General features: G+C 58.1%; 102 protein-coding genes, 3 tRNA genes and 1 pseudogene (2 of these 106 cut by a window edge). 45 read left to right on the top strand and 61 right to left on the bottom strand.

Features of this window, described 5'->3' with window-relative positions:
* Nucleotides 1–427 carry the start of a hypothetical protein gene (locus EPN93_06315; protein TAL37037.1) on the bottom strand. Its footprint begins 5,474 nt before the window's first position, so 427 of the gene's 5,901 nt are visible here — the first part of the coding sequence; the start codon lies at nt 425–427; the stop codon falls past the left edge of the window.
* A gap of 259 nt (nt 428–686) precedes the next feature.
* On the opposite strand from EPN93_06315, the gene EPN93_06320 reads away from it, so the two are divergent.
* From EPN93_06320 to EPN93_06330, 3 genes are all read left to right on the top strand, one after another.
* Complete coding sequence (locus EPN93_06320; GenBank protein ID TAL37038.1) at nt 687–1,490, top strand: hypothetical protein; 804 nt, start codon at nt 687–689, stop codon at nt 1,488–1,490.
* A 73-nt stretch (nt 1,491–1,563) separates the two neighbouring features.
* On the top strand, nt 1,564–1,890 hold the full coding sequence (locus EPN93_06325) for a hypothetical protein (GenBank protein TAL37039.1): 327 nt from the start codon (nt 1,564–1,566) through the stop codon (nt 1,888–1,890).
* 63 nt (nt 1,891–1,953) lie between these two features.
* Nucleotides 1,954–2,295: a hypothetical protein gene (locus EPN93_06330; GenBank protein TAL37040.1), complete on the top strand. Its 342-nt coding sequence runs from the start codon at nt 1,954–1,956 to the stop codon at nt 2,293–2,295.
* 107 nt (nt 2,296–2,402) lie between these two features.
* Here the strand turns inward: EPN93_06330 and EPN93_06335 are convergent, their stop codons facing one another.
* Nucleotides 2,403–3,191, bottom strand: a complete 789-nt coding sequence (locus tag EPN93_06335; GenBank protein ID TAL37041.1) for an N-acetyltransferase — start codon at nt 3,189–3,191, stop codon at nt 2,403–2,405.
* A gap of 46 nt (nt 3,192–3,237) precedes the next feature.
* Complete coding sequence (gene def / locus EPN93_06340) at nt 3,238–3,786, bottom strand: peptide deformylase (protein TAL37042.1); 549 nt, start codon at nt 3,784–3,786, stop codon at nt 3,238–3,240.
* Nucleotides 3,787–3,986: 200 nt separating this feature from the next.
* On the opposite strand from def, the gene EPN93_06345 reads away from it, so the two are divergent.
* Complete coding sequence (locus EPN93_06345) at nt 3,987–4,481, top strand: hypothetical protein (GenBank protein TAL37043.1); 495 nt, start codon at nt 3,987–3,989, stop codon at nt 4,479–4,481.
* A 338-nt stretch (nt 4,482–4,819) separates the two neighbouring features.
* On the top strand, nt 4,820–5,410 hold the full coding sequence (locus EPN93_06350) for a hypothetical protein (GenBank protein ID TAL37044.1): 591 nt from the start codon (nt 4,820–4,822) through the stop codon (nt 5,408–5,410).
* A gap of 11 nt (nt 5,411–5,421) precedes the next feature.
* On the opposite strand, the gene EPN93_06355 is transcribed toward EPN93_06350, so the two are convergent.
* Genes EPN93_06355 through flgG form a run of 6 tightly spaced genes read right to left on the bottom strand, consistent with a single transcriptional unit; the run spans nt 5,422 to nt 9,572 of the window.
* Nucleotides 5,422–6,171 carry a hypothetical protein gene (locus tag EPN93_06355; protein ID TAL37045.1) on the bottom strand — a complete coding sequence of 250 codons (750 nt, stop codon included), beginning with the start codon at nt 6,169–6,171 and terminating at the stop codon, nt 5,422–5,424.
* 4 nt (nt 6,172–6,175) lie between these two features.
* The gene (locus EPN93_06360) at nt 6,176–6,586 is read right to left on the bottom strand and encodes a cell division protein (GenBank protein ID TAL37046.1); all 411 of its coding nucleotides are present in this window, start codon (nt 6,584–6,586) and stop codon (nt 6,176–6,178) included.
* Nucleotides 6,587–6,594: 8 nt separating this feature from the next.
* Nucleotides 6,595–7,596 (bottom strand): flagellar basal body P-ring protein FlgI, encoded by a 1,002-nt coding sequence (locus EPN93_06365; protein ID TAL37047.1) that lies wholly within the window; start codon nt 7,594–7,596, stop codon nt 6,595–6,597.
* Nucleotide 7,597: 1 nt separating this feature from the next.
* Complete coding sequence (locus tag EPN93_06370) at nt 7,598–8,254, bottom strand: hypothetical protein (GenBank protein ID TAL37048.1); 657 nt, start codon at nt 8,252–8,254, stop codon at nt 7,598–7,600.
* A complete protein-coding gene (locus EPN93_06375) occupies nt 8,251–8,778 on the bottom strand; it encodes a hypothetical protein (protein TAL37049.1) in 528 nt (175 codons plus the stop codon). Before EPN93_06375 ends, EPN93_06370 begins: the two co-directional genes overlap by 4 nt.
* Nucleotides 8,778–9,572 carry a flagellar basal-body rod protein FlgG gene (gene flgG, locus EPN93_06380; protein TAL37050.1) on the bottom strand — a complete coding sequence of 265 codons (795 nt, stop codon included), beginning with the start codon at nt 9,570–9,572 and terminating at the stop codon, nt 8,778–8,780. Before flgG ends, EPN93_06375 begins: the two co-directional genes overlap by 1 nt.
* Before the next feature lie 252 nt (nt 9,573–9,824).
* On the opposite strand from flgG, the gene EPN93_06385 reads away from it, so the two are divergent.
* Nucleotides 9,825–11,114: a hypothetical protein gene (locus tag EPN93_06385; protein ID TAL37051.1), complete on the top strand. Its 1,290-nt coding sequence runs from the start codon at nt 9,825–9,827 to the stop codon at nt 11,112–11,114.
* Nucleotides 11,115–11,187: 73 nt separating this feature from the next.
* Here EPN93_06385 and EPN93_06390 read toward each other — a convergent pair whose 3' ends face one another.
* Nucleotides 11,188–12,768 (bottom strand): hypothetical protein, encoded by a 1,581-nt coding sequence (locus tag EPN93_06390; protein TAL37052.1) that lies wholly within the window; start codon nt 12,766–12,768, stop codon nt 11,188–11,190.
* Nucleotides 12,769–13,065: 297 nt separating this feature from the next.
* Here EPN93_06390 and EPN93_06395 point away from each other — a divergent pair, with 297 nt between their 5' ends.
* The 11 genes from EPN93_06395 to EPN93_06445 all read left to right on the top strand — a co-directional run bounded on the left by EPN93_06395 (nt 13,066) and on the right by EPN93_06445 (nt 23,431).
* On the top strand, nt 13,066–13,686 hold the full coding sequence (locus EPN93_06395; GenBank protein TAL37053.1) for a nucleoside monophosphate kinase: 621 nt from the start codon (nt 13,066–13,068) through the stop codon (nt 13,684–13,686).
* A gap of 31 nt (nt 13,687–13,717) precedes the next feature.
* Nucleotides 13,718–14,002 carry a hypothetical protein gene (locus tag EPN93_06400; protein ID TAL37054.1) on the top strand — a complete coding sequence of 95 codons (285 nt, stop codon included), beginning with the start codon at nt 13,718–13,720 and terminating at the stop codon, nt 14,000–14,002.
* 133 nt (nt 14,003–14,135) lie between these two features.
* The gene (locus tag EPN93_06405; GenBank protein ID TAL37055.1) at nt 14,136–15,425 is read left to right on the top strand and encodes a hypothetical protein; all 1,290 of its coding nucleotides are present in this window, start codon (nt 14,136–14,138) and stop codon (nt 15,423–15,425) included.
* A 57-nt stretch (nt 15,426–15,482) separates the two neighbouring features.
* Nucleotides 15,483–16,343 (top strand): zinc ABC transporter substrate-binding protein, encoded by an 861-nt coding sequence (locus EPN93_06410; GenBank protein TAL37139.1) that lies wholly within the window; start codon nt 15,483–15,485, stop codon nt 16,341–16,343.
* On the top strand, nt 16,340–17,074 hold the full coding sequence (locus EPN93_06415; GenBank protein ID TAL37056.1) for a metal ABC transporter permease: 735 nt from the start codon (nt 16,340–16,342) through the stop codon (nt 17,072–17,074). Before EPN93_06410 ends, EPN93_06415 begins: the two co-directional genes overlap by 4 nt.
* Nucleotides 17,075–17,509: 435 nt before the next feature.
* Nucleotides 17,510–17,698: a hypothetical protein gene (locus tag EPN93_06420; protein ID TAL37057.1), complete on the top strand. Its 189-nt coding sequence runs from the start codon at nt 17,510–17,512 to the stop codon at nt 17,696–17,698.
* 212 nt (nt 17,699–17,910) lie between these two features.
* Nucleotides 17,911–19,428, top strand: a complete 1,518-nt coding sequence (locus tag EPN93_06425) for a hypothetical protein (protein TAL37058.1) — start codon at nt 17,911–17,913, stop codon at nt 19,426–19,428.
* Nucleotides 19,429–19,530: 102 nt separating this feature from the next.
* Nucleotides 19,531–20,367 (top strand): tRNA threonylcarbamoyladenosine dehydratase, encoded by an 837-nt coding sequence (locus EPN93_06430; protein TAL37059.1) that lies wholly within the window; start codon nt 19,531–19,533, stop codon nt 20,365–20,367.
* A gap of 111 nt (nt 20,368–20,478) precedes the next feature.
* Entirely contained in the window at nt 20,479–21,276 is a 798-nt protein-coding gene (locus EPN93_06435) for a motility protein A (protein ID TAL37060.1), read from the top strand.
* 45 nt (nt 21,277–21,321) lie between these two features.
* Nucleotides 21,322–22,062 (top strand): flagellar motor protein MotB, encoded by a 741-nt coding sequence (locus tag EPN93_06440; GenBank protein TAL37061.1) that lies wholly within the window; start codon nt 21,322–21,324, stop codon nt 22,060–22,062.
* Between the two features lie 286 nt (nt 22,063–22,348).
* Nucleotides 22,349–23,431: a hypothetical protein gene (locus EPN93_06445; protein ID TAL37062.1), complete on the top strand. Its 1,083-nt coding sequence runs from the start codon at nt 22,349–22,351 to the stop codon at nt 23,429–23,431.
* 82 nt (nt 23,432–23,513) lie between these two features.
* On the opposite strand, the gene EPN93_06450 is transcribed toward EPN93_06445, so the two are convergent.
* The gene (locus EPN93_06450; GenBank protein ID TAL37063.1) at nt 23,514–23,882 is read right to left on the bottom strand and encodes a hypothetical protein; all 369 of its coding nucleotides are present in this window, start codon (nt 23,880–23,882) and stop codon (nt 23,514–23,516) included.
* A gap of 579 nt (nt 23,883–24,461) precedes the next feature.
* On the opposite strand from EPN93_06450, the gene EPN93_06455 reads away from it, so the two are divergent.
* Complete coding sequence (locus EPN93_06455) at nt 24,462–25,094, top strand: 2-hydroxy-3-keto-5-methylthiopentenyl-1-phosphate phosphatase (GenBank protein ID TAL37140.1); 633 nt, start codon at nt 24,462–24,464, stop codon at nt 25,092–25,094.
* Nucleotides 25,095–25,141: 47 nt separating this feature from the next.
* Here EPN93_06455 and EPN93_06460 read toward each other — a convergent pair whose 3' ends face one another.
* Together EPN93_06460 and EPN93_06465 are read right to left on the bottom strand one after the other, a co-directional pair.
* Nucleotides 25,142–25,540 carry a hypothetical protein gene (locus EPN93_06460; protein ID TAL37064.1) on the bottom strand — a complete coding sequence of 133 codons (399 nt, stop codon included), beginning with the start codon at nt 25,538–25,540 and terminating at the stop codon, nt 25,142–25,144.
* 96 nt (nt 25,541–25,636) lie between these two features.
* On the bottom strand, nt 25,637–26,728 hold the full coding sequence (locus EPN93_06465; GenBank protein ID TAL37065.1) for a hypothetical protein: 1,092 nt from the start codon (nt 26,726–26,728) through the stop codon (nt 25,637–25,639).
* 189 nt (nt 26,729–26,917) lie between these two features.
* On the opposite strand from EPN93_06465, the gene EPN93_06470 reads away from it, so the two are divergent.
* The 3 genes from EPN93_06470 (at nt 26,918) to EPN93_06480 (ending at nt 28,791) form a co-directional block, all read left to right on the top strand.
* Nucleotides 26,918–27,499 carry a TetR/AcrR family transcriptional regulator gene (locus EPN93_06470; GenBank protein ID TAL37066.1) on the top strand — a complete coding sequence of 194 codons (582 nt, stop codon included), beginning with the start codon at nt 26,918–26,920 and terminating at the stop codon, nt 27,497–27,499.
* A 132-nt stretch (nt 27,500–27,631) separates the two neighbouring features.
* Nucleotides 27,632–28,285: a hypothetical protein gene (locus tag EPN93_06475; protein ID TAL37067.1), complete on the top strand. Its 654-nt coding sequence runs from the start codon at nt 27,632–27,634 to the stop codon at nt 28,283–28,285.
* A gap of 119 nt (nt 28,286–28,404) precedes the next feature.
* On the top strand, nt 28,405–28,791 hold the full coding sequence (locus EPN93_06480; GenBank protein TAL37068.1) for a hypothetical protein: 387 nt from the start codon (nt 28,405–28,407) through the stop codon (nt 28,789–28,791).
* A gap of 144 nt (nt 28,792–28,935) precedes the next feature.
* Here EPN93_06480 and EPN93_06485 read toward each other — a convergent pair whose 3' ends face one another.
* The 4 genes from EPN93_06485 to EPN93_06500 all read right to left on the bottom strand — a co-directional run bounded on the left by EPN93_06485 (nt 28,936) and on the right by EPN93_06500 (nt 36,525).
* Complete coding sequence (locus EPN93_06485; GenBank protein TAL37069.1) at nt 28,936–30,645, bottom strand: hypothetical protein; 1,710 nt, start codon at nt 30,643–30,645, stop codon at nt 28,936–28,938.
* Between the two features lie 220 nt (nt 30,646–30,865).
* Entirely contained in the window at nt 30,866–31,582 is a 717-nt protein-coding gene (locus tag EPN93_06490; protein TAL37070.1) for a DUF1566 domain-containing protein, read from the bottom strand.
* 115 nt (nt 31,583–31,697) lie between these two features.
* Nucleotides 31,698–33,212, bottom strand: a complete 1,515-nt coding sequence (locus EPN93_06495; protein TAL37071.1) for a DUF1566 domain-containing protein — start codon at nt 33,210–33,212, stop codon at nt 31,698–31,700.
* 289 nt (nt 33,213–33,501) lie between these two features.
* Nucleotides 33,502–36,525, bottom strand: coding sequence for a response regulator (locus EPN93_06500; protein ID TAL37072.1), 3,024 nt, complete (start codon nt 36,523–36,525; stop codon nt 33,502–33,504).
* 184 nt (nt 36,526–36,709) lie between these two features.
* Here EPN93_06500 and EPN93_06505 point away from each other — a divergent pair, with 184 nt between their 5' ends.
* Genes EPN93_06505 through EPN93_06515 form a run of 3 tightly spaced genes read left to right on the top strand, consistent with a single transcriptional unit; the run spans nt 36,710 to nt 38,815 of the window.
* The gene (locus EPN93_06505) at nt 36,710–37,543 is read left to right on the top strand and encodes an SDR family oxidoreductase (protein TAL37073.1); all 834 of its coding nucleotides are present in this window, start codon (nt 36,710–36,712) and stop codon (nt 37,541–37,543) included.
* Between the two features lies 1 nt (nt 37,544).
* Nucleotides 37,545–38,018 (top strand): hypothetical protein, encoded by a 474-nt coding sequence (locus EPN93_06510; protein ID TAL37074.1) that lies wholly within the window; start codon nt 37,545–37,547, stop codon nt 38,016–38,018.
* Nucleotides 38,015–38,815, top strand: a complete 801-nt coding sequence (locus EPN93_06515; GenBank protein ID TAL37075.1) for an SDR family oxidoreductase — start codon at nt 38,015–38,017, stop codon at nt 38,813–38,815. Before EPN93_06510 ends, EPN93_06515 begins: the two co-directional genes overlap by 4 nt.
* Nucleotides 38,816–38,928: 113 nt before the next feature.
* Here the strand turns inward: EPN93_06515 and EPN93_06520 are convergent, their stop codons facing one another.
* From EPN93_06520 to EPN93_06530, 3 genes are all read right to left on the bottom strand, one after another.
* Entirely contained in the window at nt 38,929–40,716 is a 1,788-nt protein-coding gene (locus tag EPN93_06520) for an AAA family ATPase (protein TAL37076.1), read from the bottom strand.
* 340 nt (nt 40,717–41,056) lie between these two features.
* A complete protein-coding gene (locus EPN93_06525) occupies nt 41,057–41,866 on the bottom strand; it encodes a phosphoribosylformylglycinamidine synthase subunit PurQ (protein TAL37077.1) in 810 nt (269 codons plus the stop codon).
* Between the two features lie 11 nt (nt 41,867–41,877).
* Nucleotides 41,878–44,859, bottom strand: a complete 2,982-nt coding sequence (locus EPN93_06530; protein TAL37078.1) for a phosphoribosylformylglycinamidine synthase — start codon at nt 44,857–44,859, stop codon at nt 41,878–41,880.
* Nucleotides 44,860–45,146: 287 nt separating this feature from the next.
* On the opposite strand from EPN93_06530, the gene EPN93_06535 reads away from it, so the two are divergent.
* Entirely contained in the window at nt 45,147–45,356 is a 210-nt protein-coding gene (locus tag EPN93_06535) for a hypothetical protein (GenBank protein ID TAL37079.1), read from the top strand.
* Nucleotides 45,357–45,362: 6 nt separating this feature from the next.
* On the opposite strand, the gene EPN93_06540 is transcribed toward EPN93_06535, so the two are convergent.
* From EPN93_06540 to EPN93_06550, 3 genes and pseudogenes are all read right to left on the bottom strand, one after another.
* Nucleotides 45,363–46,493, bottom strand: a complete 1,131-nt coding sequence (locus EPN93_06540) for an ATP-binding protein (GenBank protein TAL37080.1) — start codon at nt 46,491–46,493, stop codon at nt 45,363–45,365.
* A 108-nt stretch (nt 46,494–46,601) separates the two neighbouring features.
* Nucleotides 46,602–46,898: pseudogene (locus EPN93_06545) on the bottom strand (type II toxin-antitoxin system RelE/ParE family toxin).
* Nucleotides 46,895–47,125, bottom strand: coding sequence for a hypothetical protein (locus EPN93_06550; GenBank protein ID TAL37081.1), 231 nt, complete (start codon nt 47,123–47,125; stop codon nt 46,895–46,897). The pseudogene EPN93_06545 and the gene EPN93_06550 overlap by 4 nt, the downstream one beginning before the upstream one ends.
* A gap of 334 nt (nt 47,126–47,459) precedes the next feature.
* Here EPN93_06550 and EPN93_06555 point away from each other — a divergent pair, with 334 nt between their 5' ends.
* The 3 genes from EPN93_06555 to uvrC are packed head-to-tail and all read left to right on the top strand — an operon-like array spanning nt 47,460 to nt 51,722.
* On the top strand, nt 47,460–48,605 hold the full coding sequence (locus EPN93_06555) for a hybrid sensor histidine kinase/response regulator (GenBank protein ID TAL37082.1): 1,146 nt from the start codon (nt 47,460–47,462) through the stop codon (nt 48,603–48,605).
* Nucleotides 48,602–49,933 (top strand): HAMP domain-containing protein, encoded by a 1,332-nt coding sequence (locus tag EPN93_06560; GenBank protein ID TAL37083.1) that lies wholly within the window; start codon nt 48,602–48,604, stop codon nt 49,931–49,933. Before EPN93_06555 ends, EPN93_06560 begins: the two co-directional genes overlap by 4 nt.
* The gene (gene uvrC, locus EPN93_06565) at nt 49,917–51,722 is read left to right on the top strand and encodes an excinuclease ABC subunit UvrC (protein TAL37084.1); all 1,806 of its coding nucleotides are present in this window, start codon (nt 49,917–49,919) and stop codon (nt 51,720–51,722) included. The genes EPN93_06560 and uvrC overlap by 17 nt, the downstream gene beginning before the upstream one ends.
* 23 nt (nt 51,723–51,745) lie before the next feature.
* Here uvrC and EPN93_06570 read toward each other — a convergent pair whose 3' ends face one another.
* The gene (locus EPN93_06570) at nt 51,746–53,890 is read right to left on the bottom strand and encodes a hypothetical protein (GenBank protein TAL37085.1); all 2,145 of its coding nucleotides are present in this window, start codon (nt 53,888–53,890) and stop codon (nt 51,746–51,748) included.
* A 142-nt stretch (nt 53,891–54,032) separates the two neighbouring features.
* Between EPN93_06570 and EPN93_06575 the strand changes: the two genes are divergently transcribed.
* The gene (locus EPN93_06575) at nt 54,033–54,599 is read left to right on the top strand and encodes a hypothetical protein (GenBank protein ID TAL37086.1); all 567 of its coding nucleotides are present in this window, start codon (nt 54,033–54,035) and stop codon (nt 54,597–54,599) included.
* 92 nt (nt 54,600–54,691) lie between these two features.
* Here the strand turns inward: EPN93_06575 and EPN93_06580 are convergent, their stop codons facing one another.
* The 15 genes from EPN93_06580 to EPN93_06650 form a co-directional block, all read right to left on the bottom strand.
* Nucleotides 54,692–55,426 carry a zf-HC2 domain-containing protein gene (locus EPN93_06580; GenBank protein TAL37087.1) on the bottom strand — a complete coding sequence of 245 codons (735 nt, stop codon included), beginning with the start codon at nt 55,424–55,426 and terminating at the stop codon, nt 54,692–54,694.
* Nucleotides 55,423–55,995, bottom strand: a complete 573-nt coding sequence (locus tag EPN93_06585) for a sigma-70 family RNA polymerase sigma factor (protein TAL37088.1) — start codon at nt 55,993–55,995, stop codon at nt 55,423–55,425. Before EPN93_06585 ends, EPN93_06580 begins: the two co-directional genes overlap by 4 nt.
* Before the next feature lie 29 nt (nt 55,996–56,024).
* Nucleotides 56,025–57,242, bottom strand: coding sequence for a tyrosine--tRNA ligase (locus EPN93_06590; GenBank protein TAL37089.1), 1,218 nt, complete (start codon nt 57,240–57,242; stop codon nt 56,025–56,027).
* A gap of 106 nt (nt 57,243–57,348) precedes the next feature.
* Nucleotides 57,349–57,852: a 2-C-methyl-D-erythritol 2,4-cyclodiphosphate synthase gene (locus tag EPN93_06595; protein ID TAL37090.1), complete on the bottom strand. Its 504-nt coding sequence runs from the start codon at nt 57,850–57,852 to the stop codon at nt 57,349–57,351.
* A 9-nt stretch (nt 57,853–57,861) separates the two neighbouring features.
* The gene (locus tag EPN93_06600; GenBank protein TAL37091.1) at nt 57,862–58,161 is read right to left on the bottom strand and encodes an anti-sigma factor antagonist; all 300 of its coding nucleotides are present in this window, start codon (nt 58,159–58,161) and stop codon (nt 57,862–57,864) included.
* A 148-nt stretch (nt 58,162–58,309) separates the two neighbouring features.
* Entirely contained in the window at nt 58,310–60,391 is a 2,082-nt protein-coding gene (gene recJ, locus EPN93_06605) for a single-stranded-DNA-specific exonuclease RecJ (protein ID TAL37092.1), read from the bottom strand.
* Between the two features lie 13 nt (nt 60,392–60,404).
* On the bottom strand, nt 60,405–61,109 hold the full coding sequence (locus tag EPN93_06610) for a ribonuclease HI family protein (protein TAL37093.1): 705 nt from the start codon (nt 61,107–61,109) through the stop codon (nt 60,405–60,407).
* An 11-nt stretch (nt 61,110–61,120) separates the two neighbouring features.
* The gene (locus EPN93_06615) at nt 61,121–61,819 is read right to left on the bottom strand and encodes a hypothetical protein (protein ID TAL37094.1); all 699 of its coding nucleotides are present in this window, start codon (nt 61,817–61,819) and stop codon (nt 61,121–61,123) included.
* 117 nt (nt 61,820–61,936) lie between these two features.
* Nucleotides 61,937–62,962, bottom strand: coding sequence for a tRNA preQ1(34) S-adenosylmethionine ribosyltransferase-isomerase QueA (gene queA / locus EPN93_06620; protein ID TAL37141.1), 1,026 nt, complete (start codon nt 62,960–62,962; stop codon nt 61,937–61,939).
* 54 nt (nt 62,963–63,016) lie between these two features.
* On the bottom strand, nt 63,017–64,264 hold the full coding sequence (locus EPN93_06625) for a SpoIID/LytB domain-containing protein (protein TAL37095.1): 1,248 nt from the start codon (nt 64,262–64,264) through the stop codon (nt 63,017–63,019).
* Nucleotides 64,261–65,157 (bottom strand): site-specific tyrosine recombinase XerD, encoded by an 897-nt coding sequence (gene xerD, locus EPN93_06630; protein TAL37096.1) that lies wholly within the window; start codon nt 65,155–65,157, stop codon nt 64,261–64,263. The genes EPN93_06625 and xerD overlap by 4 nt, the downstream gene beginning before the upstream one ends.
* 259 nt (nt 65,158–65,416) lie before the next feature.
* The gene (locus tag EPN93_06635) at nt 65,417–66,598 is read right to left on the bottom strand and encodes an FtsX-like permease family protein (GenBank protein ID TAL37097.1); all 1,182 of its coding nucleotides are present in this window, start codon (nt 66,596–66,598) and stop codon (nt 65,417–65,419) included.
* The gene (locus tag EPN93_06640; protein TAL37098.1) at nt 66,595–67,332 is read right to left on the bottom strand and encodes an ABC transporter ATP-binding protein; all 738 of its coding nucleotides are present in this window, start codon (nt 67,330–67,332) and stop codon (nt 66,595–66,597) included. The genes EPN93_06635 and EPN93_06640 overlap by 4 nt, the downstream gene beginning before the upstream one ends.
* 8 nt (nt 67,333–67,340) lie before the next feature.
* Complete coding sequence (locus EPN93_06645; protein TAL37099.1) at nt 67,341–68,471, bottom strand: efflux RND transporter periplasmic adaptor subunit; 1,131 nt, start codon at nt 68,469–68,471, stop codon at nt 67,341–67,343.
* Nucleotides 68,462–69,799: a TolC family protein gene (locus tag EPN93_06650; GenBank protein TAL37100.1), complete on the bottom strand. Its 1,338-nt coding sequence runs from the start codon at nt 69,797–69,799 to the stop codon at nt 68,462–68,464. The genes EPN93_06645 and EPN93_06650 overlap by 10 nt, the downstream gene beginning before the upstream one ends.
* Before the next feature lie 301 nt (nt 69,800–70,100).
* Between EPN93_06650 and EPN93_06655 the strand changes: the two genes are divergently transcribed.
* A tRNA-Thr gene (locus tag EPN93_06655) sits at nt 70,101–70,173 on the top strand.
* Between the two features lie 7 nt (nt 70,174–70,180).
* A tRNA-Tyr gene (locus tag EPN93_06660) sits at nt 70,181–70,262 on the top strand.
* Nucleotides 70,263–70,311: 49 nt separating this feature from the next.
* Here the strand turns inward: EPN93_06660 and EPN93_06665 are convergent.
* Nucleotides 70,312–70,521 carry a DUF1858 domain-containing protein gene (locus tag EPN93_06665; protein ID TAL37101.1) on the bottom strand — a complete coding sequence of 70 codons (210 nt, stop codon included), beginning with the start codon at nt 70,519–70,521 and terminating at the stop codon, nt 70,312–70,314.
* Between the two features lie 159 nt (nt 70,522–70,680).
* On the opposite strand from EPN93_06665, the gene EPN93_06670 reads away from it, so the two are divergent.
* Nucleotides 70,681–71,418 (top strand): HesA/MoeB/ThiF family protein, encoded by a 738-nt coding sequence (locus tag EPN93_06670; protein TAL37142.1) that lies wholly within the window; start codon nt 70,681–70,683, stop codon nt 71,416–71,418.
* A 254-nt stretch (nt 71,419–71,672) separates the two neighbouring features.
* Here the strand turns inward: EPN93_06670 and EPN93_06675 are convergent, their stop codons facing one another.
* The 8 genes from EPN93_06675 to EPN93_06710 all read right to left on the bottom strand — a co-directional run bounded on the left by EPN93_06675 (nt 71,673) and on the right by EPN93_06710 (nt 83,784).
* On the bottom strand, nt 71,673–72,869 hold the full coding sequence (locus EPN93_06675) for an acetyl-CoA C-acetyltransferase (protein TAL37102.1): 1,197 nt from the start codon (nt 72,867–72,869) through the stop codon (nt 71,673–71,675).
* 150 nt (nt 72,870–73,019) lie between these two features.
* The gene (locus EPN93_06680; protein ID TAL37103.1) at nt 73,020–75,617 is read right to left on the bottom strand and encodes a pyruvate, phosphate dikinase; all 2,598 of its coding nucleotides are present in this window, start codon (nt 75,615–75,617) and stop codon (nt 73,020–73,022) included.
* Between the two features lie 58 nt (nt 75,618–75,675).
* Entirely contained in the window at nt 75,676–76,608 is a 933-nt protein-coding gene (locus tag EPN93_06685) for a hypothetical protein (protein TAL37104.1), read from the bottom strand.
* 214 nt (nt 76,609–76,822) lie between these two features.
* Nucleotides 76,823–78,781 (bottom strand): cytochrome C oxidase subunit II, encoded by a 1,959-nt coding sequence (locus tag EPN93_06690; GenBank protein ID TAL37105.1) that lies wholly within the window; start codon nt 78,779–78,781, stop codon nt 76,823–76,825.
* Between the two features lie 209 nt (nt 78,782–78,990).
* A complete protein-coding gene (locus EPN93_06695; GenBank protein ID TAL37106.1) occupies nt 78,991–80,073 on the bottom strand; it encodes a VWA domain-containing protein in 1,083 nt (360 codons plus the stop codon).
* Between the two features lie 108 nt (nt 80,074–80,181).
* On the bottom strand, nt 80,182–80,910 hold the full coding sequence (locus EPN93_06700) for a hypothetical protein (protein ID TAL37107.1): 729 nt from the start codon (nt 80,908–80,910) through the stop codon (nt 80,182–80,184).
* A gap of 12 nt (nt 80,911–80,922) precedes the next feature.
* Nucleotides 80,923–82,203: a tetratricopeptide repeat protein gene (locus tag EPN93_06705; protein ID TAL37108.1), complete on the bottom strand. Its 1,281-nt coding sequence runs from the start codon at nt 82,201–82,203 to the stop codon at nt 80,923–80,925.
* A gap of 45 nt (nt 82,204–82,248) precedes the next feature.
* A complete protein-coding gene (locus EPN93_06710) occupies nt 82,249–83,784 on the bottom strand; it encodes a hypothetical protein (protein ID TAL37109.1) in 1,536 nt (511 codons plus the stop codon).
* Nucleotides 83,785–84,054: 270 nt separating this feature from the next.
* On the opposite strand from EPN93_06710, the gene EPN93_06715 reads away from it, so the two are divergent.
* The 3 genes from EPN93_06715 to EPN93_06725 are packed head-to-tail and all read left to right on the top strand — an operon-like array spanning nt 84,055 to nt 86,815.
* Entirely contained in the window at nt 84,055–84,564 is a 510-nt protein-coding gene (locus EPN93_06715) for an SET domain-containing protein (GenBank protein ID TAL37110.1), read from the top strand.
* Nucleotides 84,565–84,570: 6 nt separating this feature from the next.
* Nucleotides 84,571–85,158: an HDIG domain-containing protein gene (locus EPN93_06720; protein TAL37111.1), complete on the top strand. Its 588-nt coding sequence runs from the start codon at nt 84,571–84,573 to the stop codon at nt 85,156–85,158.
* Between the two features lie 7 nt (nt 85,159–85,165).
* Nucleotides 85,166–86,815 (top strand): radical SAM protein, encoded by a 1,650-nt coding sequence (locus EPN93_06725; protein TAL37112.1) that lies wholly within the window; start codon nt 85,166–85,168, stop codon nt 86,813–86,815.
* Nucleotides 86,816–86,875: 60 nt separating this feature from the next.
* On the opposite strand, the gene EPN93_06730 is transcribed toward EPN93_06725, so the two are convergent.
* Nucleotides 86,876–87,208, bottom strand: coding sequence for a hypothetical protein (locus tag EPN93_06730; GenBank protein TAL37113.1), 333 nt, complete (start codon nt 87,206–87,208; stop codon nt 86,876–86,878).
* Nucleotides 87,209–87,412: 204 nt separating this feature from the next.
* Entirely contained in the window at nt 87,413–88,030 is a 618-nt protein-coding gene (locus tag EPN93_06735) for a threonylcarbamoyl-AMP synthase (GenBank protein ID TAL37114.1), read from the bottom strand.
* A gap of 312 nt (nt 88,031–88,342) precedes the next feature.
* On the opposite strand from EPN93_06735, the gene EPN93_06740 reads away from it, so the two are divergent.
* The 5 genes from EPN93_06740 (at nt 88,343) to EPN93_06760 (ending at nt 92,836) form a co-directional block, all read left to right on the top strand.
* The gene (locus tag EPN93_06740; protein ID TAL37115.1) at nt 88,343–90,406 is read left to right on the top strand and encodes a bifunctional (p)ppGpp synthetase/guanosine-3',5'-bis(diphosphate) 3'-pyrophosphohydrolase; all 2,064 of its coding nucleotides are present in this window, start codon (nt 88,343–88,345) and stop codon (nt 90,404–90,406) included.
* Nucleotides 90,403–91,032, top strand: a complete 630-nt coding sequence (gene maf, locus EPN93_06745) for a septum formation protein Maf (protein TAL37116.1) — start codon at nt 90,403–90,405, stop codon at nt 91,030–91,032. Before EPN93_06740 ends, maf begins: the two co-directional genes overlap by 4 nt.
* 139 nt (nt 91,033–91,171) lie before the next feature.
* Complete coding sequence (locus EPN93_06750) at nt 91,172–91,705, top strand: hypothetical protein (GenBank protein TAL37117.1); 534 nt, start codon at nt 91,172–91,174, stop codon at nt 91,703–91,705.
* Nucleotides 91,706–91,798: 93 nt separating this feature from the next.
* Nucleotides 91,799–91,870 (top strand) — tRNA-Gly (locus EPN93_06755).
* 27 nt (nt 91,871–91,897) lie between these two features.
* Nucleotides 91,898–92,836: a cysteine synthase family protein gene (locus EPN93_06760; protein TAL37118.1), complete on the top strand. Its 939-nt coding sequence runs from the start codon at nt 91,898–91,900 to the stop codon at nt 92,834–92,836.
* 162 nt (nt 92,837–92,998) lie between these two features.
* Here the strand turns inward: EPN93_06760 and EPN93_06765 are convergent, their stop codons facing one another.
* Nucleotides 92,999–93,478 (bottom strand): hypothetical protein, encoded by a 480-nt coding sequence (locus tag EPN93_06765; GenBank protein TAL37119.1) that lies wholly within the window; start codon nt 93,476–93,478, stop codon nt 92,999–93,001.
* A gap of 206 nt (nt 93,479–93,684) precedes the next feature.
* Here EPN93_06765 and EPN93_06770 point away from each other — a divergent pair, with 206 nt between their 5' ends.
* Entirely contained in the window at nt 93,685–94,923 is a 1,239-nt protein-coding gene (locus tag EPN93_06770; GenBank protein ID TAL37120.1) for an MFS transporter, read from the top strand.
* Here the strand turns inward: EPN93_06770 and EPN93_06775 are convergent.
* The gene (locus EPN93_06775; protein TAL37121.1) at nt 94,920–97,334 is read right to left on the bottom strand and encodes a hypothetical protein; all 2,415 of its coding nucleotides are present in this window, start codon (nt 97,332–97,334) and stop codon (nt 94,920–94,922) included. The two genes, EPN93_06770 and EPN93_06775, sit on opposite strands and share 4 nt — an antisense overlap.
* Nucleotides 97,335–97,448: 114 nt before the next feature.
* Here EPN93_06775 and EPN93_06780 point away from each other — a divergent pair, with 114 nt between their 5' ends.
* From EPN93_06780 to EPN93_06790, 3 genes are read left to right on the top strand one after another with little or no spacing between them, the layout of a single operon-like run.
* Nucleotides 97,449–99,152: a cation:proton antiporter gene (locus EPN93_06780; protein TAL37122.1), complete on the top strand. Its 1,704-nt coding sequence runs from the start codon at nt 97,449–97,451 to the stop codon at nt 99,150–99,152.
* 21 nt (nt 99,153–99,173) lie between these two features.
* Nucleotides 99,174–101,486, top strand: a complete 2,313-nt coding sequence (locus EPN93_06785) for a LysM domain-containing protein (protein ID TAL37123.1) — start codon at nt 99,174–99,176, stop codon at nt 101,484–101,486.
* A gap of 3 nt (nt 101,487–101,489) precedes the next feature.
* Nucleotides 101,490–102,074, top strand: a complete 585-nt coding sequence (locus tag EPN93_06790) for a hypothetical protein (protein ID TAL37124.1) — start codon at nt 101,490–101,492, stop codon at nt 102,072–102,074.
* A gap of 51 nt (nt 102,075–102,125) precedes the next feature.
* Here EPN93_06790 and EPN93_06795 read toward each other — a convergent pair whose 3' ends face one another.
* The 9 genes from EPN93_06795 to EPN93_06835 form a co-directional block, all read right to left on the bottom strand.
* The gene (locus EPN93_06795; protein TAL37125.1) at nt 102,126–103,631 is read right to left on the bottom strand and encodes a response regulator; all 1,506 of its coding nucleotides are present in this window, start codon (nt 103,629–103,631) and stop codon (nt 102,126–102,128) included.
* Between the two features lie 261 nt (nt 103,632–103,892).
* Complete coding sequence (locus EPN93_06800) at nt 103,893–104,768, bottom strand: 2-oxoacid ferredoxin oxidoreductase (GenBank protein TAL37126.1); 876 nt, start codon at nt 104,766–104,768, stop codon at nt 103,893–103,895.
* Nucleotides 104,765–106,480 (bottom strand): 2-oxoacid:acceptor oxidoreductase subunit alpha, encoded by a 1,716-nt coding sequence (locus tag EPN93_06805; GenBank protein TAL37127.1) that lies wholly within the window; start codon nt 106,478–106,480, stop codon nt 104,765–104,767. Before EPN93_06805 ends, EPN93_06800 begins: the two co-directional genes overlap by 4 nt.
* Nucleotides 106,481–106,507: 27 nt before the next feature.
* On the bottom strand, nt 106,508–106,711 hold the full coding sequence (locus tag EPN93_06810; protein TAL37128.1) for a hypothetical protein: 204 nt from the start codon (nt 106,709–106,711) through the stop codon (nt 106,508–106,510).
* A 143-nt stretch (nt 106,712–106,854) separates the two neighbouring features.
* Entirely contained in the window at nt 106,855–108,018 is a 1,164-nt protein-coding gene (locus EPN93_06815) for a sorbosone dehydrogenase family protein (GenBank protein TAL37129.1), read from the bottom strand.
* A gap of 259 nt (nt 108,019–108,277) precedes the next feature.
* The gene (bfr, locus tag EPN93_06820) at nt 108,278–108,742 is read right to left on the bottom strand and encodes a bacterioferritin (GenBank protein TAL37130.1); all 465 of its coding nucleotides are present in this window, start codon (nt 108,740–108,742) and stop codon (nt 108,278–108,280) included.
* A gap of 235 nt (nt 108,743–108,977) precedes the next feature.
* Nucleotides 108,978–110,840, bottom strand: a complete 1,863-nt coding sequence (locus tag EPN93_06825) for an iron/manganese transporter (GenBank protein TAL37131.1) — start codon at nt 110,838–110,840, stop codon at nt 108,978–108,980.
* 309 nt (nt 110,841–111,149) lie between these two features.
* Nucleotides 111,150–111,491, bottom strand: coding sequence for a P-II family nitrogen regulator (locus EPN93_06830; GenBank protein ID TAL37132.1), 342 nt, complete (start codon nt 111,489–111,491; stop codon nt 111,150–111,152).
* Between the two features lie 10 nt (nt 111,492–111,501).
* Nucleotides 111,502–112,809 (bottom strand): ammonium transporter, encoded by a 1,308-nt coding sequence (locus EPN93_06835; GenBank protein TAL37133.1) that lies wholly within the window; start codon nt 112,807–112,809, stop codon nt 111,502–111,504.
* A 511-nt stretch (nt 112,810–113,320) separates the two neighbouring features.
* Here EPN93_06835 and EPN93_06840 point away from each other — a divergent pair.
* Nucleotides 113,321–115,343 carry the 5' portion of a tetratricopeptide repeat protein gene (locus EPN93_06840; protein TAL37134.1) on the top strand. The gene runs 260 nt beyond the window's last position, so only the first 2,023 of its 2,283 coding nucleotides appear in the window; its start codon is at nt 113,321–113,323; its stop codon lies off the right edge, out of view.

Here is a 115,343-nt window from a genome sequence, read left to right on the forward strand (position 1 = left end):
CAATCCAATACTCATAAGCATCGCCCTGGGATCCAACTCCCTTGAATTTGGAGAAGCTTTCCTCTTCGGTGCGATAAATACTTTCTGCAGAATCAGCTAATACAAGCCGCCCATTGGGTCCTACATAGTGATCCGTCCCGTCATAGTTGATCGGGTGCGTAGTGTCCCTGGTAATAACCGGCAACCCCGCAAGCTGCCAACCTATGCCCAACATTCCATTTTCGGAATTAGAGTTATATACCAATGCAAGGTGCGGCTGTAATCCCGCCGTTCCCTGGGGCACTTCTATATCAATAGAATAATTAAACGACCCGTCCGGCCCTACCGTCTGCGCGAAGGAATTAGTGATATTGAGTGAAAGAAATCCGGAAAGAATCAAAGCGGCGCAATAAAGAACTACCCTGGAGGCACGGACCACTGGCATCATGTCTTTAATACCTCAATGCTATTTTTTTATTTATCCACGTTAGACGATTTTCTAAATTGGGGAGTCGGGGTTGTCAATCATATTAATATTACTCTGATTTAGAATGCTTCCTTCAAAAGTTGTTGCATTTGTGCACGAAAACCATTCTTCTCTTGTTCATGCCATTAATTCTCCTTCGCCCTTTGTTTTATGCTGTTTGGCAAATCTGATTCCTGTATGTTTTGTCTTTATCTTCTAGCCCATGTAAAGGAAAATAAAAATGATGGACAACCCCTTTCAAGCGTATTTAAAAAAAGCACGCGCGCTGGAAGAAAAGGCGAAGCGGACGGGGAAAAAAGACAACCTGACTCCAAAGGAGAGTAGAGAAAACACCTATGGGGGAAAGCCCTACAGTTTCCCCGTCTATTGGGCCATGCACAGAGTACGAAAGACGTATACGAACAGGGAGGCGATCGCGTATGTTATCCTGGCGGTGCCCATTGTCTTTGCCGCCCTGTTTCTTTTCCTTGTCAGCCTGGATTGGCCGATAACGCCCTTCCTGTACCGGGCGAGAATCATCACGGCCATTGCCCTAGGGGTGTGGCTGGTGTATTGTATGCGGCGCAAAATACTCTGCCTGGCAACCTTCCCTTTTTTCAGAAATTGGGACAAGAGACTCTCCTTTACGGTAACGGGATGGGACCAACTCGTCGCCTCGGACAATTTCACCAATATATGCTCCTGGAGGACCCCGTGCAGCATCACCGTGATGTACGCGAAAGATACGGAAGAGTTCCGCGAGCTCGTGCGCTCTATATTCTACATATTTTGCAGCCGCACGCTGCCGGTCTTCGAGGCCTTTGAGTCCGAGGAATCGGATGCATGGGGCTATAACGGGTATTCCCTTCAGGGACGGGCCAACTGCACCATCGCCGGGTATCTCTATTACCTGGTGCGAAAAGACCTGAAAAAGGTGGCCCGGATCACCGGGAACATTCGTGAGGTCGCCATCGCCTGCTCGCATTACGAGAAGGTGTACGAGAAGACAACCACCAGCTCGGATTCGGAGGGAACATCATCGTAACGCCGTGCGAAGATATCGAGGTTGTTCCGCCATGAAAATCATCCTTGAAAAATCAATATAAGGAGGTTATCAGATGAATGGTCCTGTTTATATCTTCACCATGTTAAAGATGTCCGTCGTGAGCGTGCTTGTTCTGGCGGGTCTGATGATATACCGAACGAGGAAACGCAGGATTCCCGTCAGGAATGCCTGGTGCCGCAGGTATTTCCCGCTCATCGGTTTTGTCATGATAGTGTCGGGGTTGATCGTGTTCATCGTTGCGATAGCATTGAGCGACAGGATGAATTTCGTCGTCGATCTTGGCCTAGCGGTCTTTTTAGGAGGACTGACGCCGATAGGACTGGTGGCAAAGAAGTCGAAAGGTGGTGGAACCGGCTCGGACTTCGGACCAAGCTTGTAGTTTCGGCAGCGTTCGCCGCGCACGTACGGGATGTTTTCTTGTCCGCTGCAATAGGGTTTAAATATGGGATATTATGAACGGTTGGTATATGTTGCTCGTAATTTTCTGGAATATGAAAATTATGGCAGCAATAAAGCAAAGGCTGTAAAAATCATTTCCAGGTATTTCCCCGAAAAAACAACGGGTGAATGTGCTATTGATTTTGATAGTGTTTGCGAAGTGTATAAAAATGCCATTGCTTTTGCCCGGTCAAATAGCGCGATTTATTTTGAATGGAGAAAAACAAAAGAAAGGTCCCCGCTGGACACGCTTGAAAAAAATTTCAAGGAATCTCAAAAAAATGTGCCGGTAAAAACCATTGATCATATTCTTGGCTGGGTATATGATTGGCACTTGGAAAGATAGTACGTTATTATTGGCTCGGGAGGTCTTAATGCTTCGAAAAACCCTGGGGCCATACACGAAGGACAAAAATCACTTTTTCTGGAAATTAATGGAGATTTCCTTATTCCTCACCCCCCCAGCCTCCTCACCCTGCGCTCAATCTTTTTCCTGATGCGCTCATAGGCCGGCGGCGGCCCGCTGCCGATATTCTTACCGTCGATGAACACCGCGTCGACCAGCCCCCATTCCTCGATGACCGTCCTGTCCAGCGTATCGAACTCGCGGAACACCACGCGGTCGCCAAACTCCCGCGACGCCCGCTTCGCCCTCTCATATGTCGTGTTCTGCGCCGGGCACCAGCCGTTCACGAATGCCGTCACCGCGACCTTCCCCGGCACGAGCTCCGGTTTCTTCTTCATCCTGATCCATTCCGGGAGACGCGCGTCTTCCGTGAAGGGCTTCCACATGAGCGCCGCGATCCCGTCCCGGTCCGCTTTTTTATACCCGTGCTTTTTGAACCACGACGCCTTCATCCAGAACGGAAGCGCGAGGCCCCACGCCGCGATGCCGCGCGCGCCCATGGACCGCGCGTCTTCCTCCGCCGCTTCAAGGAGCGCGCTGCCGTACCCGTGACCTTGAAGGTTCCCCCTGCCCTCTTTATGCCCGTGCACCCAGACGCAGTAAATGAAGAAGAGCCCCTCCCCCCGCACATACGTGTGCTCGATGGGCGCATAGTGGATCATGCCGCAGACCGTTCCGTCGTCATCGGCGGCGAGCTTGACGCGGAGCCCTTTTTCCTTCATGCGCGCGTACCACGAGGACTTGCGCCCGCCTGCTTCCCGCATATCGGACGACCATTCCTCAAGGCAGTGAAAGTAGTCGCCGGTGTGCGATTCGTTCATGTCGATTATTTTCATATGCTCCTCAGACTGTACTTGTAGTGTGGGCGCCTCTCATGGGAGATTAGGAGACTCCACCTCCCCCACCCCCTGCGCCTGCGCCTGCGGAATAAAGTTTAAGCAGATCCTTCACCGCGAGCTTCGTCTTCTTGTCGTCGTTGATGACGAACTCGTCCTGCATCCTGTCGATGTAGAGCACGCCGTCCAGGTGGTCCACCTCGTGCTGTATGCAGCGGGCCATGCGCCCCGAGCGCTCGATGACGTGCTCCCTGCCGTGGCGGTCCTGGAACTTCACCTTCACGGTTTCAAACCGCTTCACCTTTCCCGAGAACCCTGGAAACGAGAGGCAGCCCTCGTACTCCACGACCCCGCCCGTGCGCTCCAGTATCTCGGGATTGACCATCTCGTGGTACTCGCCCAGGTAGTTGATCACCGTGATCCTGCGCGCGACCGAAACCTGCGGGGCGGCGAGCGCCGCCGCGTCGCCCGTGTTCATGAGCGTGAACTTCATCGCGTCGATAAACGCGTGCAGCTTCTTGTGAAACGCCCTTACCGGTTCCGCCTTTTCGCGCAACACCGGGGTGCCGAACGTGACGATGCGCTCCTTTTTCATTCCCCTTACCGGATGCCCCTTTAATAACATGCTCTTCCGGCCGGGTGCCGATACAACCGGCGCGGGGAAGAACCTGATTCTCATTCATGATGCACTTTGGATAAGAAGACGCTATTTCAGGGCTGCTGTCAAAATTATTTTTACTTTTGCCCCCTCCGTTCGTATACACACCATCACCATTCCAAATCCCGGAGGCACCCATGAAAGTCACACCGAATCCCTCGATCGCCGCGTTCAGCGGAAGCCTGGACCGCATCGTCTTCTACACCTGCTACGGGCAGGTGCGCGCACGCAGCTACGCCGTGCCGCGCGATCCGAAGACTAAAAAGCAGCGCGCGCGGCGCTCGTCGTTCGCACTGGCCGTGCAGGAATGGAAGGCGCTTTCGGCAGATCAAAAAGAGTGCTGGAATGCGACCGGGAAGGAAGAAAATCGCAGCGGGCACAACGCCTTCCTGTCGGCACGCCTCAGGGGGGAAGGGGCGCAGATACGCGCTTCGGTCCGACCGGCAGATCCGGTGGGAGTATCTGCGCCTCTTTCTCCCGCCGCCGTCGCGCCGGAGCGGACAAACGGCCTTCCTGCGTCCTTCCCCCCGTTCTCGTCCCGGTTTCCTCCCGTACAAGCCTGTAATGACCTCGTATCAACCTCGATGCTGGTATACCTGGCGTTGGGGATATCCCCGTATTACCGGAAATAGCGGGCGCGCGCCGATACGCCCGTCGGATTCAAACGCTCCCCCCGCCCCCATAAACGGATTCGTGCGACGATACCGCGACCTCCCGTGAAAATGGCGCCCCATACCGGGTCCATGTGTATCGGCCCCCCGCCCCGGACGTTGCCCGAACCAGGTCACCTGATCAGGGTTGATATCGAGCGTATCAACCAATCCTGACCATCCTGTATATCCCTGTTCCCATCACCCGTTCCCATTCCGCGCAGTTAACCCCGAAACTCACTGCGCACTTTGACATTTCTCCCGTCCGGTTTTAACTTGAAACGTAGCGGATCGATCGGCACGGAATCGGGAGGTGAGCCATGAAACCAGGGGAAGCGAAGTCGCGATACCACGGCACGTGGGTGCTGGTCTGCGCCGCACTGGCAGCGTTCACCGCCTGCCTCGACGTGGACAGGATGAATATCAATCTCACGCTCGACGAAAAGGACCTGTACACGGGGCAGGCGAAGATCGAGTTCCTGAACATTCATTCCACGGAGGGAAGTCCGGAAAAACAAAAACGGGAGATGGACGAGCTTTTTCTCGAATACAGGGCGGAGGCGGATAACGTGCTGCGCGTCATGCCGCTCTACGATCCCGTCGTGACGCTCCGGAATAAAAAGGCCCTTTCCACCGATGCGGTCATCGAGGGGAAATTCAAGAACGTGCTCTCGGTACTGGCCTCGCTTCTGAGCGAAGGGGAATTCCGCGTCGAGGGCGACAGGAAGACGCTGTCGGTATATTGTAAAAACCCGTTCAACGATAGCGACGAAACGGACCTGATCATCCGGTACCCGGGGAAAATTCTTTCACACAACTCGAAGAATTTCGACGCGAAAACCCACACCATGAAATGGCGACTGGGGAGCACCGGTGACAGGGAGATACGGTTCGCGCTGAAATCGGAATAACGGCGCGCGGGCTACCTGCGCGCGCTTTTCGCCGAGAAGTACTCCGCAAGCACCCGGTTCACCTCCGCGGCGATCACCTCGTGCGCGAGCGGCATCAGGTGCGCCCCGTCGCCGGTGTACTCGGTCCGCAACGCCGCGGGGTCCGCGGGGTCGCCCAGGAGCGCGTAGGTGTCCACCACCACGTCCACGTTCTCGGGCATCGAGCGCATCCAGTTGTTGATCGTATCGGTGCCGGCCTGGTAGTAGGGGCTCCAGGTCTCGTAGCGCTTCCAGGGATAGAGCGTGAGAAGCACCACAAACAGGTTCTTCTCCTTCGCCATTGCGCATATCTTTTTGAAATGCGCGATGGTGTCCTCCGGCATGCCGGTGCTGTTGGTTCCCAGGCAGATGATCACGCCGTCATGATTATTCGCGAGCACATAGGGGAAATTGCGCCAGGCGCGCATGGCGTCGTTCGCGATGCTGTTGTAGTAATCGCTTCCCGGCACGCTCTGGCTGGTCGCCGGGTTGTCGTCCGCGAAGGTGAAGCTCGTGCTCGCGAAGAGCGGGAATTTTTTAGGGTCCGCTTTTAAATAGTTCGAGTAGCTTCCGTAATTCATGAACTGCATGTCGAACATGCGTGAGTCGCCCAGGAGCGCGAAGCTCCGGGGTACGCCCGAGATTTTCCGGGGGTCCGATTCAACCGGTTTCGCCCCGCCGCCCTGCGTGCACATGAGCGCGAGGGCCGCAATGAGCGCCCACATTCCAGACCGTATCTTCATCGGGTTACCTGTTACTTAACTGGGAATAGAGCATCTTCGCGAGGCCCAGGTTCGAGGTCTTGGACACCGACATCGAGTACTCGTCGTACAGCATGTCCTCGAACACCTCCTCGGCGTAGCCGCCGTGGAGGATTTCGCCCTTGGGAACGGTCTTCTTCATTTCCTTGAGCATGCGCGCCACAAAGATGGACTCCATCTCGATGCATACGTTCATGAGCTTTTTGTCAACCGTTTTCCCATCGCGCGCGTTCATGCGCGGGGCTTCCTCGACCGCGGGCGCCTCTTCCCCGTCGAGCCCGGAATCGAGCAGTTCGGCGAACGAGCGCCCGGGGTGGGCGGCAAGCCCCTCGAGGGTGCGCGTCTTCGCATTGCCGCCAAGCTTGATCGTATCCAGGTCGCTGAGCGCGGGAATCATTCCTTACCTCACTTTATGACGAGCTCGGCGTGGAGCGCGCCGGCGTCCTTGAGCGCCTTCAAAATGGCGATGATGTCGCGCGTCGATGCGCCTATCATGTTGAGCGAATCGACCAGGTCCTTCACCGATGAGCTTTCCTTTATATGCGCGACGCTGCCCTTCTTCGCCTTCTTGCCTTCTATCTTGATAATCACGCCCTCCCTGCTCACCAGGGCCTCGGAGAGCTTCACCTCGCCCCCCATTACGATCGTGCCGTCGTGCTCGTTTACCACCACGTACGCCTTCGCGCCCGGCGTGATCTCGATCGCCTCGACGCCCGCGATGAATTCCGCGAGCCCCATGTCCGCGGGGGCGACAACGCGTATCTTCCCGCCCTTCGTGATCTCGGGCTTCGAGTCCGGAAACCGGTCCTCGATCTCCTTGATGACCTGGTTCGCCTCGGAGTAGTCCCAGTTTTTAAGAATAAGGGAGATGGCGCCGTCAACGACGACCTCCGGCTCGATCTCACGCTCGATTATCGCCCCGGACGGGATGCGCGCGGCGGTCTTCACAGCCCGCTTTCCCTTGCCCGCATCGTCGAATGTGAGCGGACCCTGAGCAACGGCATAGGTCCTGTCGTCGGCGCCGCGCAGTTGGGACTGGAGCAGCGTCCCGCCCTCGAGCGACTTGGCGTCCCCCATCGAGGACACGCTCACCGCGATCTTGTCACCCACGCGCGCGAAGCCGGGAAGCTTCGCGGTGACGAGTACCGCTGCCGTATTTTTCGTGCTGAAGGCCTCGTCCTCCTGCATGCCCAGGTTTTTCAGGAAATTCCTGAGCGAGGACTCCGTGAGCACCGACTTCGAATCGCCCGTCCCCTGCAGGCCCACCACGAGCCCGAACCCGTGCAACTGGTTTTCCTTGAGGCCGTCGATATACGCGAGGTCGCCCACCTTGACCTTCACCTCGGCCAGGACCGGTACCGCGAGAAGGGCGATCATGAGCGCCGCCAGTGCCGTTATGCGCCGCATGCTACCTCGTGAGCTCTTTCAGGATTTTATTCAGGTAATCGATGATGATCCTCTGCTTTTCCTCTTCCGTCATGTCCGCCTTCGCGGTCTCCTTCTCCTTGAGCGCGGCCCTCCGGAACTCGAGCCCCGCGCCCTCCTTCTGCCCGCGTATCTCCAGCCGGAAATTCGCGATGTCGCTTGAGAGCACCGTGCGCCCCTTGACCGATGTCGCGTCTATAACCCCGCTCACCGTGAACCGGTTGGCCACGCCGTTGAACGAGTATTCCCTGGTCCCGGTTAGCTCGAAGGTACCGTCCTGGTTCTTCCTGGTGACACGCGAGCCCATCACGAGCGTCATGCTCCCGCGCTCGGACATTTCGGTCTTGTCCTGTCCGGCGACCTTTTTATCGGCGGACACTTTGGGGAGAAAACCGGTGAGCGTTGAATCGGGACGGGCGGTCACCGTGAACCCGGAGGTGTCGGATGCGCTTATGCTGAACCTGAGATTGGACACGTCGTTGATGCGCACGGAAAGAATATCGCCCACCTGGAGATTTTCGGAGGAGGAATAGACGTTCTTGTCGACCCAGGTGGTCTTCGCGGGAGCCCCTCCCGGGAACGCGGCCCCCAGGACGAGGACCATGAACGCCGCCGCGGTGTGACGGAGGATGCCCCTCACAGGGAGAGCTCCACGAGTTTCTTATCCACGATCTTACCTTTGAGGGTCCGGTTGTTTTTCACGCGGACCTGGATCGTATCGCCAACGCGGCCGTCCTGCAACGCGCTCCCGGGGATCTCCAGGGTTATCGTGCGGTTGTATATCACCACGCTTACGCCGTCCCCTGCCTGCACGACCATCTCCGGGATCTCGGCACACCGCTCCTCGGGGCGGGGCAGCCGCGCATAGACGCGCACCGCGTTTCCGTAAATGAACACGGACTCTTCGGTTGCGCGCGCGACCAGGGCCGAGAGCTCGGTGCGGTCGATATACCCGTCCTCGGAAAGCCTCGCGGGCAGGACGAGCGCGCGCAGGGTGTCCGCGAGCTCCCCGGCGGTTTCGACGCGCGCGACGTCGGCCAGGGTAAGCGCATCCTTCGCCTCCACGCGCGACAGGAGATAGAGGTTTACATCCGCGCCGGCTGCGGCGCCGCGTGAAAGCCCGACGCACGCGGCGAGCGTCGCGATGATGAGCCCGGCCCTCATTACCGCTTCAATCCTATGGCCGTCGCGAGCATGTTGTCGGAGGTCTGGATCGCCTTGGAGTTGATCTCGTAGGCGCGCTGCGCCACGATCATGTTCACCATTTCTTCCACGACCTTTACGTTGGACATTTCCAGGAATCCCTGGTGGGTCTTCGCCATGCCGTTCACGCCCGGCTGCCCGGCTATCTCTTCGCCGGAGGCCGGGGTGGTCTTGGCGAGGTTTCCGCCGATATTCTGGAGGCCGGCCGGGTTCACGAACCTGAATATTTCGAGCTGGCCCACCTCCACCGGATCGTCCTCACCCACGAGCTTCACGCTCACCCGGCCGTCCTGGCTTATCGAGAGCGTGTCCATGATGAAGTTTTCCGGGAGCACGACGGGCGGCTCGAGCATGTACCCGTTCGAGGTCACCAACTGGCGGTTGGAGTCTATCTTGAAGGAGCCGTCGCGCGTGAACGCGGGGGTACCGTCATAGAGCAGTATCTTGAAGAAGCCCTCCCCCTCGAGGGCGAGGTCGGTCTTGTTTTCGGTCGACTGGAGGCTCCCCTGGGAGAACATCTTCTGGGTCGCCGAGGTCTTCACCCCATGCCCCACCTGGATGCCCGTGGGCACCTCCGAGAATTCGGTCGCCGGGGTCCCGGCCATGAGCACGGTCTGGTAGATGAGATCCTCGAACTCCGACCTCATGCGCTTGTAGCCGAAGGTGTTGACGTTGGACAGGTTGTTGGAAATCGTATCTATATTGAACTGCTGGCTCACCATGCCCGACGCCGCCGTCCAGAGTGATCGCATCATAGTCTGTCACCTCACGCTCGTATATAGTCCGGTTATGTCACCGGCATATCCGTCTCTCATATTCTCGGTCTGCGGGACGGGGTCCAAAATTAAAATATTGACAGGGGGGTAAAAAAGTACTAGCCTTCGCTTGCCCAGGGCGCCCGGCCTCCCTGGGGTGATGGTATTGGCATATTTGAGTATATTCGTACTGGATGCCCGCCGGGCGGTGTCGACCGGGCGTCCGCACACCATTGAAAAGGGGTACTAGTTATGACGTGGAAGAAAGCAGTGGCGCTTTGCGCGGTGTGGGCTTTTCTTGCAGCCTGCAGCTCCGGTCAGAAAGGAGGGGGCAGCGTGAAAGACGGTCCTACCAAGGAGTTCTGGGACGATAAATCGCTTAAGGGCGCCGGAAACGTGAAGGATGGCCAGAAAACCGGTAAATGGACGCTCTATCACATGGCTTCGGGCGGCAAGCTCAAGCTGGGCGAGGGTGAATATAAGGACGACAAACAGGAAGGCAAGTGGACCTTTTACCATAAAAACGGCCAGGTGAGCACCCTGGGCGAGTTCGAGGAAGGCCAGAAAAAGGGTAAGTGGCAGGGATTTTACGACAATGGCGACCCCGAATGGGAAGCCACCTATGTCGTCAAAGAGAAGGAAGAATCCGGCTTCAAGATGAAAATAGGCGGGATCGAGGGCCTCAAGACCACCTTTTACAAGGGCAAAAAGGTCTGGAAGGAAGAAGAATACAAGGATGGCCTGAAAGACGGTAAATCCCAGGAATACTTCGAAAACGGCAAGCTCAAGGAGATCACCCAGTACAAGGAAGACGAGAAGGACGGCGGCTCCATGGAGTGGTTCGATAACGGGGCGAAGAAGGCCGAGGGCGCGTACGCCAAGAAAGAACGCATGGGCGCATGGCGCTTCTTCCATGACAACGGGCAGCTCGCCGTGGACGGCGCCTTCACCGCGAACAAGCAGGACGGTCTCTGGAGATTCAACTCCCGCGACGGCCAGCTCATGAAGGATGGAAGGTACAAGGAAGGGAAGGAAGACGGTCCCTGGTCCTTCTACGAGGCGACCGGTCAAAAGCAGATGGACCTTTTCGTGGCCGGGGGCATGGTGGTCGAGGGCGTGAACAAGGTGTATGAAAACGGCGCGCTCACGGGAGAGGGGGGCCTTTCGGGCCTGCCCAAGGCGATATTCCAGACCATCAAGAACGGGACGCCCGGCGCCGAAATCGAGGCCGGGGACGCGCTCCCGGACGACCCAAGGGCGGGACTCAGCTACCGCTGGACCGGCAAGTGGAAGATGCTCAAGAAGAACGGAAAGTGGTCGGATTACTATCCCGGCGGCTTCGCGAAAAAGACCGAGGCCGTCTACATGATGGACAAGCTCAATGGCAAGTACAAGGAGTACTACCAGACCGGCCAGGTCAAGGCCGAGGGCGAGTACTTGAACGCGAAGAAAAACGGGAAGTGGACGTTCTACAACCAGGACGGCTCGGTCGACAAGGACCAGTCCGGGAGCTACATGATGGACAAGAAGGCGAAGTTCTAGCGCCGGTTCGCATTGAATGCACGAGACCCCGCCGCGAGGCGGGGTCTTTTTTATTCAGCCGGACGGGCGCGATTTACGCCTCCACCGCCTGTTCGGATTCCCGGAGAAGTTCTTCCGCGTGCGCGGCGATCACCGTGGCGGCCCCGGTTATCTCGTTGATCCCGTCCACCATGGCCATGAGCGTTTCATTGATGTGCTCGACGGCCCGGGAGGTCGATTCGAGGGCGACCTTCTGCTCCTCGGTGCCGGCGCCGGTCTGCCGGGCGAGCTCGCCGTTGCGCGTCATGCGGCGGGAGACGTCGGCGAGAAATTCCTCCTCGGTCTGCATGTGCTCCTTGAGGAGGGCTATCTTGCGCGAGCTGTCCAGCATGTTGTCGATCATGCTCTTGATGGTGCCGGACGCCACGTTGATGACCTGGACGCCGTCCTCCGTGGTCTTCGTGTTCAGGCGCAGCACCGTTTCGATCTCCTTGATGCTGTCCGAGGTCTGCTCCGCGAGCTTCCCGATCTCGTCGGCGACGACCGCGAAGCCGCGGCCGTGCTCGCCCGCGCGCGCCGCTTCGATCGAGGCGTTGAGCGAAAGCAGGTTGATCCTGTCCGCGATGTCGACTATGATTGAAAGCGTCTCGGCGATCCTGGTCCCCTGCGTCCTGATCTCAAGCATCGTGTTTTCGACGACGCCGATCTTGTCCTTCCCCGTCTCGGAGTGCGCGACGACCGCATTGATATCGCCCAGCAAGCCTTCCAGCCGCGCCCTCGTTTCGCCCTTGAGCTTCTTGAAGCTCTCGATGGTTGCGCTCATTCCGTCGCTTTCCACGAGCTGGCTGCGGGCAGTGCCCGCGATATTTTCCGACGATCCGCGCAGTTCCTCGACGGTGGCGGATATCTCCTCGAAGGTCGAGGCCTGGCTCTGGATGCGTTCGCTGAAATCGGCGGTGACCTGCCTCTGGGCGTGCACCCTGTCGAAGAGCCCGTTCATCTTGGCCTGGATTCCCTTCACCAGGTCGCGCTGGTTCTTCGACTGTTTCTCGATGATCGCCCTCTGCGCCCCGGTGCGGGACTCGTAGTCCTCGATCACGGGAATGCTCTTGTAGGATATATACGTTATGATCGCCATCATGACCAGGAAGTACGCCTCGCGCAGGAGCATGACCCCATGGTAGACCTGGCCGTCCTTATACGTCTGGAGGTAAAACTCGACCCCCTTGCCGTGCGCCACGTAGAGAAACAGCAGCCAGTTCGCGAAGGAAATCACGGACATCGTGATGAATATCTTCCTGTCGTAAAAAAACTGGAGGACCACCAGGCAGAATACCACCATCGCCGAAACCTGGTAGCACTCGACGGCATAGGTCCAGTCGATATTGACCGCGTAACTGTATTTCGCCGCGTTGGGCATCAGGGCGAGGATGAATCCCGCGGTCCAGCGGAGTGCGCCGGTGGAAAGCCTGCGCTTCTTCCGGAAAAAAATGACGAACCCGATAATGACGATCAGCAGGTTCATGACGAACGCGGTCAGGATCGTTGCCGGTTTTACGCTCGCCAATAACTGGAAGACCGCGGATATGACCGTACTGAATATAAAAAGATAGACGAAGATGAGGCTACCCCTGATTTCAAGGACCTCCCGGGCAGTATAGCTTTTTCTTTCCATTGCACCCCGCTGGTGTCTTTATTTCGCCGCGGCGCGTTTCCCGCGGCGCGATGCGGTTGAGCGATCCCTTGCCAGTGTTTTACCATAATGGGCGAATCCTGTCAAATTTATAAACGGCGGAGGACCACCCGCGCGCGGACAAAAATATTGTTTTACAAAAAACACGCGCTGCCTCACTGCTGTCCCCTGTTCGCATTCACCGCCCGCCATGCGCCATGTTCCGTCCGGTGCGTCCTCAAGGCGCGGGGGGCCGATACACCTACATCCCGACATGGATGACAATCCGGAGGCAGCGCATTGAAGATAGTACTCATGGGACCGCCCGCGTGCGGCAAGGGAACACAGGCGAGGATGCTTACTGAAAAGTTCGGCCTCGCGCACATTTCATCGGGGGACATCCTCCGCGGCGAGGTCGCGCGCGGCACCGAGTTCGGCCTTCAGATAAAGCAGTTCATGGACCGGGGCGAGATCGGTCCGGCCGCGCTCATCACCGACGCGGTGATCGCGCATATCGGCGCGCACTGTCCCGACGGATTCGTCCTGGACGGCTTTCCCCGTACCGTGTACCAGGCCTGGGAGCTCATGAAGGAGCACGAGATCGACGCCGCGTTCCTCATCGACGTGAGCGCGGAGGAGGTCATGCGCCGCATCACCGGGAGGCGCGTGTGTTCAGGGTGCGGGCGCATTTTCAACATTCACCGCGGCGCGCCCGCGTCCGGGAAATGCGAATCGTGCGGCGGCGCGCTCGCGCGGCGCGACGACGACAACGAGGAGACCGCCCGCAACCGCCTCGATGTCTACACGCGCGAGACCCTTCCGGTCGCGGACTTCTACACGTCGGGGGGCACCCTCCGGAAAATTCCGGGCGAGCGCGGCCCCGAAGAAATTTTTGCGGAAATTCTTGCGCTTATCGGTTGACGCCCCCCCGGCCAGGGCGTATCATCCAGGTATGAAGCGCATCCAACGGTTTATCGCCGTATCGGCAATCGCCGCTTTTATAGTCTTGTTCGGGGCGGTGCCGCCGCATCACCATGAAAACACGCAATCCCAGCGGGATTGCCCCGTCTGTGCGCTCGCCTCGGCATCCGGGAGCGGCATGGACGCGAAGGCGGACCATGCATGCGCACCCGCGTTCGAACGCTCGGGGAACGTCCGCATCGACCACACGCCGATACTTTCCAACTTCTTCCGCTCTCTTACCACGCTGCCCAACGCGCCCCCGATAGAAATCTGATCATCCACCGGCAAGACCCTGCGCGGACGCGGAAGCTTTGGCACGCCCGCGCGGCGTCCCGTTGCGCCCGTTGTTCGACATCGCGCCACGGGGCCTGTTCTGGACAGGAAAATGGAATTCTATCGGAGGAATCATGATTAATCGCATCCTCGCATTTACGGCCGCGTTGTGCATTCTTCTGGAGGCGGGAATCGCCGGCGCACAGGAACCGATCGTAAAGGAACGCGCCACGGGCTCTCCCTTCGCCCAGGGGAAATACGTCCCCGATATATCGTTCATCGTCGACTTCTCGACCGTGGCGCGCACCATGAGCGACGAGCGCTACGCCTCGCTCGAAATACCGGGATTTACCCATGTAGTGCCTGGTGAAGGCCTTTCGCATGAGGCCATGAACGCGACGAACGGCTTTAACCTCAACTACGGCGAGCTCACCCTCGCGTCCGCCGTGGACCCCTACTTCGATCTCTTCGCCGCGTTCCACCTTACGGAGGAAAGCTTCGAGATGGAGGAGGTGTACTTCACGACGCGCGCGCTGCCGTTCGGCTTCTCCTTCCGCGGGGGCAAATTCAGGAGCGGCTTCGGCCGCCTGAACGAGCAGCACCCGCACGTGTGGGACTTCGCGGACGCGCCGCTGGTCACGCGCGCCTTTTTCGGCGACGAGGGCCTGGTCGAGGTCGGGGCCCGGCTCTCGTGGATCGCGCCCCTCCCCTTTTATGTATCGCTGAACGCGGAAATCCTCCGCGGCGCGAATGAGGCGAGCTTCGGCACGGAGGGATTCCGGGATTTCCCGGGGACCCATGCGATAGGCGACAGCCCGCCCCCCAATCTCAAGGTGGGATACGCGCGCTCCTCGTTCGATATCGGGGCGCTGTCGGTGCTGTACGGCGTCTCGTACGCAATGGGGGAATCGCGCATCAACGCGGGCGTGGACGCGGACCCGGCGGAAAATCCCGACGGCTATGCGCTGCGCGCCGATACCGGAATACTGGGCGCCGATATCACGCTCAAGTTTCTCATCAATTCGTATCGGTTCCTCTCGCTGCAGGCGGAGTACCTCAACCGCACCATGAAGGGCGACCGGTTCGACAACGCGGGCGGAAGGGAGCGCATTGAAAAGAAACAGTCGGGCATGTACGCGCAGTCGGTGTTCCGATTCGCGCAGCGCTGGCGCACCGGGTACCGGTTCGATCTCCTGGATACCAATAAGGAAAAGATCGGCGGCGTTTCGTCGAAACTGCCGGAAAACCTTATGCGCCATACTGCGATGATCGAATTCGTCCCCACCGAGTTTTCCCGGATCCGGCTCCAGGGCTCCCATGACCGGAGCGGCTACCTGGACGGGGCCGCGAAGCGGACGACGAACGATGAGGTCTTCCTCGCCTTCACCATGGCGATAGGCGCGCACGGCGCGCATTCATATTAAAACCGGAGGAAAGCCATGAAAAGGCTTATTATACGAATCGCGATTTTCGCAGCCGCTATGTGTATCGGCGCCCCCGCCTTCGCGGGAAAAACGAGCGTCGTCACGACGTACCCGTGGATCGCGAGCATCACCGAATACATAGGAAAGGACCGGGTGTCGGTATTCCCGCTCGCGCGCGCCGATTACGACCCGCACACGATAATACCCAAGCCCTCCTACATCGCGAAGCTCCGCGGCGCCGATCTCCTCATCATGAACGGCGCGCAGCTCGAGATCGGCTGGCTCCCGCCGCTCATCCGCCAGGCGAACAACCCCGTGGTCTTCCCAGGCGAGCGCGGATTCCTGGATCTTTCCGCGACCGTCACGCTTCTGGACCCGCGCGACAGCGTCTCCCGCGCCGAGGGAGACATCCACCCGGAGGGGAACCCGCACTTCGCCCTGGACCCGTACAACATACCCGTGATCGCGAAGGCAATCGCCGCGCGGCTCGCCGAGCTTGACGGGGACAACGCCGCGTATTACGAGGCGAACCTCGCCGAATTCGCGGCCGCGTGGAGCGCGCGCCTGGCCGGCTGGGACGCGAGGCTCTCGAAGCTCAAGGGCGTGAAGGTGATCGAGTATCATCGCCTGTTCGACTACCTGCTGAACCGCTACGGCGTCGTCGTCGTCGCGACTATAGAACCGCTCCCGGGTATCCCCCCCGCGTCGCGGCACATCGCGATGCTCGAAGCGCGCCTGGCCGCGGACGGGGTGTGGGGAATTTTGCAGGACGTCTATCATCCGGACGACGCGTCCGCGCTCCTCTCGGCGAAATTCGGGTTGCGTCTCATCGTGCTCCCGCACGACGCGGGCGCGGTCGACGGCACCGGCGACATCTTCGCCCTGTTCGAAGAAATCACGAGGAGGCTCGCGCAATGATCGACATACTGCTCACCGCATTCCTTCTTTCCGTGGTGCTCGTGGGAATACATTCCTTTTACGGGCTGGAAATCATAAAGCGGGGAATCATCTTCACCGATCTCGCCATAGGCCAGGCGGCGGCGCTGGGCGCCGCGGCCTCCCTGTTTTTCCTGGACGGGGCGTACCTCTATCCCGTGTCGCTGTTCTTCGCCCTTTCGGCGGGTCTCGCCATCGCCCTGGGATCGCGAAGGTCCCAACACCTGGAGGCGTTCATAGGCCTCATGTATGCGTTCTCGCTCTCGGCGGTATACATCCTGCTCTCGCGGTCCCCGCACGGCATGGAGGAGTTTCAGCGCCTCATGGCCTCGGATATACTCTTCACCCCCCTGCGCGAGGTGCTCGTCACCGCGCTCATCTACTCCGGAATAGGGCTCTTCCTGTTTCTCTTCTACCGTAAGGCCCGGGGGTTCGCCCGGGACGCCATCTTCTTCGTCACGTTCGCGGTGACGGTGACGAGCTCGGTGCGCCTCGCGGGCGTGCTCATCGTGTTCGCGCTCCTGGTCTCCCCGGCCCTCATCGCCGGCATGACGAAGAAGGGAAACGCGCTCGTCAGGGCGTGGACAATAGGGACGGCGGTGAACATCGCGGCAATCGCCGCCTCCTACGAATTCGATCTTCCCACGGGGTATACGCTCGTGTGCGCACACGCCTTCCTCGCGCTGTGCGTCTCGCTCATCGTGAAGCGATAGGGGGTCCCATTCTTACACGCCTCTGGCGAAAAAAACTTCGCCCCCGCGTGCGTTAGTACTTGCCAATTCCCCGCATATCCTGATATTCTCCCCAAATACGCCGGGACTGGTTTTCCGGCGTTGTCTGTGGTACTATAAACATGGAGGATGCCGATGCGGGAGGCCCAGCGATAAGAACATATCATTCAATAATCGCCGCAGAATCGCCTTCCGAAAAGTCCCGGCGTCCGGGTTCCCGGACGACAGATGACGGCAGCACGCGCGGCCTTCTTCCGCGCATATCCCCCATAGCCGATACACCATTCAACAGTTCCAGGCACGCACAAGGGCGAAGCGCCCGCGTATCACCCCTGCATACGATCGCGCGCGTTTCGCATACCGCAAATATAATGAAAAAATTAAACCACCCGGCGGTGATTTAATGAAGGAGCGACTTTGAGACCAAATTTTTACAGCAGCCAAAAACGGCGCAAAGAACTGGATAAGAAGAAAAAGAAAGAAGAAAAGCGCCAGAAAAAGGCCGAGCGCGGCAGCCAGGCCGAACCCGGCGAAGTGATCGAAGGCGAAACCCCCGTCGAAGAGACGGCCGCGGAGACCCCGGAAGAGGCCCCCAAGGCCGAATAAACGGCGCAGCGCCGTCCGGGCCGGTCCCCGATCCCCTTTGGCGAAGCGGAGAAGCCCGGTGAGGTGAACCGGCTCTCCCGGGGACCGGGGGGTTCCCGGCGCGGACAGTTTGACCCGGCAGGGGCGCCCTGGTTTTTGACTTTAAGAACCATCCTCTTCCGGGCGCTCGTTTCCCGTTTCAATCCGATCCAATCCCGTTTTCAGAGGCCGTCATGCAAAGAGAGAAGCGCCCCGCCGCCGCGGGCGGGAAGGCACGCACGAAAGGCATACTGTTCAGGACGCTCGCCGCGGCGGCGCTCGTCGTCATTCCCCTCCTCACGCTCGCGACCCTTATGCATTTCCTTGCCACCTCAAGCGCGTTTTACACGGGAATCATCAAGCGCACGGGATTTCTCACCGCGTTCATCGAGTCGAAAAACTGGGAGACCAACAGGAACATCCAGGACGAGATCGAGCGCAAGGTGAAGCTCCGGGACGCCGCGACCGCGTTCGAGCGCGCGAAGGAGGAGTACGCGCAGGCGAAAAGCCGCTACGACGACCTCAACCGCACGCGGGAATACGAACAGGCGAAGAAGCGCCGCGGCGAGTTGTCCGATACATCGTTCGACGACGTGAAGGACCTGTACGCGACAAAGGAACGCTTCGAGGCGTTTCGCAGGGATGAGCTCGCGAACCTCGACGCGCTCGTCACGCAGATAGAGAAGCACCGCAAGGAACACAAGAAGGAGATCAAGAAGCTCGAAGGGCCCATGGACGAGGCAGAGGACAGGTTCGACGACGTAAAATCCGCGTACGAGGACAAGCAGGTCCAGGCGCGGCGCATCGCCGAGAAGCATCGAGGATCCCTTGGCGCGAAGGTTTTTGCGGATTTCGAGCTCCTGGAGCCGCGGCTCACGCGTCTCCTGAACGAGCGGCTCGTGGAAGGCGCCCTGCGCGGCGAAATAGAAAAATGCATCGCGTTTCTTGCATCGTACGAAACCCAGCGCGCCTACGGCCGCGTGTTCGAATCGGGCGGGGGCGTGTCCATCCGGCTGCCGGACATCGCGCTAAGCCTCCGGGTGGACGACGATTCCCTGGGGGTGCGCAGGTCGCGCCACCTGCTCTCCGAGGTCTTCGTCGACGAGATAGGCAGATCCAACCTGGTGCAGAACCCCGCGCTCTACGCGGCCATGTTCAGGCTGTTCGATTCGAGCCTGGGCGAGTCGCTGGGAAAAAGCTTCCTGGGAAAATACGGCGCTTCGCTCCAGAACGGCGTGCTCACCATGACCGGCGCGGTCCTCGAGGGTGAAGCCGCCGAAACCGCGCGCCTCGTCATGCTCGTCCTCTCCTGGGGGCGCTACCTGGTCTACACGCTCGCCGGGACGGTGCTGTTATTCCTGGGGCTGCTTGTCTTTTCCCGGCGGGAACGGTCCGCCAGGCGCGCAGCGCTCGCGCGCCTGCTCGTGTACCCGTCCGCGGTGATCGTGCTCGCGGGCGCGGCGCTCATCCTGGGGGCCCACGTCTATACCTGGTTCATGCTTCCGCCCGCGGGGGACATCCTGCTCGAAAGGCTGGCATCGTCGGCGGCGCGGGAGTGTTCACTTTTCGTGGGGCTCCCCGTCATGGCGCTGTTCTCGGCCCTGTTCATCACGGGCCTGGCGACCAGGGGGAAACGCAAAGGGGTTCGGAAGGCGGCGCTTGGCGAAGTCGCGGAAACCCGGCCCTCCGACGACCCGGAAAGCTCCGGATAGAGTGCTCCGCACCGGGCGTGCCCTGGACCATTCGCTCACCGGCATAAAACTGGTTGACACCGGTTTCCATGCTATCCTTTTTGTGATTATTCCGGGGGCGTCATGCATCAGCTTTATAAATCCATCCTGCACCGTAGCGAGCTCGTCCTGGGGCCGGAGGCGATGGCGCGTGTCACCGGCGCGCGGGTCGCCGTGTTCGGCGTGGGGGGCGTCGGGAGCTGGTGCGCCGAGGCCCTCGCACGCACGGGGATCCGCGCCATCACCATCGTCGATTCCGATATCATCTGCCCTACGAACATTAACCGCCAGTCGCAGGCCACCGCGCTCAACCTGGGAAAATCCAAGGTAGAGGAGATGCGCGACCGTCTCCTCGCGATCAACCCGGACGCGAACATCACCGCGCGGCATATCGCCTACGGGGAGTCCACGAGCGGGGAATTCGACCTCGCCTCGTTCGATTACGTAATCGACGCGATCGACAGCCTCACGAACAAGATACTGCTCCTGGAGAACTGCCTCGCCGCGGGCGTAACCGTGTACTCGTCCATGGGCGCGGGGGCGCGCAGCGACGCCTCGAAGATCCGCACGGAGCTTATCACGAACACGAAGAACTGCCCGCTCGCCCGCAGGGTGCGTAAAATGCTCCGCGACCGCACACTCACCACCGACATCGTGTGCGTCTACAGCGACGAGCTCCCGGTCCCGCCCGCTGTGGAGACCATGTGCGGGAGCGGGGAATGCGCCTGCGTCCACGACCGCGCCAGCTTCTGCGAGACCAATGACGCGGGGGCCGTCGACTGGTGCGGGATGAAAAAGCAGGTGAACGGGGCACTGGTGCACATTACCGCCATCTTCGGGCTCATGCTCGCGGGGCTCGTGATAGCGGACGCGGGAAGAACGGAACAAAACGCCGTCTGCCCGACCAGGTCTCCGGATTAAAATATTTTGCATGGATTTATTCCCCCAAGAGACGATATTAATAAAGAAGTGTTAGGTGTCGTTCCATAATAATACAATATTGCTAATTATGTCCATTTTTAAAGGTGCGTTATGAAAAAGGGCGGTCCGGATAGTTCAACAATTCTCGGTTTGGCGCTCGGCTTCGGCGGAATTTTTGTCGGGTACCTCCTGGAGGGCGGTTCTCCGGGCGGCCTGGTGGGTTTCAGCGCCCTGATCATTATCGTTACCGGTACATTGGGCGCGCTCATGACCTCGTTCGGCATCAAGGAGGTTTTGAGCATCATTCCCCTGTTCAAGGACGCGATGATCTCCTCCAAGGGCCCCACGAAGGAAACCGTGGTCGAGCTTGTTTCCTTCGCGGAAAAGGCGCGCCGCGAGGGCCTGCTCGCGCTTGAAGACGATATCGAGCACCTCCCCGACCCGTTCTTGCAGAAGGGGATCCGCATGGTGGTGGACGGCGTGGACCCGGACATCGTTCGCAATACCCTGGAAAACGACGTCTACCTCTACGAACAGCGCCGCAAGGAGGAGGCCGCCATCTTCGACACGGCCGGCGGATTTTCCCCGACGATGGGTATTATCGGAACGGTTATGGGCCTCGTGCTCGTGCTCGCCAACCTTGGCGGGGACGCGCGCGCCCTGGGCCATTCCATCGCGACCGCGTTCATCGCGACGCTCTACGGTATCGGCCTCGCGAACCTCTTCTGGCTTCCCGTGGGCAACAAGCTCAAGCTGAAAATGAAAAAGGACATTCTCGAGATGGAATGCATCATGACCGGGCTCCAGTCGCTCCAGTCCGGCGACAACCCGGCGCTCATTAAGGACAGGCTGGTATCGTACCTCGAGGAAGGGACGAAGTTCGACGAAATCGAGTCTTCGCAGACATAGGCGGAACCGGCATCAACCGACGACAACCCGGCATGAGATAGGACAATGGCAAAGAAGAAAAGGGAAGAAGCCCACGAAAATCTGGAACGATGGCTGCTCACCTACGCGGACATGATCACGCTCCTGATGCTGTTCTTCATCGTGCTCTATTCAATGAGCAACGTCGACACGGAAAAATACAAAAAGATTTCCCAGGCCCTCCAGACCATCTTCCAGGGCGGCAACATGGGCATTTTTGAAGAAGGCATCGTCCCGGGACAGGGCGGTATCCTGACCGGGGGCCGCGGGATCCTGGACAGCGCCGGGCAGCTTCCCTCGGAAAAGGGCAAATCCCAGAAGAAGAAGATCCACATCAGCAAGATCAAGGGCCTGTTGAAGCAGGACGTGACGACGGGCCGGGTCAGCGTGGTTTCGAACGAGATCGGGATCGTGGTGACGCTCGCCTCCGATGCCTATTTCGAATCGGGCTCCGCGGAGCTTTTACCGGACGCGAAGGCGACCCTTAAAAAGATCGCGGACCTCCTCCTGAGCTTCGATAACAACGTCCGCATAGAGGGGCATACAGACGACAACCCCTTCAAGGACCTTAAAACCGATTACCATACCAACTGGGAGCTTTCGGCTGCGCGCTCGCTCAAGGTCCTGGGGTATATTGAAGCTTCGGGGGTCAAGAAGAACCGCCTCTCCGCGATCGCCTACGGCAGCAGCAGGCCCAAGGTGCCCAACGAGACCCCCGAGGACCGCGCCACGAACCGCAGGGTCGAGATAGTAATCGTCGACAATTAAGAAGAATATCCCCCTTGCCCGGCGTTGCGCCCGGCAGGAGGTGATATCGGCCCCCGCAAATTATCCTTGCCCTCCCCGGACCATGCCGGTATACTTCACCAGTCAACGCTCGTAATGCCATCGTTATCAGACTTGTTGCGAACTTATTTATTAACGGGGTATAAGGGGCGGAGCCCCCTAGAAAGCCCCTACAGGGGTTCCCTGCGAGTGCGCGCCGGTAGTTTCGCAACTTGTCAATTGCTCTCTGTACAACAAATACATATATTCTTACTAGCGGGAAAAACCTATGAATGATTTCAATGAATTTGTTCGGGAATTATCCCAGGGCTTCATCTCCTACAAGACGCTCACCCAGCTTATACCGTTGCCCATCCTCATCCTGCTGATCATCTTCATCATGATCGCCGTCGTGGTGGTCTACCTCCGCGTCAATATCCGCAGGGAGGAGGGACGCATCGAGACGAACGCGGAGCGCATTCGCATCCGCGGCATGCAGCGCGGGCTCACCAGGTACCAGATGCAGATCCTGGTACGCATCGCCGAGATCCGGAACCTGGCGGAATCGGCCCAGGTCCTGAACGATCCAGCCTTCTTCGAGCAAGCGGTCGGGGGATTCCTGGAAAAGGCGCGCAGGCTGGAGGACAAAGACGTCCCGCTGGAATCGATCTGCAAGGACATCGTCATCACCCACGAAAAGCTCTACTACCTCGCCGAGGTGCGCAAGCCGCTGGCCGCGATGTCCGAGATCGAAGCGAACAGGTTGATGTACCTCACCACCGACGAGGGTTATTTCGACATCGGAAAAATCACGGACAAGAACGAGGCCGGTCTCGTCATCCAGCTCCTGGGCGGCAACAAAACCGCCGGGGGGTTCGCGCCCGGGACGCCCGTGCGCTGCTACCTGTGGCGCAGCGGCGACGGGGGATACGCCTTCACGTCGCCGGTCGCGAAGGTCACGGGGACCGTGGTCGAGATCGCGATGCCCCCGGCATTCGAGCACGTCGAGGCCGACCATTTTCCCTTCATCGACGTGAACGTGCCCTGCACCATCCTGTCACCGGAGGCCGTGCCCGTGGAGGGGGAAAAGCCGATGCAATTAGACGGGCTCATTTTCAAGCTCGACGAGAACGAGGCCGTGATCCGCACCAACCAGAAGCTCCAGTTCAACATACCCTACACGCTCGAGTTCAAGATGGAGGACTTCAAGATCAAGGCCGCGAGCCGTATCATGCGGGACATTTATTTCAAGGACCGCACCGTCTATTATTACAACGTGCGGTTTACTGAGATATCGAGCGCGGCCCGGGCCATCATACGCAACTATATAATCGATCGCCGGACGGCGCCGGGCGCGCCCCAGCCGGCCTGACAGCCCGTCCACCGGCGAAGACCGCCCGGGCGACACGGGCCGCCCACGGCGGCACGTGACCCAGGGCGTCTTGCGGGGCCGGCTACTTCTTTTCCAGCACGAAGCTTTTATCGAAAGACCCCCAGGTGTTCGATTTCACCCCGTTTTTCTCGGCTCCCTTGTATTCCTTCAGGCCGGGCTTCATGAGGACGCGCACCATGCCGCCTTCCGCCTTGAGCACCCCCGCGTGAATCGCCGCGGCGCAGACCGCCGAATCCTCGGTATACGTATCGATGCCCCACACCGAGCCCGTGGTGCAGTTCGCGGGGCATTTCGCGATGAACGAGGAGCCCACGGCGATCTTGAGATCCTTCGCGCTCTGTCCGCATTTCATTTCGACGGTCGTTTCCCCCTTGCAGGCGAACGCGGCCGCGAGGGCCACGACCATTACTGCGATCACTGCGTGTTTCATACTACCTCCCGTGATACATAGATTTAAAATCCCGGTCTGAATACGACGCCCTCCCGCCTGGAAGGAACGAGTACGCGTTGAACTGAAATCCGCCCCGCTCTCCGCGGTACGCGGAATTCATTTTTTTTAGCGCTTCGGCGATTTCCGTCCTTTACGATCCGGTCGGATACAACTGCCGACTCTTATGTCAGATTGCTGCGATCCCGTCACCAGGGTTCCCACGGAGTCTTTCGCGAAAGGCAGGAATTCTATTTATGTGGTGTTTCCGCACGAATACGGAACCCCAAACGCTTTTCTAATGTACATCCGAATACACGGGTAGACAAGCTTTTTTGCGAAACCCGGTACGCGTGTGACACGGTACCGGCCTGGAATGAGGAGAAAATATCGGCCCCGGCTAATGCCCTCCCGGCGCGCGGCGCACCGAAATTCCTCCGGCCGGAACGTCGCCTTCTTCGGGCTAAAAATGCTTGTGCTGGGGAGGCGGGACCATTACGGTGTGCACGCCAAAAGCGGACCCTGTCGGCACGACCGGGTGACCGCATGGGAAAGGATAAAACCATGACCGAGAGCTCAACGATCGACCGTATCGTCTTTTGCGACTTCGACGGGACAATCACCGCCGAAGAAACCTTCGTCTCTATGTTCTACACGTTCAATCCCGAGCTGTTCAAGAAGATCGGCAACGATGCCGCCCAGGGAAGGATCACCCTGCGCGAGGCGGTATGCATGATCCTGGAATCCCTGGAATCGAGCACGCTGCCGAAAATCCGGGAGTTCGTGCGCGCGAAACCGCTGCGCCCGGGGTTCCCGGAATTCCTGGGCTTCCTGGAGGAGCGCGACATCCCCTTCGTCATAATCTCCGGGGGATTGCGCGCCATGATCGAGGCGCGCCTCGATGGCTTCCTTTCAAGGGTGCACGCGGTATACGCGATCGACCTGGACGATTCGGGCGAGTACTTGAAGCCGCATTCCGATTACCAGGGCGGGACCGAGATGGTTGCGAAATCCATGATCATGGAAGGCTACAACGCCCGGCGGCCCGTGGCGATCGGGGACGGCATCACGGATTACGCGATGGCGCTGCGCGCCCCCGTCGTATTCGCGCGGGACCACCTGGCGCAGCACATGGAAAAGCACGGAAGGCCCTATATCCCGTGGAACGATTTCTTCGACATCATGGCGCGGCTGCGCGAGATGTGGGGGGAATGAGGCGCCCGCCGGGGCGGCCGCGCACGGCCCCCCGGATGCGCGGCCCGTTACGGTTTGTATATCAGCGAGGCGATGATCCCCCCGATGACGAACTGTACCATGCCGTACAGGAACCAGTAAAGCGCGAGTGAGAACGGTATGGGGTACATCGCGTACTGCCCGAACATTCCCACGACATACATGAACAGCCCGGCGACTATCCCGAACCGGACCCCCTCCATGATCCCCTTGCCCTCATAGCCCTTCACGAAAATATAGGTGAAGGTGAGCGCGAGCACGACTCCCCCCAGGTAAAAGATCCACATGTACGACATCATATCGGGACGCCAGAGCCCTGACAGCCCCTTGTAGATGTCGGACATTATAAGCCCGTGGAAGATAAAATCGAGCACCTGGAACGCCACGAAGACCGCGGCGCTCGCGAAGAGATACTTTTTTACGTTCATTGTGCCCCCCTGCACGTGAGTAGTAAAATATACTTACCGGCCGCGGCGCATTCAATGGGGTCCGATATTTCTTACGGGCGGCCGGCGCACATTCCCCTAAGGCCTGCTCCATTTCCCGACGAGCGCGAGCAGATCGTCCGCCTCCTGCTGGGAATCGCACCTGGTCGTCATGAAAACCCCCTTCGCCGATACGCGCCCGAGTATCTTTTCTATCTCGCGCGGGTTTACGTCCAGGAGCACCAGGCATTTCCCGCGCCGCTGGATCTTCTCGTACAGGGGAAACCACTTGTCGTGCGCGACCGACGATTCCGGAACGCCCGTGTCCCCGGGCACCCACTGAATGCCGTGGATCTTCCCGATATCCAGGATCGAGTCGATGTATTTCACCGCGTCGGGACCGTCCAGGTGGTATATGGCCCTGTCGAGCGCCCGGGCCTCCCTCTCGATCGAGGGCATCACGTAACGATCGAAGAGCGCCGGTGACAGGTTCGCGCTGAAATCGCATTGCAGGGGATACCACCTGCCCTCCAGGTAGAGCGGGATCCATGCCGTCATCCCGGCCCCGCCGCGCGCGATAATTTTATAGAGCTCGTCGAAGCCCTGCATCCAGGCCGTGTCGATCTCCTCCCCGAGCCTCACCACCTCCTCCGGGCAATCGATAAGGTCGTAGATGAGCTCCTGGGTCCCACGCAGGGACACCGCGATGTCGAAGCAGCCTCCCAGGTCCGTCATGCCCACGACGTGACGACCCGGCGCGTGCTCCGCGTACCGCGCGGTCATATCCATCAGGGCCTTCCACAGGGGGTGCTCACGATCGAGCGCGAGCGGCGCGCGCGAGGCCCAGTCCGCAAGGACAGGCACCTTCCCGAACCAGACGGTGTCGGGCTGGAGGGTATAATCGGCGCCCAGGAGTGCCGCGACGACGCCCGGCCCCAGGTAGGGCGAGGTGACAGGAAGCGCGTCGCCTCCCAGGTATCCGTAGCAGAAGGCGAACTCGTAGGTGCGCAGCGCGAGCTCAGGGTCCGTCCATTGCTGGACCAGGTCCCGCGGCTCCTTAAGCTCGATCGAGGTCGGGAGCGGTTCCGCGCGCGGCGCGGTCACCGATATGCAGCAGCGGTCGAGCATATCGCATTCCCAGAAGGCCTGGAAGCGTCCCTTCGTCTTTTCCCAGTCGCCGTTATAGATCATGTATCACCTCGCGTGCAGCGGTCGTCCCGGCCGCGGACTTTTCAAGCACCGGGCGCCACCATATCCGACACGGTGCGGAATCGCAAGGAGTATTCGGGAAATCTGCCGGCGGAATCGGCCCCGCGCCATGGAAAACTGCTTGACCGGGAGAATAAATTAGAATATTTGACTATTGAGGTCAATTATTCAATGTCACGCGACGACAGGGAAAAGGAGATTCTGCGGGCCGCGCTGGGTCTTTTTGCGCGGTTTGGCTACCGGAAAACGGCTGTGGAGGACGTCGCGCGCGAGACGGGTATGACCAAGGGCAACGTGTATTTCTACGTACGCGACAAGCGCGACCTCTATGAAAAGGCGGTCGGTAACGCCCTCATCGAATGGCGGGATTCCGTGGCGGCCGCGGTGGAGTGCGAGACCGGCGCCGTGAAGCGGTTCCGCGTCATGGCGCGGCGCTCGTTCGAATACCTGTCGGGCCGCCCCGACCTCAGGAAGATACTCGAAGAGGACCGCGGCATTTTCACCCTCTCCGCCGGCGAGGACCGGTTCCGTGAGATTAACGAGGGGGCGATGGGGATACTGCGTTCCATCCTGGAACAGGGTATCCGCGAGAAGACATTTCGCCGCATAGACGTCCCGCACACTACCGAGCTCATTTTCTCAATTTACATAATGTTTCTCATCAAGGCGTACGTGAAGTCGGAGGGGAGCAGCGTCCTGAAAATGTTCGAAGAAGGGCTCGACATTATACTGCGCGGACTGTTGAGAAAATAGATTCCAGGAGCAATGCCCTGGACGCGGGCGTCTTTCAATGGAGATGAGGAGATAACGGTCCCGATGAAGGCGCGGATTCGAATCCGCGCCTTCATCGGGACCGCGCGGCATAAAATAACAAGGAGGCACAGCATGACCGAAGCGACACTCAAGGCATTGAACGGACTTCGCGACCTGTCCATGATCAAGTGGTACGTGATTCCGCTGCTCGCGATCGTATTTTACATCTACACCCGCGAAATCAAGGAGGCGCGCAAATCCGGAAACTGGAACGCGGTTCTCGCCGGCCTGACCATTTTCGGCGTAGACTTTTTCAACGAAACCTGGAACGGGTGGGTGATGGTGCTGTCCGGCCGCTCGGCGTTCTGGACCGCGCCCGGGGACACGGCGCTCCGGACGATGGTGGGCTGGAATATCGAAATCATGTTCATGTTCCTGATCGTCGGTATCATTTTCTACCATTCGCTCTCGGAATCCACCGAAGAGAGGATACTGGGCCTCCCTGAAAAATGGTTCTGGGCGATCGGCTACTCCGCGTTCTGCGTGTTCGTGGAGTGCCTGCTGAATATCGGCGGCCACCTGGTGTGGGAATATCCCTTCTGGTACCTCTCCTTCCAGGGGATATGGCTGATATTCCTGATCGGCTATTTTCACTTCTTCTGCGCGGCGATACTCGTGATCAGCCTGAAGCAGATGAAGTCGAAACTCGTCACGCTGGGGATCATCTACGCGGTGCCGGTGATTATGAACATCATCGCGTTCTGCTTCATGGGATGGAAGTATTAATTTCTGCCGATGGCTTGTTGCACGTGCGCCTTTCATGGGGGATGCGGGGGAAGATTTTGTTCATTTTTTTCACCGCTCCCGCGTAGTAATTCATAACAAGACCATGAAAGGAGGAGCGTATGACAGACATCCAGGAAATCGAGGAAGGGGTGCTTATTGAGGCCGATTTTTACCCTTACCGCATCGGCAACCTGCTCAATGATATCGAGGTTCGCAACGGCAGCCTCGATATGCGGGAATTATTCAGGATGGCGGGCAATGTAATCGGGTCGCTGTGGACGCTAGGATTCATCAAGGTGATTAAAACCGGCTACAGAATGGCGGATGAAGACACCTTTGAACCGATGTCCCACACGGTATTGAGCGATGCGGAGACCCGGGAATTCCTGAAGAATCCGGACAAGTGGGACGAGATGGATATTTTATCGGACACCCTTGCCTATGAACTGGAAATAACAGAGGATGGAAGGAACTACCTCGAGAGCGCCATTCGAACTATCCGCTGAACGGGACACAAGCCTGCCGGGGGCCGGGGCTTGTCGCCAGGCCCCCGGCATCATCGGTCTGCTTGAATGCGGCCGCCACAATCCTGGACGTCAATCCCCAGGATGAAGAACCGGCCCAACTGCGGAAGGCTCGCGCAATGGCAATCAAAGCTCGGGAAACGCGTGACTGAACGGGTGTATGTTCTTGACCATTGTGGTGCCCGCTTCGGTGCCGTCGCTCGCCCAGAGCTCGTAACCATGTGAGCCGTCCCACGCGATGAAGAAGAGCCTGCCGTTCATGGCGAACAGCTGGGAGACCATACTGCTGCCGCCAGAATTTATGTCCTTGACCATCCTGGTGCCTGCTTCCGTGCCGTCGCTCATCCAGAGCTCGCAGCCATGGGTGAGGTCGTCCACGCCGAAAAACAGCTTGCCGTTCATGACGGTGAAATAGGCCGGGGAATTGCCCGGCCAACTGTCGCCCGAACCGGGGGCTATGTCCTTGACCATTGTGGTGCCGGCCTCCGTGCCGTCGCTCACCCAGAGCTCGTGTCCATATGTGCCACCGTCGTATGCGCAAAAAAATATCTTCCCGTTCATCGGGATGATATTTTTGACCCCGCTGCTGACCGAACCGGGGACGATATCTTCGACCATCTTGGTGCCGGCTGCGGTCCCGTCGCTTACCCACAGCTCTTGACCATAATCGTCCTTGGCGCTGAAAAAAATCTTACCGTTCATCACCTTGAGCCACAACGGATTTCCGTTAGGATTTCCGTAGCCCACATATATGTCGTGGAAAAGCACGGTGCCTTCTTCGGTGCCGTCGCTCACCCAGAGCTCATAACCGTGGCCGGGGCTCATGGATCCGTCATACGCGGAAAAGTAGAGCTTGCCGCCCATGGCGGTAAAATAATCCGGATATGAGCTCATGCTCCCCTCCGGCTCTATGTTCTTGAGCATCCTGGTGCCTGCTGACGTGCCGTCGCTCACCCAGAGCTCCCTGCCGTTGGTGCCGTCGTCCGCGGCGAAAAACAGCCGGCCGTTCATGGCGGTCATCTCACCGGGGTCGTTGCCTTCGTTTGTGTAGTCCCCGACCCACACGTCGCCGAGCGGCACCGTGCCGGAGTCCGTCCCGTCGCTTTTGTAGAGCACGTTGTTGTGCGTGCCGTCCGTTGCGAAAAAGTACAGGCTGTCGCCCATGACGATCAGGCGCCGGGGATTGCCGTCCCCCGTCGCGTTCAGGTCCTTGACCATCGTGGTGCCCGCCTCCGTGCCGTCGCTCACCCAGAGCTCATAACCGTTCGTGCCGTCGTTGGCCCGGAAATAAGCCTTTCCCTTCATGGCGACGGGGCTGACGATCTCGCCCCGATCGTTGGATATAGCTTTAAGAAGAGTGGTGCCCGCCTCCGTACCGTCGCTCACCCAGAGTTTCACGCCGTCGCCGTCGTCCGCGAACATGAGCGCCTTGAATGATATCGTCACCGTGTACGCCTGTGTCGATCCGCCGGCCGTGGTCACGGTATAGGTCACGGGATTGGTGAAGTCCTGCGCCGCCCCAGACGCCGGGCTTACGCTCGCCCCGTCATGGGCGACGGCGGGCGCAAGCGCCGTTACGTCCGTCCCGCGCATCAGGGTTATCGCTATTTTATGATTCGTTTCATCTATAGTCCCCGTTGCGGGCGGGTCCGTTACATTGAACGCGGTAATCGCCGCTTCCGTGTTCGAACCAGGTCCGTTGTCTCCTCCGCCGCCTCCGCAGGCGGTGAAGACCAGTGCCGATACGATCACCATTTTTGCCGCACGCATAAATCTGTTCTTCATAACGACCTCCTGGATAAAGGCGATAAGATGCGCACCCGGCATGCCAGTCATTTCTTCCGAAAATAATTTCCGGGACGGACGGGTCGGTAAACCCGGCAGGCGCGGATATGCACGTGATCATACCAATGAACCCGGCCCAGGCAGGCTTATAATGATGTATCATGTTCATTCCTGTCTCGCACTCTGCTGTCCGAACAGAATAATTCCATGTCCGGTCAGGCGGGGATGTGGGCAAATACGCCGGATTGTGCAGTAAAGGCGCGGGAGCTTTTCAGTTGCCGGTAACCGGACCGCGGACAGGCCAGACTAATGAATAGCATTCTTGTGCTTTGTTCATTGGTGTTATTCTGCCGCTTATTGTAATATTAGCAAAGCCTACATTCCACGCTGCAGCTTTTGTTCCGGAATAAAAATTAATGGTAGCCTCCGGACTGCACCAGTAGTACTTACTGCATGATACATTATCAAAACCCTGTGCATTCAACGAACCGCATTGTTCGCTGTAGTTGATCAGTGTTTCGAGTTCGTTCACAGTAGGCATACGCCAGTCGGTATACCGGGGTGTTTTCGTTACTCCGCAAGGATATGTGCCGCTGTTCAGGCCTGCGATAAAAGTCTTCGATTTTTCCCAAGTAACAGCGCCGTCTCCGGCATAACTTGGACCGCAAACATTATAATACGGATCAGGATCAGTAATACTATCGAATGACTTGTGTGTATCTATGGTTCCCATTGCATTTGCGTTCTTAACCCACATGAGTCCTGTCATATTATCTGTTACAGTGCCGTCGCCGTTGTCGCAGAAACGTATTGACGGCAAATCCGTGCCTTTCTTGTACGACCCGTCGTCGCCTGCGCTGTATTCAGTTGCCTGTCCTGTTACCGGCAGATTGCTGCCTGAGCCTGTTGCGAGCACTATCACAGTGATTGCAAGCACTGCGGCCAGGGCTGCTGATATGCTAATAATTTTTATTTTTGATTTCTTCATGATTACTCCATGTTGTATATATTCTGTTTTAACCGTGCCGCTTTTCACCCATTCATGTGACTGTTCATTTAAAGAGAACTTGCCTTATTGTTGATAAAACCAATATATAGCGCATTTACGGAGCTGAGCGCACTGGCCATACATAATTAAGGGTACTGTTCGGATCTACCTTCTTTCCTATATATATACTGCTTTGATAAAAATTAGTTATCATTGTATGACCTGTATTAGTTGGATCTGTTGTACTGGTGAAGTACCAGTCATCACGCAGAGTCGCCGCATTTGTATAGACAGCTGTTATCGATGAAAAATCCTGGATGTATAACAACAGGGTGCGCATCTCTCTTACATTCGGCATACGCCAGTCTGTGTATGCCGTTGTTGCTCCACAATTATAAGTACCGTCATTTATTTTACCGATAAACTCCAGAGCTTTTGCCCATGTGACCTTGCCGTCCCCCCAGCCGGTATCGGGTTGATGGTCAAAGTCCGGATAAAGCGTTTTTATAGCATTGGCATTCTTAATCCACATCAGCCCTGTCATCTTGTCCATCACAGTGCCGTCGCCATTATCTGTAAACCTTGGCGAAGGCCAGCTTATTCCTGCGTCTGTGCTTGTCTGCCCGGTCTTGAAAACCGGTATGGCCCTGTACACTTCTATTGTGTAGGTCTCTGTTATGATGTCACCCGGAACTGTAATAGTTATAACAGCATTGTTTTTGCCTACTTTAAGATTATTCATTTCGTACTCGTCGCCGGATGGAACAACTGTTCCGTTGATAGTCATAACCGCATTTGCGTCAGCAACAGTTGCTTTGATGCCTGCTGACTGGAGGTCATCGTATGCAGGATTAGTATTGTCGCTGAACGGCACAGGCGCGTCGAGGTAGTCTGTGACGCTTGCATCGAAGACCGGCTGGAGCCTTCCCTTCGAAACGACTATTGAAGCGAGTTTTACGTTGGATAATTTCTTCACTGTCAGAATAAAGGTCTTCGTGTCGTGGGCGCTCCCTCTGGTAATTGTGGCAGTCAATATTACTTCCGCGTCGCTGCTTTCGAACGACGGACGGGTAACAGTACCATTATTCGCGACCACGGCCGTATTGTTCGACAGCCAGCCGATTGTCGTGCCGCTTGCTCCCGTTCCCGGCACAGTGATGTTCCGGATTACGCTCGAAGCGGAATCATTGCCCGCGTATGTAATTGAAAGATTAGCCTTGTCTTCCGCGACGCATTCAGCCTCCGTTGCGGGCGCTTTTATTACTGTCAGGGTAAAGACCTTGGTGTCGCGGGCGTTCCCTTTCGCAATTGTGGCGGTCACAATAACCTCCTCGTCGCCGTTTGTGTACGACGGACGGGTAACAGTACCATTATTCGCAATCACCGCCGTAGTGTCCGACAGCCAGCTGATAGTCGTGCCGCTTGCACCTGTGAGAGCAAATGCAATGTGCTGTGTAACGCTCGCAGCGGAATCACCGCCCGCGTATGTAATTGCCAGGTCAGCTTTATCTTCCGCGACACATTCAGCGTCCGAACCCCCGCTGCTGCCGTCTCCGCTCCCGCCGCACGCGGTGAACGCCAGTGCCGCCGCGATCATCGTGATTGCCAGACGCCTGAACCGGTTTCTCATTGTGATCTCCTTTGTACTATTTCCAGCCGCACGCGAAGCAACGCACCCTGCCGCGGCCCCGCCCTTGACGCGGGACGTAATGGCTTCCCGCGTCCATCTCCCGCGTATTTCATGGCCGCCTGCCCGCGGCTAAAACCCGGCCCGAATGGGCTGAGAATAATGAATCCGGTTCATTCCTGTCTCGCACTCTGCTGTCCGAACAGAATAATTCCATATCCGGTCAGGCGGGGATGTGGGCATTTGCGTTTGATTGTACAGTGAAAATGGGGAAAAAGGCAGGGGGGCCGATTTACTTACGGGCCGGGCGCGATCGCCTCCATTCGGACGGCGTCATCCCGGCCAGCTTCAGGAAGGTCTTATTGAAGGTGCGCAGGTTTTCAAACCCGACGTTGAAGGCGATGCGGGTGATCGTGTCGTGCGTCTCCTCGAGCATTTGTTTCGCCTTCTCGACGCGCAGGCCGTTGATATACTCGTCGATTCGCTTCCCCGTGATCTGGTTGAAAGCGCGCGACAGGTGATCCGCCGATATACCCACGGCGGCGGCCATGCCCTCTCGCGACAGGTCCGCGGTGAAGTTCGATCGGATGAATTCCTCGACTTGCGCGACCTTGTCCTCGGTCGAGGAGCTTATCGGGCTCGCCCCCCCGGTTTTTTCCTCCAGGCGTTTATAAAGGTCCGCGGTCGTTCTTATGAGCCGGTCCCGGAGCGACTTGAGCTCCAGCTGTGCCTTGATCCGCGCCAGGAACTCGCTCGAGTTGAAAGGCTTGACGATGTAATCGGTGGCGCCCTTCTCAAAGCCCTCGATCTTCATCGCGATATCGGCCCGCGCGGTTAAAAGGATGACGGGAATTCCCTCGTAGCCTTTCTCCTCACGGATGCGTTTCGTGAATTCGTAACCGTCCATTTCCGGCATCATGATATCGGACACGATGATATCGGGGGGATCATCCAGGGATTTCAACAGGGCCAGTGCCGTTTTCCCGTTTTCCGCGGTGAGGAACCTGTACTTGTGCGAAACGATATCCGACAGGAAGGTCAGCATCTCTTCATTGTCATCAACAAGGAGCACGCAGGGTATGGTTTCATCCGCCAGTGAAACCCGCTGATTGTGTGAGGGATCGGTTCCGGAACCCGGATCGCTCCTGAAATGAATTATATCCTTACAGGAACCGGATTCGGTTCCGGAATTTCGCTCTTCTTCATCGCCCGGTGCGTCCGCCATGTCCGTGCCGTCCGCGGCGGCTTCCGATCCGATGGGAATCGTGAGGTAAAAGGTGGAGCCCTTACCGGGCTCGCTTTCCACGCTGACATCCCCGCCATGGAGGCGAGCGATCTCCCGGGTCAGTGAAAGCCCGATACCCGTGCCCTCGTATCTCCTGCTGGAAGAAGAATCGACCTGGGAAAAACGCTCGAATATAAGCGCGTGCTGGTCGGCGGGAATGCCGATGCCCGTGTCGTTGAACTCGACAGTGAAGGAATCATCATGCGCAGCGAGCTTCACCGTGATCCTTCCGCCCTGGGGCGTGAATTTCATCGCATTGCCCAGGAGATTGTACACGGCCTTCTCGAAAAGCCCGCGGTCCACGAAGGCGGTAAGACCGTTCGTAGTATCTATAAAGGAAATCGTCTGCCCCCTGGCTGTCGCCCCTGAATGCAGGTTCGCCACGGACAACTCCAACTGCCTCGCGATATCGGTTCTCACCGGATGCAGCGCCATCCTTCCGGATTCCATCTTCGAGAAATCAAGCAGGTTGTTTATCAGGCTCAGCAGGCGCCCGGCGTTATTGTATAATTTATGCAGAAACGATTCATCGACTTTTCCCGGGGTATGGTTCCGTAATACCGACTCTACCGGCGATATGATGAGCGTCAGCGGCGTGCGCAGCTCGTGGGATATGTTGGCGAAAAAGTCCGTCTTGAGCCGGTCGAGCTCCTGGAGCTTCGAGTAGGCCTGCTGGAGCTCGCCCGTTCTCCGCTCGACCTTCTTCTCCAGATTGGCGTTCAGGTCGGCAAGCTCGTTTTTCATCGTATTGATCCTGTCGGCAAGGCCAAACGAGAACAGCGCCAGCATTCCGACAGAACCCAATTTGAAACTGAAATCGTTAATAAAAAATGAAGGCAGAAGGCCAATAATGAACGTAACCGGGAACAATCCGCCAAGCACGGGAAGGAAAACCGCAATCAGGTAAAATATGGCGGACCGCGATCCCCTCTTTACATACAGGATAGGGACCGCGATGTTGTAGAGGCATACGATCAGGATAAACACGTTCAAGATCACTGTGTGATATTCAGGCTGCGAAACAGGCTCAAGAATGACAGATTCCACGATCATAATGGAACCGAATGCGACGAGCGCGTTTATCTGCGTGTCGATAAAAGGCGTTTTTTCTTTCGTCTGAAGATAAGCTTTTAAAAAAAGCAGACCCGGTATCAATCCGATATAAAAAAACAATGAATGCGACCTTCTCAGAATAACGGATAGATTATCCCACACATAGTTAAAACCAGTTCCGTCAAGGGTCATGTGGATAGAACTCAGGCCGACTATTAAAAGCAGGTAATAGAAGTACGATTTTTCGCGGACCGAAACGAATATAAACAGATTATAAAGGAACATGATGGCGAGAATTCCATAAAACATTCCCTGAAGCACGTCCACGGTCATCAGCTTCGTCATCAGATTTTTCGGAGACCACATTCGAGGAACAAGCGAAGTCCACGCCGAGTGGTATTGCCGCAAAAAATATACAGTTTCGCCGGGCGGGGTCCGGACCGGGAAGATGAACGTAACGCTGTTTACCTCCCGCTCGCGCGCGGGTGTATCGACGTAGGCGATAGATTTGAAACGACCGTTTTCACCGGGGTAGTAGAATATCAATTCATCCGCAAAGACGAAATCATTTTCAAGATACCATTCCAGTTCTCCACCCGAGTCGTTGCGTACCCGGATTTTAAGCCATATGGACCGGTCTCCGGAGTTGACAATCTTGATGCTTTCGCTCTTTGTGAATTTTGGTGAAACCCGGTCACTCGATATTTCGTCAATGGCGAGGCGGTGAGTGGTATCGACATAGTACTCCACCTCCTTCCCGATATGCCTGCCGTCGAGATTTTCCGGTAATACTACCGTTGAATTCAAGGCATAGCTGCGTGGAGGGGAAACGGAAAGAATGGTCAAGATAATGATGATTAACGCCGGTATGGTGTTGTTAGGAAGCCTGGACATTTTTTGGTTCGGTGCAAGGAAATATCCATCTCCTTTGCACACCGGTCTAGTGGCAGCCCCCAAAGCAAAAAAGTCAAGGAACATTCACGCGTCACCCGAAATCCCGCATTTGCGCGAAGACAATGAATCCTTCTCCCGTGGTCCATATTCTTCGTGATTTCAGTTGACAATACCGTCTTCGGCGGTATGCATAGAGGTGTTCGATATTCTGGATGGACTAAGTCCCGGTTGAAACACATAGATAATCAAAGATGATTCGGAGGTCTCAATGTTTGAGGACATGAAAGGAAAAACGGCCCTCATCACCGGGGCCGGCAAGCGCAGCGGCATGGGGTTTGCGATCGCGGAAAAGATGGTATCGTATGGAACCAACGTCATCATCGCCGACCTCGGCATACAGGACGAAGCGAGCGCGGTAAAGACGGCGCCCGCGGAGGAAATGGAGGAGATCGCCCGCCAGCTCTCGAAAAAGTATTCCATTAAAGCCAAAGCGGTGCATCTCGACGTGACCGATCCCGGCTCGGTTGAATCGATGGTTGAGGAGGTAAAACGCGAATTCGGCAGCGTGGACATCCTCTGCAACAACGCCGGCGCGGCCTTCGGTGTTCCCAGTCCCATTCATAATTACGACGAGACCAAGTGGCTTAAAACGATCGACGTGAACCTGAACGGAACCTACAGGGTTTCCAGGGCAGTGCTTCCCCTGATGCTGGGCAGGCCGGGAAGCATCGTGAACACGGCGTCGCGGGCCGGCAAGTTTCCACCGATCCTGAACGGCGCCTATGCGTGCGCCAAAGCCGGCGTGATCATGCTTACGAAGGTCATGGCTAAGGAGCTCGCGGGGGCCGGGATCAGGGTGAACGCAATCTGTCCGGGACAGATCCACACGGACCTGCTTGACTGGCAGCTCGACCTCGAAGCGAAATTCTTACAGACGACTATCGACGCCCGCATGGAGGAGATGGCGAAGGAGATACCCTTACATCGAATAGGCACGGTCGGAGAGGTAGCGGACCTGGTTCTGTTCCTTGCCTCGGACGCGTCGAGGTTCATGACGGGCCAGGCGGTCAATATAACCGGCGGACAATTAATGGAGTTATGATATGAACCAGTTCGATATACATTCAATCCAGGGATTTAACCAGGTAGGCATCGCCGTGCGCGACGCGGAAGCCGCGATGAAATTCATGGAGTCGGCCTTCGGCATCAAGCTTTTTCTCATCACGATGCCGGAAGCGAAGGCGTTTCTCAGGGGCCGCGAGGTACGCTTCGTGACCAGGATCGCGATAGGACATGTGGGCACGGTGGACCTCGAGTTCATGGAGATACTTGAGGGTGAGCACATCGTGCAGGAGTTCCTCGACACGCGCGGTCCCGGCATTCATCACCTCGGGATATACGTGGACGACCTGAACGCGGCCGTGGACGAGTGGGAACGAGGCGGCGCCAAGGTAGTGCAGCGCACGGCGCATCCCGACGGAATCGGCACGGCGTATCTCGATACCGAGAAGGAGCTTGGCGCCATGTATGTTGAAATCATCCAGCTCCCGAAACCTCCCAAGGAACAGCCGTCATGAAGGAAAAAAAAGTCATCCTGATTACCGGGGCCACCAGGGGCATCGGCTATTCGCTCGCCGTCGAGCTTGCGACGCGCGGCCATCGCGTTTTCGGCGCGGGCAGGTCGTGGCAGGTCGACGTTCCCTTCTCGAAAATCACCCTGGACGTGACCAATGACGATTCGGTACAGCGCGGTGTGCGGGCGGTGCTCGAGGAGTGCGGGAGGATCGACGTGCTCGTCAGCAATGCGGGAATCAGCAATTGCGGCACGGTGGAGGATACTGAGCTATCTATTGCCGGGGACGTCTTCGCCGCGAATTATTTCGGGATGGTTCGGGTCATCCGGGCCGTGCTCCCGTCCATGCGTGGACGGAAAAAGGGAACGATCGCATGCGTGAGCTCCGCCTCGGGGAAGATCGGAATTCCGTTCCAGGCGCATTACGCCGCGAGCAAATACGCCGTGGAGGGATTTGCCGAATCGCTTTCCCAGGAGCTTAAATCCCTGGGAATACGCGTTTTGATCCTGGAGCCCGGGGACGTGGGAACTTCGATCTGGAAGCAGACGAAACAGGCGGACGCATGCGTGCCCGACTACAAGCCCGCCCTGGATCGTTTTCTCGCGGTAAAGGATCGTGAGATGGGACCCGGCGCCGATACGCCGGAGCGCGTGGCCGTCCGCATCGCGAACATCATCGAATCGGGGACGACAAGGCTCCGTCACCCGGTAGCGCGGGGCGCCGCGTTTATCCTGGCCGCGCGAAAACTGCTGCCCGACCGGATATTCCTGCGATTGGTGGCTAATAACTACAAGCTTTGATGGCGGCGTTACTATATTTAAAAGACTGATAGTCTCAGCGGACTTGGAAGTCCAAGCAGATTTCGAGCATTAGCATCTCGTTCCCACATGCCAATGCACAAATCAAGGAATAGTTATAATTTATTAGATGAAAAAAGCGTAAGTAATAAATCAAGCTTCGCTTTAATTTCTACTGATAAAGTAGATGGCTCGATTAATTCAATTAATGAATGCAATTCTCCTTTTCTTAGCATCATGGGTTCTTTTGTGGAATCAGATAATCTACGAAAATATTCCTCTGCAAAATCACTTAATTTAATTCTGTCTGTCTTTGTTTCCCAAATCAATCTAGACACATCTTTATCTGCTTTTTGATATGCACTAAAATCCTCGACACTCCCTTCGAACAAACGCTCTTTGATGAGAATGTTCATAACCTCTTCAATAACTTCATGATCTTGATTGTTGAAAAGATTTGGTTCCGCATGCCTACTTAACGCGTAATGCTTCAATAAATCCGGTGTAATGAAATAATTCTCAGCTTCATAACGTCGCCAGAAGACTATTTGAAAATCAACCTGTTTGTAATCTTGTTTGTTCCGACCATCATTGTCAAGTATTGCTAAGCCATGTAAATTTGGAATTAATTTTTTCAATGCATTAAAATGATCCTTGGGAGAAATCCCAAATCCTCCTTCAACACGCTCTAATTCGCTTTCCAAGGTTGATTCCGGATGTGTATCCCTTACATAATAAACATTAATTTTATCATCCCACACCGCAGCAACTGGATGGGACATTCGCTCAGCAAGCGCTCGTAACATATCCACATCAGTTGTACCTTCAACGTAAAGCACATAACCTCGATCGCGAGCTTTTACATAATGCTCCGCTCCATAATTTTTTAGTGTTTCTCTAATAGAACTCTTCGATGCCAGTCCATCAATCGAACCGTTTAGGATTAGGGTCAAATTATTATCCAAGGCCTCATCAAGAACAACTTCAGAATGAGTAGCCATGATTGCCTGTGATTTATTTAATCGTGCAATTTCGCGTAATAATATGTAAATTTGACGTTGTCGTAAGATTTCGAGATGTGCATCCGGCTCATCGATGAGCAAGACACTTTTCTTATGGGAAAACAGATAAGAAAATAGAAGCAGTAATTGTTGAAATCCTCGGCCAGCCATTGCGATATCCAAAGGTTCACTTACTTCAGGTTCTTTATAGGTTAAAGTAACATCCCCTCTAACTTCATCTTCCATCGGGGTTGCCACTTGAATGGAAAATAAGCGCTGCATCGTATCCACAATCCACTTCCAGTCTTCTATCGAGTTGCGATAAACCGAAAGACATAAATTTCTTAATACTTCTGCCGTGTCACCTTGTCCTAATAGAACGTTTATTCTCCCAGGTTTCAATACAGGCTCTTCTGTGACCAACCCTGACATTGGGTACAATAATTCAACATTAATAGAAGCTGCATATTTTAAAAAATCATTGTTATTTATAACTGAATCATCTGGAGTACAGTATATTAATTCATCTCCTTGGAACCGAAATTTCATCCGTAATGGAACAATATCTCCTAACCACAGAAGGCCAAGGGTTACTGTCATATAAATATTTTCCTTTCCCGTGCTGACCCGTGTATTGTGCCAAAAGTACTTGGTTCTTTTTACCGGGACAGATACAATGCTAAGGCGATTCAACGCCGCCGCAGCTCTTTCACGCGCAGATGAATCTCCTTTAAGAGAATACCAGGTTTTAATTGCTTGGGACCATAACGCAATGGCTTGGATGACGCTAGTTTTCCCGCAGTTATTTGGCCCAATCAAAACAGATGGATGATCTAGGTCTATTCTTTGTTTTTCGCCGAATAGTTTAAAATTTTCTATTTCTACATAGAAAAAATGCCGCATTGTATTTTCCTAATAACATTAATCCACTAATTAAGCCATCGCTTCCCAGTCAAAAAGCACCGGGTAAAGGCATCATAATCTACCGCGGCAATCAATTGTAAAGCCCGTTCACTGGGCAAACGAGCTACTTATCACTTCATGTATCGTATATAACGTTTATAAAAAGTCAATTCATAATAGTCGAAGTCTTTTAATAGAGATAAAGAAATAATGGATTTGGGACAGGAAAAAGATTGGAGCAAAGGTGCGATCATTCAATATTTAAGCTCAAGCAATTCCTTCCATCCCCTACTCTTACAGATGCGCCTGAAGGCCCGGCATACACAGAGGTTGAATGCCGTTATTCGAAATACCTAACCGCGTTCCTGAAAATCGCGAGTCCTTCCCCTTCCTCCGGGATTTCCCGGCCTTCACGGCGCGCCTTTTCACGAAGCAGGGTCCAGTCTTCACGGTGGTAGAAGAGAATGTGCCGTTCGGGGTGCGGCATCATGCCCATTCGTCTGCCCGTGGAATCGCAGATGGCGGCGACGTCACCCATCGAACCGTTCGGGTTAAAGGGGAACTCGCCCGCCGCGGGGGCGCCGTTTGACCTGGAATAGCGCATCGCCACGAGCTTCTCTCGCTCGAGACGCTCGTACACGGCGGGGGGTGCGTAGAAGTTCCCCTCGCCGTGCGCGACCGGTACATGGAGGGCGCCCATTCCCTTTGTGAAGACACAGGGGGAGGCAGCCTCTATCGCGAGGTCCACCCATCGGCATTCGTAGCGCGCGCTCGCGTTGTGCTCGAGCGCGACCTCCGCCAATTCCATCGTTCCCGAGAACGCGGGCACCAGGCCCAGCGCGACCATGACCTGAAAGCCGTTGCAGATTCCCAGCATCAACGTGTCACGCGCCGCGAAGGCGGCGACCTCTTCCCGGAGGTTGCTTCGAATGCGGTTCGCGAGCGCCTTCCCGCTCCCGGTATCGTCCCCATAGGCGAAGCCCCCGGGAAAGACGATCACCTGGAACCCGGCGAGCATCGCGGGCGTTTCGATGATATCGTTTATGTGCACGATGCGCGCGTTCGCGCCCGCGCACGCGAAGGAGTATCGGACCTCCTCGTCGCAGTTGATCCCGTAGCCGGTGAGCACGAGAATCGTCGGTTTGGCCATGCTGTTCACCCTCAAAAATTCCCGAAGCGTCCCCTGTATGAGGAGAGGCATTCTTCGATCGCGACGCGCGCGAGCGCGCGTCCCGCCTGCCCGATCTCGATCACGGGCGCTTCCGTCACCTCGCCGATACGCGCGCACGGAAATCCCGTCATTGCCGTTTCGAATTCCGCGGCGCGGGCCGGGTCAACGGAAACCAGCATGCGCCCCTGCGATTCGGCGTAGAGAAGCGTATCGGCGCGCGGGCTTCCCTCCGCGGGCAGCCTTGTAAGCTCCACGCGTGCGCCCAGCATCCCCGCCATGGCGGACCTGGCGAGCGCGACCCCGAAGCCGCCCCGCTCGAGCGAAATGCCCGATGCGATGAGACCCGCGCGCAGCACCGCCGTGTACGCGCGGTAGAGCGCCGCGAACGAGGCCGCGTCCACGCCGGGCACCGTTCCCCGGAAGAGCGTCCCTCCCGCGCGCCGCCCCGCGAGCATGGCGTATTCGCTTCCCGCGGTCTCATCGCGCGTAACGCCCAGGACATAGAGCGCGTCGCCGGCGATCTTGAAATCCATCGTCTGGCACGCGCGCACGTCGGGAACGACGCCGAACGACGAAATGAGCAGCGTGGGCGGGACCGATATCTTCACCGGCGCGAACTTCTCATCGTAGCCCTTGAAATCGTTGTACATGCTGTCTTTCCCGGAGATAAACGGCGCGCCGTACGCGATCGCGTAATCGTAGCACGCGCGCGCGGCATCCTTGAGCTGGGAAAGCCGCGCGGGGTTGTCGGAATCGCACCAGCAGAAGTTATCGAGGAGCGCCATGCGCTCGAGGGTCCCTCCCGCCGCGACGGCGTTGCGGATAGCCGTGTCGATGGAACAGGCCGCCATGAGATACGGATCGAGCTCGCTGTAGGACGGGTAGAGCCCCTGTGAGAGCACCACCCCCTTCATGGAATCCAGCACCGGGCGCACGACCGTCGCGCTCCCGTTCACCCTTCCCTTCCCCTGCAGCGGTTTTATCACGGAGCCCGCCTGCACCTCGTGGTCATACTGCGTCGATATGAACTCGAAGCCCGCGGTGTTGAGGGTGCCCGTCATCTCGACGAAAAGCCGCGCGTAGTCCGGGGGCTCGGGGAGGGGCGCGGTGCCCTGCGGGCGGGCGGGGGCCGATGTACTCAGGTTCTTTTTGGGGAGCCCGTTGTGCAGGAAATCCATGTCGAGGTCGAACACGGTTTTCCCGTTATGCGATACTATCCCGCGCGGACCGGCCGTGAACTCGCCGATAACCGTCGCCTCGACGCCGCGCTTCTCCATGAGCGCGATGAACTCGCCGCACGTCCCGGCGGGCACCGACAGCGTCATGCGCTCCTGCGATTCGCTCACCCAGATCTGCCACGGGGAGAGCCCGGGGTACTTGAGCGGAACCTTTTCGAGGTCCACGCGGAAACCGCCCGATTCCTTCGCCATTTCCGCGACCGAGCAGGAGAGCCCGCCCGCGCCGTTGTCGGTTATGGATGTGTAGAGGCCGCGGTCGCGCGCCTCCTTGACGATGGCGTCCGAAAGTTTTTTCTGGGTGATGGGGTCCCCTATCTGGACCGCGGTCGCGGGGCTCCCGGAGGAGAGCGCCTCGGACGAGAAGGTGGCGCCGTGTATGCCGTCGCGCCCCACGCGTCCCCCCACCATGACGATGCGGTCGCCCGGCATAGCCTTCTTCACGGTGGAGGCGCGCCCGTTCACCGTTTTTGGTATGAGGCCGATCGTCCCCACGAAAACCAGCGGCTTCCCCTTGTAGCGGTCGTCGAAGTACACGAAGCCCTGCGGCGTGGGGATGCCGGAGCAGTTCCCGCCCACGTTCACCCCGTTGATCACCCCCTCCATGATGCGGCGCGGCGGAAGGAGTCTCGATTCGGGATTTTTTTCGCGGAAGAGCGGGCTCTCGTCGAAGGGATCGGCGAAACAGAAGCCGTAGCGGTTGGCCACGGGCTTGGAGGCCATGCCGAACCCGATCGCGTCGCGGTTCACGCCCACGATCCCGGTGATCGCGCCCCCGAACGGATCGAGTGCGCTCGGGCTGTTGTGCGTCTCGACCTTGTCGGCGATCACGTAGTTCTCGTCGAAGTCGATCCCGCCGGCGTTGTCCTCGAAGACGGATACGCAGAAGTCGTCGGCGCCCTTTTCGCGGCGGATCCGTATCGTCGCCTCGCGGATGTAGCGGCGGAAGATCCCCTCGTCAAGCTCGTCCAGCTTCGCCGCGAAGATGGTGTGCTTGCAGTGCTCGGACCAGGTCTGGGCGATGGACTCGAGCTCCACGTCGGTGGGATCGCGCTTTTCGATTTTCGTGAAATAGTTCCGTATCGCGTTGAGCGACAGCATGTCGAGCGCGAGGGGGCCCCTGCGTCCGCCGTCCGTATCGGGTATTCCCTCCTTCCCGAGTTTCAGGAGCTCCTCGTCGGGGAGGTCCAGGCTCACGGTGTCCGCCTGCGCGCGTTCACGGATGTGCACCACCGGGAGTTCCCTCCCCATACCCCCGGCGCCGATATACTCCTCGCGGGTGAGCACCTTCATCCGCTGTATGAGCGGGTTCGAAAGCTCCAGGCCGGCCCTCTGCGCGTCCGCGGGACCCAAAGCGCCGTCCAGGAAAAACGTCGTGGAGGTAAAGACCGCGGTCTCCGGGTCCAGGTGCGTCCTGAACATGTCCTCGATGATCTCGCGGACGGTGTGCGACACGTTGTCAGTCACGCCCGGGAGAAAGCCGATCTCGACGGCGAAGGTGAACCGCGCGGGGACGTACGGCTCGTTCACGCGATAGTCCTGGGTAACGGGGCTCGCGAGCGCCCCCGCGACAAGTTCGATGCGCGAATCGTCGAGCGGCGCGTTCACCAGGTAGTTTTCGGTGATGCTCACGCCGTCCACCGGGAAGCCAAGGCGTTTCAGCTTGCCCAGGAGCGTCCGGCTGCGGGTGTCCTCTATTTTATAGAAAACCTCTATGCGGAAACTGGCGGTATCCATTGCAGTCCTCGTTAGCCGGATTGTCTGCAAATGCGCGGTAAAATGTCCAGAATTTTTCCGGATGCACGCCTCATGATTTCGCAATCATTCACGCATGCATGCGTATCGGCCCCCAAACCCCTTTAAACCCGATTATGTCTCCCCCATCGCCTTTTTCCATCTCCCAATCCGATAAATTTTGCAGAAAATCGTTAACTAAAAATTTACCCGAAAGAGACATAATTTTGTGGAAATTTGACGGGAGGCTGGGTATATTATCCGAAAATCGTTACCAGGAAGGGTAAATCATGACTCTGGATGACTGTAAAAACTGTGACAAGCACGACTATTCCGGGAACGGGTTCGTTATATGCAAATACTGGAACATGAACGAGCAAAGGATCACCAGTTCCGGGAAAAACGACGTCGTGTACATTGTCTCCTGCCCCAGGGAAAACGACCTGGCGATCGACTATAAGAACGACTATCCCGCGCGCTGGAACAAGAGTTTGTATTAATCATAATCAGGCGATAAATGACCGGTAATTACCCCGTGTAACGCACTCGTACACGGCATCGGGATACATTTCATTCCAGCCCTTAGGGGGTTTTGTCCTGTCGGCGCTCCATTTGATCTCGTACCCGAAAAGCCTTCCCTCCCGTTCCTCGACAAAATCAATCTCCTCTTTCGCGTAGGTACGCCAGAAATAATTGTTGGAAATGATGCCCCTGTACTCCTGCTTTTTTATTCTTTCGGAGATGATATAGTTTTCCCAGAGGGAACCGATATCATCGCGCAGCGCGATCGGATTATAGTTGTTTATCAGCGCGTTCCTCACACCGTTGTCCCAGAAAAAATACCGGCCGTTTTTCACAATCTCCTTCCGGCTGTTTCTGCTGAATCCTGAAAGCCTGAAAATAACGAAGGCCTTCTCGAGAAGATCGAGATAGCGCTCGGCGGTATTCTTACTCATTCCCAGAGTGGTCCCGATCTCCGTAAACGAAACATCCCTGCCGATCTGGAAAGCGAGAAGGCGAAGCATGCGCGCGATTTTATCGGAGTGGCGGACCCCATCGAGTTCCAGGATGTCCTTGTAAAGATATGAACTTACCAGCTCTTTCAGGTAGCGCTCCCTCATTCTATTGTCTTCGCCCACAACGGCTTCCGGATATCCTCCATAGATGAGCCTTTTTTCCAGGTTGGCCTCTGTCTGCGGAGGATTCTCCGTGACCATAATCTCCATCTGGGACAGCGGAAACAATCGCACGGTGTGTTTCCTGCCGGTAAGCGGTTCCCCCGTCGATCGCGCCAGCTCGAAGCTGGATGATCCCGTCGCCATCACCTTGATGCCGGGCATATGGTCGACGATCAATTTGAGGGCCATGCCGATATCCCTGATTTTCTGGGCCTCATCGATCACCAGAAGCCCCACGGTCCCGATTGCATCCTTGAGCTTCTCTATTGAATGGACGGCGAACGATTCCCTGACGAAAATATCGTCCCCCGTCAGCAGCAGGTAGGGCTCCGAAACGCTCTCAAGATATTTCCCGATCAGGGTCGTTTTTCCCGCCCGCCTGGGCCCATAAATGATCAACACCTTGTTGGGCAGCAGATACTCATGAATACTGCGCAGAAGTTCGCGGTCAATATACATTGGATCTCCAGATAATTAATACCGTCAGTATATTGACTAAATATAATGGAATTTGGTCAGTTTGTCAACTGAAATATGTACTATAGCGGTTTAATACGCATATATACATCACCGTTCAAAACGTTTACGAACCCATGAAGGGTCTCTTCTGCAATCGAGAACCGCATAGACAATAATCGTTTCATCATCAATTGAATACTAAATTGCAAAAGGAAACCGTTTGGCAAGCATACGATAATATCTATTATAGACAACAGAATGGATGCCACAATAGATAACCAGAGAATCTATGTCGGAGAAGAGTGAATCTACAAAATATGACCCGAGACCCGCCTGTTGATTTTCATAGAAGCTGAATCCATCAACAATATCCCGCGACGCCGATGGAAGGATGGCGATCTTCATTCAACGGCTTTACGAATTCTCTTTTTGGCCAAGGACCAGTCTTCAGGCTGTTCTTGTCCCTTCCTGAACGCGTTTTCCCGTTCTCTGAGAACATCCTCATGCCACTCCGGGGAAGGCATGTTGTCAGGGTTTTTACTCAGATCATCCCACAGCAGTTCCATTGCTTCAAGCTTATCCGCAACGGTCATTTCTTTAACCGGAATGGTGACTTTCATCTTATATTCCATGCATCACGATATATTTGAAATGTACTGATATAATTAAATACGTCAACCGTTTCCCGGATGTCGCCGCGACCTCAGGGATAGAAGACCATTCGTAATCAGAATGGGTCACCATCAGGGGAATTGTAGATACCCCCTGCCTCTATCTCTTCCATCGCCTTTTTTCATCTCCACACCTCCCCATGAGAGGCGCCCTCACAAGAGGCATCCTTCCGCGAAACTGCCAAACCATACCCGCCCCTCTTGAGAATTACCCGGATTTTTTGTATGTTTTACGGACGGCCGGGCCCGGGGGCCGATAAAATTTCAATTTACAAGCGCGCGCGCCGCTGGTAGCATGCTCATCGCACCCCGGGAACGACCCCAGGCACGAATGGATAAGAGCGCCATAACCATACTCGTCGTGGACGATGAAGAAAAGATCCTCTCCCGCCTGGAGCGCATCCTCGCGAAGGAGGGATACCGCACCGACACCTCCCCCAACGGCGCGGATGCGGCGGCGAAGATCAGCGGGACGGAATACGACATCGTGCTCACCGACATCAACATGCCCGACAAGAGCGGTTTCGAGATCATGGAACATATCCGCGTGACGGGCTCCGCCGCGCTGCCGCTGGTGCTCACCGGGTACGCGTCCGTGGAAAGCGCGATCAGGGCGATCAAACTGGGGGCCTACGATTTTATCCAGAAGCCAATCGACGCCGAGACGCTCAAGCTCGTGGTGCACCGCGCCGCAGAGCGCGTGCTGCTCGCACGCCAGAACGAGCAAAACCTTAAAGAGCTGAAGACCTTGAACGAGCTCAAGGACGAGTTCCTCTCCGTGGTGTCGCATGACCTGCGCTCGCCCCTATCGGCTATCGGCGGGTACGCCAACTACCTGATGAAGAAAGACATCCAGCCGGCGCACCGGCGCTACCTCGAGATCATCGCCGAGATCGCCTCGAACCTGTACTCGCTGGTGAACGAACTGCTGGACGTCACCCGGATCGAGACGGGGGTGATCCGGCTCGATAAGGAGGAAACCGACCTGGGCGAGCTCATCGACAAGAGCATCATGAACTTCATAATACTCGCGTCCGACAAAAACACGAGCATACGATTCCACAACGCGCTCGCGAATCCCCTGGCGAAAATAGACCGCATGAAAATACTACAGACCGTCAACAACCTGATCAACAACGCGGTGAAATTCACCGAGAACGGAACCATCACGATCCGCGCCGGTGAACAGGACGGGGAGGACGGCATCATCGTGTCCATCCAGGACACGGGCGTGGGCATGCATCCCGACCACCTCGCGCGCCTGTTCGACAAGTACGCCCTTTTCCATAAAGAGGGCACGCGCGGCGAGGGCGGGACCGGCCTGGGGCTCGTCATCTGCAAGCGCTTTATTGAGCTCCACGGCGGGAGCATTCGCGTGACGAGCGACGCGGGACTCGGGAGCACCTTCGAGTTCACCCTGCCCAGGGAGGGCGTATCATGACCGGGATCGGGGGCTTTTCGCTCAGGGTGACGATCGTTCTTGCGGCGTTGTTCCTGGCCGCGGTGCTTGCGCTCGCCCTGGGATTCAACTTCATCGCGGTCGAGAGCGCGCGCACGCTGCGCGAAACGCTCAGGTCCGGCTCCGACGCCCTCCAGAGGGAAAGGACCGTCCTCCTCGTCGAGCGCCTCAAGGCCGATCCGGTTGGAGGGGCGCGCGACCTCGCCGCGAAGCTCCGCGTCCACGCCCGCGCCGACACGGGCATCCTGCACGCGCTTATCTACGCGCGCACCCCCGACGATAATTTCTTCGAGCTCCTGGAGAGCGTCTCCCTGAATCCCGGCTTCCGCGTCCAGCTCCCTGAATCCCGCATCGTGCAGGAAGAGAAGGAGATGAACTTCCTGCGCCGCGCCCTGGTGAGCGCCGTCACAGATCCCGAAACCCGCCGCGCCGACGGACTCTACTGGCAGACCGTGTATACGCCCATCCCGGTCCTGGGAAAAATCCACGTCCTGCAGCTCTTCGTCTCGGTGACCGGGCAGTACGGGAACTTCGCGGAATACACGGAACACTCCGATACCGCGCGCGCGCTCGTCGCGGGGCTCGCCGCGCTTATCGCTCTTCTGCTCGCGGGCGCGGGATGGCTGCTCGCGCACAACTATTCCATTCTCGTGCGCGGACTCTCTTCCCATATGGACCGCGCGGCGAAGGGAGACCTGTCGATAAGCCTCCGGCCCACGTCGGACACCGAGCTCGCCTCGCTCGCGCTTTCGTTCAACACCCTCATCGGGGAAATGCGGGGACTCAAGGAGACACGCGACAGGGAACAGGCCACGGAGGAGACGGGGTCCGATACCGCGGGTTCCACGAACGGGACCGGTGAATCGTCGCAGGATGCCCCTGCCCGCACGGCCGGCGACGCGAACCGCGCGGGGATTTCCGCAGCGCCCGCGGGAGAGACCGATACCGCGGAAAAGCCCGGTGAACCGGAACCGAATACGCGCGAACAGGTTGCCTCTCCCGCTCCCGAGGAACCGCACCCCGATCCCTACGACGAGATATTCAAACACGGGGTCGCGCTCTTAAAAGAACAACGCACCGCGGACGCGATCGATATCTTTCGGGCCCTGATCGTCATGACCCCGTCGGGATTCGGGAGCCTTTTCAACCTGGGCGTCGCCTACGCACGGGCCCGCGAGTACGCGCTTTCCGCCTCGATGTTCCGCCGCTCCCTCGAAGTCCAGCCGGACCACGAAACCGCCCGGCAGTACCTCGCGAAGGTGGAGCGTTTCGGGGCGGGGGAGGACCGTCACGATGGACATACCGGCTAAGCTCGCGTCCCTCCCCGATCTCCCCGGCGTGTACATCATGAAGGACGCATCGGGGCTCATCATCTACGTGGGAAAAGCATCGTCCCTGAAAAAGCGCGTCTCGTCCTATTTCCAGAAAGGCGACCACGACGTGAAAACGCGCGTGCTGGTGAAAAACATCGACGACCTCGAGTATATCGTCACCGACTCCGAGATCGAGGCGCTCCTGCTCGAGAGCGCGCTCATCAAGAAGCACAAGCCCAAGTACAACATCCGGCTCAAGGACGACAAGCGCTACCCCTACATCGCGGTCACACTCTCCGAGGAGTACCCCCGGGTCGTGTTCACCAGGAGGATTGCGCGCAACGGGAACAGGTATTTCGGACCCTACACCGACGCACGGGCCGCGCGGGGCCTCATCGGAATGCTGAACACGACCTTCAAGCTCAAGACGTGTGCGAAGCCCATTCCGCTGCCCCCGGGAGAGCGCCCCTGCCTCAACTTCCAGATGAAGCGCTGCTCCGGGCTGTGCGTGGGAAGGATCGACCGCGATGACTACCTGAAAATAATCGACGGGGCGATCGGTTTCCTGGAGGGGAACGTCGATCCCACGATCGGAAAGCTCAGCGTCCTCATGCAGGAGTACGCGCACACCATGCAGTACGAAAAGGCCGCGGGCCTGCGCGATATCATCGCCGACATCCGCGCCCTCACCGCCGAGCAGAAGGTGAGCGCGCCCGTGGGCACCGACCAGGACCTCGTGGCCGTAACGGTGCATCGCGGCGAGGGCGTGCTCGTCCTCATGGAGTTCCGCGCCGGGGCCCTGCTCGGGCGCAAGGTCTTCATCTTCGAGAACGCCGAGTACTCCACGCCCGCCGCGATGATACAGGCCTTCCTGCTCGATTATTACCGCGGCGGGGACGTGCCCCCGCGCATCGTGGTGCCGGAGGAGATCGAGGACCGCCCGTCGGTGGAGGCGCACCTGTCGTCGCTCGCGGCGCGCAAGGTGGTCGTATCGACCCCCAAAACGCAGGACGATCGGGGCGTCATTTCGCTCATTCGGAAAAACATCGATGTCCTCATCGCGGACCGCGATTCCGCGCGCGAGTCCGGCGACCGCGCGAAGGGACTGGATGAGCTGCGCGACCTCTTTGCGCTGGACGACGCCCCCTCCGTCATCGAGTGCTTCGACATCTCGAACACGCAGGGCACGAACCCGACGGCGTCCATGGTCCGCTTCCGGGACGGCGCCCCCGAGAAATCGGGTTACCGGCGCTTCCGCATCCGCGGGTTCGATGCCCCTGACGATCCCGGCATGATTCACGAGGTGGTGTCGCGCAGGATCCAGCACCTGCTCAACGAGGGACTCGAGCTTCCCGAGCTCATGGTCATCGACGGGGGCCCCACCCAGCTTCGACGCGCCGTGGAGGCCCGGGACGCGCTGGGCGCGGATATACGGATAATCTCGCTCGCGAAGCGTTTTGAGGAAATATACTCCGACAGCGGGGCGGCGCCGCTGCGCCTCCCCCCTTCTTCAACGGCGCTCAGGATACTCCAGCAGATACGCGACGAGGCGCACCGTTTCGCCGTGACCTATCACCGGAAGCTCCGGGACGCTTCCCTTACCCGCTCGTTCCTGGACGAGGTCCCCGGCGTGGGCGACGCGAAAAAAAGACTGCTCCTGAAAAATGTCGAGGTGCCCGAGCGGATTAAGGAAATGTCGGTGGAAGAGCTCGCCGCGATCCCGGGCCTGGGCAAAAAGGCCGCCGCGGATATTTACAGGCATTTCCATCGGGAGGTGCCGGAGTAATAATGCGAATCTGCATATACGTGTTACACAATCTTAAACAGGATCACCGCGATATCGGCCTCGGGGGAATTGAGGCCCAGGTGCGCGACGAAGCGCTCCTTGATCGCCTCCACGATCTCATCGGGACGGTCCGCGCGATGATCCCTGATTATGCCGCGCAATTGTAAAAGTCCGAACGGCTCGCCCTTCTGGTTCTTGGAGCTGATAAGCGCCTTCGAATACACCGCGCCTATGTCTCCCCGTAAAAGATTCGTGCGGCCCATCCCGTAGCTCGCCGTCGGGTCGTAGCCCAGGGGTATACCCTCGGTGTCGAGCGCGTCGAAATCGTTTTTCTCGATGCGGAAAAGGTCCAGCGGCGGAAAGCCCGCGTTCGAATAAATGAGCCGCATGGAGCGGAGGTCGTAGTACATGTAATACGCGGTGAGAAGCCCCCCGCTGCCTTCCGAATAGCGGAAAATCACGTTATTGAGCTTCTGCATCACGGAATATGCGGATGGCGCTTCCTCGATACAGGACTGGAAGGCGGAGCGAAGCAGGACGGCGTAGAGCGCGCTGTTGATTCCCACGCCGGAAATATCGGTCGCGATGAGACCCACCCCCTGGTTCCCGGGCCGGATGAAATCGAAATAATCGACCGCCGATCCATAGCGCGGGATCACGAACGCGCCAAACTTGATCCCCAGCAGGTTCGGGAGCGCCGTGGGCAGCGACTTGGAGAGAATCTCGGACGAGAGGTCCAGAGTGCGCGCGATGAGTTGCTGGCGCTTCGATTCTTCGTAGGTGAGGGCATTCGAGATGTGAATATTGCTGCTCCCCAGGAAGGTGTTGAGTTTTTCGATCTCGTCAGGTTTGAACGATACCAGGGAGTCCTTGTCCCCCAGGCAGATGAACCCGAGCACCCGCTTCTCGTGATACACCGGGAGCACGAGCTTGATCCCGTTCTTGGTGAAAAAATCCAGGAACTCCTCGCGGATATCGGCGAAATTCTTATCGTCGGTATATATCCGGTCCAGGTGCAGGATCTCCTGGTTCCTCACGAACCACCGGATGACGTTCGAGCCGCGCTCCAGGGGGGTGACCGGGTTCTTGTCGCCCTTCTGGTAGAAAAGCTCGTAGCGCCTCGTGCCCGGGTCATAGCTTATAAAGGCCGCCGATTTTAAAAACATGGACTCCTGCAGCACGTCCACGGACCGCTGGATAATGCTCCGATAATCCCTGAGGCTCTCCACCTCCCGCGTAAACCTGTCTATGATCTCTTCGAAAAGGTACTGTTTGCGCTTGAACGCCTTGTCGATGACCGGCTGGACGTAAATGTAGAACAGGAGGAATATCAGCACCACCGCCCCCGCCACGAGATAGGCGGGGAGCACGCTCATGCCCATGAAATTTCCCTGGTGGCCCGTGACAACCAGGTATATGGGACCGAAAATGGCCGCGGAGATAGCGGTGTACGTCGTAGTTTTATGGATGGCCGTGGTTATGTCCATGAGGCTGTAGGAGATGATGGAGTAGTAGAGCGAACCGATTCCGATGAATGACGCCAGCGAGGGCCCGAGCACGTACATGTCCGCGTAATTGAAGAACCGCGGGAGGATGATCGAGAACACGGCGGCGATCGCCATGGCGACCCCGGTTCCCAGGAACACGAAGCGCATCTGCAGGCGGTAGATCTCGACCTTGGTCCTGATATACTTGATCGTGAAATTGACGATCCCGAACAAGATATAGGCGAACGCGATCGCAGCGTAGATGCCGTAGAAGAACTGGAAATCGCGCACCAGCACACCGTCCTTGAAATACGCCCGCGTGATCGTGAGATCGGTCAGCAGGGCGATCCCCCCTGAGGCGTATGCGGGAAGGATCATGAGCGCAGTATATTTGAAGGGGAACTTTTTCTCGCGCTTGGGAAACACGAACGCGAGTACGAATATTCCGCTGAATGTGATGGAGGTGCCGATCTGCGTGATCCGGTTGATCTGGGTGAGATACGGGGAGTCGGGAAACGCGTAAGTGATGAACATCGTCGAAAGGATCAGGAATCCGCCCAGCACGACATTGCTGTAATAGCGGCTTACCTGGTCGTTCCAGTCCTTGTAAAGGACGAAGATTCCGGAGGAAAGGAGAAGAATTGAAGCGATGAGCGATCCCACCAGACTGAGTGTGTACATCTGTTACCCCCGGGCGGCGCAATGGCAACTCGCGCGCACAAAATCCTTGACCTTTTAGCGAACGACCGTATCATTATGGGCGATCAAGGCATTATTTTTCAATCAAAATACTCAGCGCGAATCCCCGCCGGGAGGAAGATCGATGACGATAAAAAGAACCCGCTACGTGCTCAACAAAAGGCTCCAGTACGCCCTTGCGATGAAGATCGCGCTGGTCCCGCTCGTCACCCTGCTCATCGTCACCGTGATCCTGTTCGCCTATGCCCGCCGAAGCGCAAACTACATAAACGAGATCGTTGGCACGCAGGACGCGATTATCGAGATGTTCCTCACGACCCCGGCGCTCCAGAAAACCGACAACCCGGTGATCAAGACCGGCCAGCAGACCTTCAAGGGGAACATACAAAAGCTCGTCGAGATACGCAGGAACAGCGAGCTGGTCCTGAAAATCATCGTCCTCGCGGCGCTCCTTCAAACCATCATCGTAGTATTCGTGATCATCCGGCTGAGTCATCGCATCACCGGCCCCATCTACGTGATGACGGGGTATCTCCGGGAGCTCCGCGGCGGCGGGGTGCCCCGCCTGCGCCCCCTGCGCAAGCGCGACGAATTCAAGGAGTTTTACGAAGAATTGCGGGACCTGATCACCCGGGTGATTACGGCTAGACCGGCCGAGAAGAAGGGCGGGGCCCGTCCAAAAAAGCGATAGAAACCGGCGGTGCCTGCTCGTTTCGGCTTCGCTCAACGAGCGGGGCTTCGCTCAACGAGCGGGGCTCCGTTCCCTGAGCGGAGTCGAAGGGATTACTGCGACTGGATATTGATCCTGAACCTGACCATGGTGCCCTTGGGCTTTTCAACCTCGGGCGCAGGGGCATCCATCTTGGATTCCTCCATAGCCTTGTCCTTTCTCTTCTCGTCGGCGGCTTCCTTTCCCGCCCCCATCTTCGCGCTCCTGCTCATTGACACCGAAGGCCCGCCGTAATAGCGCGTGCGATGAATTTCACGGGCGACTTCCTCGAATCCGTTCGCGGGCATTTCCCCCTCGATCGCGGAATCCGAAACGGTTATTATGCGCGCATTGTTCCTTTTCAGCATGGAAAGCGTCCGCATGGAATCATAGGCCCCCGAAAGTTCGCGGACCTCGAACCGCGGGAAATCCTGCCGTGCTCCCTCGCGGGGCTGCCTGATCGCGAGGTCCCTGGGGGCTTGTTCCTGTTTCATGCTGATATGGTCCACGCTCAGGGCGAGTATGATCACCGCGGCCACTGCGGAGGTGGGGATGAAGCGCTTGAGGGCGTACATTCTCTGCCTTCGCCGGACGCGCCTCATGGACGCGCGCAGGAGATCGCGCTCCCCCACCGGGTGCAGGCGGTACAGGGACGAGACCATCGCGATCATGCGCCCTATCCCCTCGAACTCCCCACGGCACTCCGCGCACACGCGCAGGTGCGCGCGAACCCGCTCCTCTTCCCCGTGGGTGAGAAGATGGTCGTGCATCTCCGAAAGAACGTCAAAGGGTATATGTTCTTTGTTCATAACACCCCCCGCGCGCCAAGGCGCTTTTTAAGCAGTTCCCTGCCCCGGTGAATCCTTACCTTTACGTTCGACAGGTTTATGCCCAGGACCTTTTCGATTTCATTATACGCCATCCCCTCTATATCCCGGAGGATGAGAATCTCGCGGTAGTCGTCGGGAAGGGCGTACAGCTCCTCCTTTACAATGCGCAGGGAATCGTTGGTGATGACCTCCGCCTCGGGATTCTGCCGCTCGTCGGCGATCTGGATCTCGAACTCGTCCTCGCCCTCTCCCCGCGCGAGCGAGAGCGCCGCATACCGTACCGCCTTTTTCCGGTAATTCCGGCAATAGTTCACCATGATGCTGTAAAACCATGTCGAAAACTTCGACTCCCGCCGGAACGTCGATAGGGATTCAAGAACCATCATGAAAATCTCCTGCGTGATATCGCTGGCCTCATCGCGGTTGTGCACCCTGGAATATGCATATCGGTACACCATCGACTGATACTTCTCGATGATCCCGGCAAAGGCCTCGGTATCGCCCGCGAGGACCCTGTCGAGCACCTGGATATCATGGGAATCTGACATAGGGATGAGTGGAGGGTTACAAAAAAAGGCTAGGAGCCCTTTACCCTCACGAACCTTCTTTTTCCGACTTTAACGATATATTCACCCGGCATGGCAAGCCCGTGCTCCTCGGAGGCCACCTTGTCCCCGTCCACGTACACGCCCCCGCCCTTGATGAGCCTGCGCGCCTCTCCGCTCGACTGGGCGAGCTTCGCGAGGACCAGCGCCTTCACGATCCAGATTTTTCCTTCCTTGATCTCGTCCGCGGGCACTACGAAATCCTCTATCTCATCGGGAAGGTCCTTTTTGACGAATATCTTGTTGAATTCGGCCTCCGCGCGATCGGCCGAGTCCCGGTCGTAGTATTCGGCGCATATCTCCTTCGCGAGCCTGACCTTGGCGTCCCGGGGATGCATCGAGGCGTCCTTCACGGCCTTTTCCAGCGCCTCCACCTCGGCCATGGGCACGTCGGTCACCAGCCGGAAGTAGGGGAACATGATGTCGTCCGATATCGACATGGCCTTGCCGAATATCTCCCGGGGCGATTCGTTGATGCCGATATAATTGCCCAGGGATTTGCTCATCTTCTGCACGCCGTCGGTGCCCACGAGAAGGGGAACCGTCATGATCACCTGGGGCTCCTGCCCGTATTCCCTCTGCAGATCGCGCCCCACGAGCAGGTTGAACTTCTGGTCCGTCCCCCCAAGCTCGATATCCGCCTTGAGCGCGACCGAATCGTATCCCTGAACCAGCGGGTACATGAATTCGAGGATGGTGATGGGCACCCCGGCCTTGTGGCGGTTCGCGAAATCGTCGCGTTCGAGCATCCGGGCGACGTTATATTTGGCGGTAAGTCCCAGCACGTCGGTGAAGGTCATGGGGGAGCACCACTCGGAATTGAAAACGACTTTCGTCTTCTCCCTGTCCAGTATCTTGTACACCTGGCGCTTGTAGGTCTCGGCGTTTTCCAGGACCTGTTCGCGGGTGAGGGGCTTGCGCGTCACCGAGCGGCCCGAGGGGTCGCCTATCATGCCGGTGAAGTCGCCTATGAGGAAGATCACCGTGTGGCCCATCTGCTGGAAGTGCCGCATCTTGCGCAATAGGACCGCGTGTCCCAGGTGGATGTCGGGCGCCGTGGGATCGAAGCCGGCCTTGACGATGAGCGGCTTCTGCTCCCTCTCCGAGCGCTCAAGCTTTTTTTGGAACTCGTCCAGCGGGATGATTTCCTCCGCGCCGCGGACAAGGAGCTCGATATCGTTCTTGATCATGACGCACACCCGGGAATTGGAATCTCGGCGAAGGCCCGCCGGCAAACGATTTATGAAAACACCCGCATTCGCGGCGCTGTCAACGGATATTTAGGGGGTCAATAAATTATTTGGGGGGCGCATCGGCGCCGTCAAGGCTCACGAGCGCTATCGCATGCGCGGTGATTCCCTCGCCCCTTCCCGTGAACCCGAGACCCTCGGTGGTCTTGCCCTTGATCCCGATCGCCGATACCGCCAGTCCTCCCAGCGATCTCGAGAGCGCGTCCTTCATGCGCTCCCGGTGGGGGGCGATTTTAGGCGACTCGCATACGACGACGGAATCGATATTGAGGATGCGCACCCCGGCGGCGGTAAGCGCATCGGACACCCGCTCGAGGAGAACGGTGCTGCGGATGTTTTTGAATTCGGCGGACGAGTCGGGAAACAGATGCCCGATATCGCCCAGTCCCGCGGCGCCCAGGAGGGCGTCTATGATCGCATGTATGAGTACGTCGGCGTCGGAATGCCCGGCGAGGCCCCGGGGGAAGTCGATGAGTGTCCCGCCCAGGTAGAGCGGGCGGTTATCGGCGAACGCGTGCGCATCATAGCCGATCCCCACCCGGATGTTCATGACGGCGGATTAGAACTCGAACATGTCGGAGAGGGAGGAGAGCTTGAGTACGTTCATGACCTTGGAGCTCATCTTGCGGATTTTGAGCGTCTTGCCTTTTTTCTTCTGCAGCTTCAATAAGCTTACCAGCACGCCTATGCCCGAGGAGTCGATATATTCGACGTTCGAAAGATCGAGCTCGATATCCTTGTCGACCGTTTGCCCGATATTGAGAAGCTTCTCCTTGAATTCCTTGATCGTCATCATCTCGATATCGCCGTTTACTACGACGTTGACCTGTCCGTCCTGGTCTTTAATCTCAATATTCATATCCTGTCCCCGATCGATCCCCGTGAGCTGTTTGATGCCACGCTCTATAATCCTTGATCATTGTGATACCATAATAACGCTACAATCAAGTATTTTTTTCAAGGCCCGGATGCAGGGGCCGGTTCGGATTTGTACCGGGACGGAACCCTCAGGGCCGCGCCCGCGCGTCAAAATCCACGATGAGCATGCGCGGGTTGGACCGGCCCCCGTATTCATTGAGTTCCAGGCGATACACCAGGTCTATCGGGCCCCCGGCCGCCTCCTTCATCCGTTCCGCCATCCCCCACCCGACCGCTTCGATTCCCGGATTGTGCGGGAACAGGAATTTCCCGTGCGTCCCCTTCCCGCCAAAGGAGCGGAAATCGACCTCGACATTCCTGGTGAGGAAAAGCGGCTCCTCGCTCATGTGGCCGTAAGGCTCGAAAAGCGCGAGATCGCGCACGAGCTTCGCGGTGACCGCGTCCAGGGACAGCTCCGCGTCGATATGCAGCCCCCGAAGCGCCTCGGATTCCCTGAAGCCCCCGAGGCTCCGTGCGATCCGGTCGCGAATCTCGGGCAGCGAATCGGGCCTCGCCGAAAACCCGAACGCCTGCGCGTGCCCCCCCAGGCGCTCGAAGAGCGCGCCGTGGGGCTCCACCCGCTCGAAAAAGTTGAAGCTGCCGTTCACGCGCCCCGATCCCTTCACGAGCCCGTTCCTGACCCTGCCGGATATCGTGATCACCGCCTTGCCGAACGCGTCCGCGAGGCGGCTCGCCACGAGACCGCACATTCCGTCGGGGATCTCCCCTTCGTCGACGAAGATGAGGGATTCCCCCGCCAGGAATTTCCCCTGCTCCACCCGCGCGCGGAAGTCGTCGCACAGTCCCGTGAGAAGCACGCGCCGCTCCTCGTTCAGCTTCATGATGTCGGCAATCACCGCGGCGAGCCTGGCCTCGTCCGTCTCGAGGAAAAAATCGGCGGTGAGCCTTCCCTGCCCGAATCTCCCGGGCGTATTGAGCAGCGGGGCTATGTTCCACGCCACGTGTTTCGCCCTGAGGGGCTGCGGCGCCTTCTTTCCCGTGTCCCGGGAACCGGGCGGCCATGACATGTTCTTGAGCACCTGGAGTCCCCGGTGCGTCGTGGTGGAAAAGGCCTCCAGTCCCGCGCTCACCAGGGTGCGGTTTTCCCCGCGCAGCGGGACGATGTCCGCTATGGTCCCCAGCGCCACGAGGTCGGTCACCGACTCAAGGAACGCGGCAAGCTTCGAGGACGAGGCGTACTCGTGGGCGTTATAGAGCGCCAGGGCGTGCGCGAGCGGGGAATCGCAGATATCCATGGACCCCCGGCCCGCACCGGGCGCTGCGTCGCGAGACCCGCGCTCGGTTTCGATGAGATCGCGCACCACCGTCCCGGGGAAGAGCCCCCGGATGCGCTCCACCTCCTCCGGCGAACCGAACACGAACGCCTCGTCGAACGGCGGCAAACCCGCGGCGGCCATTTCACCGGGGGTCGCATGGAAGCGCGTCTCCTCCGCGATACGGTTCCTTACCATGGTCGAATATACGCCCGGGCCTTCCGCGGCGCACACAAGGTAGGTCCGATTATGCCTCTGTAGGTAGCTCGCGAGCACCGCGTGGCAGAGCCTGAACGCAACCCCGACCCCGGCGAGCTCCTTGAAGGGGTAAGGACACCCCTTCTGCTTCGGGTTCACGATTATGGCGTCCGGGAGCTCCCCGCCCTGCTCGTGGTGATCGCACACGATGACGTCCATGCCACTGGATTTCGCATAACGTATCTCTTCGATGTCGCGTATCCCCGAATCCAGGGTCACGAGAAGCGTGACGCCCTCCGCGGCGAGCCCGTCGGCCACCTCCCTCGTGAGACCGTAGTCGTCGTCCCCGGCGGGATAGCGCCGCGGCGGCGGCATCACGCGATGCCCGATCTTTTCCAGCAGGCGTATCAGTATCGCGAGCGAGGTGAGGCCGTCTATGTCCGAGTCGGCAAAAATGCCGATCGTCTCCGCCGATTCGACGGCACGCCGGATGCGCGCGACAGCCTCGTACATTCCCTTCATTCTAAACGGGCTTTCAAGGGAGCTTATGCGGGGATTCAGGTATTCGTGCGCCTCGTGGATGCTCGTGACGCCGCGCGCCGCGAGCAGTCCCGCCATGGTCTCGTCGATCGAGAAAAACTCCGAAAACGAGCGGACAAGCTCCGGGTCCGGGTCCGTGTAGCGCCAGTGGTCTTTCATCGCGAAGGGGGGATCAGCGCCGCTCGGCGCCGCCGGACGAGGCGGCCTTTTTCGCCAGGAAATCGGCCTTGTCGTTATAGTTGCGGGTAACGTGTTCGATCTTGCAGTTCCCGATCAGTTTTTTGAGCCGTACCGCCTCCTCGTAAAGGGGCCGGATATTCTCGTTGTTTACCTTGTACTCGCCCTTGATCTGTTTCACGACCAGCTCGGAATCGGTGCGGATTCTCAGGGCGCGCGCCTTGTAGTACAGGCCGATCTTCATCGCCCGGATTATGGCGGAGTACTCGGCGAAATTGTTGGTGTTTTCGCCGATATAGGCGGAAACCTTGCCCACCTGGCGGTCGTCGCCGTCGCAGATGACGATCCCGATCCCCGAGGGGCCCGGGTTCCCGCGGGACGCGCCGTCCGCGTTTATGACGAGCTGCGACTCGAACGGCACCGCCGAGAGCTCGGCGCCCTCGAAGATATCCCTGAGCAGCGCGTTCTCTTCCTCTTCCGCGCCGGGTAGCTCAGCCGGTGCATCCGCGTCGATATGCGGGCGTTTCTTGAATATCACCTTTTTGCGCACGCGCGCCTTGTCGTGCATGTCCAGGAGCGCGCGCGCGTCTTCGATGATCCTCACCACATCGTCGTTATCAACGTTCGCGATTTCGGCGATCTTCTGGGTCGTCTTGCCCTCCGCGAGGAGCTGCAGGACCTTGTCTATACTTAACAGCATATCCGTGTTTCCTACCTGTAGATGAATCTTCCGCAATTCGTGCAGTTCACGATGCGGTCTTCCCTGGAGGCGTCCTGCGCCACGTGCGCGGGTATCTGCATGCGGCAGCCCCCGCAGGTCTCCCCCTCCACCCGCGCGACGGCGATGCCGTTAGGTGAAAGGGTAAGCTTCTGGAACTTCGCGCGGAACGCCGCGCCCAGCGTGGGCAGAAGCGCGTCGAATTTCCCCTGGTTCTCCGCGATCGTCTTCTCGAACCGCGCGGCGCGCTCCCCGAGCATGGCGATGTCCTTGCCCGACTGGGCGGAAAGTTCCTCGAGATCCCGGGCCGCGGTCACGCGCGCGGCGTTCCTCCCGTCCAGCGTATCCATGAGCCGGATCAAATCCTCTTCCAGCGCGCCCCGCTCCGCGTTGATCGCGGCGACCTCGTGCCCCAGCGCCTCCAGCTCTCTCTCCGTCTTGAGCATGTCCCTTCGCTGGGCGAGTTTTTTCGCCTTGCCGTCCCGGTCCGCGAGATCGAGCTCCTTGCGGCCAATCTCGGTTTTCAACGCCTTGATCTCTTCATCGAGCGCGGCCAGCCCCGCCGTTCCGTCGTCCATGCGCGCGCGCCAGTGACGGATCGACTTCGCGCACTTTTCCATTTCCTCGCGCCCCCGGAGCACCGAGTCCCAGTATCGCTGGAGTTCTGTCATTATCGAGATATCGCTGTTCATAAGAGGGACCCGAACGCGCGGTCATGCGTTCGTGCAACCTATATGGCCTCAAAGCGCGCGTTTTTGTCAAGCAGTCTTGAAGGATGGCCGAAAAAATGTGTCGCGGGAAGGGGTTTATCAAAGAATGAGCATCGCGTCACCGTAGGAAAAAAACCGGTAGCGCATCCGGACGGCCTCCCCGTATGCCGCCCGCACCGTGTCGTATCCCGCGAACGATGACACGAGCATGAGGAGCGTGGAGCCCGGCGTGTGAAAGTTCGTGATAAGCCCGTCCGCGGAGAGCGCGCGCCGGGGCGGGTAGATGAAAATATCTGTCTCCCCCTCCCCCGCCTCGTTCATGCCGTCCCGCAGGCTCGCCTCGAGCACCCGGAGTGAGGTGGTCCCCACCGCGATCACCCGCCTCTTATCCCTTCGCGCGGCGTTGATCCTGCCGGCCGATTCCGCGGATAGCGCATACCGCTCGCGGTGCATTTTATGCTGTGACAGGTCCTCCGTGCGCACGGGCTGGAATGTCCCCCATGAAACGTGCAGCGTGAGGAACACCGTTTCCACGCCGGATGCGCGTAGCGATTCCAGCATCCCGGTCGTAAAATGCAGGCCAGCCGTTGGGGCGGCCACGGCGCCCGTCGCGCGCGCATACACCGTCTGGTAGCGATCGCGGTCTTCGCTCCGCCACGGGCGCCTTATATACGGCGGAAGGGGTATGGCGCCGATGCGCTCGAGCAGCGCGTCGTCGAACTCCCGGCTTGTCTCAACCTCGATGTACTCGCCGGCCCTCCCGCGCACGGTAACCGTGACGCCCGGGTCTCCCTCGCACACCAGCGTCTCCCCCGGCTTCAGGCGCTTCGTCCTGTTCGCGAGCGCGTGCCAGCGAAGCGAATCCAGGCGCGACGCGAGAATGATTTCCACCCGGGCGCCGGTGGCGCGCCTGAAAAAAAGCCGCGCGGGTATCACGCGCGCGTCGTTGAACACGAGCACGTCCCCGGGGCGCAGATACGACCCCAGTTCGTGGAAACCCGCGTGCTCGAACGCCGGTGGCTCCCGTCGGAGGACGAAAAGGCGCGACTGCTCGCGGGCTTCGGCGGGATGCTGCGCGACAAGCTCGTCGGGAAGGTCGAATTGAAAATCGCTCAGGGTATACATGGATTTTTCCGGCATGTGCTGCTCGAATGGACAGGTGATGCGGGACAGATAAGACTATGCGTCGGGTTCGGTCAAGGAAATATTCGCGCCGGCCCCGGTTTCGCGCCTGGGGCGCGTTCCCTGCGCCGCGCTGCCGCCGATATTTATTATCTGGATACCGCGGTAGTAGTACTTTAATATTTCCCTGTACCCGGCCCCTTTTTCCGCCATTCCCAGGGCGCCCCACTGGCACATGCCCACGCCGTGTCCCCAGCCGTGCCCGTGCAGCGCAAGGCCGTCCCGCGTCTTCACCGCGTCGAACCAGGTGCTCTTGATCTTTTTACCCGGGAAGAGCAGCCTGAACTCGTTGCCCGTGACGACCAGGCGCCCGTTCTTGTGGCTCACCGTCACCGATACGACCCGACCCGCGGACTTCCGGAAGCTCAATCCCGTTATCGTCCCGATACCCTTGTACTTTTTTTCCAGGTAATGGCGCATCTCGTACAGCGTGAGGGACTCGTCCCACGAGAAGTGCGGCGAATTTTTACAGAACTCGCATTTCACGCCGGCGATATACGCCTTGTCCCCGCCTTCCCACACGAGCTTGTCGTCCGCCGTGGCGCCGCCGCAGGTCGAGTGAAAAAAAGCGAGTATGGGCTTGTTGTCGAACGCCGCGATTTCCCCGGATGTCGCCGTGACCGCATGGGTCGTGCGCTCGTTCTCGGCCGAATATCCGCCGTAAACCTGGAAGTGTACAGTCGCGTCCATGTCGAAAATGGCGTCCTTCTTTTCAAGCATGTGGAAATACGCATAGGTCCGCGCGGCTACCGCCTGCGCCTTTATGGCCTCGTCGCTCCAGGCGGGGGACACCTCTTTGGGAACGACGCCGCTCAGGTATTCGTCCATGGTCACGACGTTGACCGCGTAGATGCGTCCCAGCACGTTGTGAAGCTCGATCATGCCGCGGTAACAGGTTCCATTCAGGCACACCGGCGAGCCCCAGGATTCCACGACGACGGGGGTGATCACCTTTTCCGGGTAGAAATACACCTGCGTTCCCTGCCCGTCATAACTGACCTTGCGGGTCTTCAGGTCGCTGATGCGCATCCTGGCCTGCGCCGATACAAGCACCCTCTCGGTGGAATTCGCGACGAGCACGCGCACGTAATTCTTGTCGGCGCCCACGGCCATACTCTGCTTCAGCAGAAATGCGCGCGAAGGCGTGCACGCCGACAGCATGAACAGCGCCGCCGCGCACAGCGCCCCGGCCTTGCCGAAACGGGAGATGGTTCTTCGCGCGGAGGGTGGCATCGGCGACATCATCCCTTGGGGTGGTACTTCTTGTGTATTTTCTGCAGCTCTTTGCGCGCGAGGTGCGTGTACACCTGCGTGGTGGAAATATCGGTATGCCCCAGCAGCTCCTGGACCGAGCGCAGGTCGGCGCCGTTTTCGACCAGATGCGTCGCGAACGAATGGCGCAGGGTGTGCGGGGTGATGTTCTTCCTTATCTCGAGCTTTTCGACGTAGCCCTTCAGCAGCCTCCATACCGATTTTCGGTTCAGCATGGAGCCCTTCTTGCTGATGAACACGTAATCGCTCAGACGCTCCCCGAGTATATCGGACCGCGAATCCTTTATATATTTTTTCAGGAGCCGCATCGCCTCGTCGCCAAAGGGCACCATGCGCTCCTTGTCGCCCTTACCTTTCACGCGTATGAACCTGTTTTCGAAATCCATGTCCGACAGCGCCAGCTCCACCGCCTCGGAGATGCGCAGCCCGCACGAATACAGGAGCTCGAAGATGGCCTTGTCCCTGAGCCCGTAGGGGTCCCCCTCGGAGATCGAGACGAACAGCGTTTCGATTTCCTTTTCGGTCAGGAAATCGGGAAGCGACTTTTCCACCTGCGGTGTGCCGATCTTGCTCGCGGGATTCTCCATGCTCCCCATCGTATCGGACACGAAATTGTAAAACTGGCGTATTGCGGCCAGGGAGCGCGCGAGCGTGCGCGAAGAATTGTGCTTCTTTGTTTTCTCGAATTTCAGGAATTTCTGGACGTCCTCGTGGGTCGCGGCAAGTATGTCCTTATTGGTCTTCGAAAGAAATTCGCTGAATTTTTTCAAGTCATACGTGTAGGAATAGATCGAGTTCGCCGAAAGGCCTTTTTCGGTCTGCAGGAAGCGTTTGAATTTTTTGAGTGCCTGGATATCCTTCAAGATAGCCCCTCCACTGGGATAAATAAGCCATCGCTATTGACGCGCGCCGCTGGGAATTCCCCGGTATTCAACGTCCGGGGGGTCGCGCTCATGGTTCGGCGAACGATTCGAAAACCCGTGACGACCCGGCCTGAACCAGTTTAAATATCGGCCGTTTCCGAATTATGTCTTAATAGCGTAATGGAAATATTTTTCATACGGTGCAAGAGTGGAAAAAGGGGGGTTGATACAAATTAATATATTAAATCATAAAATTTGTTGACTATTCGTAGCGCAACGCATCTATGGGCTTGAGCTTCGAGGCCTTGCTGGCCGGGTAGTACCCGAAAAAGATGCCCACCGCGCAGGAGAAAAGGAACGCCACCAGCACCGAGAACGTGGAGAACAGGAACTCCCAGCCCACGCCAAGGGCGATCGCGTAGTATACGCCCAACCCGATGAGAATGCCCACGATTCCCCCGCCCGAGCTCAGGGTCACCGCCTCGATCAGGAATTGAACCAGGATGTCGCGCTTCTTGGCCCCGATCGCCATCCGTATCCCTATCTCCCTGGTGCGCTCGCTCACCGACACCAGCATGATATTCATGATGCCGATGCCGCCCACCACGAGGGAAATCGAGGCTATCCCCGCGAGGAGCATGGCAAGCGTCTGGGAGATGTACTCCGCCATCTGGAGCTGCTCCTTGCTCGTCGTGATGGTGAAGTCGTCGGGCACCCCCGCCGCGAGTCCCCTGTCCGTGCGGATAAAGCTGCGCACCTCGTTTTCCGTTTTTTCCACCATGCGCTCATTGAAGCTGGCGATGAATATCTCGTTGAAATCGTTCCTTCCCACGATTTTTACGGACGCGGTAGTATACGGCATTACCAGTACGTTATCCTGGTCCCTTCCGGAGAATGCCTGGCCTTGTTCCGCCAGGCAGCCGATCACCTGAAACGGAATATTATTGACCTGGATGACCTTGCCTATCGGGTTGACAGCCCCGAAAAGCTCCACACGGACCGTGTTGCCTATGACCACCACCTTTTCACGAGAGAGTATCTCGATGTCGGTAAAATATCTGCCGAGCAGGAGCGGCCATTCCTTAATCCTGAAAAAGTCGTTATTCACGCCCCGGATGCGGCTTTGCAGAAGCACGCCCTGGTACTTGGTGTTCACGATCGCGCGCCCGACCATGGGAGAGATGTATTTGATGGAAGAAACGGCGCGCTTGATATCATCTATATCCTTTACGGTGAAACTCTTCTTCTTGCTTTCGAGCCCCATCGCGTTGGAGCCGTACGTGAATATCTTTTCCCGGACGGCCACGCGGGCGCTGTTCCCGATGCCCACCATCATTATCACCGAAGCGACGCCGATAATGACGCCAAGGCTCGTGAGCGCCGAACGCATCTTGTTCCGGCTCAGGGAGCGGACGGCCGTATGCATAAGGTTCTGGAAATTCATGAACGCCTCTTTCCCGTTTTGGCGGCGACCCTGGTCTTCGGTATCGGCGCATCGTCGATTATGTGGCCGTCCCTGAATACGATCTTGCGATCGGTAAAGGCCGCGACATCCGGCTCGTGGGTCACCAGGATAATCGTGATTCCCGTTTCACGGTTAAGCCGCGTGAATATGCCCATCACCTCGTCCGAATTCCTCGTATCCAGGTTGCCGGTGGGCTCGTCGGCGAGTATGATGGCGGGGTCGTTAATCAACGAGCGCGCGATCGCGACGCGCTGCTGCTCGCCGCCGGACAGCCGATTGGGATGATGGTGTTCCCTGCCCTGGAGACCCACCAGGCCGAGCAATTCATTCGCCTTGCGCTTCATCTCGCGGGGCTGCATGTCGTGGCGGTACATCATGGGAAGCTCCACGTTTTCCAGCGCCGATGTTCGGGAGAGCAGGTTGAATCCCTGGAAGACGAACCCTATCTTGAGATTGCGGATCTCCGCCTTCTGATCGTCGTCAAGCGCCATGCCATTGACGCCGTCAAGGATGTACGTGCCGGAGGTGTGCGTGTCGAGGAAGCCGATTATATTCATGAGCGTCGATTTTCCGGAACCGGAGGCGCCCATGATCGCGACGAATTCACCGCGCTCGACCGTAAGCGAAATTCCCCGCAGTGCCTTGACGCTCACCTCCTCGCTCAGCTGGTAGGTCTTTACCAGGTCGCGGATTTCTATGACCTTGTCGCGCATGCCGTCCCTTATATCTTGTCCTTGACCTTGAGCTTTTTGTCCATCCTGATCAGGACCTCGTCGCCTTCCTTAAGCTGGCCGGATTCGATCTCTGTAAAGCTGTCTCCCACAAGCCCCGGCTTGACCTCGACGCGCTTTATCGGTGAAGCTTCCATGGCCGCGCCCTGCTTTTTCCAGAGATACTTTTTACCGGGTTCGCCTTCCGAGCCGGCAGGATTCACTACGAAGGCCTGGTTGGCGACCCTGTACACGTTTTTTTTCTGCGCGACGATGACCACCGCCGTCGCCGTCATTCCCGGTTTGAGTTTGAGATCGTTATTATCGCAGTTCACCACTGCCTGGTAGACAACCAAGCCTCCCACCGTTATGGGACTGAATCGAACCTGGTCGATTTTTCCCTCGAAGGTGTCGTTGGGATATGCGCTTACGGTAAACGTAACCTTCTGGCCTTTCTGTATCTTCCCGATGTCGGATTCATCCACATTGATAGTGAGACTCATCTTCCGCAAGTCCGCGGCGACCACGAAGAGTTTCTTACTCACCGTCACCACGTCCATCGGCCGTATATCGACCGAGATCACGGTTCCCTCCGTGGGAGAGAGGATGGTAGTGTTCCCCTTGTTGCTCATCACGATATCATATTCAATCTGAAACTGCTGGAGGGCGGCCTGGATCTTCTTGAAATTGAGCTCGGCCTGCTCCAGGTCCTTCTGCGAGATGAGGTTTTCGCCAAAAAGCCTTTTCCTGGTGGCCAGGTCCATCTGCGCGCCCTCAAGGTCAAGGCGCGCCCTCTCCAATTGCGCCGCGACCCTCATCCCCTGCTGGTCGAGCTCCGATGAGTCGATGGTCGCGAGCAGCTGGTATTTCCCCACTCTCTGGTTATAATCGGTGAGCACCTGGCTCACCACCCCATTGATTTTAGAAAGCACCATTATGGAATTCACCACGTCAAGGGTCCCCGTAACCGAGATGGACTTGAGCACCTCGCCCTTCGAGACGGTATCATACTGGTAGACCATGTCACCGGTCCCGCTACAAGATCGGGTCAGGATGAATACCAGCACGCAGATGCCGAGCACGATTATTCCAAGCATGACGCGCCGGCGGGCAAGATTTTTCAGCGAATCGATTATTTGCATAATTGCTCCTCTTTCACGCCCACGGAATTGGCCAGCCTCGCCAATGCGATGAGATAGTCATAGCGGGCCTTATAGGAATACAGGTCCGCATTGATAAGGGAGGACTCGGCATCCTGCAGGTCCAGCTGCGAGCCCAGACCGTTTTCATAACTCTTCGTGGCGAGCTTAACATGGTTTTCGGCGTTTACCTTCATGAGCTTCGCAAGTTCCACCTGTCTCTTCAGCTCCGCCATGGATTGTATGAAATTTTGTATCAGCGCCCTGTTCGTTACCGTTACCTGACGCTCGGCATAAAAGGTCTTGCGGTAGTCCGCCTTGGCCGAATCGATCCGTCCGCTTATCAGGCCCCCGGAGTATAGGGGCATCCTGGCCTGGAGCGCAACGTGAAAAGTAGGCTTCCATTTATCCGGCCCCAGGTTGTCCTGGATGCCCCCTTGTCCCTGCAAGTTCCGGTTTTCCATGCCGAACGCGGTAACCACGTCTACGGACGGATTTCTGTTCGCCTTCTCAGCGTCGATATTTATTTTCTGGATCGTGCGGTTGAGCCGCGCAATCCGTATTTCCGGATACTCGTCTTCGGCGATATCGTACAACTGGTCCAGCGTGAATCGTAATTCAGGGAGCGAATCCACCGGGATGGGGACTACCGTGAAATCCTCCCCGGGGACGCCTATTGCGGTCAAGAGCTCCGTGCGCGCAAAGCTTTCAAGGTTGATCGCACGCTCGTAATCGAGGTTGGCGTTCGCCAGGTCCACCTCCGCTTTCGTGACGTCGAGTATGGGACGCTGGCCGTTTCGAAAGAGCATCCGGGTCTTATCGAGCTTCGTGCCGTACTTCCCCCGCAGATCATCCTTGAGGGCCACGGACTGGCGCGCGAAAAGGAAGTCGTAATAGGCAACCTTCACGTTCAGCAGTACCTTTGATTTTATACGCAACTGGTTTATCTGCGCCAGCGAAATGCCCAGGCGGGCCATCATCTGTTTTTCGCCCTTCGTGGCGTCATAAATATTGTACGCGGCCGTTGCGCCCGCGAATAACCCTATGCTGGTATCCTTGCCCGGAACATTGAAATTGCCGGTGGACTTGCCGGTTTTCAGGATTTCCACGGTTTTCACTTCACCGTTCACGATAACGCTGTTCGGCGCCTTTGACACGCCATAGCTCGCTTCCGCCTTTTTCGATTCCTCCAGGGAAATCCGGATCTCGGGATGGTTTTCCATGGCCATTGCGATGCATTCTTCGAGCGAAACCTGGCGCTCCTGGGCATTCGCGGTAAGGCCGGTCATGACGCAAAAAAGAAGCGCGCAGATACAATTACGTATGTTCATCGAATTACCTGTTTATCAAGGCTCTTGCTGCAGGTACAAGAATATCATGAGATCATTCACACGACAGGCCTGTCAATCATATAAGGTGGCCCCGCATTAATATTTGATCTCCCCCTCCGGGCGCGTTTCGGCCTTTGCGCCGATACGGGAACTGCCCCGGACATCTTCCGAACGAAATGGCTGAGTAGCACATGCCCCGCCGTATCCGGAGAGTCGGGTCGTGCCGGGTCTTTTTCGAACGCCATCTAAAAAAAACATTGACACTGCCCTGCGTTCGCTTATGAAGGTTTAATTCAAGGCTGCTGGCGTAGCTCAATCGGTAGAGCAGCTGATTTGTAATCAGCTTGTTGGGGGTTCAATTCCTCTCGCCAGCTATCGCGAGGTGAGGTTCCCGAGCGGCCAAAGGGATCAGACTGTAAATCTGACGGCGATGCCTTCGATGGTTCGAATCCATCCCTCACCAAAAAAGCTACCTGTTCAGGTAGCTTTTCGTTTTTATCCTGGATAAACCGTCAGCCCGCTATCTGGTTCAGTTCCCCCAGCATCTTGCTGATCTCCCCGTCCTGAAGCCCGTGAGCACGCGCCCCCTGCTCGATGGTTTCGTATATCCCGATATGGCACCCGATGCAATGCAACCCATAGCCGGCGAGAACCCCCCCAGCCTGTGGAAACGCCTTTATAAGTTCTCCGAACGTCATAGCGCCGGTTATCTTGTCCTGCATTCTCCGCTCCTCCACTCTATAATTGGATAAATATAAAACATCGGTGCCCGATCGTCCAGATTTTTTTCCGATATTTGGCGCCCCGGTCGAAAAATCGGGTTGAACATCCTTCGAAAGGAGATAATCAGGATAGAGATCAGGATCGCCAGGAGGAGAAACATGGTTACCGCTCAGGACCGCGCGCGCTACGCGCGCCAGATGATTATCCCCGGGTGGGGCGAGGCAGCACAGGAAAAGCTTGCACGCGCCACGGTGTTCATTGCAGGCTGCGGCGGGCTGGGAAGCCCCGTGTCCTTATATCTCGCGGCCGCGGGGGTGGGGACGATCATCGTCTGTGATTCCGATTCAGTCGAGATCACCAATCTAAACCGCCAGCTCCTTCACGATTTTTCGCGTATCGGAACCCCTAAATCCGATTCAGCGTTTAAAACGCTTTCGGCGCTCAATGCGGAGATCAGCATCGTTCCGGTCAGGGAAAAAATCACGAAGAAAAACGCCGCATCGCTTATACGCGGCGCCGGGCTCATCATGGACTGCCTCGATAATTTCGAAACACGCCACATACTTAATTTGGTTTCAGTGCGCGAGGGAATACCGCTTGTCCACGCGGGGATCGAGGGCATGCAGGGCCAAGTGACGTTCCTCCAGCCGCCCCTCACCCCCTGCCTTGCCTGTTTCCAGCCCGAAAGCCCCGGCAAAAAAGCGGTGCCGGTTCTGGGCGCCACCGCGGGCATACTCGGCTCCCTGCAGGCCCTTGAGGCGATAAAATATATTACCGGGCTGGGGACGACCCTGGCCAACCGTCTGCTGTTCTGGGACGGTGCGGAGATCCGCTGGGCTTCGATCTCAATTTCGAGGAACCCCAAATGCAAGGTGTGCCGGTCCATTCACCCCTGAGCTGCCGAATGAAACGGAAATATTTAAATCCGGGGTTGGGGACCGATATTGACTCGCAGTCATTCCACGCGTATCGCCGTTAAAAATCCGCCTGCATCACGGAATTTCGGCGTCCCGCCCCCAAGGAAATGCATTGAAAAAATCACGGAGAATCCTGCACGGCCGATAAACGGGAAACGATCCCGAACAGGGACCGTTTCCCGGAAAAAGGCGCCTTACATGCGCGCCCTGACTGACCGAAAACCCGGGCAGCCTTAGAGCCGCTCGATGAGGACAGCCGCCCCCATCCCTCCGCCGACACACAGGGTTGCGATACCATACGTCTTATTCCTGCGCGCGAGCTCGTTGATGAGCGAGATCACGAGGCGTGCGCCCGTGCACCCCACCGGGTGTCCCAGCGCGATACCCGATCCGTTCACGTTGACCTTAGTCCGGTCCAGTCCCAGTCCCTTCTCGACGGACAGGTACTGGGCGGCGAACGCCTCGTTACACTCGATGAGATCGATGTCGGAAAGCTTTTTTCCCGTTTTCTTGAGAAGTTTCTGAATGGCGGGCACCGGGCCGTAACCCATCAGGTGCGGTTCAACCCCTGCGATGGCGTTCCCCGCTATCCTCGCGAGCGGCTTGGCCCCCAGTTCCTTGGCCTTAGCAATCGAGGTAACGACCATTGCCGCGGCGCCGTCATTCAATCCCGACGAATTTCCGGCCGTGACGGTACCCGTCTTTTTGAAGACCGGCTTGAGCGCAGCGAGACTCTCCCTGGTGATGTCGCGGCGTGCGTGTTCATCGGTGGTGAACATCTTGGGCTCACCCTTGCGCTGGGGGATGGGAACCGGGATGATCTCGTCCTTGAATCTGCCGCCGTCTATCGCGGCGATCGCCTTCTGGTGGCTCTCGAACGCGACCTGGTCCTGCTCATCGCGGGTTATCGAGTACTTCTCCGCGAGGTTTTCCGCCGTCTGTCCCATGATAAATGCCTCACCAAGCAGGCCGCTGCCCGAATGAAGGAGCTCCCACATCGTGTCAGTCATTTCCGCATGCTGGAGCCGTGCGCCCCAGCGGGCCTTCTTTAAAACATAGGGGGCATTGCTCATCGATTCCACACCGCCCGCGAGCACGATCTCCGAGTCGCCACACTTGATCTGCTGCGAGGCAAAAATGAGCGCCTGCATCCCAGAGGCGCATTGCCGCTGGATCGTGGTCGCCGGCACCTCCATGGGTATTCCGGCCTTGAGCGCGGCCGTACGCGCCGTGTTCGCTTCATCCGAGGTCTGGATACAATCGCCGAATATAACGTCGTCCAACGCGCCGCCCGCAACCCCTGCGCGCTTAAGGGCCTCATTCATAACCAGCGCCGCAAGCTGGAACGCGCGCACGTCCCTGAGGGTCTGCCCAAAGCTTCCGATGGGCGTTCTGCATCCCGATATAATGACTACTTCCCGCGAATCCATAATGAAGGTTCCTCCTGCTTGTTTTTGCCCACCTTAGGAAATGAGTGCTGATTTTCAACAATAAATTTTAGACATTGTAAGGCATAACGCAAACGGCACCTATCGGTGCCGTTTGTTTCGAATGTTTAGCCCTTAGTCAGGCAGTTATGCCTATTTTGCTTCTTTCGCCTTCAGCCTGTTCTGCGCAACCGCGAGCTTCGCAAGCGGAATCGAATACGGCGAACATGATACGTAATTAAGCCCGGCCCGCATGCAGAACTCGATATTCTCGGGATCGGCGCCGTGCTCCCCGCAAAGGCCCATTTTCAAATTGGGCCTGCTGAGTCTGCCGCGCATCGCGGCAATCTCAATGAGTTCCTTCACCTGGTCGCCCAGCACCTTGAACGGATTGTTCTTCACGAGATCGTACAGTGTATAGCTCGGGAAGAATGAATTGACGTCGTCGCGCGAAAGGCCGTACGTCGTCTGTGTAAGGTCGTTCGTCCCGAAGCTGAAGAACTCCGCGTACTGGGCGATTGAACCCGCACCCAAGGCCGCTGCCGGAAGCTCGATCATGGTTCCCACGCTGTATTCGAGCTCGCTCATGCCGTATTCATCAAGTACCTCGTCCCGGATATCACGTATCCCCTTGACAACCTTGCCCTCGATCTTCTTTCCGTTCTTGATGAACTTAAGCTCGGTCTCCGTCATCACGATAGGTATCATGATTTCCGGATGGACATTGATGCCTTCCTTCTTGAGCATGAGGGCCGCCTCGAAAATCGCGCGGCACTGCATTTCGTATATCTCCGGATAGGTGATGGCCACGCGGCATCCCCGGTGTCCCAGCATGGGATTCATCTCGGAAAGCTCTTCGCAGCGGGCCTTTATTTCGGCCGGCTTCATCCCCTTGTTCCGTGTCTGCATGTACTTAATGAACTCGGCCATGCTGGCTTCTGTCCGCGGCAGGAACTCGTGGAGCGGGGCATCAAGCAGCCTGATGGTCACCGGGAAACCCACCATTATTTTGAAGAGATCGTAGAAATCCCCCCGCTGCATGGGTTTTAACTGCTCCAGGACCTTGCGGCGCTCGGCCTCGTCGTCGGCCAGGATCATCTCGCGAAACTTCATGATTCGCTTTTCATGGAAGAACATATGCTCGGTGCGGCACAACCCGATCCCCGCGGCATTGAATTCGCGCGCCACCTTGGCATCGCGCCCCAGGTCGGCATTGGCACGAACGTTGAAGTCGTCTATAAAGTGCTCAACGATACTCAGGAAATCGAGCAGCCCGTTCTCCTTGAAATTGGGTTCAATGAGACCGACCTTGCCCAGGTACAGGGTGGGCGCCTCATAGTAAGGCACATTGATCGATACATAATCACCCTCGTTCACCGTCTTTCCCGCCAGGGTGAACGCCGTCCCCCTGATCTTCATCTCCGGCTGGACCATCGCGACCTTGCCCAGGCTGCGCGCCACGACGGGCGCATGTGAGGAGAATCCGCCCTCCGAGGTGATGACGCCGCGCGCCACTTCTATCGCCTTGACGTCCTCCGCGTAGGAAGAGAGCATGACCAGGATCATGTTCGTGTCGCCGCCGTGCATGACGGCGCGCCTGTATTCTTCGAGAAGCTTGGGCGTCGAGAAGAACACACGCCCGATAGCCGCACCCGTGGATCCGGCGATGCCGCCTTTTATGCTTTTGATCCCGGCTATGGTACGCGGATCTATGACGGGATGCAGCAGCTCGTTCAACTGGTTGGGATTGATTTTACTGACAAGGTAATCCTCGGTGATGCTTTTACGCTTGCACAGGTCGAGGAGTGTTTTGATATGGGACTGAGTCGACTTCTCGTCCACATCGCGTTGTTCTACCAGCCAGAAGTCCCCTTCCTCGATGGTGAACTTGATCTCGCGGATCTCTTTGAAGTTTTCTTCCACCTTCTTGCCAATATCGGCGAGCTTATCGAAATACTTTTTATCTATCTTCGATATTTCCTTCGGTTTGGCGCGATCGATATCGAACTCGTTCTGCAGATAGCTTCCCTGGATGACCGGTTCACCCATGATGATATTTCGTGTGAAGTAGTTTCCGGAATAAGAATTCTCCCCGTAATTGCCGTACACCATCACCTGGACCATGATCGAGAGCGAATTATCGACGTCTATTTCCGAATCGCAGTACTTGGCCGCCGCGCCCTTGAGAATGAGGCTCAACTGGTCGTACACATCCTCGCTGAATTTATCGCCCAGGAACTTTTTATAATCATCGACGACTTTTTTCAGCTCCGCCGCCTTCGGCTTTACGAGTTTTCCTTCGATCTTATCAAAATCAGCGGCGGGGATGCCATGGATCTTCGTTCCCGCACTGCGCAGCATGAACCGGTATTCCCCGAACGCGAAATCCCGCCCGGTGGACACCCCGAACCCCTCGACCGTCTTGTCATTCAAGCCGATATTGTGAATCGAAGGGAAATTCGGAACATTCAAATCGGAGCTGAGTACCACTTTAAGTAGGAGCGGCTTCTTGGGGTCGCCGAATATTTTCTTGGTTTCCTTGTTTAAGCGCTCGATGTGGGGTTTCAGGATTTCCTTCAGATTGATCTTCGGAAGCTTCTGCGTCAGCTCCGAATCAATGATAAATCCCGGGGCTATGGGAAGCCCCATGACGGCGAGCTCCACGGCGCGCTTGCCCCGTATGCCGCATCTCTTCTTCAGCTTATCGTCGACATCTTTGAGATCCTTATTAAAATAAATTATGTTTTCCATTACCTGCCGTACCCCCTGTGTGTGAATAGATTTTCTTCAGGAATCCTTCCCCAAACTCCTAGAAAAGGTTTAAAACCTTGCCCACGTCGAGTTTCAGAAACTGCTCATACCGGGGACTCGCGCCTTCGTACAGATACTTCTGCAGTTTCGAAACCCCGCGGATATTTTCGCCGGCGACCTGGAAGAAAATCGGATCCCCGTGTTTTACCTTGCCCCACTTGAACAGGGTGTTGATGTCGTTGATGATTTCATTATCGTAGAAGATGAGCACATCCAGTTCAGGGAATGATGTCGTGAAGCTCTCGATGATCTTCTTCCATGCCTCGACGTTCCCGTTGTGGAAAAGCTCGTTCGAAACCTGCACCGAGTACTTGGGCGTCATGTTCTTCTTCGCAACGTCGGCCGCCGCCTGCGCCGGACTTTGCACCGGCGCCTGTGCCGGCCTGGGCGCTTCAACCTTGGGCGCGACGGTCGTATCGATGAACTCCTTGTTGATGAACACGTCTTTGCCGGCCAGCATCTCTTCCACTGCCTTTATCACCTCGGCCTCGATCTTTTTGCTTTTCTCGGCCTTGCGATGGCTTGCATAAATCACCACCAGTTGATCCTTGGTGAGCTCCCTTGCCCGGTCCCAACTGGCAGCCCTCTTGGGATTTATGAGCACTATCTCGCCCCCCGGATTATAGTAGACCAGAAGTATTTCAACTGCGGTCCACTTTGCGGTCTCTCCCGCGATTTTGCTGAAATCGGTTATAGTCACCTGGACGTTGCATGAATCGTATGAATAGCCGTATTTATCCCTGATGACCGCGCCCACGATTGGCAGGACCTGATCCTTCACCATTTCCTTGGCATCCATCTGAGCATTGATCACATCCGCCAGGTTCTTTTTGGCCTCCAACTCGTCGACGATTTCGTTGACCTTGAAGAAATGATTGAGTGCCTTATTGAAATTGCTTCTCGTCGCCAGCGTATAAAAGGCGTTTTCCATAGCTTGAACTCCTTTATTATGTACTTAAACGACAGCCAGACCCGCGCGCCGATGCGCTCGAGTCTCCTTAATCCCTCAAGTATTTTTAGATTCTCTGAGAATTAATTGCAAGCATTTTGTGATTCCCCGGACAATAAACTGAATGTCATTCACAACAAAAAAGGGCTGCATCCTTGCGGATACAGCCCCTTGTTAATCTTATATTAAACAGATTCTACAGCTCTTTCAGTCCCGAAGCCCGGCCTTTCGGCTTGGATTTGGGGGAAAGATCAACAGATCCTTTGACCTCTGATTCGGCAGACGCGCCTTCCCCGGCGGAATATGCCATTTCAAAGATATTTTCCTTCACTTCCGTTTCGCCGAAGGTCTGGGTGATGTCCGCCCGCACCGTCGAACGACGCCGCTTGAATGATGCGAAGGCCGCATCGGCGAAGCCCTTCGAGATACCATACAGGAACTCGTTCAGCACGTTTGCCATACCCTTGAGCATGTACTGTTTCCTCTTGATCGTGGTGATGTCGAGGTCGAGTACCAGACCCGGCTGGATGTGGTGAGGATTGATCTTGTAGGTGAATTCATGGAATCTCTTTTCAACGAAGTTGACCCTTTCGTCGAGAATAACGCGCTCAATCGGGTTCTGATAGCCATGCATCTTCTGAAGCATGTCTCTCAAATACTTCATTTTATTCTTGAGATTGACCACGCGATCTTCGTAGGTGCGATTGTTCTTTTCAACAAACGAGTTTTCGTTATACAACTCGCCTATCTCGTTCCAAAGCACCGTGTTGGGATCGGACTCCTCTTCCTTCTTCTGGCGCCTCCAGTCCTTGCTCATGAGGCGGTTGGCCAGATCGTCGAAATCCTTGAGGGAACGGAAACGCTTCTTTGATTCGTAATGCGCATGCACGACGTCCCAGGTACGAAGCACTTCACGGGTGAAGGCCTCCATCTGGCGGTCGTACTCCTTCTTTTCTTCACGGAGCTGGTTCTGGTCGTAGAAGGCCAGCCGAATCGCATAGCGTTCATCGGGAAGAATCATTTTGTCCATATCCTCATACTCACGGATCTGGCACACGCGGGCGTTCTTCATGTTGTCGCACACCTGATAGCCAAGCTTACTGGTGTCGAGAATGGACGTAAGCGCGTTGACCGCCGTGTTGTATCCGCGGTTACGGATATTCTCGGCGTCTATGATAAACTTGATATTTTCGCGGATATTTAACGGATCGTATTCCTCGACGTCGATCTCGGCGCGGAGCCCCTCGATCTTGTCCAGGAACTTCTTCGCCAGGATGGTATACCTTCTGGATTTCTCGTCTTCCTTGTCGTCGTCCGTAAAATGCTCGATCCTCTTGATCTTCTCGAACATGATCTCGGCGCCGGTGAGTTCGCTCTTCCCCTGGTCGATCATCTCTTCCTTGAGCGCCTGTATCTGGCGGTCGATCAGTTCCTGAACGTGCTTCTGGATGGCATCTTTAAGGAGTGATTCCACCGTCACCTGGTAGTGGTAGAGGGGGCTGACGAGTTCGCTGTCGAGGATGTTAATCGAGAGCTTCACATCATAGACATACTTGGGGCGCAGGTTGTTGTCTTTGAAGACGCACTTGATGATAGCGTAGGCGTTTTCACCGCGGACGAACGCGCCCACGTCGGTCTTCTGACGGAGAATCGAGTTGGTCTCATTCTCGAGATCGTTCATGCCGCGCTGTATGTGTCCCATCAGGTGTCCATACATGTTCACCATCGATTTTTCAATTTCACCGGTGTTGAACTTGTCGGCGCCACCAATCTTGTCAAGGAGGTCCACCAGCTCCCTGGGGGTGTAGCGCGCGAGGCCCTTGGACTCTTCGCGGTCAACGAAATCGCGAACCTTCTTGATGAACTCATCTTCCATGGACACGGTGTAGCGATTGAACATGTTGACATAAGTCTGGTTGATGTAGTTGTAAAGCTTTTCCTTGATGCCCCCCATAACTTCGAGTTTGGAAAGAACATCCTCGGGCAGCTTCTGCAATACGTGGTTCATCACCTTGTCTGCGGTTTCCTCAAGGATAACCTTCGATTCGGCAATTTTATCACGCCCTTCCTGGACGACCGAATTCCTCGATCCAACGGCACTCGGCTCGGTAGGGTGGACCTTGTTAGGGCTCTTGGGAAATTGAGCGACTGTCATATAATAACCTCCTTATCGTACACGTACTTTCGTTCTGAAATCCCTAAGCGTAGTTGTCATATAAAAGCAAATAATTACATTTTTCCGCTTATGGCCAGCTTAAATTAAAAAATTTAGAATTAAATGTACCGTCAAAAGCCCGCATGTCAAGGCTTTATTTTTTGACCGGGGAAATTTTTTATCCCCGGTCAAAAGCCCCGGTCATGGCGTTATGATACCGTATAACGGAACGAATAATTCGCTACCTTAAACACGTCCCCGTCGTTCAAGGGGCTGCCCGGTTCGCCTTTTACACGGGCAAGCTCCGCATCTTTCCCCGCTTCGGCATAGACATGAATCGCATTCTTGTCCCGCTTCGCGAAGAGCTTGAACGGATCGTGAACCTGCAACTCGTGAATGGTAAGCGCGATTCCGTGTCCCTTGCCGACAAGAATCACCTTTGCCGCGTGCCTGGTAATATCGAAACTCTTCACATAGGGGTCCATCATGGTGTGGTCCCAGTACTCCAGGTGGCCGGTAACCTTGACACCCGACATACGCCGATACGTCAGGAAGGCCGCGAGAAGCACTACCAGCCCAATCAATGCGTAGAAGAGCGGGCTCTGCCAGAAACTCCTGCGGGCTTCGACGGCCTTGTCCATGTCCTTCATGAGGTCTTTTTCAAGCGCCTTCTGTACCTCTCCGCTTGCATCGACCACAGTGGTATTGCCGCCTATATCCTGCTGCAGCTTGGCGAATTTCGGATTGTTTTTAAGCTCGCCCAGGTTTACCAGGTAAATGAACCAGTCCTTGTCGGTGGCCCCGACATCCTTGATGGTGAGCGTGTCTCCACGAAAGCCCGGAGGAGGATCGTCTACACCGTCCGTGAGCACGACTATCACTGTGTTCCTGGATTTGTCCTTTTCTTCGAGCTCCCTGGCGGTCTTGAACACCGATACCAGCATGGCCTGCGTGTAGGTCCACTGTCCCTTGGCCTCTACCATGGTGATGTACTTTTTCAAGATGTCCTTGGCGTCCTTGCTCTGCAGGCTTACGGTTGGCCAGGTTTTGACCTCCGAGTCAAAGGTGACGAACGTGAGACTGTCTCCCTCGTTCAATTGCCCGATAAACTCCTCAAGGCTCTTTTTTACCATGGGCATGATATTGTTCCCGCCCTGGCCCACCATGCTGAGCGAGGTGTCCAGAACCAGAATCACATCTTTCCGCTCTTTCGCCGACACCTCCCCTGCTGCCGCCAGCGAACAAAGCAGAAGTATGACTCCCACGATGCCTTTCCATTTCGCAGTTTTCACGCTTCCGTGCTCCTATGTTTTGATTTACCACCAAATAAAATAGTACCGGAAATTAAGTCAATGTCAAGAATATTTGTCCGGTCTTGGGGTCAAAGCGGGGCGGCCCGGTCAGTATTCGTTGTATTTCTCGGTACGCTTAACGTAGGCCCTGAGATCCAGTTCCGTGTTCTTTTCAACGTCGAGGTATTCATTCATGAGGATGAAAAACCACATGAGCGTGTCCCGGCCGGTCTCGAGCGCGATAAAGCTCCTCTTTTCCCGCCAGTCCTTGATGACAAGTCCCTTGCCGAGCACCATAAGGATATCGAACTCGAAGTCGTAATCCACGCTGTGGGACATGTAATAATCGAGCAGGGCCTTCTTCATATCGGGCAGGGGTATATCCGTCCCCTGGGCGATCACGAAGGCGGGTACCAGGTTTTTATCCGATTCGGTCTCGGTATACCGGTTGACCTTCTTGGCCTGGATCACCCGTCCAAGCACCATTTTCAGGTTATCGTGATTGAGCGGGGGTGCGATGATGCAGGATGCGTATACCAGCTCCGAGGGTACAAAACCTCCCATGAGCGATTCCATGTCCCTGCAAAGCTCCTTATAAACGACAAAATCGATCCCTTCGGGGGCATAGCCGCTCTGGTCGATCATGCGCAGGGCCCCCGCTTTCAGGCGGGAAGGAATTATACCCTCGATCGCATGTAGTATCTCCGCGGGAGAGGGTTGCCTGGCGGCTGGTGATTTCACCTGCCGGGCGGTTTTTCCCTTTGCCGCGGGCGCCTTCTTACCGGAAGGCGCTTTTACGAGCTTTTGCTCCAGTTCCTCGAAATACTTGCTAAACATACCCCTCCAGTCTTATAGCTCGGCGACGTTCTCCAGCTCGAGCCTGTTGCCGTTCCGGTCATCCAGATATTTTCCCGCTACTTCCTCATCCTCGAGCGGTTTGTCAACCCTCTTTTCCCCCGGCTTTATCGCCCTTTTTTCATCGTCGGCGTCGGGAAGTTTTTTCTCTTCGATGCGGTACAGGAGCTCCTTGGTGCTCATGTTCTTCCATTCGCGGGCGGTCACGGCATACTGTCCGGTCGGGTAGTTGCGCAGGTAGGCCTGGAATTCCCGTGCGGCGAGATCGAAGCGCTTGCTCATGAAATACGCGTACCCTTTCTTTATCTGCGCGTCCTGGTCCTTGTGATAGTAACCGTTGGCGAGAACACGGTTGAAATAATCGATGGCCGTATCGAACTTGCGCACCGCGAAGTAGCTTTCCCCCGTCCAATACAGCGCGTTTTCGGTGAAATTGCTTTCGGGGAAATCCCGCATGAAGCGGCTGAAATAGGATACCGCGGAATCGTAGTCCCCCCTTCGGAATGAACTTAGACCGGTTGAATACAACTGGTTGCGGAAGGATTCGCGCACGTCTCCCGTATACTGGCTCACGGGTCCGTAATATTTCAGGAAATACTCATAGGTATCGAACGCGTCATTGGCAGCTCCCAACCTGCTGTATGCCCTCGCCTTGCCCACGATCGCGTCCTCGTTGCTGCCGTGTTCGGTGAGTGAGAGGTCGAACATGCGTTTCGAACGCCGGTAATCGCCCAGTTTCAGGTACGTATGCCCGAGTTCCGAATAGATGCGGCTGCGCATCTCGTTGTTGAAGTTCTGATCAAGAAGGCTCAGGAGCTGATGCACCCCTTCCTCGGAATACTGCTTGAGCACATTGATGCGCGCAAGCCTGATAAGCACTTCCTTCCTGGTGTCCTCGGTGAGATACTTGCTGTTATTCTTGATGATATAGGAGTACTTGAGATACGCGAGCCGATTGAGCCCGATCTTTTCATACGCCATCCCTATCTGGTAAAAGGTCTCGGGGATGACCCGGGAACCGGGATACTTGACGATAACCTTTGTCAGCAGGTTGATGGCCTGGTTGACCGATTCCTTGTCGCCGCGCTGGGATATTTCCTGCGCCTCGGCGAGCATTTCCCCCGCCTCCCGCTCCGGCCTCACACTGTAATCATAATAGATAAAAAGCCCGATGCCGAGCAGAACCAGCACTGTACCAAGGATCGTCGTTTTCACCTTCATTGCGTATCTCCTATCCAAATAGACTCGCCCGCGACGGGCGATTTGCAAGAACATTTTGAATCAAATCATTGCGACGCATCCGGCGGCAGAGCCGCCGGATCATTTCACCCGCGAAATAGCCATATCCCGCCAGAAGCGCGCTTCGTCGGGAAAATACCGGGAGACATCCGGATTGACGAGGTACCTGATGGACCTCTCGTATTCCCCGAGCTCGATGTATGACCTGCCTATAAAAAGCCTGGCCTTCGCCGCCTTATAGGGATCCGAGGTCTCGCGCACGAACTGCTTGAGGCGCGCGGCGGTAAACCGATATTCCCCCTTGAAAAAACCAGTCTTCAATATCTCATCGAGCGTATCGGCGGCGGGCTCGGGAACGTTCTTTTGCCTTCTCTCTTCGACGGGCGGAAGTATCTTTTCCGGGACCCTTTTATCGACCCCCTTTTCCTCGACCCGGGTCACGATTTCGGGCTGCTTTTCACCGCGGGGCACGATCGTTATCGGCATGATGGTGCAGTTTACGCCTTCCTTCAGGGTATTGTCGATGGTACCGTCTTCCATTCTTACGAGCACCGCGTAATAATAGCCCCCCGGCGGGGGTGTCTCATCGACGTAGAAATTGGTATCCGGTTTTACCGCGCCCAGAAGCACGGCCAGGGCGAGCCTTTGCGGATCCACGACGGGTTTGTCGGAACGGTACACCAGGTATTCGGAAGCTCCCGCGCCGATCCCGTCCCATGTCAGTTTCACGCGGCCCGTATCCTGGGTCGCCGCGCGAAGGCTGGAAACGGTCGCCTGGGACCTGAACCCGATATACACCCCGCCGGTCGTATAACTCTGGTCCGGGATGAGCTGCAGATCCTCATTCCCGGAGATGTCTTTCGTCGTTACCGCGAAGAAATAGGTCCCCGAGCGGGTGATGGTCCGATCGATCCAGCTCTCGCGCTTATCCGGTATCACGGCGATCTTCTCCGCGCTGCGTATCTTGTCGGGTGCGGTGAGCGATTCGTTCCAGCGGTACACGGAGTAGATGATGTCGGGCTTGTCGACGCCCCTCCAGGTGACCATTACCTGCGACTTATTGACCACCTGGGCGTGGATCAGGGTCACCTGGTCGGGTGTAAGGCGCATCGGAACGGGAACAAGCTCCCGTTCGACGATCACCGGCTGGGTGGTGAAATTGACGTCCGGGTAAACGTCGACATTGCGGTTCATCACCCTGTCCTTCGACAGGACCACGTAGTAATATTCTCCCGGCTGAAGGTTCGAGTCGATGACGGTCGTATCGGCCCCCGGGGCCACCACTTTTATCGAGATGGCCGCGAGCGCCTTGTCCCGGGTATCCGGCACCGTGGAGGAACGTCCCACGATGAATTCTTCCGTAGCGTCGGGGTCGGCCTCCCAGCTGATCCGGATAGCCCCCTTGATATTGGGTATGAGCTGGGCCCTTATGCTCGTGACGATCTGTGGAGGAAATTCGCGGCGCTGCTTCTTCTCGGCTTCCTTTATCTCCAGGGGTGTCTTGGGGGTCGTTTCCTCGTCCAGGAGAAACTTGGCATGCGCCTGGCCGCCATAGAGGAGTCCCAATGCCAGTATGGCATAGAATAACAGCCGGTTTCTTTTTGTAAAAGCGGGCATTCGCATCCTGGCTCTGAGCAGAGATAGTACTCGGTATTATTTTCGGCCTCTGGACCCTCCGTCTTGACCATTATTTCCCAACCAGGCGGGGCTCGTGGCCCGGTCCCGGGCGCCTCCTGAGGTCCTTTTCGCTGCCCCGATTAAAATAACATTGACAAATAAGGACCTCGTATGTATCAACCGTGATATGATCACATGTAGTAGTACCGCGCGTGAGCATGAAAATCACGCCACGACACTTGCAAAGCAGATGGGGGATAAATCTCTTCTATGGTTGAGGAGACGGGATCGGACAAGGGGTATCTTATTATCAGGCGCACGGAAAAAGGAAAATCGGTTTTCGCGCGCAAACAATTCGCCCAGGGCGAGTACATCGTAGCGTTCAGGGGCAAGCGCTATACCAGGGAAGAATACAAAGAAAAGCTCAATCCACGCAACAACCACTTTTTACAGGTGGGACAGGATGTGTTCCTGGGGCCCACCCGCACCGCGGACAACTACGTTAATCATTCCTGCGACCCGAATTGCGGCCTGCGGATTGAGAATGACCGCGTGAACCTCTATTCCATTCGGGAAATCCGGGAGGGGGAAGAGATCACGTTCGATTATTCCACGTCCATGGATGAGGACTACTGGGAGATGGATTGCAATTGCGGGAGTGCCCTGTGCCGGAGGCGCGTACGTGACTTCAAGTACCTGCCGGCCGACGTGCGGGACAGGTATGTGCGATTGGGAATCGTTCCCGACTTCATCAGGGCTTCCTGCGCCGGCAAGGCATAGGACGCGATGGAACCACTTCGCGAAGGCCGCGTACCGACTATCCGGGAATGCGACGCCCTCATCGCGCGATACCGCATGCTTCCGAATATTCTGGGGCATTCAAGGCAGGTTATGCGGGTCTCGCTGGCAATCGCGGACAATCTCAAGGAAGGAATCGCCGTCGATCGCGCGCTGGTGGCCGCGTCCGCGCTGCTCCATGACATCACCAAGACCCGCTCGATCGAGACCCGGGAGCGGCACGACGAGACCGGGGCGGCCCTGCTGCGGGAGCTCGGGTTCCCGCGGGTGGCGGCGATCGTGGAACAGCACGTGGTCTTCCAGGGCTTCGATCCCGGCGGGCGCGTCGAGGAGCGGGAAATCGTGTATTACGCCGACAAGCGCGTGATGCACGAGAATATCGTTACTATTGAAGAGCGTGTACGCGACCTCGTGGAGCGCTACGGAAAGACCCAGGAAATAGTCGAGCTCATCACGAGCAACAGGGAGATGGTCCTCCGCCTGGAGGCGAAACTGGAGGGCGCGATGCGCGTCTCTATGGACGAGGCTATCGGCACAGCACCTGCCGTTGTTCCGGGCGCCCCGGATTATCCGTAAAATCCCCATGAAACGCTACTGCATACTCGACTGTTACGTGGACGAGCCCGCGTGTTTCGGCGTGCCGCCGTTCGTGTCACCATACCCGCGCTATCTCTACGGGGCGCTCCTTACCGCGGGCGCCGCGGACGAGGATATCGATTACCTGACCATCGAGACCCTGCGATCGCGGAGGTATGAGCTGGCGACCGGTTACGAGATGGTGTTCCTCATTGGCGGGGCGGTCGTTCCGGGGAAATACCTGGGACACAAAATTGGAACGACGCCCGAGATACGGGATCTCGTGGCCGCGAACGCACGCCGGCATTTTGCGATTGGCGGAATGGTGGGACACCTGCTCGCCGGGTCCGCGGCGCCCAACCTGACCCCCGTGAAATACGATATCGAAAAATTCGCGTTCGGCTGGCACCGGGGGGAGCCTCGCGACGAGTGCCGCACCTACGGCGAGCTTGCGCGCTGGGCGGCCGAGGGTGCGGCCTTGTGCCGGCGGCACCCGGACTTCCCCCGCCTTATCTGCGAAATCGAGACGGCGCGCGGCTGTCCCCGGCTCCAGCACTGCTCCTTCTGCGCGGAGGGACTCACCCACGGTGTCGAGTTCCGGGACGAGGGCGACATTCTCCGCGAGGTGGACGCGCTCATCGCGGCGGGTATATCGCGGTTCAGGCTGGGGCGGCAGGCCGATATTCTCCAATATAAGTCAAGCATGGCGGATTTCAGGAACGGCTTCCCCCGCCCCCGCGTGGAACCCATCCGCGCGCTCTTCGGGGAGCTCCGCGCACGGCGCGACGCCGGCCTCATCACGACGCTCAACATTGATAACGGGAACCCGGGCACGATCGCCGCGTTCCCGGAGGAATCGGAACTGATTTTAGGTGAGATCGTATCGGCCCTCACGCCGGGCGATACGCTCGCCCTGGGCGTCGAGTCGCTGGATCCCGGGGTCATCGCGAAGAACAACCTCAAGGTCGACGCCGATACGCTCGTGCACGTGGTGCGCATGGTGAACGAGGCGGGCGGGGGGCGCGTGGGGGGAATTCCCGTGCTCCTGCCGGGTGTGAACCTGATCCACGGCCTTCCGGGCGAGACGGCGGAAACATTCAGGATCAATTTCGAAGGACTGCGCAGGATAATGGACGAGGGTTTGCTTTTAAAGCGGATCAATATCCGGAGCCTGCTTCCCTTCCCCGGCACGGTGCTTTATTCGAGGAGTTTCGAGCCCTCACCGGCGATTGAAAAGCGGTACGAGTACTATAAGGGCCGGATCAGGGATGAGATCGACCATGCCATGCTGAAGGCGATATACCCGGCGGGGACGGTGCTGAAGGACCTGTTCGTGATGGACCGGCAGTTCGAGTACGCCCTCGCCCGTCCCATCGCGAGCTACGCCATTACGGCAAAGCTCCACTCGCCCCTGGAGAGGGGCGCGAGAACGGACGCGATGGTTATCGGTCACCGGGAGCGCTCGCTGTCCGCGCTCACCCTTCCGGTGGAATTGAACGCGCTCCCGCTCAAAGCCCTGGAGCTGATTCCGGGAATAGGCAGGAAACGCGCGCAGGACATCGTGCTCGCACGCCCCTTCGCACGCGGGGCCGATATCATGGATATGCTCAAGGATGTCCCTGAAGGAATTCGGAAGGAATTATTGCGCGGCGCATGAGGGCGCGGTCCGTATGAAGGCGCGGATATATATCCGCGCCTTCATACGGACCGGTTCCAGTCAATATTTCTTGCGCGCCTTGTTGTGGTTCAGCCGGTTCATGACGAACAGCGCGATGAAGCCGCCGATAAAACCGGCGATGAGGTTGACCGAATGCGGCCCCCGCTCCCCGATGAGTATCTGTAGGAATATTTTGACATACGGGGTCAGCCGGTCGAGCAGTATTCCCCCTATGAGCGCACCGATCACCCCGACCACCAGCGCGCCGATATATCCGCCCAGGAGATCGCGGTTTTTCACGTGATAGAAAATCCAGGCCACGAGCGCCCCCAGACCTATGTACAGCCCGGTATCGAGCACCTTCTGCAAAAATTTGAGTATTTCTTCGCCCATTCCAACCCCCGAAACTCAATCTGATGATTTGGGACCGATACGACCCGCCTGTTACACGATATTCCCCTGAATCGGTAAATCCCCCCGCGACCCGCGCCCTCTGTATTTAGTTATATATGCGCCTGACCCCCGCATTCCGGACCCGTTCCCCCTGGATAATTATCGGCAGGCGGGCGCCGATAAACGACCCGGTGGAAGGACGCGTCAATCCTCGTCCACAAAGAAAAGCTCCCCCTTCCCGCGGCGGACGATTCTCATGTCCCCCTCCGAGAAATCGACTATCGTGGACGGCTCCGATAGCCGCGGGCCGCAGTCCATCACCAGGTCCACCTCGTTGCGGTAGACGCGCTCAAGATCGGCGGGCTCCACGATGTAGCTCCCCGCGACGGTATTCACGCTCGCGGTGATGATGGGCCTTCCCAGGGCGCGCACGAGCTCGAGTGCAACCTCGTTGGCCGGGATGCGCACGCCGATAGTTTTCTGATTGGTGATCGCGACCTTGGGAACAAGCTTCGAGGCCTTGAAAATGAAGGTATAGGGTCCCGGGAACGCCTTTTTCATGATCTTGAACGCCTGGTCCGAGATGTTGCGGACATACTCGTGCAGCCCGCCCACATTGGAGAACACGAAGCTGAGGGGCTTGTTTTTCGGAATTTTCTTGAGCCAGTAAATCCGCTCGATGGCCCGTTTATCGGCCATGTCGCAGCCGTAGGCGTACACGGTATCGGTGGGGTAAATGATCACGCCCCCCTGCTCCAGGATATCCTTCGCCTTCATGATGAGGCGTTTCTGGATGTGCTGTTCGTTGATGACGAATATCATGGTCTCATGCCGTGCGCGCCCCTTCCCGCCTTGTCCCGCCGGCCCGCTCCCCCGGCGTGGATAAAAAAGGCTTTTGCAAGAGATCGTCTTGCAAAAGCCTTCAACCTGGTAAATACATTCTGGGAGTGTAATGTATTATCAATCACTTGCAATATCGGCACATGGCCGTACGGCTTTACTTTTTTTTGGTGGAAATATTACGTCCCCGCGCGGAGGATGCTTCCTCGGGGCCGGCGCGTTTGAAATCCCGGCGCCGAAGAGATATATTTCCATTGTGCGCCCCGGCGGGGGCGCCGCCAGGAGCGGGAGCGGATGTCGGAAATAGAGCTTAAAATAAAGAGCCGCGATCTCGATACGCTCATAAAGATAATTTCGTCGATAAACCCGTCCGCGGAAATCGACCTTATCCGGCGCGCGTACGAGTACGCCCAGAACTCGCACAAGGATCAGGTGCGGCTGTCCGGCGAGCCCTTCATCATACATCCCCTCGAGGTGGCCATCATCCTCGCGAACCTCAAGCTGGATACGACGACCATCGCCGCCGCGCTGCTGCACGACGTGGTGGAGGACACCGAGGTCTCGCTCGAGATCCTGACCGAGCGCTTTGGCGAGGAGGTCGCGCTGCTCGTGGACGGGGTCACCAAGATATCGACCCTGAAAAAAAAGACCCGGTATAAGGAGGAAGTGAACAGCCTCCGCAAGATGCTCCTGGCGACAATCAAGGACGTGCGCGTGATCCTCATCAAGCTCGCGGACAAGCTCCACAACATGCGCACCATCATGTTCCAGCCCGAGTCGAAGCAGCGCATCATCGCGCGCGACGTGATGGATATCTATGCCCCGCTTGCCGGGAGGCTGGGCATTTCGCAGATGCGCGCGGACCTGGAGGATCTGGCCTTCCACGTCCTGCACCACGACGAGTACCACGAAATCGCGAACAAGGTTGCGCTGCGCAAGCACGAGATCGAGGATTTCATCGAGGACATCCGCTTCATCCTGTACCAGCAGCTGGAGCGGCTCAACGTGGGCGCGGAGATAACCGGGCGGGCGAAGCATTTCTACTCGATCTACCGGAAGATGCAGAACCAGAACAAGCCGTTCGAGGAGATCTTCGACATACGCGCGATCCGCATCATCACCGCGGAAGTGAAGGACTGCTACGGAATCCTGGGAATCATACACACCCTGTGGTCTCCGATCACCTCGCGCTTCAAGGACTACGTGGCCGTGCCGAAATCGAACATGTACCAGTCGCTGCACACCACCGTGATAGGGCCGGACGGCCTGCCGCTCGAATTCCAGATCCGCACGTGGGAGATGCACGCCACGGCCGAAATGGGGATCGCGGCGCACTGGCTCTACAAGGAAGGGACCACGAGCGCGCGCCGGGAGCATATCAACGTCTCGCTCCTCACCAGGCTTCGCAAGCTCGACTACGAGTCCCAGGAGTCCGGGTCAAGCCGCGAATTCATGAAAGAGCTCAAGATGGACCTCTACGAGGACGAGATCTTCGTGTTCACCCCCAAGGGAAAAATCGTGAAACTCGCCAAGGGCTCGACGCCGGTGGACTTCGCCTACGCGATCCATACCGAGGTGGGAAACCAGTGCGTGGGGGCGCGCATCAACAACCAGATGCTTCCCCTGAAAACCGAGCTCAAGAGCGGCGACATCGTGGATATCATCACGAGCAAGAAGGGTCACCCCTCCGAGGCGTGGCTCAAGTTCGTGAAATCGTCCAACGCGCGCTACAAGATCCGCGCGTGGCAGCGGCGCGAGACGGACTTCGATCGCAAGGAGCACGAGGCGCCCCCCAAACCGGCGGAGGAAGAGAAGAAGAAGCCCGAGAAAACGGCCGAGGTCTCCATTCCCGAGGCCGAGCTCATCAAGATAAAGAACATCGCCAGGCAGAAGCGCAGCTCCCTGAGCATAGACGGAACCTCGAATGTCCTCATCAAGCTCTCGCAATGCTGCCAGCCCATACCGGGCGACGATGTCGTGGGTTTCATCACTAGGGGCCGCGGTATCACCGTTCATAAGAAGAATTGCCCCTCACTCGCCCGGCTCAGCATCGAACGGGAGCGGTTCATCAACATCGTATGGGAAGGCTCGGGGAACACCTACCCCGTCAAGATCGCGATCCACGGCATAGACCGGCAGAATTTGCTGAAAGACATCGCGGACGAGATTGCCGCGTGCAAGACCAATATACTCAAATTCGAGGCGAGCATCGTCTCGAAGGACAGCGCCGAATTCAAGCTCATCCTCGAGGTGAAGAGCATGGGCCACCTCAAGGAGGTCGTAACCCGGTTGAAGCGCATCAAGAACATCACCAACGTGTACAAGCTGAACGAAAAGGTTCTCATCAAGCAGCCATGAGGGTCATCCTGGGCTCATCGTCGCCGCGAAGGCGCGCCCTCCTGAACGAACTGGGGATCGGGTTCGATACGCTTTCTCCGGATGCGGACGAGACCGCGCTCCCCGGGGAAACGCCCCGCGATTACGCCGTTCGCGTCGCGCGCGCGAAGGCGGAATCGGCGCTCACAATACCCGATACCGGGCGGGAACCGGCGCTCCTGATAGCCTGCGACACGATCGTGACGATCGACGGCGTCATCATCGGGAAGCCTGCTGACCGCGGGGACGCGCTGCGCATACTGGGCATGCTCGCCGGGAAAACCCATTCGGTGATAAGCGCGGTGGCGCTGGTCCGCGTGAACGGCCTTACGGAACTGCGCACCGGCGCCGAGGAATCACGCATCACCTTCAAGCCGCTCGGGCGGGAGGGCCTGGAGGCCTACCTGGACTCCATCCACTACATGGACAAGGCCGGGGCATACGCCGCGCAGGAGCATGGGAGGCATATTATAGAGAGAATCGAGGGTTCGGTCACGAACGTGATAGGTTTCCCCCTGCGCCTGTTTTTCCGCATGCTCGCGGAGATGGGCGTCGCCGATGCGCTTTTGTCCCCTTCCCTGAAATACCACCCCGCACACCGGGCGTGAATTCGTGCCTCTCCTGCCGGGAACCGTGCAACCTTCCGCGTGTAAATTTATTGACGGCCCCCGGCCGGATGCGGTATGTTTCGTATGTTCAGCGCGCAATCGAGGAAGGAATATTACAAATTGAAGCCAGGTGGGGCATATGTCCAATAGAAAGAAATACGTGGTCGATAAAAAATTCCAGCTGAAGACCGTTTTTTCCATCCTGGGGATGATCGTATTTGCCGGGGTCCTCATCATGACGGCAATAGGCGTCACTATCGCCTTCAATAACGAGCGGCTTAATAACGTGATCGTGATCCACAGCAATGTCGTCGATGCGCTCATCACCTATGCGCAGGACGCCCCCGCCGCGGGAGACAATCCCGCGATAAAGAACGCCTCGAAGATTCATGCGCAAAATATCGATACCATAAACAAGATTCTTTTCAGAAATAACCTTATGCTGCTCGTGATAATCGCCGTCATCTTCGCCCTGACCCTAATGACCTTTTTCATGCTCATTCGCATGACCCATCGCATCTCCGGCCCCGCGATGGTGATTTCCGACCATATCCGAACCATAATTGCCGGTAAATACCCGAATGTGAGGCCCCTGCGCGAGGACGACGAGCTGCAGGAGCTCAATGGTCTCGTCAAGGAGATGGTGGAGAAGCTCAAGGAAAGACAGGGGTAGCAGGGCTCACCCGGCGGAATCCATCGCCCGCGGGACGGCAAAAATCTTCTTGAAAAATATCGGACCCTCGAATAGGAAGTCATCTGTCGCCATGCGGGCGTAATTCAGTGGTAGAATGTCAGCTTCCCAAGCTGAACGTCGTGGGTTCGAGTCCCATCGCCCGCTCATAATGATTCAATTCAGGCATACCCAATGAAGACACTCGGAAAAAAACTGGAAGCCGGCGGGGTGCTGGCGGCAATAGGCAACACCCCCCTCATTAAAATGCGCAACATCTCGCCGGGGAACGCCGTCCGGATCCTCGCCAAGTTCGAGGGCGCCAATCCCGGGGGCTCCATCAAGGACCGTCCCGCGCTCTACATGCTCCGGCACGCGATAGAGAGCGGGGAGCTCACCCCGGACAAGGTCATCCTGGAGCCCACGAGCGGGAACACCGGCATAGGGCTCGCGATGGTGGGTGTCGCGCTGGGATACAAGGTCAAGCTCTGCATGCCGCAATGCGTAAGCATGGAGCGCAGGAGCACGCTGGAGGCGTTCGGGGCCGAGCTGGTCCTCACCCCCGGATGCGAGGGCACCGACGGCGCGATCATCAAGGCGCGCGAAATGCTCGCGGAAAACCCTTCGATCTACTATATGCCCGACCAGTTCTCCAACCCGCAGAACATACTGTCTCATTACGAGACCACCGCGGCCGAGATAATCGAACAGACGGGCGGCAGCATCGCCGCCTTTGTCGCGGGGCTGGGAACCACGGGCACCATCATGGGGATTTCGCGGCGACTACGCGAGTTCAATCCCGATATACGGATCTTCGCCGTCGAACCGGTTTTAGGCCACACGATCCAGGGACTCAAGAACATGAGCGAGAGCATCGTGCCCGCCATCTACGAGCCGTCGGCGATCGACGAGATCATCACGGTGGGCGACGAGGAGGCGTTTGGCGCCTGCCGCGATCTCGCGGCGCGCGAGGGTCTGTTCTGCGGCATGTCAAGCGGTGCGGCGCTGGCGGGGGCGCTCAGGGTGGCGCGCAAATTCACGAGCGGGAACGTCGTCACCGTGTTCCCGGATCGCGGGGACCGCTACCTGTCCACTTCGCTCTACAAGTCGATCTGCGCGAAATGCCCGCCTTAAGCTTTGCTGTCTTTGTCACGCCCTGAGAAACTTATAGTTTTCACCCGGAGAAGGATATTCACATTCTTAAAAGTGGAGTGCGATTGAATCGTGCTCCGGAGAGAATAGGCGTGGATGGGCGCACCTCGCCCCTGATGTGGCGTGCGTGCGGAGGTGTGATGCTTAATGCGAGGGCGTGCGGCGGAGTATTTTGGTGGGTGAGGCTCTTGTAGGGTGGTTTTCGGTGTCTCCCCAGTAGAATTCCCAGCACAAAATGCCCCCTGCGCTCCTCCTGCCGATGGCATACTGGGGGAGCCGAACATAATTATGCCTTCCGGCTGAATCGTGCAGCAGCTCGTGCAGGTAGCGCTTCGTCGCGATGGCTACCAGATGCGAGACCGAGAACCGGCTCAACTTACGGAAATCCGAAGCGAACTCATTCTCGTTCTTCCTGAAGCGAATAGGAAAGCAATGCCACCTCTTCCTGGGGTCACGAGGCTGATACCTCACCAAAGTAAACCCTCCCTGAAACCGATCAATATCGCGCAGAACGCGCTTCAGAAGCATGATGACGACAGCCTGGCGGCTTGTTTTGAGCTTTGCCGCGGCAAGGGCAATATTCACGTAGACGATGTGGCTCATGTTTATAGAAGTGCGAAGCATTCCGTATCCTCCGGGACAAAACTGAGCGTCCAAAGTGAATACGAATGGGGAATGGAAAATATGAACGGTTTCCTGCGCCCCATGTCAATTACCGAAAATTAATTCACATCGACGGGGCACCCTCATGAAAGACAAAACTGATTGTACTTTTGCCCCCGCCGCCCTACCCTTGTCCGTCGCGCGAGTCTACGACGGCAGGCCAAAAGATGACGAAACCGGACCCAGCACCCCCATCGGATCGCTCGACCGTAAAGATACCCCTGCTCTTTATGCTCTATCTGTCCCAGGGACTTCCCTTCGGGTTTCAGACCATCGCGCTTCCCCTTTACCTCCGCGCCGAGGGCGTTTCGCTTGCGTCGATAGGGCTCGCGGGCGCACTCTCGCTCCCCTGGATGCTCAAGGCGATCTGGGCGCCGCTCGTGGACCGGTGGAGCATTCCCGGCCTTGGCCGCAGAAGGTCATGGATTCTTCCCATGCAGGCCTTCATGATCGCGGCGATGCTCTCCGGCGCCTGGGCCGATCCCTCCACAAACCTGGGTTTTCTCCTCGCATGCGTTTTCCTCATGAACCTGTTCGCCGCCACGCAGGATATCGCGGTGGACGGCCTTGCCGTCGATATCCTGGGAGCGAAAGTCCTTGGTCACGGAAACGCGGCGCAGGTCGTGGGATACAAGGCCGGGATGCTCCTCTCCGGCGGGCTGCTGGTGTGGCTCTCCTCGTACTATGGGTGGCGGGGCCTTTTCATGCTCATGGCCGCGGTGGCGCTCATCCCCTTCACCATGATCGCGTTTTACCGCGAGGGAAATCCGGACTACGCCTCCCCCGCCCCGCGGATCGATCTCAGTGCGATACTTGCGCGCGCCGGCGCGGCCCTGCGCGCACGGGATGCGTGGAGGCTGCTGCTCTTCATCGCAACCTACAAGCTGGGCGAGGTGATGATTGACGCGATGTTCAAGCCTTTCCTGGTAGACAGCGGTTTCACCCCGCAGACGATCGGTCTGTGGATGGGGACGTACGGGATGGCGGCTTCGATCGGGGGCTCGCTCGCGGGGGGTCTTCTCTCATCGCGGATGGGCGTGTTCAGGGGACTGGCGATATCGGCCCTCCTCCGGATTTTTCCGCTCGCGATGGAGTGGTGGCTTTCCCTCGGGGTTCCGGGTTCGTCGCAGGTGATAGCCGTCACCCTCGCCGAGCATTTTTTCGGGGGCATGCTCACGACCGCGCTCTTCGCCTACATGATGTCCCGGGTCGACCGTACCATTGGCGCGACGCATTATACTATACTCGCGAGCGTCGAGGTTTTCGGCAAATCCCCGGGCTCGTGGGCGTCCGGGTTCCTGGCAGAGCGGCTGGGTTATTCAGGGCTCTTCGGGCTGGGGACGATCATTTCGGTGGGGACGCTGGGATTGCTCTGGGGGTTGAAAAAGGACGCCAGTCGCAGCTAGTCCATGAAAGCCCCGATAAGGTTCCGGATCCTGTAGCGGGCATGGCTCGCGAAAAACGATATGCGCGTGCCGAACCCGAGCCCGGCGACCGAGAGCGCCATGCCCACGAGGGTGATTGAAACGAGCGCCCGGTAGCGTTCGAGCCTCTTCAGCACGTCGTCCGCCGCGGCAAGCACCGGCGAGCGCTCTCCCCGATACCGTATCTCGAAGCGCGCATATACGGGCGCGGTCCACGCGAATGTTTTCTGCCCATAGCGGGTGACCTGGTAACGCGCCCGTGCCGATATAACGTACGTCCCGTCATCGAGACCCTTCAGGTTCAGTATGTTTCCCTTCTGGCTGACGCGCTCGCCGGGATCGCGTTTTTCGAAATCGAGGGCCACCACGAATCCGGCGAGGTCCTCCTCCGGGATGTTCTTCACCGCAAGGAGCGCGTCGAACGAATTCCGGCCGAAGGGTTCGGCGGGATCGAACGGGAACTCGATGCCCAGTCCCGGTTCGGGGGGCGCGAACACCGGCAGCACGAACTGGCCCTTCTGCTCGAAGCCCCGGGCGAGCCTCTCGTAGTAAGCCCTGTCGAGCTTTTCGGCGCGGTTGACGATGATCTCGTAACTCGCCGTGCGGCTGGCCGTGTTGAGCTTGTCGAGCGCCTCCACCGTGAAAAAATAGCGGCCGTCGTCGAGGTCGCTGAAGGCGGCCTCGAAACTGGTGGTAAAGGTATCGGGCTGTTTCGCCTCACCGCTCGCGAAGGAATAGAGAAAGCCCTTGAGGCGCACACGGTCGTGATCCTCGATCGACCATTTGAACAGCGGCGAGCGCGACGGCGCGACTTTCGCCTCGGGGTGCGTCGAGGAAACGACCACCGGCATGGGGATCTGGTTCCTGCTCACCTGCAGCTTGTAGTGCACGGTGCGCGAGTAATTGTTCGCACCGTCGATCGCGCGTATGTGGAAATAGGTTACGCCGTCGTCCAGGTCCCTGACCAGGAAGTTCCTGGCGTTGCCCTCGATCGTGGACACGGGCGGGATGAAGTCCGGTAGTGCGTTCACGTAGACGGCATAACCCTTGATCCCCGACTCATCGGCGGGGGGCGCCCACTCTATGAGCGCCTCGGTATTGCGCGTCCAGACGGCCTCCGGGTGGGTGCGGGAGTAAAGCACGGGCGGCTCGACATACACGTCCGAATATTTCGCGATGACGCGGGTGTCCTCCTCCCACATGGCGATGATGCGGCTGGAGGTCGCCACGCCCACGGGCTTGCGCGCCGATACGCCAGGCTGGCTGATCACGGCCTCGTCCGGGGCGAAGTCCCTTTCCGCGATACGGTACTTTCTCGCCGAGATTCCCGGCTTGATCTCGCGGCTGTCGTACCACATCACGACAATCTCGTCGTTTGCGGGCGGGAAGATGACGGGGGAGTAGCAGTTCGCCTTGGCGAGCGACACGGTCACCGGGGGTTCGTCCCAGTTCTCGCCGTAGTCGCGTCCCCTGAGCATCTTGATGGACCACGCGCGATCGTCGTTGTTCTGGTACACGCAATAGACAGTGTCGCGGTACACCATGATTGAGGGCGACGCGTCGTTCGCGTTGCTCCTGGTGATCTTGGTGAAGGAGCTCCAGCTGCTCCCGTAGTTGCCCGATTTCATGAAATAGAGGTCATCGGAAAGCACCTGGAAGCGCTCTTCCTTCCCCTGCCACACCAGGAAGATGTAGCTTCCCGCCGTCGTGATGGCGGGAAAGAACGCGCCCCTGAGCACGCTCGAGCTCGCAAGGACCTCCGGTTCCTCGAAGAGGATGTCCTTCGTATTGACCGAGTGAAAGAGGTTGAACACGTTTTTCCTGAAGCCGTGGTAGAAGACGTGCAGCGTTCCCCGATCATCGTAGAGCGCCTGCGGGAGAAACTCCATCTCGGTATGAAGGACCAGCCTTTCCGGCGAGGACCAAGTCGCCCCCCAGTCGGTGCTGCGGGAGAGAAAGATGCGGCTGTTCATATCGTCCTTGAAAATGTTCTGCCACATCACCGCGATATGCCCCGAGGGCGATATCGATACGTGGGGGTGGTGGTCCACCTCCTGGTCCACCGGGGAAATGAGCCTTGGCGGGATGAAATTCGCGCCCTCGTTGAACGAAAGCGTAATATAGATATTGTTTGCCTTTCCGTCGGAGCCCTCGTACACCGCCGCGATGAAGTTGCCCCGTGAGGCCATCTTGATATTGCGGGCGATCACACCCGGCGGCGATACCGGGAAGCTCTTCTCCCAGCCCACCGGGTAGGTCTCGACGACCGTTATGGAAAACACCGCGATCACCGTGAGCGAAACGACCGCGATTCCCAGGGCGGACCAGAGGTATTCGCGCATGTACGCGTGCCGGAAATAGTACATCAGTATGTTCGATAATACCCGCGCCATCGACGTCCCCTGTTATTATCATCGACACGGAAGGGACACCTGTCAACCACACCGGAAAATTTTTATTGCAGCGTGGGCCCCGGCAGGGTATACGTGTATCTGTCCCCGGAAACCATGAACCAGTTCTCCTCTCACGAAATCGTCGTCATATTCACCGCCCTGGCGCTCATGCTGGGCGCGGCCAAGGCCTTTGGAGAGCTTTTCCGGCGCCTGCACATGCCCCAGGTCGTCGGGGAGCTCCTCGCGGGCTTCGTGCTGGGACCCACGGTCATGGGGCGCCTGGTCCCCGGTTTTTACTCCTGGGTTTTCGCGACGGGCGCGCGCGATTCGCTCGTGATCCAGGGACTCGTGCTCCTGGGCGTGGTATTCCTTCTATTGATCGCGGGACTCGAGGTTGACCTCTCTTCGGTGCTGCGGCAGGGACGCTCGGTGATGTGGATCGGAGCATGCACCATCGTCATACCCTTCTTCGCGGGCGCGATCCTCCCTCCCCTCCTGCCCGGACTCTTCGCGGAAAGTACCGATACCCTGGTCCTCTCGCTCTTTATCGGGACGGCGCTCGCCATCACCGCGCTCCCGGTGATCGTGAAGATACTCCTGGACCTTAAGCTGTTTCATTCGGACTTCGGGATGCTCGTGCTGGCCGCGGCCATGGTGAACGACTTCACCGGCTGGCTCTTCTTCTCGGTCATCATCCAGATCACCCAGACGGGGAGTGCGAACCTCCCGGCGATCCTGGCGACCCTGGGGCTCACCGCGGGATTCGCGGTGGTCATCCTCACGGTGCTGCGCTCGATAATCAACCTGGCGCTTCCCTGGATCCAGACGCGCATGGAATGGCCGGGCGGCGTGATAGTCTTCATCATCACGATTGGGCTTATACTTTCCGCCCTCACGGAGGCCCTGGGGGTACACGCCATATTCGGCGCCTTTCTCGCGGGGGTCGCCATTGGCGACTCGCCGCACCTGCGAGGGCATTCCAGGGAGATCATCCACCAGTTCATCAACAACATCTTCGCGCCCCTGTTCTTCGTGTCCATAGGCCTGGGACTGGACCTCGCCGCGGACTTCAACCCGCTGCTCACCCTCGCGCTCATCGCGCTCGCCTTCGCCGGCAAGATGCTGGGAGCGCTCGCGGGGGGCGCGCTTTCGGGCATGCGGTTCCGCGACACCCTGCCCGTGGGATCGGCGATGAGCGCGCGGGGCGCGATGGAGGTCATCATCGCGAGCTTCGCCCGGCACTATGGCGTTATCGGCGACAAGACCTACGCGGCGATCGTGATCATGGCCATGGCGACCACGCTCGCGGCCGGTCCCCTGGTGCGGTTTCTCATGAAGCGCCCGAAGGGCCTGTCCCTCGCGGACCTCATCGACCGCCGCTCCTTCGTATCCTGGCTCTCCTCGCGGGACGTGAACGAGTGTATCGCCGAGCTCTCCGGCGCGGCCGCCCTTAGAACGGGGCTGGAGGCGGCCGACATCACGCGCATGGTCATGGAACGCGAAGCGCTCATGAGCACGGGGCTCGGGGAGAGCATCGCAGTCCCCCACGCGCGGACGGATGCGATCGAAAGGCCGGTGGTGATAGCGGGACGCTCCCGGGAGGGCATAGACTTCAACGCCCCCGACGGCCTGCCGGCGCAGCTGATCTTCCTGATACTCACCCCCGCCGCCGACCAGGACGGCCAGATACAGGTACTCGCGCAGATTTCCACGATCTTTTCCGACGAGCGCGTAAAAAGGCTTGCCCTGCAGGCGAAAGGATATATAGAATTCAATGCCGCCCTGCAACAGGCCGGCGCTAAAGACAAAAAGCCATAACGTGTACGAGGAGCACACCAGATGAAGCTCGCCGAATTTATCGAACGGGCCGCCGACAGGCTGTTCATCCTGGACAACGAGTGCCACGTCATATTCACCGGTGACTCGCTCACCGACGAGCGGCCGTTCATCCGCATAGGCAACTGGATGAACCTCCCGGTGGAGATCATACCCCTCATCGAAAACATCATCATCACCGATTCCATGACCGGGAACCCCGCGCACGAGCAGTTCAATATCGACGTCACGCTGCTCTCGTCGAACCGCTATATCGGCTCGAGCTCGGTGGTGAAGCGCTACCTCGAGTTCCAGAAGAGCTTCGGGCTGGATTTAAAGAACGCGTCCATAGTGGACATCGAGAAGGACATCCCGTCCGTGTCGCGCGAGAAGATAATATCGGACCGCGACTCCTATATCGGCATATTCTACAGCGACGGCAACTTTCGCGTAACGCACAACCGCGCCAAGATATTCGACGGCAAGGAGATGGCGGAGCGCCACTACAGCGACCAGAGGATACACGACCTCCTGTCGCTCCACGCGAAGGACGGGGCGCGCTACGCGGGAAGCGGGATGGTGCTGTTAAAGAACAACCCGCTCTTCTACCGGAACCGCTACTTCACCTCCTACCACTTCCCCCGGACCTGGTACGAGGACTTCTCCGCGCTCTCGATAGACCCGGCGCGGATACGCGAGATCCTGCTTCCGTCCGAGAACATCATGAACGTCGCGAAGCTCATGAAATGGAAACATTTCTCCCGCGGAAGGATTCGCATCTTCTCCGATTCGAAGGAGAACATGGACCTTCTCCAGAAGCTCTTCTCGGGGGCGACCATCGTGCGTAACCCCTTCAAGGGCTTCGAGCACGACACGGGCGACGGGCTTCATATCCGGAACTACGCGGATTCCTTCAACGTCAGGCTCACCTACCGGAAGGTACGCCCCTCCTCCGCCGACCTCGTCCTCGCGTACGTGAAGGGACGCGGCGGCGTGCGGGAAATCGTTCGCGACGGCATAGACGGCCTGCTCGTGCACTACCCCGTCTACCAGGACATGAACGTCGCGCTCAAATCCGCGCACAAGCCCGTGCTCGTGCTCACCGACCCGGGCACGCCCTTCGCGCGCCTCAAGGGCGCCGAGGTCACCCTGGTGCGCCCCGGGGTCCAGTACGAATTCATGAAGTACGAGGACGCGCCCGCGCTCGTCGCGGATATCACGGCGGCGGTGGGGTCCGATACGCTTACAGAACCCGTGCGCGACCGGCGCTTCGACGAGCTTCCCGGCCTCGCGAAGACCACGCTCGCATCCGGTGACGCGGCGGCGGGACTGCAGGTGTTCAACCTCATAGGGCTCCTGCGCGCCGTCGCGGCGACAGCGTCCGAGCGCGCGCTTTCCGGCGGCGCGAAGAAAGCCCTCGCCGAGATCGAGCACGCCTTCGACCGCGAATCGTTTTTCGCCGCGGAGGGCGCGCGCCTCGCGGTGACCTGCGCCTTCCACGCCGGCGGCGTCGCCGAGTTCGCCGCGCCCGCCCAGGGCGCCGGGAAGGAATACTTCATCCCCGACGACGTCCGTGACGGGGAAGGGGAATCCCTCGCGCGCGTGAACGACAGGGACATGGCGGCCTTTTACGAAACCATACGCAGGGACCGCGCGCGCCTCATGGAACTGCTCGCCCTCCTGAAACCGGCGGCGGGAATACCGGACGTCCAGGAGCTGCGCGGCGCGATCGACCGTAAAAAGGAAGAGTTCCGCGACGACGCGTTCGGCGCGAGCGACGTCGACAAGGCGATACGGGAGCAGGCGAAGCCGCGGGCGGGAAGGTTCTTCACCCCCCGGCGCATAATCGCGGCGTGCCTGGTGCTCGGGCTCGGCATCGTGGCGCTGGGCGTCGCGCGGCACATGGGCGGGCGCACCGGGAAACCCGCGGAGCAGGAAGCCCGGGAGGAGCGCGCCCGGCTCATCGCGAAGTACCGCATCAGCCTCAACGAAAAGGAGATCTTCGACTGCGCGAACCAGGTCGCGATCGGGAACGGATTCGCGCCCCTCATATACCCCGGCGTCAAGGTCAAGAACCCGCACTGGATATTCCCGGGCAACCGCTTCGAGATGGCCGACGGCACGGTGGTAACGGTGAGGGAGGGCGATACCCTCTGGGGCATCTCGCAGCGCTGGCTCATGGACGCGAGTATTAAGTTTAACCAGGCCCTGGATCCCATCCTGGACGGGATCGCGGCGGGCAGGAACGTGGATGAAGGGATCGAACGGCTGAAGGGGCTCGCCGTGACCGCCTCGCAGAAGGCGAAGGTGCGCGAGCTGGCAGGGACCGGAAAGTAGGGGATGGACGAGAAGGAGCGCATCAACCACTACGTCGAGCCCGTGGAGATCGAGATATACCTGAAAAAATCGGGCAAGGTCCGCACCATCATCAAGGACCTGTTCATCGAGCTCATCGACGTGCTTCCCTCGAACGAGCACAGTGAAAAGATATTCCACCATTTCCTTGAAAAAGATTCGCCCATCGATCTCATCGAGATCATGAACGAGTTTCCCGAGTACATGCGCGCCATCTACGATTCTTACTACCAGCATTTCGATCTCTTCGAGAAGCTGTCGCGGCATTTCCAGCAGGGCACCACGGGGAGCATCGACGCGCTCAGGCTCGCGCTCTATTTTACCGAGCTCCTCATCAAGTACGAGCCCACCCTCGCGTCATCCAAGTTTATCGGCGACTTCGAAACCTACAATTTGAATTACCTCATCCGCAGGCTCAACACGACGGGCGAGAAGTTCATGCTGGAAGACTCGACTGTGTCCTACCTGATAAAGCGACGAAACAAGGCGCACGAGAACGAGCCCCCCAACCGGGAATTCCTCAAGCTCGTCGAATTATGGAAGTACAACGTGAGGGAAAAGCTCGTCTGACCGCCGGGACGCGCGCATCCCGTATGCGCGCGGTCACCCCGTTCCCTTCGCCTAAAGCTCGAAGCTGATGCTCACACGCACGCCATGGGAGCCATCGATAGTCAACACGGCATCGATCTGGTCGGCGAGCATGCGCACCAGGTTGAGTCCCATGCCCTCCTGCTCGTCCGGGTTGAATTCGGCGGGCAGCCCCGGCCCGTTATCCTCCACCCCCAGCGTGAGCGTCCCGCTTTCATTGCGCAGGCTGACCCGGATCACGCCGCTCGGGCCGTCCGGATACGCGTATTTGAGCGCGTTCGATATCAACTCGTTCAGAATGAGACCCACCGGCACCGCCCGTTTGGTGTCGATGCGCGCCTCCGCGAGCGTCGTTTCGATGCGAATCCTGCCGGACTCGACCTGGTAGGTCTGGATGATCGACTGCGCAAGCTCCCTTATATACGAGTGCAGATCCACGGTCGTCGGATCCGCGGACCTGTACAGCCGCTCGTAGATCGCCGCCATGGCGTTGATACGGCTTATTGCGTTGGTGAATATCTGCCGTGAATTCTCATCCGAAAGCCTGTGCTTTCCCAGGCCCAGGAGGCTTATTAGGACATTCAGGTTGTTCTTGACGCGGTGCTGGAGTTCCTTCATGAGGGTCTCTTTCTGGGCGATGAGCCGCCGCAGCTCCTCTTCCGCGCGGGCCCGCTCGGTGATCTCCTGGATCGTGCCGAAGATCGCCTCGGGCCGTCCCTGTTCGTCGCGCGCGAGCCTCGCGACCGAGTGGATGACGCGCTCTTCCCCGTCGTTCGCGCGCCGGATACCGAATACGAGGTCATACGGCGCCTCGCCGGCGATCAGCCCGGCGAGCGCTTTATCCAGGCGCGGGCGATCCTGGGAGAGCGGAATTTTTTGCACTAATTCGAGCGGCAGGCGGCGGTCCGCGGGCATCGCCAGCCCGTATATTTTAAACGCCTCGTCCGAGCCCCACATGACCTTTGTTCCGAGATCGAGCTCCCAACTGCCCACGTGCGCCACGGATTGCGCGAGGGCCAGCCTGCGCTCGCTCTCCATTATCTGCCGCTCCGACCGGACAAGCTCCTCGTTCGTGGCTTCCATTTCCTCGACGGCCGCGTTGAGCTCCTCGTTCGTGGCCTCGAACTCCATGCTTTTCTTCCTGATCTGCCTGCCGGCCTCGAACAGCCGGAAGGCCATCCGGATGGACGCGAGGATCACCGTTTCCCCCGAGTTTTTCACCACGTACCCGTACGAGGTGATCACTTCGGTTTTTTCGACTATCGCTTTCTCGGTATGCGAAGAAAGGAACACCACCGGGATGTCATGATCCGTGAGGATTTCGCGTGCCGCCTGGGTGCCGTCCATTCCCCTGCCAAGGTCTATATCCATCAGGACGAGGTCGATCTTCGGGGCATGCGCGCGAACTGCGGCCACCGCGGTCTCACCGTCAGGCGCATGGATGACCGCGTACCCGTCCCGCTCGAGCATCCTTGCCTCCATGAGCGCGATGATCGCCTCATCTTCGACGAGGAGTATGGTTTTCCCGCCGTTGTCCATGTAATGGTATCCCTTAAGTTCTTCCCGACCTTTCTATTTTTCCCGGAACGGATCACGGCCCTCGCGCGCGTCGCCGGTTGCGCACGCGATTCGGAAACACGCGCGGCAGCGGGACCAGGAGGGGTTCCGATGCGCGCCCCGCCGCACAGCCTGTCCCTCACGACAGGAGCGGTGCAACAAGCGACTACAGGCTTGAGGGTACCATGCGGCGCGGGGATTCGCAAGAACTATTCGCGGGACGAACGGGTTGGTCCCGCGCGGCTATACCTTGCTTTTCAGAAAGGCGCGTAAAATCCCGGGATCGCGCGTTCTTTCGTATAACGGCTTTTTATTTTCTTTATACAGCGGGAACGCGTCCTCGAAGACGGGGTTGTCATTGTTCGTGTAGATGATGCCCAGGGGAAGCTTCTCCGTTTCAAAGGAGGCCCAGAGGGCCGCCTCCCGATCGCGCGGATCGTACTCATCCCCCAGGTAGTACGTATGCTCCTTGTACCACTGGTAGGTGTTCACCTTATTGAAAGAGACGCACGGCTGAAGGATGTCGATGAGCGCATATCCCCGGTGGCTGATCGCTTTTTTCATGATCTCCTTCGTCTTCTCGACGTCACCGGAATAGGCGCGCGCGACGAACGAAGCGTTGAGCGCGATGGACACGGCTATGGGGTTGAACGGCTCCAGGTACACCCCCGCGACCTGTACGGGTGTCCGGAATCCGCGGGGCGCCGTGGGAGACGCCTGGCCCTTGGTGAGACCGTACACCCTGTTGTCATGAACGAGATTGGTGATGTCCGGGTTCCTCCGCACCGTGGGAAGGAAATGGCCTCCCCCCTCGCCGTAGGTGCAGCCGTCCCCGCTCTCCGCGATGACGGTGAGACCCGGATTGGACGCCTTGACGGCCGTGGCCGCCGGCAGCGATCTGCCGTGGAGGCCGTTGAAGAAGCTCGCATTGATGTAATGGGGCGACTTCGCCGCCTGGCCGATCCCGGAGACCATTACCAGGTTTTCACGCCGGATTCCCAGTTCCACCAGCGCCAACTTGAGCGCCTTGGTAATGGCGAAGTTTCCGCACCCGGGGCACCACGCGATGTCTATGGGTTCGTCGAATTCGTACGGAGACACAGCAGCGTTCTCTTTCATAGCGCCCTCTCCACCGCCCCTATGATCTGCTCCGGAGTGAACGGCATCCCGTCGTACTTGAGCACCGCGTGGTCGAATATCGTACCGGCATGAAGTTTCAGAAGCGCGCCGAACTGCGACGTGGCGTTGCCTTCAATAATGATCTTTTTCTTCGCGCGTTCGATCAGGCCCGCCGCGTCCCGGTGAATCGGGTACACCTGGGAGAAATGGAGCACGGCAATATCCTTCCGGCCCAGGCCCCTGAGCGCCTCAAGCACGCAGTGGAGCGTGGAGCCCCAGCACACGAGAAGGTGCGCATAATCCCTGGGTCCGTAGAGCGCGGGGGGCAGCGCTTCCTCCTCGAGCGCCTCGAGCTTTTTCAGGCGCTTGTCGACCATGGCGCGGCGGACCTCGGAATCCTCGGTGATGTAGCCGGCCTCGGTATGCTCGTCGCTGTCCACGCACACGATGCCCTTCCCGTACCCGGGCACCCCGCGCGGGGAGATGCCGTTATCGGTCAGGCGGAAGCGCTTGTAGTCCGCGGCCGTTTCCACGATATGATTTTTATCCATCCCCGGCTCGATCGTGAAGGGGGGCACGCAGCAGTTCGAATCGATGAAGTACTGGTCGGTGAGCACGAGCGCGGGGACCTGGTGCTTGTCCGCGACGAAGAACGCGCGCTGGGTAAGCTGGAAGGCCTGGGTGAAATCCCCCGGCGCATAGATCACCCGGGGGAACTCGCCGTGTCCCGAATAAAGCGCGAAATTTAAATCTCCCTGCTCGGTCCTGGTGGGGAGCCCCGTCGCGGGGCCGGGACGCTGTCCCAGGTGGACGACCAGGGGGGATTCGATCGCGCCGGCCAGGCTCATGGCCTCGGTCATGAGCGCGAAGCCGCCGCCGGACGTGGTGACCATGGCCCTGCCGCCCGCGTACCACGAGGCTATCGCCATGTTGATCGCGCTTATCTCGTCCTCGGCCTGTTCGACGATCACGCCGAACTGTTCCGCATAACGGGCAAAGTAGACGAGCACGTCCGTGGACGGGGACATGGGATATGAGGAAACGAAATTGCATCCCCCCGCAAGCCCGCCCAGGACGATCGTCTCGGCGCCGTTGGTCACCATTTCCCCGGCCGGCTCCGAAGCCCTCCCCGCGGGAAGCACGAGTGTGCCCGATGCCGCGACACTGGACCCGAACGCGTGCCCCAGCCCGGCCGCATGCATGTTCTTCGCGAGGATTTCATCGCCGGCCTTCTTGAACGTGCGGCGCATCTGCGCCTCCACGCGGTCAAGGCCCAGCCCGTACAGCCCGGCGAAGAGGCCCATGACGACGATGTTCGCGTACAGGGGAGAGCCTGCCTGTTTCGCCATTTCCGCGAAGGAAACATTGACTATCGGGTGGCCTCCTTTACGATAGCGGGTGTCAATATGCTCGTTGTCGCCAAGGATCACCGTGGACGCCGAGATCCGGTCGTGGAACCGGTCCATCGCGCCCGGCCCGAACGGCACGAAGATGTCGATCCTGTCTATAAAGCAGTCGACGCGTTCAGGGGAAAGGCGCAGCTGGGTGGAATTGTTGCCTCCCCGTATCCGCGACATGAATTCGCTGTAGGAATACACGTACAGGCCCGCGCCCTTGAAGAGCCGCAGGAGCAATTGCTCCAGGGTCTGGATGCCCTGGCCAGCCTCGCCGGATAACACTATAGAAATATCTTTCCTGCCCGTCAGGTCCATTGGCGCCGCCTGTAATTAATGGTTGGATTAGTTTTCCTTGCCCCTGTTATCGTCGCAGGGTTCGTTGTCGTCCGCGTTGCGGGCCATCTCCGGGTGCTCGGCGGAGGTGCACTGTTCTAGGGGCTCCATGACCATCTGCTTTTCGCAGCAGGTGGGCGCCTCGCTTCCCTCAACTGCTTCCACGGTCTTGTCGCAGTTGCGACACCGGTAGACGTAATGGGTCTCTTCCATTTGATACTCCTTTGAGCCTATGCTGATAAGCGGTAATGACACGACGGATGAAAGACACCGTGAACAAAACTCTTTTTCGATTCCGTGAACCGTACTTCATTAATATACCGTCGGCGGGATTGAACGTCAACCGTGCGGCCCGCTCATTCGCCGGTGTAATGGATACGGTAGATCGCGCCGGCCTTGTCGTCCGAGACGAGCAGGGAGCCGTCGGGCATTACGAGGACGTCCACGGGCCGTCCCCAGGCGGCGCTCCCTTGCAGCCAGCCCCGCGCGAACACCTCCCTGCCCACGGCCCTGCCGTTCTCGATCCGCACCATCTCGATCCTGTAGCCGATCGGTTCGCTGCGGTTCCAGCTCCCGTGCTGGGCGATGAACACGTTTCCGCGGTAGCGCGCGGGGAACATGGACCCCGTGTAGAACTTCATCCCGAGCGCCGCCGCGTGCGCGTCAAGCTCCATCTCCGGCGGCGTATACGAGGCGCACGCGGCGCCCTCCCCGAATTCCGGATCGCGCAGGTCTTTCCCGTGGCAGAACGGGAACCCGAAGTGCATCCCCGCGCGCGGGGCGCGATTCAACTCATCGGGGGGCGCATCGTCGCCCATCCAGTCGCGGCCGTTGTCGGTGAACCAGAGCTCCCGGGTCAGGGGATTCCAGTCGAAGCCCACGGTGTTGCGAATGCCCTGGGCGAAGAGCTCCAGGCCGGAGCCGTCGGCGTGCATCCTCATGATAGAAGCGTATCGGCGATCGTCGCGCCTGCAGACGTTGCAGGGCGCGCCCACCGGCACGTAGAGCATGCCGTCGGGCCCGAAGGCGATGTATTTCCAGCCGTGATGGTCGTCGGTCGGGAAATCGCTCCGGATCACGCGATGCCGCGCATCGGCCCCCCCGCCCTCCTCGATCCCCTCGTAGACGTGGACCGCGCTCACCTCCGCGACATAGAGCGCGCCGCCGCGGAACGCCACGCCGTTGGGGCTATGGAGTCCCGCGGCGATTACCCTCACCTCGTCGGCGCGAAAGTCCCGGTCGCGGTCGACAATCGCGTAGACGCGGCCCTCCGGCCTGGTCCCCACGTAGAGCGTCCCGGAGGGCGAGAGCGCCAGGGAGCGCGCGCCCGGAACATTCGCGGCGTACATGTGGATCCGGAAGCCGGGGGGAAGGACGATGGACTCGAGCGCCGGGCCCGCGGTCGGCAAAATCCCGGCGAGGTAGCCGCGCGGCAGGGCGCGACAGATGACGAGCGCCGCCGACGCCGTCACGAAGGCGAGAACGGCTACGCCGATAAGCGCCGCCTTTTTCAGGTTCATCAATCGGCCTCCTGCTCGACTCCAGTCCGCAAGGTCCGATGCGCATCGAAGGCCGGTCCTCACGTCAGGGGGTGTCCGATACTCATGTTCGCTTCAATTAAAAGCCGGTCGCGCGAATCACGCGCACGAATCTTTACGCACGTGTACGCGTACCGGGCGTAAAGAAAAAACAGGTCGGCCGGCGATGGCTGCCCGGCACCCCGGACATCGGGCGCACATCGCCCGCGCCGGCCGGCGCGGGCGGCGTACCCCGAAGGGTCTAGACCTGGATTGAAAGGAATATCTGGATGGACATCTGCGCGACCTGGTCCTGCAGCTCCTCGATCTTGTCGATGTGCGCGTCCTCGTCTTTAAGGATTCCTTCGAGGACCTCGCGCGTCGCGAAATCCCCCACCTCCCCGGCGAGCTTGATCGCGTCGTTGTACGCCTTGATCGCGCCATATTCGGCCTCGGCGTCGTTGGCGAGTTGCTTGGGGACGTCCGCGCCGATATGGATCTTCCGGAGGTCCGTCACCACGGGAGTCCCCTCCAGGAAAAGAATGCGGCCGATAAGCTTCTCGGCGTGCTTCATCTCATCGATCGCGCGTTTCTCGAATCCCTCGTGCAGCTTGTCGTATCCCCAGTTGTGGCACATCTCGGAGTGCACCATGTACTGGTTGATCGCGGTCAGCTCGTCGGCCAGCAGGGAATTCAACGCTTCAAGAAGTTTCGGGTTGCCTTTCATAAGTATCCTCCATCGGTTATATAGTGTGTTATAGCGAAACCGGCATCCCGACGGGTCCCGGCTTTTCGGGGCGGAGAGAAATCCTGGGTGCCCGGGAAGGCGCCAGGACCTCTCTCCCCGGAACGCGGGGATCGAAATGTCCGGATTGATGCTGCGACAGGCCAGGCGATGCGCATGAGTCTAACCGCACAACGTGCAAAGTCAATAAAATTCCCGCGTTCCCGCGCCGGCGCGATCACCCGCCGGGCTTCTCGGCGCGGACTTCCTTCATCCGGATCACCAGCACCGGGACGGCGGTCCCGTGCCGCACGCTGTTCACCGTTTCGCCGAACACCACGTCCGACAGGCCGCGGTGCCCATGCGAGCCCAGCACCAGGAGATCGAGCCCCGCGATCCCCACGGCGTTGCGGATCTCGTCGGCGGGGTCTCCCTCGCGAAGCAGCGTATCGACGGCCATGTCCGCGCTTTCGAGCTCGCGCGCGATTCCTTCCAGGTAGGCCGCGTCGCCCCGGCTGTGCAGGCTCTCCGACATCTCCCCGAACACCATGGCCCCCGGTGACTCGACCACGTGTATCAGCGTGATCCGTGCGCCGTACGCGCGGGCGATACTCTGCGCCGCGGATATGACGTCGCTATCCCCCGGGGAATGCTCGAGCGCCACGCCTATATGCTTCACCCGAAGCGGTTTCAGCTTCCTCGCGATCTCGTGTTCCCCGCCGATAACACCGCTCTCCCAGGCGCGCTGCGGCCTGACCAGCGGCGCGAGGATCACGTAGATGAGCAATCCCGCGACCGACGCCGCGAACAGGATCGTGAACACCCACAGCGGCAGGGGCGCGGACTCGATCGCGGCCGAGATCGTTTCGGCGACGAGCCTGATATTCAGGGCGATGATAATGCCCGCGACGATCCATGCCAGTATCGCAATGTGAAGCTTGTTCGCGAAAACGCCCATCTTCTGTTTCGACGAGGTGAAATGTATGAGCGGAACGATCGCGAACGGGAGCTGGAGGCTCAGGATCACCTGCGAGAGGATGAGGAGCTTATACATTCCCTCGCTCCCGCTGATCGCGATGACGAATATGGCAGGGACGAGTGCGACGCTCCTCGTCATGAGCCTCCTGAGCCACGGCCGCATCTTGATGTTAAGGAAGCCTTCCATCACGACCTGGCCCGAAATGGTCCCCGTGAGGGTCGAGCTCTGGCCCGCGGCGAGCAGCGCGATCGCGAAGGCGACGGGTGCGACGGTGCTTCCCAGGATGGGCTCCAGGAGCGCGTGCGCCTGCTGGATCTCGGTGACCTCGATCCCGCGCGCGTGGAACGTGGACGCGCTCACGACGAGGATCGCGGCGTTCACGAAGAAGGCCGCGTTAAGCGCAACCACCGTGTCGAACAGGTTGTACCTGCACGCCTGCGCCCGTCCCGTGTAGGTCTTGTCGATGGCGCGCGACTGGACGAGCGAGGAGTGAAGATACAGGTTGTGCGGCATGACGGTCGCGCCGATAATGCCGATCGCGATAAAGAGGGCGCCCGGTGCCAGGCTCGGGATAAAGCCGGTCGCCACGCCGCCCCAGTCGGGGCGGACGATGAACATCTGGATTATGAAACAGACCCCGATCACGGCGACGAGCATAATAATGAAGGATTCCATCTTGCGGACGCCAAAGCGCTGGATGAACAGCAGGAGAAACGTGTCGCATGCGGTCAAGAGGCACCCCCACAGGAGCGGCAGCCCGAAGAGCAGGTTGAGCCCCAGTATGGTGCCCAGCGCCTCCGCGAGGTCGGTCGCGGCGATCGCCACCTCGGCGAGTATCCAGAGCGCGAAGCCGACGGGGCGCGGGTATTCGCGCCGGCACCCCTGCGCGAGGTCCGTCCCGGTCACAATCCCCAGGCGGGCCGAAAGCGTCTGCAGGAGCACCGCCATGAGGTTCGACATGAGGATCACCCATATCAGGGTGTATCCGAACCGCGCCCCCCCCTCGATATCGGTCGCCCAGTTTCCCGGGTCCATGTAGCCTATGCTCACGAGGTAGGCCGGGCCCGCGAACGCGAGCAGTTTCCTGAGCCAGCCCTTCTTTTTTACGGATACCGTTTCCATGATGTCACCGTGCCGGTTGCCCTCGTCACCGCTACTGCCCGAATCCGGAGGGCAATCGAGTATCAGCCATAATTTCGTTCATCGCAACAAAATATTTAAAATTGGGATCAGGGCTTCGCCGATACGTCCCCTGTATTTCCCGGCGACGGTTGTCCGGGAAAACCCCGCGCATGCGGCGTGAGGATCGCGCGGAAGGCGTCCACCACTAAGATACAAAAAGCCCCTTCACTTCGTCATGCAAAAAGCATAAAAAACTGAAGGGGCCGCGCTGATACGATTCGGATAACGGCGATTATCGCTTACTGTGCCTCAGCCGATCGCCTCCGGCCCGCGCTCCGCCGTACGGATGCGGACGCACTCATCCAGGTTGTACACGAATATCTTCCCGTCACCAAGCTTGCCGGTCTGAGCGCCCTTCAGTATCGCCGCGATTGTGGGTTCCACGAAACCCTCGTTGACGGCGATCTCGAGCCGTATCTTCCTCAAGAGGTTGCCGGTCTCCTTGTTGCCCCGGTAGACCTCCGTGACGCCCATCTGCCGGCCGTGGCCCAGTACCTCGCTCACGGTGATCAGGTTTACCTCCGCCTTGTAGAGCTCTTCCTTCACCTGCTCGAGCCTGTGGGGCTGTATGATTGCGATGATTATTTTCATTCAAGTTCTCCTATTCGATGACGGTATAGCCGCGTTCGTCGTGCTGGGTGATATCGAGGCCCATTGCCTCCTCGTCCTCGCTCACGCGAAGCCCCATCGTGCGGTCGATAAGCGCGTAGATGATCCAGGTGAGGACGAGCGCATAGCCGGTCACCGACGCGGCCGCGATGCATTGCACCCAGAGCTGGTTCAGGTTGCCGCTTAACGCCCCGGCGATCCCCGGCTGCACCAGCGGCGTCGCGAACACCCCCGCCGCGAGGGTGCCTATGAGGCCCCCGATCCCGTGCACACCAAACGCGTCGAGCGCGTCGTCGTACCCGAGCCGCCCCTTGATATACACGACCATGACGTAGCAGATCGCGCTCGCCGCCGCCCCGATGGCTATGGAGGCGCCCACGCCCACGAAACCCGCGGCCGGCGTGATGGCCGCAAGTCCCGCGATGGCCCCGGTCGCGGTGCCCAGCATGGTGGGCTTGCTCACGAGCACCCAGTCGAGCGCCATCCACACGACCACCGCGGCAGAGGCCGCGGTATTGGTGACCACGAACGCGTTCGCCGCGAGCCCGTTCGCCGCGAGCGCGCTCCCCGCGTTGAACCCGAACCACCCGAACCAGAGCATGCCCGCCCCGATCATCGTGAAGGGAAGGCTGTGCGGCGGTGTGGGCTTAAGGTAAATTCTTTTACCGATAACGAGCGCGGTGACCAGCGCCGCGATCCCGGCATTGATATGCACCACGATCCCGCCCGCGAAATCCAGCGCGCCCATTTTAAAGAGCCAGCCGTCGGTCGACCATACCCAGTGCGCGACCGGGTAATACACGAGCAGCGACCACGCGACCGTGAACGCCATGAAGGCGGAAAATTTCATCCGCTCTGCGAACGCGCCTATGATGAGCGCCGGGGTGATCACCGCGAACATCCCCTGGAATATCATGAACGCGAGGTGGGGGACGGTCGTCGCGTAGTGCGCGCTGGGGCCGGTCCCGACATTCTCGAGGAATGCCCAGTCGAGGTTTCCCAGGAAGCCCTGGATATACGGCTTCGGGCTGAACGAGAGACTGTACCCGAACGCGATCCACATGAGGCTCCCCACCGCAAGCGTCACGAAGCACTGCATGAGGATGCTCAATACGTTCTTTCTCTTCACCAGGCCCCCGTAAAAAAGCGCGAGGGCGGGGACGGTCATGAACATCACGAGCGCGGTGCAGATAAGCACCCAGGCGGTATCTGCGCCGCTCGTCGCGGCGGCGCCTTCTTCCGCGGCGCATGCGGCCGCGGGGACGGCAAGCGACAGTACGGATAATAGAAATGTTTTCATTCACTCAGGCTCCCAATCGTTTTGGCAATAAAAACACGCCGGGGCGGAGCGTCAACGTGTATAGCGGGAAATATATTTCCAACTGGTTAAATTTACATGTTGTTAAAACAGCAATATTTCAGATGCGTAAAAGAAACGGCGCAGGCGTTCCGGAATTAATCCGCGCTGATAATACGTCCGAAATTTCAGGATGAAGAACAGTACCGGTGCACTTTTTGACTATTGTTTGCGCGCATGCCCGACTGCGGGGATTAAGTGACGGTATTTAAATGAGGCTCGCAATGAATGCAATCTGCCTTGAAAAGTAAGCTTCACTGATTTTTGAACTCCCCCTCTTCACCCCAACCCGTCACCATGACCGGGTGCTTGACCTTTCTCAGGCGGGACGATCCACACGGTTTCTCCCGGGAGATCGAGTCGAATATGCCCCCTCTCTTTATTCCGAAATTTTAGCTTGACTAAAATACTATTTCTTAAGCTTTGTAGTATATTATAATTATCTTTAATTCAAATGAAGGCACTATCCGAAATTGAGAAGGGAATTAAACCGCCGCTGGGCGGGGAGCATCGGCCCGGCCTCGAAGGAACCCTTAGAAGAGTCGAGAAATTTTTCGTGCGCGGTCTGGCGCAGATGTTCAATTTCATCACCCGCCACGTATCGTACACGTTCGGTGTCGCGTTCGTGACGAGTTTTGGGGGCATGTTTATCGCCGCCTATATCGCCCTTTTCCTTTCAGCCACGGTGCATTTCGAGAACACGGGCACGGGCGAATCCTTCGTCACCCTGTTCACCGCGCTCGTGTTCCTGGTATACATACCCGGTTATTACCTGCACTTTGGCGTCCTGCACCGGCTGGGCGTTCCCTGCTTCAACCGGGGCCTCAATTTTATCAACGCCTACGTGGACAGGGCCCGCCTGAAGGAATTTTCATGCGGCGAGGACGCAACCGCGCTCCTTGCGGCCGTTGAACGCCTCCCGGTCGAAAACATGAAGGCCGCGACCATCTACCCGACCCTGGTAATGGTGCCCACGGTCGCGCAGGAATTCGCGACAGGAAGTCCGTACAACGCGGTGATACTGCTGGCGGGAATCTCTTCGGCCATATTCATTTACGTGTTTCTCACCTACATCGCCGCGGAGCTTCTTACAGGGGACCTGCGCCGCCTCATCAAGCGGCAGTGCGTGGCCTGCGACATCGCATTCAGCGAGAGCTTTACCTTCAGCATCCGGAAGAAATATCTTTTCATTTCGTTCCTCGTGCTTATCGCCATGACGGAGCTCGCGCTCATGTTCTTCTTCGGATCGGGGGGCACGCATGCCGCGGTTCCGGTGCTTTTCGTGGCCTTCTCCATCGCCCTCGTGGCGATATTGCTGTTCTTCTACCTCATCTCGATCGAGCAGTCGCTGAACGAAATCGAATCGGCCGCCGTGGACCTGGGCAAGGGGGGAAAGGGAAATCTCTTCCTCGCGGGGCTCGATCGCGAGCTCATCATGGTGAGCCGGGGCCTCGTGTCCGCGGCCTACGAGGTAAACGAGATACGCCAGAACCTGGAGCGCAAGGTTGACGAGCGGACCGCCGAATTAAACCGGGTGCTCGGGGAGCTTCGCGAACGGGACCGCAAACTACAGATGGAACTGTCGATCGCCTCTAACGTGCAGCGCGGCATCCTGCCCCCCGAGAACGCGCGCTTCGGGTTCATTCGGAGCGCGTCCCACTTCCGCTCGGTGGGCAAGGTGGGCGGCGACTACTACGACTTTTTCCCCATGGAGGACGGAAGCCTCGCCGCCCTCATCGCCGACGTTTCGGGCCACGGGATGCCTGCCGCGCTCGTCTCCGCCATGGTCAAGATCAGCTTCACCGACGCGACCCGGCGTTTCATCTCGCCGCGCGACATCCTGCGCGCGGTAAACGACAACCTGCTCAAGACCGTCAAGACGGAAGAGTATCTGACCGCATTCCTTCTCGTCATTTCCCCCGATCTCGCCGTCACCTACTCCAACGCGTCGCACCGGCGCGTGATGCTCGCGAGAAAAAGCGGCGAATTCGAGGAATGGGACACCGCCGGATTCATGGTGGGCGCGGTCCCCGAGGCCAATGAAAGCTACGAGGAGCGCCGGGGTGTGCTGGGCTACGGGGACCGGGTCCTCCTCTACACGGACGGACTGGTGGAGGCGCGCTCTATCGAAGGCGAGCAGTTCGGCGAAGAACGCCTGCGCGCACTGCTGCTGGACTCCGCGGACCAGGGCCTGGGCCAGGCGAAAATGCGCATCATCGAGGCCTGGGAGCGGCATACCAGGGACGCCGCCGTGGCCGACGACATGACCTTCCTCCTGCTGGAGGCGGACGCCGCCGCCGTGGACGCGTCCAGGTCCAGGTCATTCGCAGAACGGCTCTACGCGAACGGAAAGCCCGTACAGGCGGCCGGGGAGATCGAGCGCATTCTCGCGGAGGAGCCCGGCGACCAGGGACTCCATCGCCTCCTCGTTAAAAGCCTCCTGAAAGCGGGACAAAGCGAATCGGCATCGGAAACGC

The organism is Spirochaetota bacterium (genome assembly GCA_004297825.1).
In the GTDB taxonomy this organism is placed as follows: domain Bacteria; phylum Spirochaetota; class UBA4802; order UBA4802; family UBA5368; genus FW300-bin19.

Coding starts and splice junctions, on each gene's coding strand:
- EPN93_06830 (TAL37132.1), bottom strand. CDS start 111,491: ATGAAAATAATCATCGCAATCATACAGCCCCACAGGCTCGAGCAGGTG.
- bfr (TAL37130.1), bottom strand. CDS start 108,742: ATGAAAGGCAACCCGAAACTTCTTGAAGCGTTGAATTCCCTGCTGGCC.
- EPN93_06590 (TAL37089.1), bottom strand. CDS start 57,242: ATGATCAAGAACGATATCGAGCTCCTTGTCCGCGGCGCGGAGGAAATC.
- EPN93_06430 (TAL37059.1), top strand. CDS start 19,531: ATGCATCAGCTTTATAAATCCATCCTGCACCGTAGCGAGCTCGTCCTG.
- EPN93_06770 (TAL37120.1), top strand. CDS start 93,685: ATGACGAAACCGGACCCAGCACCCCCATCGGATCGCTCGACCGTAAAG.
- EPN93_06715 (TAL37110.1), top strand. CDS start 84,055: ATGGTTGAGGAGACGGGATCGGACAAGGGGTATCTTATTATCAGGCGC.
- EPN93_06480 (TAL37068.1), top strand. CDS start 28,405: ATGACAGACATCCAGGAAATCGAGGAAGGGGTGCTTATTGAGGCCGAT.
- EPN93_06375 (TAL37049.1), bottom strand. CDS start 8,778: ATGAGGGCCGGGCTCATCATCGCGACGCTCGCCGCGTGCGTCGGGCTT.
- EPN93_06325 (TAL37039.1), top strand. CDS start 1,564: ATGAATGGTCCTGTTTATATCTTCACCATGTTAAAGATGTCCGTCGTG.
- EPN93_06640 (TAL37098.1), bottom strand. CDS start 67,332: ATGCGCGACAAGGTCATAGAAATCCGCGACCTGGTAAAGACCTACCAG.
- EPN93_06790 (TAL37124.1), top strand. CDS start 101,490: ATGGACGAGAAGGAGCGCATCAACCACTACGTCGAGCCCGTGGAGATC.
- EPN93_06825 (TAL37131.1), bottom strand. CDS start 110,840: ATGGAAACGGTATCCGTAAAAAAGAAGGGCTGGCTCAGGAAACTGCTC.
- recJ (TAL37092.1), bottom strand. CDS start 60,391: ATGAAAGACCACTGGCGCTACACGGACCCGGACCCGGAGCTTGTCCGC.
- EPN93_06680 (TAL37103.1), bottom strand. CDS start 75,617: ATGGAAAACATAATTTATTTTAATAAGGATCTCAAAGATGTCGACGAT.
- EPN93_06425 (TAL37058.1), top strand. CDS start 17,911: ATGCAAAGAGAGAAGCGCCCCGCCGCCGCGGGCGGGAAGGCACGCACG.
- EPN93_06535 (TAL37079.1), top strand. CDS start 45,147: ATGACTCTGGATGACTGTAAAAACTGTGACAAGCACGACTATTCCGGG.
- EPN93_06330 (TAL37040.1), top strand. CDS start 1,954: ATGGGATATTATGAACGGTTGGTATATGTTGCTCGTAATTTTCTGGAA.
- EPN93_06730 (TAL37113.1), bottom strand. CDS start 87,208: ATGGGCGAAGAAATACTCAAATTTTTGCAGAAGGTGCTCGATACCGGG.
- EPN93_06510 (TAL37074.1), top strand. CDS start 37,545: ATGAACCAGTTCGATATACATTCAATCCAGGGATTTAACCAGGTAGGC.
- EPN93_06595 (TAL37090.1), bottom strand. CDS start 57,852: ATGAACATCCGGGTGGGGATCGGCTATGATGCGCACGCGTTCGCCGAT.
- EPN93_06700 (TAL37107.1), bottom strand. CDS start 80,910: ATGTTTAGCAAGTATTTCGAGGAACTGGAGCAAAAGCTCGTAAAAGCG.
- EPN93_06835 (TAL37133.1), bottom strand. CDS start 112,809: ATGAAAACATTTCTATTATCCGTACTGTCGCTTGCCGTCCCCGCGGCC.
- EPN93_06725 (TAL37112.1), top strand. CDS start 85,166: ATGAAACGCTACTGCATACTCGACTGTTACGTGGACGAGCCCGCGTGT.
- EPN93_06765 (TAL37119.1), bottom strand. CDS start 93,478: ATGCTTCGCACTTCTATAAACATGAGCCACATCGTCTACGTGAATATT.
- EPN93_06675 (TAL37102.1), bottom strand. CDS start 72,869: ATGGATTCGCGGGAAGTAGTCATTATATCGGGATGCAGAACGCCCATC.
- EPN93_06345 (TAL37043.1), top strand. CDS start 3,987: ATGAAAGTCACACCGAATCCCTCGATCGCCGCGTTCAGCGGAAGCCTG.
- EPN93_06690 (TAL37105.1), bottom strand. CDS start 78,781: ATGACAGTCGCTCAATTTCCCAAGAGCCCTAACAAGGTCCACCCTACC.
- EPN93_06490 (TAL37070.1), bottom strand. CDS start 31,582: ATGAAGAAATCAAAAATAAAAATTATTAGCATATCAGCAGCCCTGGCC.
- maf (TAL37116.1), top strand. CDS start 90,403: ATGAGGGTCATCCTGGGCTCATCGTCGCCGCGAAGGCGCGCCCTCCTG.
- EPN93_06460 (TAL37064.1), bottom strand. CDS start 25,540: ATGAACGTAAAAAAGTATCTCTTCGCGAGCGCCGCGGTCTTCGTGGCG.
- EPN93_06415 (TAL37056.1), top strand. CDS start 16,340: ATGATCGACATACTGCTCACCGCATTCCTTCTTTCCGTGGTGCTCGTG.
- EPN93_06665 (TAL37101.1), bottom strand. CDS start 70,521: ATGCAGGACAAGATAACCGGCGCTATGACGTTCGGAGAACTTATAAAG.
- EPN93_06810 (TAL37128.1), bottom strand. CDS start 106,711: ATGGAAGAGACCCATTACGTCTACCGGTGTCGCAACTGCGACAAGACC.
- EPN93_06525 (TAL37077.1), bottom strand. CDS start 41,866: ATGGCCAAACCGACGATTCTCGTGCTCACCGGCTACGGGATCAACTGC.
- EPN93_06335 (TAL37041.1), bottom strand. CDS start 3,191: ATGAAAATAATCGACATGAACGAATCGCACACCGGCGACTACTTTCAC.
- EPN93_06390 (TAL37052.1), bottom strand. CDS start 12,768: ATGGAAAGAAAAAGCTATACTGCCCGGGAGGTCCTTGAAATCAGGGGT.
- EPN93_06705 (TAL37108.1), bottom strand. CDS start 82,203: ATGTTCTTGCAAATCGCCCGTCGCGGGCGAGTCTATTTGGATAGGAGA.
- EPN93_06615 (TAL37094.1), bottom strand. CDS start 61,819: ATGAACAGCGATATCTCGATAATGACAGAACTCCAGCGATACTGGGAC.
- EPN93_06650 (TAL37100.1), bottom strand. CDS start 69,799: ATGAACATACGTAATTGTATCTGCGCGCTTCTTTTTTGCGTCATGACC.
- EPN93_06495 (TAL37071.1), bottom strand. CDS start 33,212: ATGAGAAACCGGTTCAGGCGTCTGGCAATCACGATGATCGCGGCGGCA.
- EPN93_06475 (TAL37067.1), top strand. CDS start 27,632: ATGACCGAAGCGACACTCAAGGCATTGAACGGACTTCGCGACCTGTCC.
- EPN93_06720 (TAL37111.1), top strand. CDS start 84,571: ATGGAACCACTTCGCGAAGGCCGCGTACCGACTATCCGGGAATGCGAC.
- EPN93_06360 (TAL37046.1), bottom strand. CDS start 6,586: ATGATTCCCGCGCTCAGCGACCTGGATACGATCAAGCTTGGCGGCAAT.
- EPN93_06520 (TAL37076.1), bottom strand. CDS start 40,716: ATGCGGCATTTTTTCTATGTAGAAATAGAAAATTTTAAACTATTCGGC.
- EPN93_06750 (TAL37117.1), top strand. CDS start 91,172: ATGTCCAATAGAAAGAAATACGTGGTCGATAAAAAATTCCAGCTGAAG.
- EPN93_06435 (TAL37060.1), top strand. CDS start 20,479: ATGAAAAAGGGCGGTCCGGATAGTTCAACAATTCTCGGTTTGGCGCTC.
- EPN93_06740 (TAL37115.1), top strand. CDS start 88,343: ATGTCGGAAATAGAGCTTAAAATAAAGAGCCGCGATCTCGATACGCTC.
- EPN93_06685 (TAL37104.1), bottom strand. CDS start 76,608: ATGGAAAACGCCTTTTATACGCTGGCGACGAGAAGCAATTTCAATAAG.
- EPN93_06320 (TAL37038.1), top strand. CDS start 687: ATGATGGACAACCCCTTTCAAGCGTATTTAAAAAAAGCACGCGCGCTG.
- EPN93_06440 (TAL37061.1), top strand. CDS start 21,322: ATGGCAAAGAAGAAAAGGGAAGAAGCCCACGAAAATCTGGAACGATGG.
- EPN93_06410 (TAL37139.1), top strand. CDS start 15,483: ATGTGTATCGGCGCCCCCGCCTTCGCGGGAAAAACGAGCGTCGTCACG.
- EPN93_06555 (TAL37082.1), top strand. CDS start 47,460: ATGCTCATCGCACCCCGGGAACGACCCCAGGCACGAATGGATAAGAGC.
- EPN93_06800 (TAL37126.1), bottom strand. CDS start 104,768: ATGAAAGAGAACGCTGCTGTGTCTCCGTACGAATTCGACGAACCCATA.
- EPN93_06500 (TAL37072.1), bottom strand. CDS start 36,525: ATGTTCCTTGACTTTTTTGCTTTGGGGGCTGCCACTAGACCGGTGTGC.
- EPN93_06775 (TAL37121.1), bottom strand. CDS start 97,334: ATGGCGCGGGTATTATCGAACATACTGATGTACTATTTCCGGCACGCG.
- EPN93_06570 (TAL37085.1), bottom strand. CDS start 53,890: ATGTACACACTCAGTCTGGTGGGATCGCTCATCGCTTCAATTCTTCTC.
- EPN93_06645 (TAL37099.1), bottom strand. CDS start 68,471: ATGCAAATAATCGATTCGCTGAAAAATCTTGCCCGCCGGCGCGTCATG.
- EPN93_06470 (TAL37066.1), top strand. CDS start 26,918: ATGTCACGCGACGACAGGGAAAAGGAGATTCTGCGGGCCGCGCTGGGT.
- EPN93_06550 (TAL37081.1), bottom strand. CDS start 47,125: ATGGAATATAAGATGAAAGTCACCATTCCGGTTAAAGAAATGACCGTT.
- def (TAL37042.1), bottom strand. CDS start 3,786: ATGAAAAAGGAGCGCATCGTCACGTTCGGCACCCCGGTGTTGCGCGAA.
- EPN93_06515 (TAL37075.1), top strand. CDS start 38,015: ATGAAGGAAAAAAAAGTCATCCTGATTACCGGGGCCACCAGGGGCATC.
- EPN93_06400 (TAL37054.1), top strand. CDS start 13,718: ATGAAGCGCATCCAACGGTTTATCGCCGTATCGGCAATCGCCGCTTTT.
- EPN93_06575 (TAL37086.1), top strand. CDS start 54,033: ATGACGATAAAAAGAACCCGCTACGTGCTCAACAAAAGGCTCCAGTAC.
- EPN93_06355 (TAL37045.1), bottom strand. CDS start 6,171: ATGAAGATACGGTCTGGAATGTGGGCGCTCATTGCGGCCCTCGCGCTC.
- EPN93_06450 (TAL37063.1), bottom strand. CDS start 23,882: ATGAAACACGCAGTGATCGCAGTAATGGTCGTGGCCCTCGCGGCCGCG.
- queA (TAL37141.1), bottom strand. CDS start 62,962: ATGTATACCCTGAGCGATTTTCAATTCGACCTTCCCGACGAGCTTGTC.
- uvrC (TAL37084.1), top strand. CDS start 49,917: ATGGACATACCGGCTAAGCTCGCGTCCCTCCCCGATCTCCCCGGCGTG.
- EPN93_06560 (TAL37083.1), top strand. CDS start 48,602: ATGACCGGGATCGGGGGCTTTTCGCTCAGGGTGACGATCGTTCTTGCG.
- EPN93_06585 (TAL37088.1), bottom strand. CDS start 55,995: ATGTCAGATTCCCATGATATCCAGGTGCTCGACAGGGTCCTCGCGGGC.
- EPN93_06815 (TAL37129.1), bottom strand. CDS start 108,018: ATGAACCTGAAAAAGGCGGCGCTTATCGGCGTAGCCGTTCTCGCCTTC.
- EPN93_06785 (TAL37123.1), top strand. CDS start 99,174: ATGAAGCTCGCCGAATTTATCGAACGGGCCGCCGACAGGCTGTTCATC.
- EPN93_06445 (TAL37062.1), top strand. CDS start 22,349: ATGAATGATTTCAATGAATTTGTTCGGGAATTATCCCAGGGCTTCATC.
- EPN93_06540 (TAL37080.1), bottom strand. CDS start 46,493: ATGTATATTGACCGCGAACTTCTGCGCAGTATTCATGAGTATCTGCTG.
- EPN93_06635 (TAL37097.1), bottom strand. CDS start 66,598: ATGAATTTCCAGAACCTTATGCATACGGCCGTCCGCTCCCTGAGCCGG.
- EPN93_06580 (TAL37087.1), bottom strand. CDS start 55,426: ATGAACAAAGAACATATACCCTTTGACGTTCTTTCGGAGATGCACGAC.
- EPN93_06610 (TAL37093.1), bottom strand. CDS start 61,109: ATGCTGTTAAGTATAGACAAGGTCCTGCAGCTCCTCGCGGAGGGCAAG.
- EPN93_06760 (TAL37118.1), top strand. CDS start 91,898: ATGAAGACACTCGGAAAAAAACTGGAAGCCGGCGGGGTGCTGGCGGCA.
- EPN93_06625 (TAL37095.1), bottom strand. CDS start 64,264: ATGATGTCGCCGATGCCACCCTCCGCGCGAAGAACCATCTCCCGTTTC.
- EPN93_06465 (TAL37065.1), bottom strand. CDS start 26,728: ATGATCTATAACGGCGACTGGGAAAAGACGAAGGGACGCTTCCAGGCC.
- flgG (TAL37050.1), bottom strand. CDS start 9,572: ATGATGCGATCACTCTGGACGGCGGCGTCGGGCATGGTGAGCCAGCAG.
- EPN93_06670 (TAL37142.1), top strand. CDS start 70,681: ATGGTTACCGCTCAGGACCGCGCGCGCTACGCGCGCCAGATGATTATC.
- EPN93_06795 (TAL37125.1), bottom strand. CDS start 103,631: ATGGACAACGGCGGGAAAACCATACTCCTCGTCGAAGATGAGGCGATC.
- EPN93_06350 (TAL37044.1), top strand. CDS start 4,820: ATGAAACCAGGGGAAGCGAAGTCGCGATACCACGGCACGTGGGTGCTG.
- EPN93_06385 (TAL37051.1), top strand. CDS start 9,825: ATGACGTGGAAGAAAGCAGTGGCGCTTTGCGCGGTGTGGGCTTTTCTT.
- EPN93_06710 (TAL37109.1), bottom strand. CDS start 83,784: ATGCCCGCTTTTACAAAAAGAAACCGGCTGTTATTCTATGCCATACTG.
- EPN93_06365 (TAL37047.1), bottom strand. CDS start 7,596: ATGCGGCGCATAACGGCACTGGCGGCGCTCATGATCGCCCTTCTCGCG.
- EPN93_06405 (TAL37055.1), top strand. CDS start 14,136: ATGATTAATCGCATCCTCGCATTTACGGCCGCGTTGTGCATTCTTCTG.
- EPN93_06530 (TAL37078.1), bottom strand. CDS start 44,859: ATGGATACCGCCAGTTTCCGCATAGAGGTTTTCTATAAAATAGAGGAC.
- EPN93_06600 (TAL37091.1), bottom strand. CDS start 58,161: ATGAATATTGAGATTAAAGACCAGGACGGACAGGTCAACGTCGTAGTA.
- EPN93_06485 (TAL37069.1), bottom strand. CDS start 30,645: ATGACTGGCATGCCGGGTGCGCATCTTATCGCCTTTATCCAGGAGGTC.
- EPN93_06505 (TAL37073.1), top strand. CDS start 36,710: ATGTTTGAGGACATGAAAGGAAAAACGGCCCTCATCACCGGGGCCGGC.
- EPN93_06805 (TAL37127.1), bottom strand. CDS start 106,480: ATGGACCTGACGGGCAGGAAAGATATTTCTATAGTGTTATCCGGCGAG.
- EPN93_06780 (TAL37122.1), top strand. CDS start 97,449: ATGAACCAGTTCTCCTCTCACGAAATCGTCGTCATATTCACCGCCCTG.
- EPN93_06735 (TAL37114.1), bottom strand. CDS start 88,030: ATGATATTCGTCATCAACGAACAGCACATCCAGAAACGCCTCATCATG.